Below are 115,343 nucleotides of genomic sequence, written 5' to 3'. Positions count from 1 at the left end.
TGTCGTATTTCCAGCGCATGTGGACGGTCCTGAACAACGAGGACCCCAACCGCATGCGGCTGTACTTCGCGCGTCACAACGGGGTGAACCTGTCCGCGGCGACGATGCTGGTCGTCGGGGGGCACGTCTGGTACTCGTACGGCGCTTCGGACAACATCGGCCGCGAGGTCCGGCCCTCGAACGCGATGCAGTGGCGGATGCTGCGTGATGCGTACGCGATGGGTGCGACGGTCTATGACCTGCGGGGCATTTCCGATTCGCTCGACGAGACGGACCACCTGTTCGGCCTGATCCAGTTCAAGGTGGGTACGGGTGGGGAGGCTGTGGAGTACGTCGGTGAGTGGGATTTCCCGCTCAACAAGATGCTCCACAAGGCGCTCGACATGTACATGTCGCGCCGCTGATCCCTGCCTGATCCTGAATCCGTTTCCCTTCATACCTCTGACACACCGCAGCCACGAGAAAGGTTCCGGACCGGCCATGGCGCTCACCCTCTACGTCGACACCGCGCGCTGGCGGGCGCACCAGAAGTCCGTGCTCGATCAGTTCCCGGGAATCGTGCCGGTCTGCAAGGGCAATGGTTACGGCTTCGGCCATGAGCGGCTCGCGGACGAGGCGACCCGCTTCGGGTCGGACATCCTGGCCGTCGGCACCACGTACGAAGCGGCCCGCATCAAGGACTGGTTCGGCGGTGACCTGCTTGTCCTGACACCGTTCCGGCGCGGTGAGGAGCCGGTTCCGCTGCCGGACCGGGTGGTGCGTTCGGTGTCGTCGGTCGACGGGGTGCACGCCCTGGTCGGCGCCCGTGTCGTCATCGAGTGCATGAGCTCGATGAAGCGTCACGGCGTGAAGGAGGAGGAGCTGGGGCAGCTCCACGCGGCCATCGAGGACGTACGGCTGGAGGGCTTCGCCCTGCACCTCCCGCTGGACCGTATGGACGGCTCCGACGCGGTCGAGGAAGTCATCGGCTGGATGGACCGGTTGCGGGCGGCCCGTCTTCCGCTGCACACGATGTTCGTCAGCCATCTGAAGGCGGACGAACTGGCGCGCCTCCAGCAGCAGTTCCCCCAGACCCGCTTCCGTGCGCGTATCGGCACGCGGCTGTGGCTGGGTGACCATGAGGCGACGGAGTACCGCGGCGCGGTGCTGGACGTGACCCCGGTGGCGAAGGGTGACCGGTTCGGTTACCGCCAGCAGAAGGCGGCGTCGGACGGCTGGCTCGTGGTGGTGGCGGGCGGTACGTCGCACGGTGTCGGCCTGGAGGCGCCCAAGGCGCTGCACGGTGTGATGCCGCGCGCCAAGGGTGTGGCGCGTGCCGGTCTCGCCACGGTGAACCGTAATCTCGCGCCGTTCGTGTGGGCGGGCAAGCAGCGCTGGTTCGCGGAGCCGCCGCACATGCAGGTGTCGATCCTCTTCGTCCCCTCGGACGCGCAGGAGCCGAAGGTGGGCGACGAGCTGGTGGCCCATCTGCGTCACACCACGACGCAGTTCGACCGTATCGTCGACCGCTGACAGCCGCCGGCGTCAGCCGCCCGGCGGGGTGCTGCCCCATTGCACCTGTGGCCCCTCGCTGTGGTGCTGGGCATGCCGGGGCGGGTGCGCCGCCTTCCCCAGGACGAAGGTGTCCTCGGCTCCGTCGAGGAGACCGCCCGAGGGGTCGTCGGAGCCGTCGCGCCGTACGGCGTCCCGTTCGGGCATGAGGATGTCGCGTACGACGACGGCGCACAGGTAGAGCGTGGCCAGCAGGTGCAGCGCGATGGCGAGCTGGTAGCCCTCGGGGGGCAGTCCGCGCTGTTTGTCGCCGCTGGTGGTGTACGCGAGGTACATCCAGATCCCGAGGTAGTACATGACCTCGCAGGCCTGCCAGATGAGGAAGTCGCGCCAGCGCGGCCGGGCCAGGGCGGCGAGGGGGATGAGCCACAGGACGTACTGCGGTGAGTAGACCTTGTTGGTGAGGATGAACGCGGCGACGACCAGGAAGGCGAGCTGGGCGAAGCGCGGCCGGCGGGGCGCCGTCAGGGTCAGAGCGGCGATGCCCGCGCACAGTACGACCATCAGGAGCGTGGCGTACGCGTTGACGGCTTCGACGTCGAGCTGCTTGCCGGTGCGCTGCGTGATGATCAGCCAGAAGGAGCCGAAGTCGACGGAACGTTCCTGGCTGAAGGTGTAGAACTTCTTCCACCCTTCGGGGGCCAAGATCATGACCGGCAGGTTCACGAGCAGCCAGGCGCCTGCCGCGCCGAGCAGCGCGGCTGCGTACTCGCGGTACTTGCCGGCCCTCCAGCACAGCACGAGGAGCGGTCCCAGGAGCAGTACGGGATAGAGCTTCGCGGCGGTGGCGAGGCCGATGAGGATGCCGAAGGCCAGCGGGCGTCCACGGGACCACATGAGCATCGCGGCGGCTGTGAGGGCGACGGCGAGGAGGTCCCAGTTGATGGTGGCGGTGAGGGCGAGTGCGGGCGCGAGAGCGACGAGCAGGGCGTCCCAGGGGCGTCGTCGGTGCGTACGGGCGACGCAGACGGCGGTGATGGCGGCGCAGACCATCAGCATGCCCGCGTTGACCATCCAGTAGGCCTGTTCGCGCTCTTGTACGGGGCCGTCGAAGGGCAGGGTCAGCCAGGCGGCGACCTGCATGAAGAGACCTGTCAGGACGGGGTATTCGAGGAACTGCATGTCGCCGGTCAGGCGATCGAAATACGGTACGAGGCCGTCGGCGAATCCGCGTCCCAGATACAGGTGCGGGATGTCGGAGTAGCAGGCGTGCGTGTACTGCGAACTGGTGCCGCGGAACCAGGCCCACTCGTAGCAGGGGATCTTCTGCACCATGCCGAGCGCGAACATGCCGATCGCGACCAGGGCGACGACGCGGACCGGCGTGAGCCGGTCGGTGCCCAGCCTGGCCCACCTGCCGACGGGGCCGCCGATCAGCTCGCTGCCTGCCGCGGCGACCTTGTCCTGATGCGTGGGCCGTACGGGGGGCCGGTCCTCGTGCACGCTCGTCATGGGGGCCATCCTGCCGTACGGGGCTGTGCGTACGGGCTTGGCGTACGGGCTGGGTGTACGGCCGGGTGTACGGCCGGGTGTACGGGCTGTGCATACGGCGAGGGCCGCCGCACCGGGTGCGACGGCCCTCGTCAGGGGTGGGGTGGGGTGTGGCGTCAGCCGCCGCCTCCGCCGAACAGGCCACCGTTGCTGTTGCTGTTGCCGTTGCCCGGCTTGCCTTCGGTGCTGCCGTCGGTGGTGGTGCCGTCGGTGGTCCCGCCGTCGGCCGTACCGCCGTCGGTGGTTCCGCCGTTGTCGGTGCCGCCGGCGTCCATTCCACCCGAATCGGTGCCGCCCGCGTCCGTACCCGCGTTGTCGTTGCCTCCGCTGTCCTCGCATGCCCAGTCGAGCGGGTTGCAGGTCTCGGACTCACTCGGGCTCACGGACGGCGACGGGGTTTGCGAGGGCGCCTCGCTCGACGGAGTCGCGGAGGGCGTCTGGGACGGGGTCTGGCTGGGTGTGGGGGACGGCGTCGGGGACGGCGCGCCGATCGAGTCGGCCTTGTCGCCGAGCGGGGGAGCGACAGGGAAGTCCTCCACGTCCTGTCCCTTGAGCGCGTCGATCATGTAGTTCGTCCATACCTCTGCGGGGATGTCACCACCGTGGATGGACGGGACGCCGCCGGTGCCGTTCATGGAGAGCAGCTTGCGGGACTCGGGATCCGTACGGAACAAGGTCACGGCCGTCGACAGCTGCGGGGTGTAGCCGACGAACCAGGCCGACTTGTTCTTGTCGGTGGTACCGGTTTTGCCTGCCGCCGGACGGCCGAGCTTCTGCGCCTTGTTGCCGGTGCCCTCGTCGCTTTCGATGACGTTCTTGAGGACGTCGGTGACGTTGTCCGCGACCTCGGGGTCCATCGCCCGCTGGGACTTCGGTGGCTCGAAGCCGGGCTGCTCTTCGCCGTCCAGCAGGACCTTCTTCACGGAGTACGGCTCATGGTGCTTGCCGGACGCGGCGAAGGTGGCGTACGAGTCCGCCATGCGGATGGCGCTCGGGGTGGACGTACCCAGGAAGAAGGAAGCGTTGAAGCTGTCCATGGTGTCCTTGAGGATCCCGGTGCGCGTCGCCATGTCGGCCACCCTCTGGTGGCCGACATCGAAGCCGAGCTGCACGAAGGGGGTATTGATGGACTTCTCCATCGCTTCCCTGAGAGTGACGTAGCCGTAGGCCTTGTCGCTCTCGTTCTTCTGCCGGAACGGCTGACCGTTCTTGCCGGGAACCGGGGCCCCGCTCGGGTACTTGATCTCGATCAGGTCATTGGCGTTGTACTTGCTCAGCGGAGACAGCCCCGTGGGCCGGGTCTTGTAGGTGCCGTCCTGCATCGCCGCGGCGAGGACGTAGGGCTTCCAGGTCGACCCGACGGGGACGCCGGAGGTGTCGGCGTTGTTGGTGAAGTGCTTCTTGTCCCAGCCGTCGCCGCCGTACAGTGCGACGATCGCGCCGGTGTTCACGTCGACAGAAGCCGAGCCGAACTGGACGAACTTGTCTGTATCGGGGCGCTTCTTGGCGTCGAGGAACTCCTTCTTGGTCTTGTTGACCGCCTTCTCCATCGCCTCGACCTTCTTCTTGTTGAAGGTCGTGTAGATGCGATAGCCGCCACGCTCGAGAGCCTCCGGCGTGATGTTGGTCTGCTTCATCACGTACTTCTTGGCGGTCTCGACGAGGTAGCCCTTCTGGCCGCCAAGGCCGGTGGCCTGGTCGTAGTCCTTGAGCTTGGGGAAGGTCTTGTACTTGTCCCGCTCGGCCTGCTCCATCCGGCCCACCTCGACCTCGCGGTCGAGGATCCACTTCCAGCGGTCCTCGGCGCGCGCCCGGTTCTTCTCGGGGCGGGCGTTTTCCCCGATGCCGCCGTCGGGGTTGTAGAGGTTCGGCCCCTTGAGCAGTGCGGCAAGGAAGGCGCTCTCGTCCTCCTTGAGATCCTTGCTGTTCTTGCCGAAGTACGCCTGCGACGCGGCCTGGATTCCGTACGCGCCACGGCCGAAGTAGGCGGTGTTGAGGTAACCGGCCAGGATGTCCGGCTTCTTCATCGTGGCGCCGACCTTGACTGAGATGATGAGTTCGGTGAACTTCCGCTTCATCGTCTGGTCTTGGTCCAGGTACGTGTTCTTCACGAACTGCTGGGTGATGGTCGAGCCGCCCTGGGTTTCCCCGCCCTTGGCCATGTTGACCACGGCGCGGGCGATGCCCATGGGGTCGACGCCCCAGTCGTCGTCGAAGGACTCGTTCTCGGCAGCGATCACCGCGTCCTGCATGGACTGCGGGATCTCATGGATGGTCACGGTCTGGCGGTTGCGCTGGCCGCCGGTAGCGGCGAGCTGCGTCTTACCGTCGTCCCAGTAGAAGACGTTGTTCTGTGCCTCGGCCATGTCCTGCGCCTTGGGCGTATCGACCCACGCGAACGCCACCCCCATGCCCGCGACCGTGATCGCGAAGAATCCCAGGCAGGTGCCGCCGACCAGCTTCCACGACGGCACGAACCGTCGCCACCCGTATCTGTCCGAACGCGGGTAGTTGAGGAACCGGTCGTTGTCCGGCGGGCCTCCGCGGCGCCCCCGCCCCGAGCCGCGGCCGGTGGGCTCGGCGCCCCGACGGCGCGAGCCGCCCGCTGCGCCGCGCTGGGCGGCACGGCGGGCTTCCGCTCTGCCGCCGGGCGGACGCTCCTCTCCGTACGGACCGGACGACATCTCAGTGGTGCTGTGGGTGTCCCGCGTGGGGGCAGCGCGGCGGCCTGATGGCTGCTGGGCGGCTCGCCGGGCCGCGGCACGTCCTCCGTCCTGCGGCTGCGACGGTTTGCGACGGTGCTCGCTCATCGAACGACTACTCCTCGGGCAGGCGAGATCGCCTGGAAGCGGCAGGTGAGTTCCGGTCCCCCCGAAGTACGGACCATCCCGTGCTCGGGGTCGTCCGTACGGCCTCATGTGCATCCAGGACGAGGACGCTCCCTGGCGTCACTTGGTTCCCGGTGGTCTGCATGCCGCACAGACTACGCACGGTCAAAACCCACCCAGTGCCGATGTTCACCCCAAATCAGGCAAGTTGCGTGCATCGAATTGGTGATGTGACGCCGTTCACGATGGTCCCTCTTGTCCCATCGGCACGGTCGTTCTATCGTCTGGATGTATCGAGTCGATACATCAGCTCGGCATAAGGACCGTCGGCGACTGAGGAGGCGAAGGATGAGCAGGCGCTCAGGCATCCTCGAATTCGCCGTGCTCGGCCTGCTGCGTGAGTCCCCGATGCACGGTTACGAGCTGCGCAAGCGGCTCAACACCTCGCTGGGGATCTTCCGCGCCTTCAGTTACGGGACGCTCTACCCCTGCCTCAAGACGCTCGTCGCAAACGGCTGGCTGATCGAAGAGCCCGGCAGCGCTCCCGAGGACGCGCTCGCCGCTTCGCTCGCGGGACGCCGGGCGAAGATCGTCTACCGGTTGACGGCCGAAGGTAAGGAGCACTTCGAGGAGCTGCTCTCCCACACCGGGCCCGATACGTGGGAGGACGAGCACTTCGCTGCCCGTTTCGCCTTCTTCGGGCAGACGGAGCGCGAGGTGCGGATGCGGGTGCTCGAGGGTCGCCGGAGCCGGCTGGAGGAGCGTCTCGAGAAGATGCGCGCCTCCCTGGCCCGTACCCGCGAGCGCCTGGACGACTACACGCTTGAGCTGCAGCGGCACGGCATGGAGTCCGTGGAGCGCGAAGTGCGCTGGCTGAACGAGCTCATCGAGAGCGAGCGGGCGGGGCGGGATCAGCGACGGTCCGACCCCGGTGACCCGGCTCGTCACGACACCACATCTGGAGAGACGGACGGCCTGCCCCGGCACCGGGACGACACCGGTCCGGATCCGTCCGACGACACCGTCAAATGAGGCCCTGCACATCCGCAGGCCTCGTCGAGAACACAGGGAGCAACCGCCAATGGGTTCGGTTCGCGTAGCCATCGTCGGCGTGGGCAACTGCGCCGCCTCGCTGGTGCAGGGCGTCGAGTACTACAAGGACGCCGACCCGGCGGGCAAGGTGCCGGGTCTCATGCACGTGCAGTTCGGCGACTACCACGTGAGTGACATCGAGTTCGTCGCCGCGTTCGACGTCGACGCCAAGAAGGTCGGCCTCGACCTCGCGGACGCCATCGGCGCCAGCGAGAACAACACCATCAAGATCTGCGACGTGCCGAACACCGGCGTGAGCGTCCAGCGCGGCCACACCTACGACGGTCTGGGCAAGTACTACCGCCAGACCATCGAGGAGTCCGCCGAGGCGCCGGTCGACATCGTCCAGACCCTCAAGGACCGCCAGGTCGACGTTCTCGTCTGCTACCTGCCCGTCGGTTCCGAGGACGCCGCGAAGTTCTACGCGCAGTGCGCCATCGACGCCAAGGTCGCCTTCGTCAACGCTCTCCCGGTCTTCATCGCCGGTACCAAGGAGTGGGCGGACAAGTTCACCGAGGCCGGTGTCCCGATCGTCGGCGACGACATCAAGTCGCAGGTCGGCGCCACCATCACGCACCGCGTGATGGCGAAGCTGTTCGAGGACCGGGGCGTCGTCCTGGACCGCACGATGCAGCTGAACGTCGGCGGCAACATGGACTTCAAGAACATGCTCGAGCGGGAGCGCCTGGAGTCCAAGAAGATCTCGAAGACGCAGGCCGTCACCTCGCAGATCCCCGACCGCGACCTCGGTGCGGACAACGTCCACATCGGTCCGTCGGACTACGTGGCCTGGCTCGACGACCGCAAGTGGGCCTACGTACGCCTTGAGGGCCGCGCCTTCGGTGACGTCCCGCTGAACCTGGAGTACAAGCTCGAGGTCTGGGACTCCCCGAACTCCGCGGGTGTCATCATCGACGCCGTGCGCGCCGCGAAGATCGCCAAGGACCGCGGCATCGGCGGCCCGATCCTCTCCGCGTCCTCGTACTTCATGAAGTCCCCGCCGGTGCAGTACTTCGACGACGCGGCACACCGCGCCGTCGAGGCGTTCATCAAGGGTGAGGTCGAGCGCTAAAGCTCCGCCGGCTCGGGCTGCTGCGCCTGAACCTCAAGCGCAGGCCGATCGTCGAGGGTCCCCGGGCAATCCGCCCGGGGACCCTCGACGTGTGTGACCCTTGCTCGCATGCCCGTCGTACGTGATCTGCGCGTACTCCTGCGCCTGACCGACTTCCGCCGCCTGCTGACGGTCCGGCTGCTCTCGCAGTGCGCGGACGGCGTGTACCAGGTCGCGCTCGCCGCGTACGTCGTCTTCTCCCCCGAGAAACAGACCTCGCCCGGCGCGATCGCCTCGGCGATGGCCGTACTGCTGCTGCCCTATTCGGTGGTCGGCCCGTTCGCGGGTGTGCTGCTCGACCGCTGGCAGCGCCGGCAGGTCTTCCTGTACGGCAACCTGCTGCGGGCGGTGCTCGCCAGCGGCACGGCGCTGCTGATCCTCGCGTCCGTGCCCGACTGGCTCTTCTACGCCTCGGCCCTGTCCGTCACCGCCGTCAACCGATTCGTGCTCTCCGGCCTCTCGGCCGCGCTGCCACGCGTCGTGGACGCCGACCGCCTGGTCATGGCCAACTCGCTGTCCCCGACCGCCGGTACGCTCGCCGCCACCGCGGGCGGCGGCCTCGCCTTCGCGGTGCGACTGGTGGCGTCGGACTCCGACGCGGTGGTGGTGCTGCTGGGCGCCGCCCTCTATCTCAGCGCCGCCCTGTCGTCGCTGCGTATGGGCCGCGAACTGCTCGGTCCCGACCCCGATCAGGTACAGCCGCGCCTGAAGGCCGCCCTGGCCTCCACGGTGCGGGGTCTCGCCGACGGCATGCGGCACCTGTCACAGCGCCCGGCCGCGGCACGCGCGCTGGCCGCGATGACGCTGATGCGCTTTTGCTTCGGCGCGCTGACGGTCATGGTGCTGATGCTGGCCCGGTACGCCTGGTCCGACGGGCAGGAGGGAGGGTCCGAGGGACTGGCGCTGCTCGGGGTAGCCGCCGGGTTCTCCGGGGCGGGGTTTTTCGCGGCTGCGGTGCTGACGCCGTGGGCGGTGGGGCGGCTGGGACCGTACGGGTGGATGGTCATGTGCGCGGCGTCGGCCGCCGTACTCGAACCGGGCCTCGCGCTGCCCTTCTTGCCCGTACCGATGATGATCGCCGCGTTCGTGCTCGGCCTCACGACACAGGCCGCGAAGATCACCACGGACACGGTGGTGCAGTCGGCGGTCGACGACGCGTATCGCGGTCGGGTCTTCTCGATCTACGACGTGCTGTTCAACGTCGCCTTCGTGGGTGCTGCGGCAACGGCGGCGGTGATACTGCCCGCCGACGGCCGCTCGGCCCCTTTGGTGGTCACGGTCGCTGTCATCTACGCGGTGGTCGCCGCAACTTTGCTCCGCTGGAGGCGAGTTGGAGGCGTCTCATAGCGTGCGCGCGTCACACACTCGTATGCGCAGCGCACTCTCCGTGTCCCAAAGGGCCGGTGTTTCACGTGAAACACCGGCCCTTGCCGCGCTCGTCCGCCGTCATGTTTCACGTGAAACATGACTTCAGTTCTGCGCGGCCCACCACTCCTTGAGCGCCGCGACAGCCGCGTCGTGCTCCATCGGCCCGTTCTCCAGACGCAGCTCCAGCAGGAACTTGTACGCCTTGCCGATCTCCGGGCCTGGCCGGACGCCCAGGATGTCCATGATCTGGTTTCCGTCCAGATCGGGCCGGATGGAGTCGAGCTCCTCCTGCTCCTTGAGCTGCGCGATGCGCTCCTCAAGTCCGTCGTACGCTCGCGAGAGCGCGCCGGCCTTGCGCTTGTTGCGCGTGGTGCAGTCCGAGCGGGTCAGCTTGTGCAGCCGCTCCAGCTGCGGGCCCGCGTCACGCACGTACCGCCGCACCGCGGAGTCGGTCCACTCGCCGGTCCCGTAGCCGTGGAAGCGCAGGTGCAGTTCCACCAGCAGTGAGACGTCCTTGATCATGTCGTTCGAGTACTTGAGGGCGGTCATGCGCTTCTTCGTCATCTTCGCGCCGACCACCTCGTGGTGGTGGAAGGAGACCCTGCCGTCCTGCTCGAAGCGCCGCGTCCTGGGCTTCCCGATGTCGTGCAGCAGCGCCGCGAGCCGCAGCACCAGGTCCGGCTCGCCCTCTTCCAGGTCCATGGCCTGCTCCAGGACGGTCAGCGAGTGCTCATAGACGTCCTTGTGCTTGTGATGCTCATCACTTTCCAGGCGCAGCGCCGGCAGCTCGGGGAGTACGTATCCGGCGATCCCACTGTCGACGAGCAGCCGCAGACCCTTGCGCGGGTTCGGGGAAAGGATCAGCTTGTTGAACTCGTCACGCACCCGCTCGGCCGAGACGATCTCGATGCGCTCCGCCATGGCCGTCATCGCCGCGACCACCTCGGACGCCACCTCGAAGTCGAGCTGAGCGGCGAACCGGGCGGCGCGCATCATGCGCAGCGGGTCGTCGGAGAACGACTCCTCTGGGGTTCCGGGCGTGCGCAGGACGCGGGCCGCAAGGTCCTCCAGGCCGCCGTACGGGTCGACGAACTCCTTCTCCGGCAGCGCGACGGCCATCGCGTTCACGGTGAAGTCACGGCGTACGAGATCGTCCTCGATGCAGTCGCCGTAGGACACCTCGGGCTTGCGGGAGGTCCTGTCGTACGCCTCGGAGCGGTACGTCGTGACCTCGATCTGGTAGCCCGCCTTCTGGCATCCCACCGTGCCGAAGGCGATCCCGACCTCCCACACCGAGTCCGCCCACGGCCGGACGATCTTCAGTACGTCGTCGGGCCGGGCGTCGGTCGTGAAGTCCAGGTCGTTGCCGAGGCGGCCGAGCAACGCGTCCCTGACCGATCCGCCGACGAGCGCGAGACTGAAGCCCGCGTCCTGGAAACGGCGCGCGAGATCGTCGGCGACAGGGGAGACCCGCAGCAGTTCGCTGACCGCGCGGCGCTGCACCTGATTCAGGGCACTGGCATTGTCTTCGTTGGCGTTCGGCACAACAGAAAAGGGTACGTGCCCCGGCCGGCCGAAGCTTCCCCGTTTATTGCCGCCCGACAAGACTCTTCCGATCATGTGGAGCAGTGGGCAGCACTTCGCCACAGCGCACCTCGTTACCATGCGTGGACGCAAGAACCGACAACCAACACCGGCAGCAGACAAAGACTAGGGACGGGCGTGGGCGTGGCCGAGGCGGCAGACTTTCAGGGGATGGTTCCCTCACCTGCCCGCCGGTGGCTGCGGCGCACGGCAGGGCTGCTCGCGGGCGCCCCTCTGGTGGCGGGCCTGGTGTACCTCCCGGCGCCCGCGCACGCCGCCGAGGACGCCACCGGCTCACGCACGGTTGATGTGTCCCTCGACGCGCTGACCCCCGGAGCGCCGGTGGAGGGGGACAAGGTCACCGTCTCCGGCACGGTCACCAACAGGGGCAAGGAAGCTGTCACCGACGCGCATGTCGGGCTCAGCGTGGGACCGCGGCTCTCCGGCAGGACGGCGATCGACGCCGCGGCCGAACGCAGCCAGGAGCCCGACGGAAGTGCCCCCGCCGAGCTCGGCGGGAAGTTCACGAAGAAATTCGCGAAGCTCCCGGCCGGCATCAGCGAGGACTTCAGCATCACCGTGCCGGTCGACAAGCTCGAACTCGACGACCAGGGGGTCTACCAGCTCGGCGTGTCCCTGTCGGGACAGACCCCCAGCCGCCCGTACGAGCAGACGCTGGGCATCCAGAAGACCTTCCTGCCCTGGCAGCCCGACGCCACGGAGAAGAGGACCCAGCTCACCTATCTCTGGCCGCTGATCTCCTCGACGCACCTCACCGCCGAGACGGGGTCGGACGAGCAGCAGACCCCGGTCTTCGAGAACGACAACCTCGGCGCGGAGCTGGCCCCGGGCGGGCGGCTGAACCAGCTGGTCTCACTCGGCAACGAGCTGCCTGTCACCTGGGTCGTCGACCCGGACCTGCTCGCCACCGTGAACGCCATGACGGAGAGCTACCAGGTCAAGTCCGAGGACGGTGAAACAACCGTCGCGGGCAAGTACCAGGCCGTGGCCAACAAGTGGCTGAGCGATCTCCAGAAGGCGGTGGAGGGCCGGAAGGTCGTCGCGCTGCCGTTCGCCGACCCCGACCTGGCCTCGCTGGCACACCGCGGCAAGGACGTTCCGGGCTCTCTCAGTCACCTGCGGCGCGCCACCGATGTCGCCGCGACCGCCGTGCAGTCGATCCTCCACACAGAGCCCTCCACCGACTTCGCGTGGCCGGTGAACGGCGCCGTCGATCCGTCGGTCGTCGATGTCGCCACTTCGGCCGGCGCGCACAACGTGATCGCCCGCAGCGACAGCCTCCATGAGACGCGCGGCCTGCCGTACACGCCCACCGCGGCCCGGCCGATCGGCGGCGGCACCACCGCGGTCGTCGCCGACAGCCGGCTCTCGACCGCCTTCGAGGGCGACATGTCGAAGGCCGGGGACTCCACCCTGGCCGTACAGGAATTCCTCGCCCAGACGCTGGCGGTGACCCTCCAGGACGAGGAGAAGCAGCGCAGCGTCGTGGTCGCCCCGCAGCGCCTGCCGTCCGCGAGCCAGGCGCAGTCCATGGCGAGCGCCCTGCACAGCCTCGACGCGCAGCGCTGGTCGCAGCCGCTGGATCTGGTGGCCGCGGCGAAGGCGAAGCCCGACGCCCGTGCCACCACCGACGTGCCGGGACCGGCCTCGTACCCCCGGTCACTGAGCAAGCGGGAGCTTCCGGCCAAGGCGTTCCAGGACATCAGGACCACGCAGAGCAAGCTGGACAACTTCAAGGTGATCCTCACCGCCCCCGACCGGGTGGTCACCCCCTTCGGCAACGCCATCAACCGCGCGATGTCGACGTCCTGGCGCGGCGGCGAGCGCAAGGCCCAGAAGTACCGCGACGGGGTCCAGAGCTACCTGGTGAGCCTCACCGACGAGGTGCAGCTCATCCAGAAGTCCGACGCGACCCTGTCGGGGCGCAGCGCGACTGTGCCCGTGACCGTCCAGAACCAGCTGGTGCAGGGTGTAGAGCACCTCGTGCTGCGGCTCAAGTCGACCAAGCCCACCCGCCTCAGGCTGGACGGGGACCAGAGCGTCGCCGAGCGTCCGGTGAAGGTCGCGGGCGGTCACAGCCAGTCGGTGAAGTTCACGGCGACCGCCAACGCCAACGGCCCGGTCCCGGTGATCGCGCAGCTCTACACCGAGGACGGCACACCGTACGGCCGTGAGATGGAGTTCACGGTCGATGTGAACGAATTCACCCCGACCGTGATGCTCGTCATCGCCGGCGGTGTGCTGCTGCTCGTTCTCGCCGGCATCAGGATGTACTCCCAGCGCAAGCGCGCGGCGGCCCGTGAGGCCGCCGAAGGGGACGGCGGCGAGGGTGAGGACTCCGAGCAGGCGAGTGACCCGACACCGGACACCGGTCCCGAAAGCGTCGACCCGTCGGGCACAGGTGAGAAAGTGGACCGTTGAGCTACGCCGTGGCCGGCAGGCCGGGGACGATGAGGTGGGGTTGCGATGCAGCGTCTTGCCGGGGCACAGTCCCCGGATCCCCGGCCGGTACATCCAGCGGGGCACAGCTCGCCGGAACAGAAGCTCGAGGGGAGCACCAGTGAACGCGCCGTACGACGGTGACCGTGGACAGGGCGCGAGTGACACCGCGCCTTTCCGAGGCGTGCCCCCGGAGCCCCCGGCAGCAGGCCATGTGCCGTCGCCGCAGCATCCCGAGTCCGCTCCCGATTCCGCGCAGGAGCCCTACGCCGCCCCGGACCCGTATGTCCAGGACGCCTACAGCCACGACCCGTACCAGGCCCAGGACCCCTCCGCGCAGGACCCGGTGACGGAGGCGCTCTACGACCGCGCCTCGCACCCTCCGCCGCCGCCGGGCACCTACCCGGAGCCGCAGCCGCTGTACCAGCAGCCGGCCGCACCGCAGTACGCACCGGACCCGCACGTCTGGGCGCAGACCCCGGCGCCCGAACCGGACGGCCCGTCCCGCCACCTGCCGTACGGGGACAACCCCGCGACCACGGAGTTCGTGGGCGTCGACGACCTCGTCACGAAGGCGGGCGAGGAGATCCCAGGGCAGCAGGACGCGTTCGCCCACCTCTACCGCGACCAGCAGGCGCCCGGGCAGCCCGCTCCCACGGCCGCACCCGAGCCGGTGCCGGCCCCCGCGCCGCCCAAGAAGCCCGCCGGGCGCGCGGCCAGTGTGCTGAAGTCGAGTGCCCTGATGGCCGCGGGCACGCTGGTCTCCCGCCTCACCGGCTTCGTACGCAGCCTGGTGATCACCGCGGCGCTGGGCGCGGCCCTGCTCGGTGACACCTTCACCATTGCGCTGACCCTGCCGACCATGATCTACATCCTCACGGTCGGCGGCGGCCTCAACTCGGTCTTCGTGCCTCAGCTGGTACGCGCGATGAAGAACGACGAGGACGGCGGCGAGGCCTTCGCCAACCGCCTCCTCACCTTGGTCATGGTGGCGCTCGGTGCCATCGTGGCCCTCGCGGTCTTCGCGGCGCCACTGCTCATCCGCCTGATGTCCGTGCCGATCGCCGAAGACGAGGCGGCCAACAGCGTCGCAGTCACTTTCGCCCGCTACTGCCTGCCCACGATCTTCTTCATGGGCGTGCACGTCGTCATGGGACAGATCCTCAACGCCCGCGGCAAGTTCGGCGCGATGATGTGGACCCCGGTCCTCAACAACATCATCATGATCGCCACGTTCGGCCTGTTCATCTGGGTGTACGGCACCTCCGCCGAATCGCGGATGGGCGTGCAGACCATCCCGGACGAGGGCGTCCAGCTGCTCGGCATCGGCACCCTGCTCGGTCTCACCGTCCAGGCGCTGGCGATGATCCCGTACCTGCGCGAGACCGGGTTCCGCTTCCGCCCCCGCTTCGACTGGAAGGGCCACGGGCTCGGCAAGACCGTCAAGCTCGCCAAGTGGACCGTCCTGTTCGTCCTCGCCAACCAGGCCGGCGTCCTCGTCGTCACCCAGCTCGCCACCGCGGCGGGCAAGGCGTCGGGCAAGGACGGCGCGGGCATCCTCGCCTACTCGAACGCCCAGCTGATCTGGGGCATGCCGCAGGCCATCATCACGGTCTCCGTCATGGCGGCCCTGCTGCCCCGCATCTCCCGAGCCGCACACGACAACGACCCGGGCGCCGTCCGCGACGACATCTCCCAGGGCCTGCGCAACTCGGCCGTGGCGATCGTCCCGGTCGCGTTCGCGTTCCTCGCGCTCGGCGTCCCCATGTGCACCCTGCTGTTCGCGTCCACCGGCCACGAGGGCGCCCAGGCCATGGGCTTCACTCTGATGGCCTTCGGTCTCGGCCTCATCCCGTACTCCGTGCAGTACGTCGTCCTGCGCGGCTTCTACGCGTACGAGGACACCCGCACACCCTTCTACAACACCGTCATCGTCGCCGCCGTCAACGCCGCAGCCTCAGCAGCCTGCTACTTCGTCCTGCCCGCCCAGTGGGCCGTGGTCGGCATGGCGGCCTCCTACGGCCTGGCCTACGCGATCGGCGTCGGTGTGGCCTGGCGGCGCCTGCGCAACCGGCTGGGGGGCGACCTGGACGGCACGCACGTCCTGCGTACGTACGCCAGGCTCTCCGGTGCCTCCGTACCTGCGGCAATCCTCGGCGGCGCCGCGGCCTTCGGCATCATGCGGGTCCTGGGCAGCGACGCCCTCGGATCGCTCGCCGCACTGGTCGCGGGAGGCATCGTGCTGCTGGGAGTCTTCTTCCTCGCCGCGAAGAAAATGCGGATCGTGGAACTCAACGCCATGGTCGGCATGGTGCGCGGACGCCTCGGACGCTGAGCGGCCGGGCGGCCCCGCACAACCATCACCGGCCGCCGCGTGTCGTGCATAGCGCCGGACTGTGGGCACAATTGGCATGGCTGTTCAACAGCGCGCAGCAACGGATGGGGAGGCAGGAACGACGGTGGCGGAACGTAGCACGGCTGCCGTCGACGTGGCAGACAACAGCGGTGACGAACCGCTGGCCGCCAAGGCGGACAAAGCCACGGCCGACGGGGTGGCAAAAGCCCAGGAGCCAGCGGACGACAGCAAGAGCGACGCGGACAGTGAGCGCCAAGGCGCCGAACCCCCCATCGCCACACCTGAGCTGCACAGCGGGCACAAGCTCGCCAGACGCTACCGGCTCGAAGAATGCGTCACCCGACTGGACGGTTTCAGCAGTTGGCGCGCGGTCGACGAGAAACTGCGCCGCGCCGTGGGCGTGCACCTGCTCCCCGCGGAACACCCGCGAGCCAGGTCCGTGCTCGCCGCGGCCCGCTCGTCGGCGCTGCTCGGCGACCCCCGGTTCGTACAGGTCCTGGACGCGGTGGAGGAGAATGATCTCGTCTACGTCGTCCACGAGTGGCTTCCCGACGCCACCGAACTCACGGCGATGCTCGCCGCGGGTCCACTGGAGGCCCACGAGGCGTACCAGCTCGTCAGCCAGATCTCCCAGGCCATGGCCGCCGCACACCGCGAGGGCCTGGCCCACCTCAGACTCACCCCGGGCGCCATCCTGCGGACCTCCTCCGGCCAGTACCGGATCCGTGGTCTCGCGGTGAACGCCGCCCTGCGCGGCATCACCTCCGACCGCCCGCAGCGCACCGACACCGAGGCGATCGGTGCGCTGCTGTACGCAGCCCTGACACAGCGCTGGCCCTACGAACGGGACGCCTACGGCCTGTCCGGGCTGCCCAAGGGCGTCGGGCTGATCCCCCCGGACCAGGTACGGGCCGGCATCCACCGCGGCCTGTCGGAGCTCGCCATGCGGGCCCTGGTCAACGACGGCGCCACCGCCTCCCGCCAGGAGCCGCCCTGCACCACCCCCGACGAGCTGGCCAAGGCCGTCGCCGCGATGCCCCGCATCCGCCCGCCGGAGCCCACCTTCACGGCGCTGCCCGAGTACCAGCGCACCACCTACCAGCAGGGCACCTACAGCAGGCCGGGCCCGCACGCGGGGCTGCCCCCGGCCCAGGCCGTCACAGCCGTACCCCCACGGCCGCTCCAGAGCCGCACCGGGAAAGCCCTCAAGTGGGGCGTGGCCGCGCTGCTCATCGCCGCGCTGGGCCTCGGCAGCTGGCAGCTCGCGGACACGCTCCTGGACCGTGGCAACGACACCGGCGACACGAAGACCTCGCAGCCGAGCGACGAAAAGGCGCCCAAGAAGTCGGACCCCAAGCCGCTGCACATCGCCAACGCCACGGTGTTCGCCCCGAACGGCTCCGGAATAGAGCCTGAGGGCGTACCGAACAGCATCGACGGCGAAACCGGCACCGCCTGGATCACCGGGCAGTACCGCGATTTCGCCAATTTCGGCAACCTTCCGCAGCGCAAGGACGGCAGCGGAATCATCGTCGATCTCGGCAGCGTCAAGGACGTGTCCGGCATCGGCATCGACATGTACCGCAGCGGGCAGACCCTCGAAGTACTGGCCGCCGGTGAAGACGCCTCGGATCCAGCCACCCTCTCCGATTTCTCGCAGCGGATGACCAAACTCGCGCCGGCAGAAGGCAAGCTGGAAGCCACACTCGACAAGCCGGTCCGCACTCGGTACATCCTGATCCACATCACGTCTCTGCCGACCGACGGATCAGCCGACCGCTTCCGTGGCGGAATCTCGGAGATCAGGATCACAGGCTGACCGGTACACCAGGGGGAGGGAGCTCACCGTTGGACGATGCCGCGCTCAGCGACACAAGCGACCAGGAGCTCCTGGCCCGTCACGTCAAGGGCGACCCCGACGCCTTCGGTGAGCTCGTACGGCGCCACCGCGACCGGCTGTGGGCGGTGGCCCTGCGCACGCTGGGCGACCGCGAGGAAGCCGCCGACGCCGTCCAGGACGCCCTGGTGTCCGCCTACCGCGCCGCCCATACCTTCCGTGGCCAGTCCGCCGTCACGACCTGGCTGCACCGCATCACCGTCAACGCCTGCCTCGACCGCGCACGCAAGGCAGCGTCCCGCAGGACCGCGCCGGTCGACGACGCGGAACGCCTGGACCAGCTCCTGGAGCCCCACGAGTCCGCCGAGGCCCCCGCGGAACGCCAGGACCTCCACAGAGAGCTCATCGCCGCCCTGGCCACCCTGCCACTCGAACAGCGGGCCGCGCTGGTACTCGTGGACATGCAGGGCTACCCGGTGGCGGAGGCCGCCCGCGTCCTCGATGTGCCGACCGGGACAGTGAAGAGCCGCTGTGCGCGTGGCCGTGCCCGGCTGCTGCCGCTTCTCACTCATCTGCGCACCGGTGCCGGGGATAGCGAGGACGTCAGCGGGGGAAGGAACCGGACGCCCGGGACATCCGTCCCACCGGCGTCGGGACCGGAGAACGCAGGGCCAAGGGACGCGGGACCGAGTGGTCCTGCTGCTGTGAAGGGCGGAGGTGGGCGCGCATGACATCTACGGCCGGCACGACTCAGCATCCGGACGTCTCGGAGATCTCCGACCTCGCCGAGGGCCTCCTGCAGCCCTCCCGCACGGCGGAAGTACGCCGCCACCTCGACGAGTGCGCGCTGTGCACCGACGTACAGACCTCCCTGAACGAGATCCGCGGACTCCTCGGCGCCCTGCCCGGCGCACACCGGATGCCCGCCGACGTCGCAGGCCGCATCGACGCTGCTCTGGCCGCCGAAGCGCTCCTCGACGCCACGTCGCCTGAGGAGACCGCGCCTGTTTCACGTGAAACAGCGCCCGCACCACAGGCCGCCGAATCCGCCGCCGCGGCGGACCGCCCCGCCGGCCGCCCCCGCGCGGCCACCGGGCCCGGCCGGGACGGCAAGGCGAAGCACCGCCGGCGCACTGCCCTCATCGGCGCCGTGTTCGGTACGGCCGCCCTCGGCCTGGGCACGCTCCTGGTGCAGACGCTCCAGTCACCGGACAGCAAGGACCCCTCCGCCGACAGGAGCATCTCCTCCCCGAAGAAGACCGGTCCCACGTTCTCCACGACCGCCCTCGAGGACCGGGTCCACAGCCTGATCGCCAAGCAGCCGATGTCCCAGGGCGAGACGACGACCGAGAACGACCCCTCCATGGGCATCGAGTCCCACACCCCCCTGCGGAAAGCCGACGTGCCGGTGCCGCAGTGCGTCCAGGACGGCACCGGCCGCAACACCGTGCCGATCGCCGCGGAGGAGGGGACGTACGACGGCAAGAAAGCCTTCCTCCTCGTGCTTCCGCACGCCACCGACGTCACCCGCGTGCAGGCCTACGTCGTCGACGCCGCGTGTGAGGGGGCGGCTCCGCCGGCCAAGGGTGAGATTCTGCTGACACAGACCTACCCCCGCCGTTGACATCAGGCCCGAATGGGGTCGGACACCTCGGGAATGCATGCCCCGTAGGATCCGTTGGGTGGGGTGAGAGTCCTAGACAGGCCCCCAGTAGGCAGCAGGCAGTCCGCAGAGACGAGGAAATAACCCGTGAGCGACGTCCGAAACGTGATCATCATCGGCTCCGGGCCCGCCGGCTACACCGCCGCGCTGTACACCGCGCGTGCGTCGTTGAAGCCGCTGGTGTTCGAGGGTGCGGTGACCGCAGGCGGTGCTCTGATGAACACCACCGACGTGGAGAACTTCCCCGGGTTCCGCGACGGCATCATGGGCCCCGACCTGATGGACAACATGCGCGCCCAGGCCGAGCGCTTCGGCGCCGAGCTCGTTCCGGACGACATCGTGTCCGTCGACCTCACCGGCGACATCAAGACCGTAACCGACACCGCCGGCACGGTCCACCGCGCCAAGGCGGTCATCGTCTCGACGGGCTCCCAGCACCGCAAGCTCGGTCTGCCCAAGGAGGACGCCCTCTCCGGACGCGGCGTCTCCTGGTGCGCCACCTGCGACGGGTTCTTCTTCAAGGACCAGGACATCGCCGTGGTCGGCGGCGGCGACACCGCGATGGAGGAGGCGACCTTCCTCTCCCGCTTCGCCAAGTCCGTCACTATCGTCCACCGCCGGGACACCCTGCGCGCCTCCAAGGCCATGCAGGACCGCGCCTTCGCCGACCCGAAGATCAAGTTCGCCTGGGACAGCTCGGTCGCCGAGCTCCAGGGCGACCAGAAGCTCTCGGGCCTGACGCTGCGGGACACCAAGACCGGTGAGATCACTCCGCTGGCCGTCACCGGACTGTTCATCGCCGTGGGCCACGACCCGCGCACCGAGCTGTTCAAGGGCCAGCTGGAGCTGGACGACGAGGGCTACGTAAAGGTCGACGCACCGTCGACGCGCACGAACCTCACCGGTGTCTTCGCCGCCGGTGACGTCGTCGACCACACCTACCGGCAGGCCATCACGGCCGCCGGCACCGGCTGCTCGGCCGCACTCGACGCGGAGCGTTTCCTGGCGGCTCTGGCCGACACCGACAAGGTGGCCGAGCCCGAGAAGACCGCAGCCGCCTGACCCTCCCTCCCACACCCCACACCCCACCCCGAAGTTAAGGAGGCTGCCGTGGCCGGCACCTTGAAGAACGTGACCGACGCATCCTTTGAGGAGGACGTCCTCAAGAGCGACAAGCCCGTACTGGTGGACTTCTGGGCCGAATGGTGCGGCCCGTGCCGCCAGATCGCCCCGTCGCTCGAAGCGATCGCGGCCGAGCACGGCGACCAGATCGAGATCGTCAAGCTCAACATCGATCAGAACCCGGCCACCGCAGCCAAGTACGGCGTCATGTCCATCCCGACGCTGAACGTCTACCAGGGCGGCGAGGTCGCCAAGACCATCGTCGGCGCCAAGCCGAAGGCCGCTCTCCTGCGCGACCTTGGCGACTTCATCGGCGAAGAGGCCACCAAGGCCTGACCGCCGGCACTTTGTTTCACGTGAAACGCTTGTGGGCTCATCCTGACGGGGATGAGCCCACAAGCGTTTTCAGCGTCCTCACAGCGGACGGAGCACCGGCTCCTTCTGGACCGCCCCCAGCAGCCTGTCGAGAGCAAGCTCGACGTCTTCCTTCCAGGAAAGCGTCGTCCGCAACTCCAGCCTCAGCCGGGGATGCAGCGGATGCGGGCGTACGGTCTTGAAGCCGACCGACAGCAGATGCTCCGCAGGCAGCAGACAAGCGGGCTCCGTCCAGCGGGCGTTGCCAAAGGCCTCGATGGCCTTGAATCCTCTTCGCAGCAAGTCCTTGGCGACGGTCTGCACCATGACACGCCCCAGCCCCTGCCCCTGATAGCTCGGCATGATCCAGGCCGTCATCAACTGCACGGCGTCCGGCGACACCGGGCTGGTCGGAAAGGCCGTCGATCGCGGCACGTATGCCGGCGGCGCGTACAGGACGAACCCCACAGGAGCCTCGTCGACGTAGACGACCCGCCCGCACGACCCCCACTCCAGCAGGACAGCCGAGATCCAGGCTTCCTTCTCCAGCTCCGGAGTGCCCGCCTTTACCGCTGCTTCTCCACTGACTGGATCAAGTTCCCAGAAGACGCAGGACCGGCAGCGCTCGGGGAGGTCCGGAAGATTGTCCAACGTGAGCGGTACGAGCCGACGTCCCATGAAGGATGTTCCTCGCTTCCTTCCCCTGCCGCGTCACGGGCGGCTGCCAGCGCGCCACGTTCCCGGAGCAGACTGCCGACGAACCCGCCGACCGCTCCCAGACTCAGGCCCGCTGTGACCAGTTGGCTGCGACTCACCGATCGCATGGCCCCCGCCCTCCCTCTCAAAGTGAACCAAGGTGGATGCGCCGTACCAGAACGCATCGTATCCACCCCGCGATCGGACGGGTACCGAGAGAAAGCAAAGGGCGGGTCGTGTTCCAGATTGCTCCGGACACGGCCCGCCCCGCAAACAGCTTCCAGCCCAAGTTCAGCTCTCGCCGCCCGCGGCGTCCTCTGCGGTGAGCCCCTTCTGCAGGACCCGCCCCTCGCCGGGGGCGAGCGTCCCGAGGATCCGTTCCAGATCGTCCATCGACGCGAATTCGACGACGATCTTTCCCTTCTTCTGCCCCAGGTCGACCTTCACCCGGGTCTCGAACCGGTCGGAGAGCCGGGACGCGAGACCGGACAGCGCAGGCGACAACCTGGCACCAGCACGTGGCCCCTTCGCCTTGGGAGAGCTCTGCGGACGTGAGCCCATCAGAGTGACGATCTCCTCGACCGCCCGCACGGACAGCCCCTCGGCCACGATGCGGTGCGCCAGACGGTCCTGCTCCTCGGAATCCTCCACGCCGAGCAGCGCCCGCGCATGCCCGGCGGACAGCACACCCGCCGCCACCCTGCGCTGCACCGAAGGCGACAGCCTCAGCAGGCGAAGCGTGTTGGAGACCTGCGGGCGCGAGCGCCCGATCCGGTCCGCCAGCTGGTCGTGCGTGCAGTTGAAGTCCTTGAGCAGCTGGTCGTACGCCGCTGCCTCTTCCAGCGGGTTGAGCTGCGCCCTGTGCAGGTTCTCCAGCAAGGCGTCGAGGAGCAGCTTCTCGTCCTCCGTGGCCCGGACGATCGCGGGGATCCTCTCCAGCCCTGCTTCCCGGCAGGCCCGCCAGCGACGCTCGCCCATGATGAGCTCATAGCGCTCGGGCCCCAGCTGCCGCACGACGACGGGCTGGAGGAGCCCCACCTCCTTGATGGAGGTGACCAGCTCCGCGAGGGCGTCCTCGTCGAACACCTCTCGCGGCTGCCGGGAGTTCGGCTTGATGGAGTCCAACGGCAGCTCGGCGAAGTGAACCCCGGCCACCTCGTCGAGTTCCACCGGCTCCGGCTCCCGTGCCCGCAGGGGAGCTTCCGTTTCACGTGAAACGGGACTCGCAGGAAGCGAAGTCACCTTCGCCGCCGCCACCCCCCGCTCCGCGGTCAGCACCGGCACTGCTCCGGGAGACGTCGAAGCCGACCCTACGGGCGGGCTCGACGTCTCCTGCGAAGCGGCCGGGATCAGCGCGGCGAGCCCACGCCCCAATCCTCTACGTCGGTCACTCACTGGATCCCCTCCGACATGCTCTGCTGACTGTTCTGGCCGCCCACGTGGGCATGCTGCGGGTCGTAGTGCACCCCGACACCCCGCAGCGCGATCTCACGAGCCGCTTCGAGGTACGACAGGGACCCACTGGATCCCGGGTCATAGGTGAGCACGGTCTGCCCGTAGCTCGGCGCTTCCGAGATGCGAACCGACCGCGGGATGCTCGTCTTGAGCACTTCCCTGCCGAAGTGAGTACGCACTTCGTCGGCCACCTGAGAGGCGAGCCGGGTCCTTCCGTCGTACATGGTCAGCAAAATCGTCGACACATGCAGGTCCGGGTTGAGATGCCCCCGCACCAGATCGACGTTCCGAAGAAGCTGCCCCAGCCCTTCGAGCGCGTAGTACTCGCACTGAATGGGGATCAGCACCTCCGCGCCGGCGACCATCGCATTGACGGTCAGCAGGCCCAGCGAGGGCGGGCAGTCGATGAGGATGTAATCCAACGGCTGCTCGTACGCCCGGATCGCCCGCTGCAAGCGGCTCTCCCGCGCCACCAGCGACACCAGCTCGATCTCCGCACCGGCGAGATCGATGGTCGCCGGCGCGCAGAAGAGACCTTCGACGTCCGGGACCGGCTGGACCACTTCGGACAGCGGCCTGCTGTCGACCAGGACGTCATAGATCGAGGGAACTTCGGCGTGATGGTCGATGCCCAGTGCCGTGGAAGCGTTGCCCTGCGGGTCGAGATCGACCACCAGAACACGCGCGCCGTGCAGCGCGAGCGAAGCAGCAAGATTGACCGTCGACGTGGTCTTCCCGACGCCGCCCTTCTGGTTGGCCACCACCATGATGCGGGTCTGCTCAGGCCGGGGCAGACCCTCACCGGCACGGCCGAGAGCTTCTACCGCCAGCTGGGCAGCACGACCAATGGGGGTGTCGTCCATCGGGGGCGGTGTTTCACGTGAAACATCCTCCCCCACCGATTCGGTTCGGGGACCGGGGACCGGGTCGGTCATCGGTCCCGCGATGTTGGCGTCGGACCGCAAGGATTCACTCTCCTCGACTTCAGGCTCGCAATGCACAGAGCCTGCCATGCTTTCGGGGTCATGAACCAGCGAGGCCCGTTCTTCTGTGGAGGAATCCACCTCTGTGGACAACTCCGTACCCCTCACGGACCTGCGGTCGCGCGGTGCGGCAGCCGCACGACCGCGGCTGATGATTCCATGCAGCAGAGAGCGACGTTTCACGTGAAACACGATGCACCGGCAGCGCACCTAAGCCCTCACGACACTCCGCAATGCGTACGTATGGCAGCTTGTATGGAGCATCGCTGATAAAAAGGGCAGATCATCGCCGCCGACGCGTACGCGACGGCCGCGCGGCCTTGGCCCGCTTGGCCGCGAACCTCACCCCGCCGGGGCTCTCCCCCACCTCCACACGCACCACCGTGGACAGCGGGTTCACCACGCCCTCGCCCACCTGAAGCACTTCCGTCTTCACCACACCGAGCTTGCTCAGCGCGGAACGGGTGCTCTTGAGCTCCTCCTCGGCGGTGTCACCCTTGAGCGCCAGCATCTCCCCGTACGGACGCAACAGGGGGACCCCCCAGCCCGCCAGCCGGTCCAGCGGTGCCACCGCCCGGGCCGTCACCACGTGAACCGGCGGGAGCTTCCCCAGCACCTCCTCCGCACGGCCACGCACCACCGTCACGTGCTCCAGACCCAGCAGCTCCACGACCTCCTGGAGGAAGTTCGTACGCCGCAGCAGCGGCTCAAGGAGAGTGATCTTCAGGTCCGGTCGCACCAGCGCCAGCGGAATGCCAGGAAGCCCCGCCCCCGAACCCACATCGCAGACCGTGACACCTTCCGGGACCACCTCGGAGAGCACCGCACAGTTCAGCAAGTGCCGCTCCCACAGTCGCGGCACCTCGCGAGGACCGATCAGCCCTCGCTTGACGCCGGCGTCCGCGAGGAGTTCCGCGTACCGGACCGCCGCTGGAAAGTACTCACCGAATACCGCCCGTGCCTCTTCAGGCGCCTGGGGAAGCTCTGCTTCCTCCGTCACGGGGACCGTCCTTCCGTACCGCGCTACCGAACTGATGGCTGACTAACAGGCTGACAAAGATCGGCCCCGCCTGCGAACAGACGGGGCCGACAGACGTGACGAGGCCGGTCAGGCCGGGAGAACAACGACGAAGCGCTCCGGCTCTTCGCCCTCGGACTCACTGCGCAGACCCGCGGCCGCAATCGCGTCGTGCACGACCTTGCGCTCGAACGGCGTCATCGGGTCAAGCTTCACCGGCGCCCCGGTGCCCTTCACCTCATCCGCAGCCTTGGCGCCGAGCTCCGCGAGCTCCTCACGCCGCTTGGCCCGGAACCCCGCGATGTCCAGCATCAGCCGACTGCGGTCCCCGGTCTCGCGGTGCACAGCGAGACGCGTCAGCTCCTGAAGCGCCTCCAGGACCTCACCATCGCGCCCCACGAGCTTCTGCAGATCACGGCTACCCGTGTCACTGATGATCGAGACCGCGGCCCGGTCGGCCTCGACATCCATGTCGATGTCGCCGTCGAGGTCGGTGATGTCGAGCAGTCCCTCAAGATAATCGGCCGCGATCTCCCCTTCCTGCTCGAGGCGGGTCAGGGTGTCGCCACCCTCAGCGGCCACGGAGGTGGTGCCTTCCGTCACGGGATGGACTCCTTATTACTTCTTCGACGGGTGCTTGGGCCGCTGCTGGCCCTTGCGCTGCCCGGATTTGGCTTGGCGTGCGGAACCGGAAGAAGACTTGCCGGCCGTCTTGGGCTTGTCCTCCGGCTCTTCCTTCTGCAACGAGGTCTTCGCCGCGGACTCGGCGGCGGCGGCCTGACGCTGTGCCTTGGTCAGACGCTTGGGCTGCTGCCGCTTCGGGCCGGAATCCGGCGTCGTACCGTCCTCCGCCTCGACCTCGGGCTCACCCTTCGCCACCGTGCCGTCAGGCTGCACCGTCAGCCGCGCCATACCAAGACCCTTGACGAACCTGCGCTCGGCCTCATTGCGCTCACGGCCCTTGGCAGCGATCTGCTTGATGACATTGCGCTCACGCCGGCTGCGGACCTTGCCGTGCTTGACGATCGACTTCTGCATCCGCTCCAGCAACTGAGCCTGCGCCTTGCTGCCCGGAGTGGGGTTCCCGTGGATCACGTACATCTGCTGACCCATGGTCCACACGTTGGTGGTCAGCCAGTAGACGAGGACACCGACGGGGAAGTTGATGCCCATCACGGCGAACATCACCGGGAAGATGTACATCAGCATCTTCTGCTGCTGCATGAACGGCGTCTTGACCGACAGGTCGACGTTCTTCGTCATCAGCTGGCGCTGCGTGTAGAACTGCGACGCCGACATCAGGATGATCATGAGCGCGGTGATGACGCGGACATCGACCAGAGAGGCGTCGAACTTCACCATGTCCGCCGCGCTGTCCATGAACTTCGCCGCGATCGGAGCGCCGAAGATGTGTGCCTCACGGGCGCTGTTGACCAGGTCCTTGTTGAGCACACCGATCTCGTCACCCGAGGAGATCTTGCTCAGCACGTGATACAGGGCAAAGAAGAACGGCGACTGCGCCAGGATCGGAAGGCACGAGGACAACGGGTTGGTACCCGTCTCCTTGTACAGCTTCATCATCTCTTCGGACTGACGCTGCTTGTCGTTCTTGTAGCGCTCCTGGATCTTCTTCATCTCAGGCTGGAGCGCCTGCATGCCACGCGTCGACTTGATCTGCTTGACGAACAGCGGGATCAGACAGATCCGGATCAGCACCACCAGGGACACGATGGACAGACCCCAGGCCCAGCCCGTGTCAGGCCCGAAGACCGCGCCGTACATCGTGTGGAACTGGACGATGACCCAGGAAACTGGGGTGGTGATAAAGCTGAACAGACTGGCAATCGTGTCCACTAATCAGGCTCCTTGAGCATTGGGCGAGGTCTCTGCGGCCGGGTTGATCTCAGCGGCGGAGTGCTGCCCGCCCTTGCTGCCGCGGCTGCCGCTCCACGCATTGCGCAGCGCTTCGTGCCAACGCGGACGCCGGCGCGGCGGAACATGGTCCACACCGCCCGGCGACCACGGATTGCACCGCAGAATGCGCCAGGCGGTCAGAGCCGTGCCCTTGACCGCACCGTGCCGGTCGATGGCCGTAAACCCGTAGTGAGAACACGACGGGTAGTACCGGCAGACAGGCCCGAGCAACGGACTGATCGTCCACTGGTACAACTTGATCAGAGCCAGCAGCGGGTACTTCATCGCGCGCCCCCTCCCAGCAGCCGCTCAAGCGCGGCATCCAGGTCTCGGGCCAGCTGTGCATGGTCGGCATCACCTGATCCGGGCAATGCCCGTACGACAACCAGGCTACCGGGGGGCAGCTGCGACAGACGGTCCCGGACCAGGTGGCGAAGCCTGCGCTTCACCAGGTTCCGCACGACAGCGTTGCCAACAGCTTTGCTGACGACGAAACCCGCACGCGGCTGGGAAACGCTCTCCCCAGACGCGTGCGGGTCCGTTGCACCGCTACTTCGCAGATGGACGACGAGGAGCGGGCGCCCGGCCCGGCGTCCTCGGCGTACCGCGGTCGCGAAGTCCTCGCGCCGCCTCAGCCGATTCTCGGTAGGCAGCACGTCATGACCTGTAGGTGATCAGGCGGAAAGGCGCGTGCGGCCCTTGCCACGGCGAGTCGCCAGGATGGCGCGACCGGCACGCGTCCGCATGCGGAGACGGAAACCGTGGGTCTTGGCGCGACGACGGTTGTTCGGCTGGAAGGTGCGCTTGCTCACTCGGGGGCTCCAGAAGTGGTGTGGTGGCGGGGCATCGCCTGGCTGTCACCGTGCGCCCACGAGGAAGCTCGCAACGCCCGTGTGCACCGCTTCACGATCACAGACCGTGATCTTTGCCCATCGGAGGCAGGCGGCAGCAGCCATCGACAACTCGACCTGGTCACGGTACGCGCGGCTACGCCATCCGGTCAAACCGACCCGTCACCAGGGTCCACTATGCACAGGCTGTGGACAACAACTTGATGCACCCAAGGACCCGCGACTACCGTGCATGAACTTGGATTCTTATCCGTTGTGTCCTTGCCTGTCCTTCCCATCCCGTCCCAAGAACCACACCTTCGTGGGACCTGTGAGAGAGCGTGCCCTGTGGCTGACGTACCTGCCGATCTTGCCGCAGTGTGGCCACGAGTGCTGGAGCATCTCCTCGGAGAGGGCCAGCAGGGGATCGAACCCAAGGACAAACAGTGGATCGAGCGCTGCCAGCCGCTCGCCCTGGTCGCCGACACCGCGCTGCTCGCCGTCCCCAATGAATGGGGCAAGCGCGTCCTCGAAGGCCGGCTCGCACCGCTCATCAGCGAGACGCTGAGCCGCGAGTGCGGCCGCCCGATCCGCATCGCGATCACCGTCGACGACTCCGCTGCGGAGCCGGCCCCGCAGCAGCAGCCGCAGCACGAGTCGTACGACACGTACGGACACCGGCCGCCGTCCGACGACCTGCCGACCGCCAGGCCCGCCTACCCCGACTACCGGCAGCCCCGCCACGAGCAGGGCTCCTGGCCCCGCCCGCAGGAGGACCACGGCTGGCAGCAGCCCCGGCTCGGCGGATACCAGGAACGCGACCCGTACGCCACCCGCCCGCAGCAGCACGACTACCGGCAGCAGGCACCCGAGCACCAGCAGTACGAGCAGCCGCACTACGACCAGCCCCGCCACGAACGCCACGAACGCCCCGAGCGCCGCGACCACCAGGACCAGCCCGCCCCCCACCGCAGCGGCGGCCCCGGCTCCTCGATGCAGTCCGGCGGCGCCCCCGGCCCCCTGGCCGCACAGGCCTCCACACCGGGCCCCGGCGAGCCGCACGCCCGCCTCAACCCGAAGTACCTCTTCGACACCTTCGTCATCGGCTCGTCCAACCGCTTCGCCCACGCGGCCGCGGTCGCCGTGGCCGAGGCGCCGGCCAAGGCGTACAACCCGCTCTTCATCTACGGCGAGTCCGGGCTCGGCAAGACCCACCTGCTGCACGCCATCGGGCACTACGCGCGGAGCCTCTACCCCGGCACGCGCGTGCGTTACGTGAGCTCCGAGGAGTTCACCAACGAATTCATCAACTCCATCCGCGACGGCAAGGGCGACGCCTTCCGCAAGCGCTACCGCGACGTGGACATCCTGCTCGTCGACGACATCCAGTTCCTGGCGAGCAAGGAGTCGACGCAGGAGGAGTTCTTCCACACCTTCAATACGCTCCACAACGCCAACAAGCAGATCGTGCTGTCCTCGGACCGGCCGCCCAAGCAGCTGGTGACCTTGGAGGACCGGCTGCGCAACCGCTTCGAGTGGGGCCTGACCACCGACGTACAGCCCCCCGAGCTGGAGACGCGCATCGCGATCCTCCGCAAGAAGGCGGTGCAGGAGCAGCTCAACGCCCCGCCGGAGGTACTGGAGTTCATCGCCTCCCGCATCTCGCGCAACATCCGCGAGCTGGAGGGTGCGCTGATCCGCGTGACGGCGTTCGCGTCGCTCAACCGGCAGCCCGTGGATCTCGGCCTCACCGAGATCGTGCTCAAGGACCTGATCCCCGGCGGTGAGGACGCCTCTCCCGAGATCACGGCAAGCGCCATCATGGCGGCCACCGCGGACTACTTCGGACTGACGGTGGAGGACCTCTGCGGGTCGTCCCGCAGCCGCGTTCTCGTGACGGCCCGGCAGATCGCGATGTACCTGTGCCGTGAGCTGACGGATCTCTCGCTGCCCAAGATCGGTGCACAGTTCGGCGGCCGCGACCATACGACCGTGATGCACGCCGACCGCAAGATCCGCGCGCTCATGGCGGAACGGCGCTCCATCTACAACCAGGTCACCGAGCTCACGAACCGCATCAAGAACGGCTGACGCGCCGCCGCAGCAGCCTCCAACCGCGCTCCGAAGGGCGCCCAGGGACGAACTCCCCGGGCGCCCTTCGTCGTTCCGCGCCTCCCCCGATGTTCGAATACGTGCCCGCGGGACTCCGTTCTCCACAGAACAGGGCAGGATGTTCCGTCCACACCCTGGGGACCCAGAAGTTGTCCAGATTGGGTCCACAGGTGCGGTTCCTGAGACTTCATCACCCCAGGTCAGGTGGTTGTGGATTTGTGGTCAAGCATCATCCACAGGGTGTGGACAGAAAATCTGTCCACAGGGGCGGATCTTGGTTGTCCACCGGCGGCCCACAGGCTGGACCATCTTGTGCACAGCTAATCCACACCTCTGTCCACTGTTCGGCAACGCGACACGGGCCCTCACCGGCGCGAGTGAAAGCGGTCACACCAAGGAGGCCGGTTGGGCTGTGGGGAACATGGGTAAAGCTGGGGACAGCGCTGGGGAGAAGTCACCCCTGCCTGTGCACCGAGTGTGTGTAACTTTCGGGCGTCCACAGAAACACCGAGTTGTCCACCGGCTCCGCCCACAGGCGCAGTGGACAAAAAAGTGGGCTTGACCTGCGCAAACGGGGTTATCCACCGTTTCCACAGGCCCTACTACTACTCCCACTTAGAGTTAGCTCGGAATTCGCTTGGAAGAAGGGCCTGTGCACAACTTCGGCCTGGAGCCGGCGACGCCTCTCGCCACGACTTGACCCCGAGCCGCACCGACTGTCGGTGCCGTGCGTCAGACTGGTCCCCGGCAACACAGCCAGACGACCCCAGACGACGACGGCCAGCAGGGCGAGCCAGCAACAAGCAGGAGGCGGTTCCGGTGAAGATCCGGGTTGAGCGCGATGTACTCGCGGAGGCGGTGGCCTGGACGGCTCGCAGCCTTCCGGCCCGTCCGCCGGTGCCCGTCCTCGCGGGCCTTCTTCTGAAGGCGGAGGACGGCGCGCTGAGTCTCTCCGGCTTCGACTACGAGGTGTCGGCGCGGGTCTCGGTCGAGGCGGACGTGGAGGAGGACGGCACCGTTCTCGTCTCCGGCCGGCTCCTCGCCGACATCTGCCGCGCCCTGCCGAACCGTCCGGTGGAGATTTCCACAGACGGTGTACGGGCGACCGTGGTCTGCGGCTCCTCGCGGTTCACCCTCCACACGCTTCCTGTGGAGGAGTACCCGGCGCTGCCGCAGATGCCGACCGCGACCGGCACCGTTCCCGGTGAGGTCTTCGCCTCCGCCGCTGCCCAGGTGGCCATCGCCGCCGGCCGCGACGACACGCTGCCGGTGCTCACCGGCGTACGCATCGAGATCGAGGGCGACAGGGTCACGCTGGCCTCGACCGACCGCTACCGCTTCGCGGTCCGCGAGTTCATGTGGAAGCCGGAGGACCCGGAGGCTTCCGCCGTCGCGCTGGTGCCCGCCAAGACGCTGCTGGACACCGCCAAGTCGCTGACCAGCGGTGACACGGTCACCCTCGCGCTGTCCAGCTCTGGTGCCGGTGAGGGTCTGATCGGTTTCGAGGGCGCGGGCCGGCGTACGACGACCCGTCTGCTCGAGGGTGATCTGCCGAAGTACCGGACGCTTTTCCCGACCGAGTTCAACTCGATCGCCGTCATCGAGACCGCCCCGTTCGTCGAGGCCGTCAAGCGTGTGGCGCTGGTGGCCGAGCGGAACACTCCGGTGCGGCTCAGCTTCGAGCAGGGCGTGCTGATTCTCGAAGCGGGTTCGAGCGACGACGCACAGGCTGTGGAGCGGGTCGACGCGAACCTGGAGGGCGACGACATCTCGATCGCCTTCAACCCGACCTTCCTGCTGGACGGCCTGAGCGCGATCGACTCGCCGGTCGCGCAGCTGTCGTTCACGACGTCGACGAAGCCGGCGCTGCTCAGTGGCAGGCCCGCGGTCGATGCCGAGGCGGATGAGGCGTACAAGTACCTGATCATGCCGGTGCGGCTGTCGGGCTGAGGCCCCTGCGGGCCGGGCGTAGGCTCGGTCTCGGGTACGAATCGCCACAACGCTTAAGGAATCTCTGATGGAGCTCGGTCTCGTCGGCCTCGGCAAAATGGGCGGCAACATGCGTGAGCGCATTCGCCGCGCAGGCCACACCGTCATCGGTTACGACCGCAACCCGGACGTCGCCGATGTCCACAGCCTTGAGGAGCTTGTGGCCAAGCTCAAGGGCCCGCGTGTGGTGTGGGTGATGGTTCCGGCGGGTGCCGCGACCCAGTCGACGATCGACGCGCTGGGCGAGCTGCTGGAGCCGGGTGACGTGGTCGTGGACGGTGGGAACTCCCGCTGGACGGACGACGAGAAGCACGCGGCCGAGCTGGGCGAGAAGGGCATCGGTTTCGTCGACTGCGGTGTCTCCGGTGGCGTCTGGGGTCTGGAGAACGGCTACGCGCTGATGTACGGCGGCGACGCCGAGAACGTGGCGAAGGTCCAGCCGGTCTTCGACGCGCTGAAGCCGGCGGGCGACTTCGGTTCGGTGCACGCGGGCAAGGTGGGCGCCGGTCACTTCGCGAAGATGGTTCACAACGGCATCGAGTACGCCATGATGCAGGCGTACGCCGAGGGCTGGGAGCTGCTGGAGAAGGTCGACTCGGTCACCGACGTGCGTGAGGTCTTCCGGTCCTGGCAGGAGGGGACGGTTATCCGCTCCTGGCTGCTGGATCTGGCGGTCAACGCGCTGGACGACGACGAGCACCTTGAGGGTCTGCGTGGGTTCGCCGCGGACTCGGGTGAGGGCCGCTGGACGGTGGAGGCGGCGATCGACAACGCGGTGCCGCTGCCCGCGATCACGGCGTCGCTGTTCGCGCGGTTCGCGTCGCGTCAGGAGGACTCGCCGCAGATGAAGATGATCGCTGCGCTGCGTAACCAGTTCGGTGGTCATGCGGTCGAGTCGACGAAGAAGTAAGTAGTTCAGAGCTGGGAGAAGGTCGGCGCACGCCATGCATGTCACGCATCTGTCGCTGGCCGACTTCCGCTCGTACGCCCGGGTCGAGGTCCCTCTCGATCCGGGCGTTTCCGTGTTCGTGGGGGCGAACGGGCAGGGGAAGACGAATCTGGTCGAGGCGGTCGGTTATCTGGCGACGCTCGGCAGTCACCGGGTCGCTTCGGATGCGCCGCTGGTGCGGATGGGCGCGGAGCGGGCGGTGATCCGGGCTGCGGTGACGCAGGGCGAGCGGCAGCAGCTGGTGGAGCTGGAGCTGAATCCGGGCCGGGCGAATCGGGCGCGTATCAATAGGTCGTCGCAGGTCAGGCCGCGTGATGTGCTGGGGATCGTACGGACGGTGCTGTTCGCGCCGGAGGATCTGGCTCTGGTGAAGGGTGATCCGGGTGAGCGGCGGCGGTTTCTGGATGAGCTGATCACGGCGCGGTCGCCGCGGATGGCGGGTGTGCGGTCGGATTACGAGCGGGTGCTGAAGCAGCGGAACACGTTGTTGAAGTCGGCGGCGATGGCGCGTCGGCACGGTGGCCGGTCGATGGACATGTCGACGCTGGATGTGTGGGACCAGCATCTGGCTCAGGTGGGTGCGGAGCTGTTGGCGCAGCGGCTGGATCTGATCGCGGTGTTGCAGCCGATGACGGACAAGGCGTATGAGCAGCTGGCGCCGGGTGGGGGTCCGGTGTTGTTGGAGTACCGGAGTTCGGTCGGTGGGGGCGTAGGTGCTGGTCAGTCGCGTGAGGAGTTGTACGGGCTGCTGTTGGCGGCGTTGGTGGAGGCGCGGAAGCAGGAGATCGAGCGGGGTGTGACGTTGGTCGGTCCGCATCGGGATGATCTTGTGCTGAAGCTGGGGGAGCTGCCGGCGAAGGGTTATGCCAGTCATGGTGAGTCGTGGTCGTACGCGCTGTCGCTGCGGCTTGCTTCGTACGATCTGCTGCGCGGCGAGGGCAATGAGCCGGTGCTGGTGCTCGATGACGTGTTCGCGGAGCTGGACGCGCGGCGGCGGGAGCGGCTGGCGGAGCTGGTGGCGCCGGGTGAGCAGGTGTTGGTGACGGCTGCGGTGGATGACGATGTGCCGGGTGTGCTGTCGGGGGCGCGGTATGTGGTGTCCGGTGGCGAGGTGGCGCGGGTATGAGCGGGCTGAGTGGTGCTAGCGGTGCCAGCGGTGCGGGTGGGGTGGGTGGGGAGTTGCCTCAGGAGCCGTTGAGGGTGCCTGAGCAGGCGAAGGCGTCGGAGGTGCCTCAGTCGACGGGGGTTGATCTGGCGCGGGTGGCGTTGCGTGCGGCGAAGGAGCAGGCGCGGGCGCGGGGGGCTGCGGCGCAGCAGAAGAAGCAGGCGCGGCGTGGTGGGGGTCTGCGGTCGGGTTCGGGGGCGGATGGTCGTGATCCGTTGGCGTTGGGTGCGGCGCTGGACCGGTTGAAGACGGAGCGCGGCTGGGAGATGCCGATGGCGGTCGGCGGTGTGATGGGCCGGTGGCCGGAGATCGTGGGTGGGGATCTGGCGAAGCACTGTGTGCCGCAGCGGTATGACGAGGACGAGCGGGTTCTCACGGTGCAGTGTGATTCGACGGCGTGGGCGACGCAGTTGCGGTTGATGCAGCGGGAGCTGTTGACGCGGCTGAACGCTGATCTGGGGCGGGACACGGTGCGGGTGATCAAGATTTGGGGGCCGGGTGGTCCGCCGCGTCGGTTTGGTGCGTTGCGGGCTCCGGGGAGTACGGGCCCTGGGGATACGTACGGGTGAGATGTGGCTGGGGGCGGGTGTCCGGGTGAGGTGTCGCTCACGGTGGCGGGTGCTTGACAGCTGGAAGCGCTGGATGCCCGTGTGAGCCTCTTGGAGCCCCTTCCTGGATATGGGGAGTCGGGCGGCGCCGGTTCAGGACGGCACATGGGTACTCAGGTACCGGCAAACCCCCATGAGTGTCTGCGCTACCGGTAGACTGGTAGACAATCCCGCCCGGCGTGCGGGATCCGTCGACTTATACAGAACGACGCGGCCGGTCCCGTTTGTCGGGGTTTCGGTCCGTGCTGTGCCAGAAAGGGCGCTTCGTGGCCGATTCCGGCGACCCCAACGAGAACATTCCGTCCACTGATGCCGGCGAGGGCGGCGAGGCCGCACCGCAGGGGTCCTCGTCGTACGACGCCAGCGCGATCACCGTGCTCGAGGGTCTGGACGCGGTCCGCAAGCGCCCTGGCATGTACATCGGCTCGACCGGTGAGCGTGGTCTGCACCACATGGTGCAGGAGGTCGTCGACAACTCGGTCGACGAGGCTCTGGCCGGTCATGCGGACACCATCCACGTGACGATCCTGGCCGACGGCGGTGTGCGCGTCGTCGACAACGGCCGCGGCATCCCCGTCGGCATCGTGCCGTCCGAGGGCAAGCCGGCCGTCGAGGTCGTGCTGACGGTCCTCCACGCGGGCGGCAAGTTCGGCGGCGGCGGCTACGCGGTCTCCGGCGGTCTGCACGGCGTCGGTGTCTCCGTCGTCAACGCGCTTTCCACCAGGGTTTCGGTGGAGGTCAGGACCGACGGCTACCGGTGGACGCAGGACTACAAGATGGGCGTCCCGACCGCGCCCCTGGCGCAGCACGAGGAAACCCAGGAGACCGGCACCTCGGTCACGTTCTGGGCGGACCCGGACATTTTCGAGACGACCGATTACTCCTTCGAGACGCTGTCGCGGCGCTTCCAGGAGATGGCGTTCCTCAACAAGGGCCTGACGATCACGCTCACCGACGAGCGCGAGTCCGCGAAGGCCACGGTCGGCGCCGACGACCCGGACGCCGAGGCGGCGGAGGAGCAGCCGGCGCGGACGGTGAAGTACCACTACGAGGGCGGCATCGTCGACTTCGTGAAGTACCTGAACTCGCGCAAGGGTGAGCTGATTCACCCGACCGTCATTGACGTCGAGGCCGAGGACAAGGAGCGGATGCTCTCGGTCGAGATCGCGATGCAGTGGAATTCGCAGTACACGGAGGGTGTGTATTCCTTCGCGAACACGATCCACACGCATGAGGGTGGTACGCACGAGGAGGGCTTCCGTGCGGCGATGACGGGTCTGGTGAACCGTTACGCGCGGGAGAAGAAGTTCCTGCGGGAGAAGGACGACAATCTCGCGGGTGAGGACATCCGTGAGGGTTTGACGGCGATCATCTCGGTGAAGCTGGGCGAGCCGCAGTTCGAGGGCCAGACGAAGACCAAGCTGGGCAACACGGAGGCGAAGACCTTCGTGCAGAAGGTCGTGCATGAGCACCTCAACGACTGGTTCGACCGGAATCCGAACGAGGCCGCGGACATCATCCGCAAGGCGATCCAGGCGGCCACGGCGCGTGTCGCGGCCCGTAAGGCGCGTGATCTGACGCGTCGCAAGGGTCTGCTGGAGTCGGCGTCGCTGCCGGGCAAGCTGTCCGACTGCCAGTCGAACGACCCGACGAAGTGCGAGATCTTCATTGTCGAGGGTGACTCGGCCGGTGGTTCGGCGAAGTCGGGCCGTAACCCGATGTACCAGGCGATCCTGCCGATTCGCGGCAAGATCCTGAACGTCGAGAAGGCGCGGATCGACAAGATCCTCCAGAACACCGAGGTCCAGGCGCTGATCAGCGCTTTCGGTACCGGTGTGCACGAGGACTTCGACATCGAGAAGCTCCGCTATCACAAGATCATTTTGATGGCGGACGCCGACGTCGACGGTCAGCACATCAACACGCTGCTGCTGACGTTCCTGTTCCGCTTCATGCGGCCGTTGGTCGAGGCAGGGCACGTGTATCTGTCGCGTCCGCCGCTGTTCAAGATCAAGTGGGGCCGGGACGACTTCGAGTACGCCTACTCGGACCGTGAGCGCGACGCGCTCGTCGAGCTCGGCAAGCAGAACGGCAAGCGGATCAGGGACGACTCGATCCAGCGCTTCAAGGGTCTCGGTGAGATGAACGCCGAGGAGCTGCGCATCACCACGATGGACGTGGACCACCGGGTTCTGGGCCAGGTGACCCTGGACGACGCGGCGCAGGCCGACGACCTGTTCTCGGTGCTGATGGGTGAGGACGTCGAGGCGCGGCGCTCGTTCATCCAGCGCAACGCCAAGGACGTCCGCTTCCTCGACATCTGAGTCGGCCGTGCAAGCCACCAGCCGCAGCTCGAAAGGACTTTGACCAGCAATGGCCGACGAGAACACTCCTGTCCCCGTGACGCCCGAAGAGGTGCCGCCCGTCGAGGGTGTGGGCATGCGTGTCGAGCCCGTGGGGCTCGAGACGGAGATGCAGCGTTCGTACCTCGACTACGCGATGTCCGTCATCGTGTCGCGTGCGCTGCCCGACGTGCGGGACGGTCTGAAGCCCGTGCACCGTCGTGTGCTGTACGCGATGTACGACGGCGGTTACCGGCCCGAGAAGGGCTTCTACAAGTGCGCCCGTGTCGTCGGTGACGTCATGGGTACGTACCACCCGCACGGCGACTCCTCGATCTACGACGCCCTGGTGCGCCTGGCGCAGCACTGGTCGATGCGTATGCCGCTGGTGGACTCCAACGGCAACTTCGGTTCTCCGGGTAACGACCCGGCCGCGGCGATGCGGTACACCGAGTGCAAGATGATGCCGCTGGCCATGGAGATGGTCCGGGACATCGACGAGGAGACCGTCGATTTCCAGGACAACTACGACGGCCGTAATCAGGAGCCGACGGTTTTGCCGGCGCGGTTCCCGAACCTGCTGATCAATGGTTCGGCGGGTATCGCGGTCGGTATGGCCACGAACATCCCGCCGCACAACCTGCGGGAGGTGGCGGCGGGCGCGCAGTGGTTCCTGGATAACCCGGACGCGGGTCACGAGGAGCTCCTGGACGCGCTGATGGAGCGCATCAAGGGCCCCGACTTCCCGACCGGTGCGCTGGTGGTGGGCCGTAAGGGCATCGAGGACGCGTACCGGACGGGCCGTGGCTCGATCACGATGCGCGCGGTGGTGGCGGTCGAGGAGATCCAGAACCGCCAGTGCCTGGTGGTCACGGAGCTTCCGTACCAGACCAACCCGGACAACCTGGCGCAGAAGATCGCCGACCTGGTGAAGGACGGCAAGGTCGGCGGCATCGCGGACGTGCGTGACGAAACGTCTTCGCGGACCGGCCAGCGTCTGGTCATCGTCCTGAAGCGGGACGCGGTCGCGAAGGTCGTCCTGAACAACCTGTACAAGCACACCGACCTGCAGACGAACTTCGGCGCGAACATGCTGGCGCTCGTCGACGGGGTGCCGCGCACGCTGTCGCTGGACGCGTTCATCCGGCACTGGGTGACGCACCAGATTGAGGTCATCGTCCGGCGTACGCGCTTCCGCCTGCGCAAGGCGGAGGAGCGGGCGCACATTCTGCGCGGTCTGCTCAAGGCGCTGGACGCGATCGACGAGGTCATCGCGCTGATCCGGCGCAGCCAGACGGTCGATGTGGCGCGTGAGGGCCTGATGGGCCTGCTGGAGATCGATGAGATCCAGGCGAACGCGATCCTGGAGATGCAGCTGCGCCGGCTGGCGGCGCTGGAGCGTCAGAAGATCGTCGCGGAGCACGACGAGCTCCAGGCGAAGATCAATGAGTACAACGCGATCCTCGCCTCGCCGGAGCGTCAGCGGCAGATCATCAGCGAGGAATTGGCGGCGATCGTCGACAAGTTCGGTGATGACCGGCGCTCGAAGCTGGTGCCCTTCGACGGTGACATGTCCATTGAGGACTTGATCGCCGAGGAGGACATCGTCGTCACGATCTCGCGTGGCGGCTATGTGAAGCGTACGAAGACGGACGACTACCGGTCGCAGAAGCGCGGCGGCAAGGGCGTGCGCGGTACGAAGCTGAAGGAAGACGACATCGTCGACCACTTCTTCGTGTCGACGACGCACCACTGGCTGCTGTTCTTCACGAACAAGGGCCGGGTGTACCGGGCGAAGGCGTACGAGCTGCCGGATGCCGGCCGGGACGCGCGTGGTCAGCACGTTGCGAACCTGCTGGCTTTCCAGCCGGACGAGCAGATCGCGCAGATCCTGGCGATCCGTGATTACGAGGCGGCGCCGTATCTGATCCTGGCCACCAAGGGCGGCCTGGTGAAGAAGACGTCGCTGAAGGACTACGACTCGCCCCGCTCCGGTGGTGTCATCGCGATCAATCTGCGGGAGACCGCGGACGGCAGCGACGACGAGCTGATCGGCGCGGAGCTGGTGTCGGCCGAGGATGATCTGCTGCTGGTCAGCAGGAAGGCGCAGTCGATCCGCTTCACGGCGACCGATGACGCGCTGCGGCCGATGGGACGTGCGACTTCGGGTGTGAAGGGCATGAGTTTCCGTGAAGGTGACGAGCTGCTCTCGATGAATGTCGTTCGGGCCGGTACGTTCGTCTTCACCGCCACCGATGGCGGGTACGCGAAGCGGACCCCCGTCGACGAGTACCGGGTTCAGGGGCGCGGTGGTCTGGGTATCAAGGCCGCCAAGATCGTGGAGGACCGGGGATCGCTGGTCGGCGCGCTGGTGGTGGAGGAGACGGACGAGATCCTCGCCATCACGCTCGGCGGTGGTGTGATTCGTACGCGAGTCAACGAAGTCAGGGAGACGGGCCGTGACACCATGGGCGTCCAACTGATCAACCTGGGCAAGCGCGATGCCGTTGTCGGTATCGCTCGTAACGCCGAGGCCGGTCGTGAGGCCGAAGAGGTGGAAGGTCCCGAGGGGGCGGACACCGACGCGGTCGAGGGCGATGCGGTCGAGGTTGCCGAATCCGTCGAGGGCGCAGAGCCTTCATCCGCCGGGGGCGCAGCGCCTTCGGCCGGGGAGCACGAGGAGTAAAGCGTGAGTGGAGCCACGGGCGCCGGAGCGGCCGCTTCCGAATCTGGAGCACCCGGTGCCCGTGGCTCTGCCACGGACTCCCAGGGGGGGACTGTGACCGATACGCGGGGGGCTCAGCCTCAGGGTTACGACGGGTCCGCGAGCGGGCCGTTGCCCAGTGAGCGGGAGCCGCAGGGGCAGGGTCAGCCGTCGCAGCCGTATCACCCGCCGCAGGCGTATCCCTCGCCCGCGGGCGGTGGTGGTACGCCGGGTGCTGGAGCCGTTGGCGGGGCGCAGGGCGCCGGGCAGCAGCCGGGTGTCGCCGCGGTGCGTCTGCCGCGTACGGGGGCGCGTACGACGCCGCGTACGCGCAAGGCGCGGCTGCGGGTGGCCAAGGCCGACCCGTGGTCGGTGATGAAGGTGAGCTTCCTGCTCTCCATCGCGCTGGGTATCTGCACGGTGGTGGCGGCGGCGGTGCTGTGGATGGTCATGGACGCCATGGGCGTCTTCTCCACGGTGGGCGGGACGATCAGCGAGGCGACGGGCTCGAACGAGAGCAACGGCTTCGACCTGCAGTCCTTCCTTTCGCTGCCGCGCGTGCTGATCTTCACGTCGGTCATCGCGATGATCGACGTGGTGCTCGCCACGGCGCTCGCGACGCTGGGCGCTTTCATCTACAACCTGTCGGCGGGCTTCGTCGGCGGCGTCGAGCTGACGCTCGCCGAGGACGAGTAGGACGCCGGCGGAACCGATTTTGGTACTGCCCCCGAGGTGCGCTAATCTTCAGGGGCAGCGCGGGGCTATAGCTCAGTTGGTTAGAGCGCATCCCTGATAAGGATGAGGCCACAGGTTCAAATCCTGTTAGCCCCACCGCGGACCTGAAAAGGTCGAAGGCCCGGCAGATCGAAAGATCTGCCGGGCTTTTTGCTGTGTGGCGTGCGTCAGTTGGGTACGTGTCCGGCGGGGTATCTAGGTCACCGATCGGTATCGGTCGGTGTGTATAGTCGGGCGCCAGAAGTCTCCTACGTCAAGGAAAGACGAGGTCGCGCGGTGAAGAAGCTTCTCCTGGTCGCACTGGCCGCCATCGGCGGGCTCCTCGTGTACCGCCAGATCCAGGCGGATCGCGCCGAGCAGGATCTGTGGACGGAGGCGACTGACTCCGTGCCCGCAGGTTCGGGTGTGTGAGACCCAGTAGTTCGAACACTGGCCCCGGTCGCTCAGCGGCCGGGGCTTTGTGCTGCCCGAATTCATCAAAGCAAATCATTGGCTTGCGGCAGCAAATGGTTGGTGGGGAGGCCGCGGCATGACGCGCCCGTCCTCGTGCGGTCGGGCAGCAAAGCGGACAACAAGGGTGATACGGCGGTCGGCGCAGACAGCGCTGGGGCCGGCGGGGCAGGATGGACCGGCACCGCGGCCGCCGCGTTGGCGGGTGGTGCTGTCGTCCTGGCCGCCGGGCTCGTGTGCGTGGCGATGCGGCGCGGGGCGGCCGAGGAGACGACGAGGGGTGGCGCGTGATGAGGCAGCGCAGCAGGGGCAGGGTGGCGCCGGCCGTGGTGGCGGCGCTGTGCGCGGTGGCGGCGCTGCCGGCGCAGGCGGTGGCGGCGGGTGAGCCCAGCCCGTACACCTATGAGCCTTCGGCGAAACCGGTCAGGGGGACGGCGAGCAGTACGGACTCCGAGCCGCTGAAGCCGGGCGGGACGTACCGGGACTCGATCAGGCCGGGCGGCAGACTCTTCTACCGTGTGCAGCTCGACGCGAAGTCCAACGCCTATGTGTCGGCGACGGCTGTGCCGAGGCCGGGCACGAAGGTCGAGTACGCCGACGAGCTGAAGGTGACGCTGCAGGACCGCGCCGGCAATTCGTGCAGCTACAACAGCGCGCAGTTCAGCTCGGCGGAGTTCGCGCGGCCGATCGGGACCTACGCGCACCGGACGATCGAGCAGGACAGCACCTCCTGCCAGGGCGCCGACACGTACTTCGTCCTGATCGAGCGGACCAGTAAGGCGACCTCGTCGAGCGAGCCGTGGGAACTGGAGATCCGGCATCTGACGGAGCCGCAGGTGAAGGCGGGCGGGGCGACCGCGGCGCCGGAAAGCTGGCCCAGCAGCTCGCCCGCGCCGCCTGGCGGCCAGGCCAGGGACCGCAGGGGCGGGTCGAGCTTCTACAGTGCGCCCGGTCTGTACGAGGGCGAATGGCGGGACAGGATCAAGCCCGGCGAGACGCTGTTCTACAAGGTGCCGGTCGACTGGGGGCAGCAGCTCTTCGCCAGTGCGGACCTCGGCAGCGCGGCGGGTGAGGGATATGTGTCCAACGCGCTGAGCATGGTGCTGTACAACCCGGCGCGGGGGCTTGTCGAGAGCGCGAGCACCATTTCCTACGACGGCAAGCAGAATTCGTCCGCGCTGGATCCGCTGCCGCCGGTGGCGTACGAGAACCGTTTCGATTCGTCCGACTCCGTCAACGGGATGCGGTTTCCGGGCTGGTACTACCTGAGGGTCAGCCTGAGCCCGGAGGTGGAGAAGGTGTTCGGGCCGCAGGGCCTCGGGCTCTCCCTGCGGGTGAACATCGAGGGCAGCAGGGGGAAGGGCGCCCCTGCCTATGCGGGGCCCGCCGGTCCCTTCCAGGTCACCGACGACGACCTGAGCGCCGCGGAGGAGGGGCAGAGCGCGCCCGCGGCGGTGAAGAGCGACACGATGCGGCTTGTCGCTGCCGCCGGGATCGGGGCGGGCACCGTGCTGGTGCTCGGCCTCGGGGTGTGGACGCTCGTCGCCCGGCGGCGCGCGGCGGCGGGGGCGGGCGCCGGAGCGGGGGCGGGGCCGGGCGCCGGTCCTGGCGTCGACCCTGGCATGGGTGCCGGGCATGACAGTGGGGCGGCTACGCAGTCCGGGCCGCCGGCCGCCTGGTAGGCAGCCGCACATCCGGGGCGGGCCGTCCGGGGCGGGCCGTCCGGGGCGGGCCGTCCAGGGCGGCCGTCGAGTCCGGCTCGGATCAGCTCTGGGTCAGTGCCCAGACGCCCACGGCGAAACAGACCAGCGCCAGCAGCAGCACCGGGACCGTCACCTTCGGGGGCGGTCCCAGCCGCTTGTGCGGGGTCTGTACGGGGTTGTGGGCGTCCCGCTGGGCCGGCGGGGTCGGTGGAGTGGGAACCTCCGGGCCCTGAGCGGTGTATGGACGAGTAAGGGCTTGTTCGTACTGCGCCGCGGCCGGGGGGACCTGGGAGGGGTTTTGCGCCGCGCCGGAAAGGGGGGAGGTCGCATGCGCGGGCAGGGGAGCGGGTGCGGGTGTGGATGTGGATGTGGGTGTGGATGTGGGGGTGGATGTCGGGATGGGGGGCGCCGACGGCTGCGCCGGGTGCGGCATGGGGGGCTGTTGCGGCGGTGCCAGGTGGAAGCCGCCCGTCTCCGGCATGGGCGACGGCTGCTGGGCGGGCTGCGCCTGGTGGTCGCCGCCCTGGCCGCCGCCCTGTAGGGCGCCGTGTACGTGGCTCCGGGGGCCGGGGGCCGGGGCGGCGGGCCCGCCCGGGCCGAAGCCGGGCGGGAGGGGGCCGATCTGGTCGAAGACCTCCACCGGCTCCTCGTCCGGGCCCGGCTCGGGCAGCATCTCGACGGCGGCGTTCAACGCCTTGCGCGCGCCCGTCGCCGTACGGAACCTCGCCTGCGGGTCGGGCTGCAGCATCCCGGCGATGACCTGCCACAGCGGCTCCGGGATGCCCTGCGGGGCGCCCGGTGTTCCGTACGTGGCGAAGAGCTCCACCAGGGCCTGGGAATCGGGTTTCTGACCCTGCACCAGGTAAAGGGCGACCAGGCCGACCGCGAACAGGTCGGCCGGGAAGTCCGGCTCCGCGCCCATCAACTGCTCGGGCGCGAAATAACCGGGCGTACCCACCACGTAGTTGGTCTCGGTGAGACGGGGCTCGCCCTTGCGCATCGAGATGCCGAAGTCGGACAGCCGCAGATGCGGACGCCCGGTGCCGGTGGCTTCCAGCAGGATGTTGGCCGGCTTTATGTCGCGGTGCACGACGCCTTCCGCGTGGACGGCGGTCAGGCCGGAGAGGAGCTGGTCGAGCAGGGTGCACACGAAGCGGGGCGGCAGCGGGCCGTAGTCGCCGATCAGGTGAGCCAGCGACCCGCCGCTCACCAGGTCCATGGTGAACAGCACCTTGTCGTCGTCCGCGGCCCAGCTTGCCGGGGCGAGGACGTGGGGGTGGTCGATCCGCAGCGCCTGCTCGCGCACGAAGCGCAGCAGCGTGTGCGCGTCGCTCTGCTGGAGCACCTTGGCCGCGACGTACCGGCGGCGCCTGTGGTCCCACGCCCGCCAGACCGCGCCCACTCCACCGCGCCCGATCGGGTCGATCAGCTCGTACCGGCCGGCGAAGATCTCACCCATCGCGCTGTGCCCGCCCCCGCTCCGCCTGCTTCAGCTCTGATGCGCCTCGTAGTGGGCGACCGCGTCCGCCGTGCGCCCGGCGCCGTACACCCGGAGGAACTCTGCCAGCTCGGGGTGGGTCGGGGCGAGCGTGTCCGCCGCATCTATGATGTCGCCGGCCGCCGCTACGCAGCGCAGCAGTGACTGGATCTCGCGCACCACGCGCCGCACGGTGGGCGCACCGGAACTGGCGGTGGTCTGGCCGGTGTTGCTGAGCACGGAGCCGCCCTGGGATTTCTTGATCTCTTCCATCCGGTCGGTGGCCTCGGCGGCGCTGACACTGCCGTCGGCGACCTGACCGGCCAGGTCCTGCAGAGCCTGGACACGCTGCACCACGGCCGGATTGCCGATCTTGGCGCGCTGGCCGCTCATGAGCTGGGACAGCATGGGCGCGGACAGGCCGAGCACCGCGGCGAGTCTGGCCTGATTCAGACCCAGATCGTCGATCAGCCGACGGAAGAGCGCCCCCAGCGGCTCCCCGTACCAACTGCGCTGAAGCTCTCTGGCTCTGGCCGTCGACTCCTGCTGCGCTGCGTCCATTGCGTCTCCCCTTCGCTGCTGCGAACCTCGCCGAGCATCTTACGGAGCGTGGTCGCGCACCGGGAGTCCCAATCCTTTTGCAGGATCAGGGGGGACACCCGGTACTCTGTTCTGCGGCGGTGGCCACGGTGCGGTTCCGGCCGGTCATGTCCACCCGTCCCCGGGGCCTTAGCTCAGTTGGTAGAGCGCTGCCTTTGCAAGGCAGATGTCAGGAGTTCGAATCTCCTAGGCTCCACAGAAGGTACGCCCTCCTGACCTGCGGAAACGCGGGTCAGGAGGGCGTTTTTTGTCTGGAAAGAGCGGTAAGGATCCGAGCCGGGACCGGGCCTTCACCGTGCAGTGCGCCCCGGCCGGCCGGCTCAGAAGTGCTGTTGCTTGGCTTCGGGCGGGAGGAAACAGGGGGTCGAGACGGAGAGCCGGATGGTGCCGGGAGGGTTCACCGAGTCCGCGATGATGAAGTAGCCCTCCTTGTCGTTCTTGCCGTACAGGATGGCCTCGGTCGTCTTGGGGCGCTCGGTGTGGCCCGTGATGCGCACTCCGTGAGCTTCGAGGGCCTTGCGGAGCTTGCGGACGGTGGCGATGTGCTGGTCCTCCCCGAGCTTGACGTAGGCGGCGTAGGTGAGGGTGTAGCGCCCGTCCTCCGGCACTTCGTCGTTCTGGCCGACGCAGTCCTGGAAGTGTTCCCTGGGGGCGGGATCGTCAGTGATCTTCACCTCCGCGTAGTGCGCCATGGCCGTCGTGTACTCCTTGGCCCAGGCCAGGGACTCCGCACGGCTCTTGCGCGGCAGGGGCTTGTTGATGTCATCCGCTTGCTGGGACATGCAGGCTCCGGTGAGGAGGGTGGTCAAGAGGGTCAGAGCTGCCACAGGGGCGCGTTTGCGGAACATTGTCCTCGGGAGGGTGACGGGGCGGACTGCGCCATGGTGCGGGTGGCACAGGGGTGCGGTCGCTGGGGGGGGCGGTGTCTACTCCGCGTTGCGCCTTGCGGGCGGTACGTACTCTCCGGGCTGCTGGCCGGCAATGATCTTGCCTTGGTTGGCCAGGCGCTGACTGTCATCGTCCCAGTAACCGCTGTGGCCGCTGGTGTCGGTTTCGAACCTGGTGCCACCCCAGTCGGGGTGGGTCGGCCCGCGGCCGAGGTTGGTGCCCTGAGCCCGGGCGATGGGGGCGTCCGAGGCCTGGCCGAAGTAGACGTTGTCCGTGTTGAGGTCCTCGCCCGGTCCACCGTCATGCCGGGGCTGCCGACCACGGCGATGCTGTCCGCGTCCAGGCCATCACCGCCGGACGCCGCAACGCCCACGGTGGTGCTTCCGTAGCTGTGACCCATGACGGTGAGATTCGCCCGTTCACCCTCATGGGAGGCCCGCAGGCCGTGGGTGAAGTCCCGCAGATCCTGGGCACCGTCCTCGGCCCGGCCGCTGCCTGCGACATCGACGTTCGCGGCTTCACCGACAGGCGCCTCGGGAGCGTCGTAGCCCAGCCAGTACACCGCGGAGGTGGAAGCCCCCGGGTCGGCGTCCTCGGCTGCGTCCTGGAGCTTGCTGATGCGGTTCAGTTGACCGCCGGCTGAGTCCATCGTGGTGGAAGTGCCCGGGACCTGGACCGCGACATTGTCCGCGGTGTCCGGGTTGCCCATGGCGATCACCGCTCTGCCATCGCCGCCCGCGTCGTGGTTGAGCAGGTACAGCTGCTTGTTCTGCGGGGCCCCGCGCTTGTCGAGCTCCGCCTTGAGGACCTCCAGATTGTGGCGGCGCTCGTCATTGCCGTGGACCCCGTACGCGTCGCCGCGGCGCAGTGCGTTGCGCTCCTGCTCCATGTGGAGCCGGTTGGCATCGTCGCGGACGTCGGAGGGGAGGCCGTCGGTGGCGCCGATCCGGTCCGGGTAGAGAGTGGCGTACTCCCGTTGCTGGGCAGGGTCCAGGCCCTGCCACCACTCAGCGGCGTCGTTGGGGTTGCCGGGTATCTTCGGCCCCTCCACCCCGAGCCGGTCCATCACCTTGTCGACGTCCCGCGCGGACTCCGCGGCCATCTGCTTGTTCTTCTGGTCCAGGACCTCGCCGTTGAGCTCCGCCAAGGCCTTCTGCGCCTCACCGCTGGCTTCCAGTGCGTCGTTCAGGGTCCGGTTGATCTCCACCTCGTAGTCCTGGCGTTGGGCTTCCTTGACCTGACGCTCGTACTGGGTCCTGTCGCTCCCGTCTTCCCGCGGGATCTCCCATTCCTTCGGCAGCCTGACGTTCCCGTCGTCGTCGATGCCGAAGCGATCACGCCACCGCCTGTCCCGTCGAAGGCTTCGAAATCCGCCGCCACCATCTGCTCGTTCCAGTCGTGGGTTTTGGCTGTGTCGTGCAGATTGAACGAGCCCGTGTCCAAGCGGTGGTACAGCCCGTTGAGCGCGAGCTTCCAACTGGCCTCGATCTCCTGGAGTTCCGCTCCGACGGCCTATCCCTTCGGGGACTCTGCAGCCGCCTTAGCATCTGCGACCGACTTGTCGATCGAGCCTTTCATGCCCTCGGCGACGGCATGCTGCGCGCTCGCGGCCGCATGCAGCTCCGACGGTTTCACTCGCAATTGGCCGGCCACCCGTGCCGCCTCCCCCGTGTCCCGTGAGGTCAGACGCGGGGCGCAACCCCTTGCGCGGACACGCTGTCTCTTTGCCTGTTCGCCAGACGCAGAGGGCTGAAGCCCATGATTCCGGGGTGCGGCTCGCCTTCGAAATTGCGATCGCAATTGAATGTCGGCGTGGGCCCATCAGTGGATTTTTTGTTCCGTGGGGTTCACAGCGCGGCGTCCCGCGCGAGCAGCGCCGCTTGTACGCGGTTCTCGCAGCCCAGTTTCGCCAGGATGCGGCTGACGTACGTCTTCACCGTGGCCTCGCTCATGTGCAGCCGCTTGCCCGCGTCCGCGTTGGACAGGCCCTCGCCGAGCAGCGCCAGGACGTCGCGCTCCCGGCCGCTCAGTGCCGTGACCAGCCGCCGCGCCTCCTCGGCGCGGCCCGGCGCCCGCCCGGAGGCGAGCTGCTCCACGACGTGCCGGGTCGCCCCCGGCGACAGATAGGCGTCCCCGGCCGCGGCCGCCCGTACCGCGCGGATCAGCTCCGCCGGCGCCGAGTCCTTCAGCAGGAAACCCGCGCCGCCGCTCTCCAGGGCCCGCAGGACGTTCTCCCGCTCGCCGAACGTCGTCAGTACGATCACGCGCGCCGCGGGGACCGCCCTGCCCAGCTCGGCGAGCGCGGTGAGCCCGTCCATCACCGGCATCTGAAGGTCGAGCAGCACGACGTCCGGCGCGTGGACGCGCGCCAGCTCGACCGCCTCACGGCCGTTGTGCGCCTCCGCCACGACCTCGATGGCCCGGTCCGAGGTGAGGATCATCCGGATCCCCGCCCGGATGAGGGGCTCGTCGTCCGCGATCACCACCCTGATGTGCGCAACCGTCACGCTTACCCCCACAGCTGCCGCTCATCTACTGCGCGACGTCGTACGACTTCTTCTCGATCAGCTTGCCGTCCCTGAAGCAGAAGCGGAACACCGGCTCCGCCGACACGCTGTCGGCGGCCTCCGAGGACGCGAGAACCAGGCAGTCGGACCCCTCGGGCTTCGCGGGCCCGCTGTCCTCAAGGCCCGACGTCATGAAGGAGTCCCCGTCCGGCAGGCCGTCGCGGACCTCCGTCTCCGACGTGCCGACCTTCACCGCTTCGAACTCACTCGGTTCGATCATGCCCCGCTCCGCCGATCCCGCGAGGAAGAACAGGCCGAATCCTCCCGCGACCGCCAGCAGCACCATGGCCGCCACCGCGATCCCGCAGCCCAGTGCCACCCCGCCTGCCCTGCTCCCGCGCCTGCCGCTCATCGTCAGCTCCCTCTGTACAACGGTCCAGTCCATTACAGGACCACCGTCGCTGACGGGGACCGACGGTGACTGCTGCCGAAAGTCGTCCCGCGCATCGACCAAAGGCGCGGCGAAGGACGCCGCGACCGTGGCCGGCGGCAGACCCTCGGCGCCGTACGGCAGGACTCCGGCGACCCGGAACCCCCCGCCGTCGGTGCGCCCCGCGTGGACCATGCCGCCGACGAGCCGGGCCCGCTCGCGCAGCCCCGTCAGGCCCTGCCCGCCGCTGACGACGTCACCGGGGTCCGCCGGGGCGGGGCCGTTCGCGATCTCGACGACCAGCGAGTCCGGTTCGTACCGCAGCTCGACGGTGATCGCGGCACCCGGCGCGTGCTTGTACGCGTTGGTCAGCGCCTCCTGCACGATCCTGTACGCCGCATGATCGGCGGCAGCGGCCAGCGGGCGCCGCACGCCCGTACACCGCAGCTCGACACTGTTCCCGGCCGCCCGCGCCGCCGCCACCAGGCCCTCGATGCCCGCCGCGCCGCGCGCCGCCGGGTGCGGGTCATCGACGGGCGGCGGGCCCTGAGCGGTGGCCGCGTCGTCCCGCTCCACTCCGTCGCGCAGGATGCCGACCACCTCGCGCAGCTCATGCATGGCGGCCACCGAAGCGTTGCGCAGTACGCCGACGCCCTCCCGCTGGCGGCCCGTCAGAGCGGGGTCGACCTCCAGGGCGCCGGTGTGCACGGAGATCAGCGCAAGCTGGTGGCCCAGGCTGTCGTGCATGTCCTGGGCGATCCGCTGCCGCTCACGCAGCCGCGCCTGTCCGGCCACCATGGCGCGCTCGCGCAGCAGTTGGGCGTTGTGCTCCTGGAGGGCGTGCAGCAGCGTGCGGCGCTGGGTCCAGTAGCGGCTGGCGAGACCGGGGACGACCGTCGTCGCGAGGAAGTACAGGGTGCTGAACAGGATCAGCGACAGCGGGGAGAACCGTGGCCACTGCGAGCTGACCCCGATGGCGATAGTCAGGACGTACGACGCGGTGAAGGCCGCCAGCGCCCGCCCGGCGCCCGGGATCCGGCGCCCCGCCGACCACCCCGACACCATCAGCAGCGGTCCGAATCCGGCCAGCACCCCGGCCGCTCCGCCCGAGATCACCAGCACACTGGCGGGCAGCCTGCGGCGCAGCAGCGACAGCACGGCGACGGCGAGGGCCGCGGCGAACTGCACAAGTCCCGTGCTGCCGATCAGCTCCTGGGTCCCGGCCGCCAGCAGCGCCAGGACCACGGCGAGGACGATCTCGCCCGCGATACGGCGCCCGGACCAGGCCTCGGGGCCCGCCAGCCACAACCGTGCGGCCCTGAACTTCGATGACACGTCCACGGTCGCACTCTAAGCAGCGGGCCGAGGCGGTCGCCGCACACTTTCGTCGCGCCCGGCCCCTACGAAAGAGAACACGGGAAGACAGCGCACGGAAGACAGCGCACGGGAAGACAAAAGACGGGTGCCGGGGACCCGAAGGTCTCCCGGCACCCGTCCGCACGTGATGTCAGTTGTTCTTCTTGTCGCGCTCAGCCGCCTGCGCTTCGGCCTCGGCCTGCTTGGCCTGGACCTCCGGGTCCAGCACCTGACCGCTGCCGTCGACCGAGGTCAGCGGCGACCGGTCGGAGACCTCGGTCGCGGCGGGGGGCTCGACCAGCCAGTCCGGGTTGGCCTGCTTGTCCCACCACTTCCAGGCCGCGAAGGCGCCACCCGCCAGGACACCGACGACCGCGAAGCCCTTGACCAGCCGGCCGGCCCTGGCCCGCCGCTCGTGCTTCTTGACGAGCTTGCGGATGTCCTTCGCCGTGATCTGCCCGCGCAGGGCGGCCACGGCGGCCGCACTGCGCGCGGCGGCCTGCTCACGTACGGGCTGCGCGGCCGCCATCGCGTGCTCGACGCGCGGAACGGTGTACTCGGCGGCCTGCCGGGCCGCGTGCCGGGTACGCACGGCGGCCCGGTGCGCGGCCACGTCCACCTTCGGTGGCACGTGAGTGCGGGCCTGCTCCATGCGCGGCGCGACATGCACTCCGTACTGGACACGGGCCTGACGAGCGGCCTTGGACACCTTCGGCGCCAGCCGTACGCGGGCTTCGTGCGCATATTGCGTGGCGTGTTCCTTGGCCGTACCGGCGTAGGGCGCCACCACTTCCGCGGCGTGCAGCACGCTCTCCTTCGCCGATTCGGATGCGGCGCGCACGCTGTCGATGCGGGTCACTGGATCCTCCTCCTTGGTGGCGGTTCGGTATATCGCCTATCCACCGATTCCAAAATCATGCCCGCCGGAGGCCATCACGGCACGTGTGGGCGGGCATCCGGGTCATGGGCGGCGACTCGGGGCAATCTCCGGGCTCTCAGGGCAAGGTGGTGCGGGGCGGACGCGAACGACAATGCCACGGTTCGCCGCCCCGTGTGCCGGTTCGGCGGCTATTCGTCGTAAACCCTCCGTGCGAGGATCGGGAGACATCAGCAAAGACTTATGGAAGGCACAACGTGGCCGAGCAGCTTTACGCCACCCTGAAGACCAGCCGGGGCGACATCCGGATCCGGCTTCTGCCGAATCACGCGCCGAAGACGGTCAAGAATTTCGTGGAGCTCGCACAGGGTGAGCGGGAGTGGACGAACCCCGAAACGGGGCAGAAGACCACGGACCGGCTGTACGACGGCACTGTCTTCCACCGCGTGATCCGCGACTTCATGATCCAGGGCGGGGACCCGCTGGGCAACGGCACAGGCGGCCCCGGCTACGAGTTCAAGGACGAGTTCCACCCCGACCTCGCCTTCGACAGGCCTTACCTGCTGGCGATGGCGAACGCCGGACCGGGCACGAACGGCTCGCAGTTCTTCATCACTGTTTCGCCGACGATGTGGCTGACGGGCAAGCACACGATCTTCGGCGAGGTCATGGACGCCGCCAGCCAGAAGACGGTGGACGCCATCGTGACCACGAAGACCAACCCGCGCACCGCCCGTCCGCTCACCGACGTCGTCATCGAATCGGTGCTCGTCGAGAACAGCGGAGACCGCTGAGAGCGCTGAGACCGCTCGGACCCGCGAGGCCCGCCGCTGCGGGAACCAAACCGCCCCGCCCGTCCGTACTGGATAGGCGGGGCGTTGCGGTGAGCCGTACCGCCAAGAGGCACACCTAGGACCTGGGGACGGACCGATGGACCACTGCTACCGGCATCCGGGCCGCGAGACGGGCATCCGCTGCACGCGCTGCGAACGCCCCGTCTGCCCGGAGTGCATGATCAGCGCGTCGGTCGGCTTCCAGTGCCCGGACTGTGTACGCGAAGGCACGGGCACGGGCCACGCCCCGGCCGCGAGCCGCCCGCGCACGATCGCGGGAGGTACGGTCACCGCCGATCCACGGCTGATCACCAAGATCCTGCTGGCGATCAATGTGGCGATGTTCATCGCTGTGCTGTCGCGCGAGACGCTTGTCAACGATCTCGATCTCATCGGTCTCGCTGTCAGCCGCACGACCTTCCAGGTCGTCGGGGTCGCCGACGGCGAGTGGTACCGGCTGGTCACCTCGATGTTCCTGCATCAGGAGTTCTGGCACATCGGGTTCAACATGCTGGGCCTGTGGTGGCTCGGCGGCCCGCTGGAAGCGGCCCTGGGCCGTGCCCGCTACTTGGCGCTCTACCTGCTGTCGGGCCTCGCGGGCAGCGCACTCACGTATCTCATCGCCGCGCCGAATCAGCCCTCGCTCGGCGCCTCCGGTGCGATTTTCGGACTCCTGGGCGCCACCGCCGTCCTGATGCGCCGCATGAAGTACGACATGAGGCCGGTTCTGGTGCTCCTCGCGCTGAACCTGCTGTTCACATTCACCTGGTCCGGCATCGCCTGGGAGGCGCACCTCGGCGGCCTGATCGCCGGCACCCTCGTCGCGATCGCCCTGGTGCACGCCCCGCGCGAGCGCCGAGCGCTGGTGCAGTACGGCGCCTGTGGGCTGGTGCTCCTGGCGACCGTCGGCCTGGTCGTGGCGCGGACGGTCATGCTCACGTGAGCGCCGACGTCGACGGTTGTGCGTGAAGTTGTCCACAGCGGCCGCCGGACCTTGTGCATTCAGGGGGAACGGGTGGGAACAGGTGTGCCCCTCGTCGCTGAACTGGCTCTTCTCCAGTCGGGACAAGGGGCAGACCGTACGACTCAGATGGCCCCGGCAGTCACACCGGCGTCAACACCCTGTGAGTTATCCACAGATCGTCTGACCTTTCCCCACCGTGTGGACAACGCTGTGGATAACCTTTGGTCAGAGCTTGCGCGGGCGGTCTACTTCCACTGCGTGGAGACGCCGAAGCCGGCGGCGATGAAGCCGAACCCGACCACGATGTTCCAGTTGTCGAAGCTCTGGATCGGCAGGTCGCCCTCGGTCACGTAGAAGACCACGATCCAGGCGAGCCCGATGAGGAAGAGCGCCAACATCACCGGAGCCACCCAGCTGCGGTTCGTCAGCCGGATGCTCGTCGCCTGCTTCGAGGCCGCCGGCGGCGGCGTGAAGTCTGACTTCTTGCGGATACGTGACTTCGGCACGAGGGACTCTCCTGTCGATGCGCTGCGTTACCGCGCAGGGAACTGTGGCTGGTGCCCGGTGCGGGGCGACGGGGAAACACTGCCTCCCCCGGGCGTCCGTTAGCGTAGTGCTTCCGCGGCGTCGAAGGAGATAAGGGTACGTTGAGCAATTCTGCCGACTCCCCCACCGAGCCCGCCCGCCGCCCCGCCCTGCGGCCGGTCAGGCTGTTGACGGCCGGGGTTTTCGCGCTCGCCGGGCTGATCTTCGTCACCAGCTTCAATACGGCCAAGGGCACCAATATCCGTACGGATGCCTCGCTGCTGAAGCTCTCCGACCTGATCGACCAGCGCAGTCACAAGAACAAGGAGCTGGGCGAGACGACGGCGGCCGTACGCGACGACGTCGACGCCCTCGCTCAGCGCGGCGACAGCAGTACGCGGGCCGAGGACGCCAAGCTCAAGGCGCTGGAGGCGTCCGCCGGCACCCAGAAGCTCTCCGGCGCCGGCCTCACCGTCACCCTCGACGACGCCCCGCCGAACGCCACGGCCAACCCCGGCTACCCCGAGCCCCAGCCGAACGACCTGGTCATCCACCAGCAGGACCTCCAGGCGGTCGTCAACGCCCTGTGGCAGGGCGGCGCCAAGGGCATCAGGGTCATGGACCAGCGGCTGATCTCCACCAGCGCGGTGCGCTGCGTCGGAAACACCCTGATCCTCCAGGGCCGCGTCTACTCGCCGCCGTACAAGGTCACGGCGATCGGTGACCGGGATCAGCTCCAGCGTGCGCTCACGGCCTCCACGGCGCTCCAGAACTACCAGCTGTACGTCAAGGCGTACGGCCTCGGCTGGAAAGTCGACGAACACGAGGCGATGACTCTGCCCGGCTACTCGGGCACAGTGGATCTCCACTACGCGAAGCCCGTGAGCTAACGCCTGGGGGAGCCGGTGTCGGTGCGAGCAGTCGTCAGGACCTTCAGCGAGCTGTGCGTCACCGTGGGCACCCTGATCGTGCTGTTCGTCGTGTACGTGATGTTCTGGACCGGGATCAAGGCCGCCGACGCGAGCGACGGGCAGATCCACAGACTCCAGGGCACGTGGGCGCGCGGCCCGCTGCCCACCGCCGCCCCCACCGCGGCCCCCGAGGCCGCAGCTCCCGAGGCGTACGAGCCGGGCAGGCCCTTCGCCGTGATGTACGTGCCGCGCTTCGGCAAGGACTGGGGCTGGCCCGTCCTGGAGGGCACGCGGACGAGGACCCTCCAGAAGGGGCTCGGCCACTACGAGGGGACGGCGCGGCTCGGCGAGACGGGGAACTTCTCCGTCGCCGGTCATCGCCGTACGTACGGCGACCCCTTCAAGGACTTCCCCGGGCTGCGGCCCGGTGACGCGGTGGTGCTGACGGACGGGGCGACCTGGTTCACGTACCGCGTCGACAACACGCCGTACCGGACCGTTCCGAGCGACATCGGTGTGATCGACGACGTTCCCCGGAAGGCCGGTTTCGACGGTCCCGGTCGCTATCTGACGCTGACCACGTGCGAGCCGGAGTGGGGCAGCAGTCACCGGTTGGTCGTGTGGGCGCACCTCGACGCCACCCAGCCCGTGGAGGAGGGGAAGCCGCGCGCTTTGAGCGGCTGACCCACGAGCCCGCGCTGTCGCCCTTTACTCTGGGTTTCGACCGAACGGAAGGGACAGCATGTACGGCTGGATCTGGCGGCATCTGCCGGGCAACGCATGGGTACGGGCGCTGATCGCGTTCGTACTGATCCTCGCGGTCGTCTACGCACTGTTCCAGTACGTCTTCCCGTGGGCGGAGCCGCTGCTTCCGTTCAACGACGTGACGGTGGACGGGGGGTCGGGCCAGTGAGCGCGCGGATCCTGGTGGTCGACAACTACGACAGCTTCGTCTTCAACCTCGTCCAGTACCTCTACCAGCTCGGCGCCGAGTGCGAGGTGCTGCGTAACGACGAGGTGGAGCTGAGCCACGCCCAGGACGGCTTCGACGGGGTGCTGCTGTCGCCGGGCCCCGGCGCCCCCGAACAGGCGGGCGTGTGCGTCGACATGGTGCGGCACTGCGCCGGGACGGGTGTGCCGGTCTTCGGCGTCTGTCTGGGCATGCAGTCGATGGCGGTGGCGTACGGCGGTGTGGTGGGCCGGGCGCCCGAGCTGCTGCACGGCAAGACGTCTCCGGTGACGCACACGGGCGTCGGCGTCTTCGCCGGGCTGCCCTCGCCCTTCACGGCGACGCGCTACCACTCGCTGGCGGCCGAACCGCAGGCGCTGCCCGCCGAGCTGGAGGTCACCGCGCGTACGGCCGACGGGATCATCATGGGTCTGCGCCACCGGGAGCTGCCGGTCGAGGGTGTGCAGTTCCACCCCGAGTCGGTACTGACCGAACACGGGCACCTGATGCTGGCCAACTGGCTGGCGCGGTGCGGCTTTCCGGGGGCGGTGGAGCGGGCGGCCGGGCTCGCGCCGGTGGTGGGCAAGGCCGCCGCGTGACGGAGCTCCGCCCCGAGCACGACGCCGGCCGGGAAGCCTCGTACGAGCAGGGTGCGTACGAGGCGGCTGGCGCGTTCGAGGCGGCGGTGGAGCAGCTCGCGGATCCGCTGAACGATCCGCTGCCGGGGCAGGACCGGCCGGCTGCGGCGCCGGGTCCGGGTCCGGGGCCCGACGCCGGAGTGACCTCGCCGTGGTTCCGGCCGGCGACGGCGCCGCCCGCCGCGCAGCCGGTGAATTCCGGGTACGAGCAGCAGTACGAGCCGTACCGGCAGCCCGTGCGGCCCATGGAGTCCGCGCGGCCCGCGCAAGAAGCCGCGCAAGAGGCCGCGCACGAGGCCGTACGAGAGCCTCAGCAGCCCCTCCAGCAGCCTCAGGGGTCGTACGGCTCCCAGGGGCGGCCCCAGGGCTGGTACGGCGGCCAGCAGCCCGCAGCGGCCCCCGAGCCGATGCCCGTACCCCCGGCCACCTCGGCACCACCCGCCTCGACACCTGCGCCGGCCCCTCCGCCGCCCCCCGCTCCCGTCTTCGACGACGAGACCGTGGCCCTGCGGACGGACGACACCCGGCGCATGGCGGAGGCCGGGGCGGTACCGGTCACTGGTGGCCGCGCGGAGCGTCGCAGGGCGGCCAAGGGGAAGAGGGGCCGCGGCAGGGCCCCCGAGGCGAAGGGCGGGGGGAAGGCTGAGGCGAGCCCCGAGCCGCCGCGCTCCCGCCTTGAGGCCAGGCGCGCCGCCCGCGCCGCGAAGGACAGCCCGGCGGTCGTCGCCAGCCGCTTCTTCGGGGAGATGTTCATCTCGCTGGGCGTGCTGATGCTGCTGTTCGTCACGTACCAGCTGTGGTGGACGAATGTCCGTGCCGGTCTGTTCGCGGGCAAGGAGACGGACAAGATCCAGGAGGACTGGGCGAACGGCCGCAAGCCCGGCGCGTTCGAGCCCGGGCAGGGCTTCGCCATCATGCACATTCCCAAGCTGGACGTCGTCGTCCCGATCGCCGAGGGCATAGACAAGGCGAGAGTCCTCGACAACGGCATGGTGGGCCATTACGCGGAGGGCAAGCTCAAGACGGCGATGCCTTCGGACAAGCAGGGCAACTTCGCGGTCGCGGGGCACCGCAACACGCACGGCGAGCCGTTCCGGTACATCAATCAGTTGCAGCCGGGCGATCCGATCGTCGTCGAGACGCAGGACACGTACTACACGTACGAGATGGCGAGCATCTTGCCGCAGACTTCGCCCTCGAACGTGAGCGTGATCGGGCCGGTGCCGCCGGGTTCCGGTTTCACCAGGCCCGGCAGGTACATCACGCTGACGACGTGCACACCGGAATTCACGAGTACGTACCGAATGATCGTGTGGGGCAAGATGGTCGACGAACGGCCGCGCAGCAAGGGGCAGCCCGACGCGCTCGTCGGCTAGAGCGGGCCGGCCGGACGTATGAGACTCAGGACGGGGACGGGTGCGGTGGCAGCCAGGACGACCGATCAGGACGAGCAGACCGGCACGCCCGTGCCCGCGTCGGCACCCGCGGCGCGCAGGAAGCGCGGGCGTGTCGCGGGCGCGGTGAGCCTTTTCGGGGAGCTGCTGATCACGGCGGGCCTGATCCTCGGCCTGTTCGTCGTCTACTCGCTGTGGTGGACGAACGTGCTCGCGGACCGCGACGCGGACAAGCAGGGCAACGAGGTGCGCGACCGGTGGGCGGGCGGCCCCGGGGCCCTCGACACCAAGAACGGGATCGGTTTCCTGCACGTACCCGCGATGAAGAACGGCGAGATCCTGGTCAGGAAGGGCACCGACGCCAAGGATCTCAATCGTGGCGTCGCCGGTTACTACACAGACCCGGTCAAGTCGGCGCTGCCGCAGGACAAGCAGGGCAACTTCTCGCTGGCGGCGCACCGGGACGGGCACGGCGCGAAGTTCCACAACATCGACAAGCTCAAGGACGGCGACGCGATCGTCTTCGAGACGAAGGACACCTGGTACGTGTACAAGGTGTACGCGCAGCTCCCCGAGACCTCGAAGTACAACGTGGACGTACTGAAGCCGGTCCCGAAGGAATCGGGCAAGAAGAAGCCGGGCCGCTACATCACGCTGACGACGTGCACGCCGGTCTACACGTCGAAGCACCGGTACATCGTGTGGGGCGAGCTGGAACGCACGGAAAAGGTCGACAGACACCGCACGCCGCCGGCGGAGCTGAGCTAGCGTGCCGACCGGTTCTAAGCTGCAGCTCGCAGCTTAGAAAGAGAGTCAGGCGTCTCGCTTTCGAGAGTGACACGCTGTCACTCTCGCCATGAGCTGGGCCCGAAGTCGCAACTTCGACTTGCGACTTCGGGCCCTTTTTCGCGGACTGCTGTTAGCGCAGGACCTCCAGCATTGCCCCCGCGCTCCAGGTTTCCAGCAGGCCGCGGTGTACGGCGGTGATGCCAGCCTGTGCGGCGATGGCGAGTGACTCGGAGGTGAACGGGCAGGTCGCGGCGTACACGGCCACGTCCGCCGCGTGCAGGGTCTTGGAGCCGACGAACTTCTGCATCTCTCCACTCAGCACGGAGCGGTACGGAGCCCAGTGCTTGCACTGCACGACGAACCGGCGCCCGTCGGCCGTGCGACCGGTGATGTCCGCCCCTCGGTCGCCGCTTCCGCCGTGGATTTCTACGTCGGTGCAGCCGTCGCGGCGGAGCAGCTGGGCGACGTGTTCCTCGAACTCCCGCCAGTTCATGCCGTCGATGGAAGCCATCACCCCGGCGAGCCCGCGCTGCCCCTGCACGCGCTCCAGCCGTACCAGCCGTACGTCGTGCTGGACGAGCTTCCGCTCGATCCGCTGCACGTCGTCGCGGAGGGAGATGAGCTCCTTGCGCTGCTCGCCCGAGGATTCGATGAGGGCGTTGAACATGGGGACGACGGCCTTGCCGAGGATGTGGGTGATGCGTCTGTCGATGCGGTCGTCGAGGGGGTCAGGGGTTGTGTGGACAAAGTTATCCACAGGTTGAGTGCGGGCGATGTATTCGGCGTCGAGAAGGTACGTACGCACCTGACGTGCGACTTCGCTGTCCCGGAGGAGCATGGCGACGTTGAGGACTGTGCGCCGGGAGAACAGTGCGAGGGTCGCTGTGTGCGACGGGTTCCCACTGAGGTCCTTGAAGGACCTCAGTTCTGTACCTGCCAAAACACGGTATCCATTCGACTCGAACTCCGCCCTGTGGTCCTTCACAAGCGACTTGATCGCTTCCATGCCGACCTGGAAGTAGGTGGCGACCATTGCGGTGGTGACGTGCATGCCGTCCGGCAGTAGCGACAGGGCCTTGACCCTGTCGAGTACGTCGGTTCGGGCGGCCACGCTTTCGCGCAGTGACTTCGACTCCAGTAGAACGGTTTCGTTGAACACGGTTCCTTGCCCTTTGCTCGCTGGCTGGACCGAGTTGCTTGCAGCAACTCAGTGGTGATCTGCTCAACGAGTCCGTACATATGAAGACACGATCGGGTTTCGGCGAGTCGTTCGACGTCTCCCACTGAGCTCCTTGAAGGAGCTCAGTGGGAAGCAAGAAGGGCCGTGGACTTCTCTCGAAGTCCACGGCCCTTCCGCGTGCTGCCGCCGGCGGGCTAGTCGCTGTCGCCGCCCCGGCCGAAGCCGCCTCCGAAGAGGCCGCCGGCGTCGTTGCCGCCGTTGTTGCCGCCGCCGTTGTTGCCGCCGTCACCACCACCACCGCCATCACCCGCGGTGGTCAGGTTGACGGCCGTGCCCTTGGGGACCTGCTGGCCGGCCGCGGGCTGGGTGAGGACGACGATGGCTTCGTCGTCCTGCGGCTCGGTGATCGTGCCGACGGTCAGGCCGGCGTCCTCGATCGCCTTGCGGGCGTCCTTGAGCTTCTGGCCGGCCACGGGCGGTACCGCGACCTGCTCCGGCTGGGCCGGGGCCTTCGCGACGGTCAGGGTGACGGTGCCGCCCTTGTCGGTCTGGCTGTTGCCCACGGGGTCCTGCTTGATGACCGTGTTCGGGGGCTGGGTCGACTCTTCCTCGACGCGGGAGACCTGGAAGCCGAGGTCGGTGAGCTGCTTGCTGGCCGCGTCGAAGGGCTGGCCGACCACGGGCGGGACATCGGCCTTGGTGGACTTGGCGATGGAGAGGGTGACCGTCTCGCCCTTCTCCGCCTTCGTGCCGCCTTCGGGGTCCTGATCGATGACCGTGCCGGGCGTCTTCTCGGACTCGACCTGCTTGGTGTCGACCTGGAAGCCCTTGGACTCAAGGTTCTGGGTGGCCCGGTCCTTCGACTGGTCCATGACGTCGGGGACCTCGATCTTCGGTGCGCCCGTGGAGACGACGACCGTGACGACCGAGCCTTCCGCGACCTCCTGGCCGCTGTCCGGGGACTGGCTGCAGACCTTGCCCTGGGGCTGCTCCTCGCACTCCTTGCGCTCTCCGACCTTGACCGTCAGATCGGAGTTGGTGCCCAGTTCCTTCGCCTTGGCGAGGGTCTCTCCGACCAGGACCGGCACCTTGACGTTGCCCTTGTCGCTGTCGGGGCCGAAGACGGACTTGCCGATGAGGATCGCGCCGACGAGGACGAGGATGCCCGCGAGGACGAGCAGGATCGTCGAGGTGTTGTTCTTCTTCTGCTGCCTGCGGCGGTCCGGGCGGTCGTCGTAGCCGTAGCCGCCGTCGTCCGGGTTGACCGGCGGCAGCATCGACGTGGGGGCGCCGCCTCCGTCGGCCGAGCGCAGCGCCGTGGTGGGCTGGTCGTCTCCGTGGCCGCCGTAGCCGCCGTAACCGACCGAGCCGAGGGCGGCTGTGGCCGCTACGGGCTGGCCGTCGAGGCAGGCCTCGATGTCGGCGCGCATCTCGTCGGCGGACTGGTAGCGGTAGTCGGGGTCCTTGACCAGCGCCTTCAGGACGATGGCGTCCATTTCAGGCGTGATCTCGGGGTCGAAGTTCGACGGAGGCTGCGGTTCTTCCCGTACGTGCTGATAGGCGACCGCGACGGGGGAGTCGCCGATGAACGGCGGCCGTACGGTCAGCAGCTCGTACAGGAGGCAGCCCGTCGAGTACAGGTCGGAGCGGGCGTCCACCTGCTCGCCCTTCGCCTGCTCCGGGGAGAGGTACTGGGCGGTGCCGATGACCGCGGCGGTCTGCGTCATCGTCATGCCGGAGTCGCCCATGGCGCGGGCGATACCGAAGTCCATGACCTTGACCTGGCCGGTGCGCGTCAGCATGACGTTCGCCGGTTTGATGTCGCGGTGGACGATCTGGGCGCGGTGTGAGTACTCGAGCGCCTGGAGGATGCCCACGGTCATTTCGAGTGTGCGCTCGGGCAGCAGTTTGCGGCCGGAGTGCAGCAGCTCACGCAGGGTGGAGCCGTCGACGTACTCCATCACGATGTACGGGATGGAGACGTTGTCGACGTAGTCCTCGCCGGTGTCGTAGACCGCGACGATCGCCGGGTGGTTCAGAGAGGCCGCCGACTGGGCCTCGCGGCGGAACCGGGCCTGGAAGGACGGGTCGCGGGCGAGATCCACCCGCAGCGTCTTCACGGCGACGGTGCGGCCGAGCCGGGTGTCGTGCGCGATGTAGACCTCGGCCATGCCACCACGGCCGAGCACCGAGCCCAGCTCGTACCGGCCGCCGAGGCGACGCGGCTCTTCCATAGCTAATCCAGCCCTCTCCGTCTGTCCCGACCGCACCTGTGTGTGGTCCGGCGGTGTGCTGTCCGCGCATACGGTACCGGGCGGGCCGAACCTGGTCCGCCCGTGACTGTCAGCTGATACCCGACCGGTACCGCGACGTGGGCGTACGCGGCTGTCAGGTGACCGGCGTCACTTCTCCCTGTCGAGGACCGCCTGCATCACGTCCTTCGCGATGGGGGCGGCGAGACCGCCGCCGGAGATGTCCTCGCGGTTCGCGTTGTCGTCCTCGACGACGACGGCGACCGCGACCGGGGAGCCCTGTTCGGTCTTGGCGTACGAGATGAACCAGGCGTACGGCTTCTCACTGTTGTCGACGCCGTGCTGCGCGGTGCCGGTCTTGCCGCCGACGGTCACGTTGGGGATCTTGGCCTTGGTGCCGGTGCCCTCGTTGACGACCGTCTCCATCATTTCCTGGAGCTTCTGGGCGTTCTCGGGAGAGAGCGGAGTGCTCATCTCCTCGGGGCTCGTCCTCTCCAGGACGTCCAGGTTCGGGTCGGTGAGCCGGTCGATCATGTACGGCTTCATCAGCCGGCCGTCGTTGGCGATGGCGGCGGTCACCATGGCCATCTGGAGCGGGGTGGCGGCGGTGTTGAACTGGCCGATGGAGGACAGGGCGGTCTGGGCCTTGTCCATGTCCTTGGAGAAGACGCTCGCATTGGAGCGGACGGGGACGAACTGCTGCTCGTTGAAGCCGAACTTCTCCGCCGTCTCCAGCATCTTGTCGTTGTCGAGGTCGGCGCCGATCTTGCCGAAGACCGTGTTGCAGGACCACTGCAGGGCGACGCGCAGGCTTGCGTTCTCGCACGGGTGGTTGCCGTCGTTCACCAGGTTCTTGGTGGACAGCGGCAGCCTCCACGGCAGCGGCGACTCGGTCTTCGCGTCCACGTCGTCGTACAGGCCGTGCTCCAGGGCGGCGGCCGCGGTGACGACCTTGAAGGTGGAGCCGGGCGGGTAGGTCTCGCGCAGCGCCCGGTTCGTCGTCGGCTTGTCCGGGTCCTTCTCGTACTTCTGCCAGTTCTTCACGTCCTCGTCGGTGTTGCCGGCGACCTTCGAGGGGTCGTACGAGGGGGTGCTGGCCAGGGCCAGGATCGCGCCCGTCTTCGGGTCGATCGCGGCGACGGCGCCCTTGCGGCTGCCCAGGCCCTTGTAGGCGGCGCGCTGGGCGGCGCCGTTGAGGGTGGTGACGACGTGGCCGCCCTGCTTCTTGTCACCGGTGAACATGGAGAGTGTGCGGTCGAAGAACAGGCGGTCGTCGGTGCCGGTGAGGATGTCGTCCTCGATGGACTCGATCTGGTTGGAACCCATCCGCTGCGAGGTGAAGCCGGTGACCGGCGCCCACATCGCACCGTCCTTGTAGGTCCGCTGGAACTTGAAGTCGCCGCTCCTCGACTCCTTGGACCCGGTGATCGCCTTGCCGTCGACGATGATGTCGCCCCGCTTGTGGGCGTAGCGGTCGATCAGGACGCGGCGGTTGTTGGGGTCCTTGGCGAGCTCGTCGGCCTTGACGTACTGCACCCAGTTGACGCGTACGAGCAGGGCGAGGATGAGCAGGCCGCAGAAGATCGCGACCCGGCGCAGGGGCTTGTTCACGGGCGGACCACCTGGGTCATCTCGGCGTCGGACGTAGGTGCGGGGGCGGGCGCGGGCCTGCGCGCGGTGTCGCTGATGCGCAGCAGGATGGCGATGAGTGCCCAGTTCGCGATCACGGAGGAGCCGCCCTGTGCGAGGAACGGCATGGTCATGCCGGTCAGTGGGATGACGCCGGTGACGCCGCCCGCGACGACGAAGACCTGGAGGGCGAAGGCGCCGGAGAGGCCGATCGCGAGGAGCTTGCCGAAGGGGTCGCGGGCCGCGAGTGCGGTGCGTACGCCGCGCTCGATGAGCAGGCCGTACAGCAGGATGATCGCCATGAGGCCGGTGAGGCCCATTTCCTCGCCGACGGTGGCGAGGATGTAGTCGCTCTTGGGGGCGATGCCGCCGATGAGGCGGGAGTAGCCCTGGCCGAGTCCGGAGCCGAAGAGGCCGCCGGAGCCGAAGGCGTAGACGGCCTGGGCGGTTTCGGTGACGCCGCCGTCCTGGAGGGCGAGAGGGTTGAGCCAGTTCTCGACGCGGGACTGTACGTGGCTGGCGAAGGAGGCGACGCCGACGGCGCCGGCGGCGCTGAGGGTGAGGCCGAAGACGACCCAGCTGGTGCGTTCGGTGGCGACGTACAGCATGATCACGAAGAGGCCGAAGAAGAGCAGCGAGGTGCCCAGGTCGGTCTCGAAGATCAGGATCATCAGGCTGAGGGCCCAGATGGCGAGGATCGGTCCGAGGTCGCGGCCGCGGGGCAGGTACATGCCCATGAAGCGGCGGCTGGCGAGGGCGAGTGCGTCGCGTTTCACCATGAGGTAGCCGGCGAAGAAGATCGCGATGATGATTTTCGCGAACTCGGCGGGCTGGAGTGAGCCGACACCGGGGATGGTGATCCAGATCCGTGCGCCGAACTTGGCCGGGAAGAACATCGGCAGGATCAGCAGCACCAGGGCCACGACCATCGAGATGTACGTGTAGCGCTGGAGTACGCGGTGGTCCTTGAGGAACAGCAGGACGCCCAGGAAGAGGGCGACGCCGAGCGCCGACCAGATCATCTGCTTGGGCGCCATCGCGCCGCCGAGCGCGTCCGTGGTGATGGTCGGTTCCAGGTCGAGCCGCCAGATCAGCACCAGGCCGAGCCCGTTGAGCAGGGTGGCCAGGGGCAGCATCAGCGGGTCGGCGTACGGTGCGAACTTGCGCACCATCAGGTGCGCGACGCCCGCGAGCAGGCTGAGTCCTAGCCCGTAGCCGAGCATGCCGGCGGGCAGGCTGCCGTCCTTGGCGAGGCCGACGTTGGCGTACGCGAAGACCGGGATGATGACGGCGAACGCGAGCATCGCCAGCTCGGTGTTGCGTCGGCTCGGCGCTTCGATCGCGCCGATGGTGGTCGTGTTGGTGACAACGCTCATTTGGTAAGGCCCCCTACGGCTTTACGGCTTACCGCACTGCGAGACCAGCTTCTGCTCTTCCTCGGAGAGGCTGGGGCCAGGAGTGGGCGGAGCTGTAGCCGTCGGAATTTTCTGGGTCTTGGTGGTCTGGGTGGTGGCGCCGGAGCCGGTTGTTCCGCCGGCTTCGCCCTCGCCCGTACGAGCGTCGTTCTCGCGCTCTGCCTTTTCGCGCTCTGCCTTCTCGCGGTTCTCGCGCTCGATCCTGCGGCGTTCCTCGTCCTTCTTGCACGCGGAGGCCTGGGTGCCGAGTTCGGTGACCTTCTCGCGCGCGTCGGCGAGGCTGCCCTCGGTGATGGTCTCCTCGACCTGCTTGCGCTGGTAGGGCGGGAGGTACTTGAGTTCGATCTCGGGGTGGTCCTTTTCGACCTTCGAGAGGGAGACCCAGGCGAGGTCCTGGCTGATGCCCCGGTAGAGCGCGACGTGTTCGTCGTTGGCGCCGACGTAGTACTGGGTCTGGGTCCAGCGGTAGCCGCCGTACAGCCCGCCGCCTACGACGGCGAGCGCGAGGAACACGAAGAAGGATCTTTTGAGCCACTTGCGGCCGGTGCGCGGCTTGAGGAAGTCCTCGTCGCTGTACGCGCCGAAGGTGCCGTCGGGGGCACCTCCGTAGCCGCCGTTGTCACCACTGCCGGGAGGGCCGAAGGCGCCTCCCGGTGCGGGCTGCTGGGGAAGGGGCCGACCGAGGCCCGCCGCGCGGCCCGCGGGGGTCTGCATGGCGCCGCCGTCGTGGGCCTGGAGCTGGTTCTCGGCGACCGCGCCGACGACGACCGGCGTGTCGTTGAGCTGCCCGGCCAGGGTGTCGTTGCCGTCGACGTCGAGGACGTCCGCGACGATGCAGGTGATGTTGTCGGGTCCGCCGCCGCGCAGGGCGAGCTGGATGAGCTCCTGCACGGTCTCCTGCGGGCCGTGGTAGCTGGCGAGCGTCTCTTCCATCGTCTGGTGGGAGACGACACCGGACAGGCCGTCGGAGCAGATCAGGTAGCGGTCGCCGGCCCGGACCTCGCGGATGGACAGGTCGGGCTCGACGTGGTCGCCGCTGCCCAGCGCGCGCATCAGCAGGGAGCGCTGCGGGTGGGTGGTGGCCTCTTCCTCGGTGATGCGGCCCTCGTCGACGAGGCGCTGCACCCAGGTGTGGTCCTGGGTGATCTGCGTCAGTACGCCGTCGCGCAGGAGGTACGCCCGTGAGTCGCCGACGTGTACGAGGCCGAGGCGCTGACCGGTCCACAGGAGGGCGGTGAGCGTGGTGCCCATGCCCTCCAGTTGGGGGTCTTCCTCGACCATCATGCGCAGCTGGTCGTTGGCGCTCTGCACGGCGGTGCCGAGCGAGGTCAGGATGTCCGAGCCGGGTACGTCGTCGTCGAGGGTGACCAGGGTCGAGATGACCTCGGAGCTGGCCACCTCGCCGGCGGCCTGCCCTCCCATGCCGTCGGCGATGGCGAGAAGGCGTGGGCCGGCGTAACCGGAGTCCTCGTTGCCTTCCCGGATCATGCCTTTGTGCGATCCGGCGGCGAAGCGCAGTGACAGACTCATGCGCACCTCGCCCGTCGGCTCCGGGTACATCCGCACGGTGCCCACCCTCCGGTCGGGAGCCCGCGGTGATCCGTTGTGGGGACCGCCGCGGCTCGCTCGCTCCGCTCGCTCATTTTCGTACTACTTCCGCAGCTCGATGACGGTCTTGCCGATGCGGATCGGCGCGCCCAGCGGAATGGGGGTCGGGGTGGTGAGTCGGGTCCGGTCGAGATACGTGCCGTTGGTGGACCCGAGATCCTCGACGATCCACTGGCCGTCACGGTCCGGGTAGATCCTGGCATGACGGCTGGACGCGTAGTCGTCGTCCAGCACGATCGTCGAATCGTGCGCCCGCCCCAGCGTGACGGTCTGCCCCTGGAGGGCCACCGTCGTGCCGGTGAGTGTGCCTTCGGACACCACCAGTTTTGTGGGGGCGCCGCGGCGCTGGCGCTGCTGCGGCGGTGCCGCAGCCTGTTGCTGGCGTCCGGCCTGCTGCGGTCTGGCGTCGGCGGACGCGGTGCGGCGTGAGCCGCGCTGCGTGACCCGCGTACCGAACAGATCGCTGCGGATGACCTGGACGGCCACAATCACGAACAGCCACAGTACGGCCAGGAAACCTAGCCGCATGACCGTCAGGGTCAGCTCTGACATTGCCCCCGCTTCACCCTTCGGCTTGCCGATAAACGATGGTCGTGCTGCCCACGACGATCCGCGAGCCGTCGCGGAGCGTAGCGCGGGTGGTGTGCTGTCCGTCCACCACGATCCCGTTGGTGGACCCGAGATCCTGGATCGTCGGGGGCGTTCCGGTCCGGATCTCACAGTGCCGGCGCGATACGCCGGGGTCGTCGATCCGCACGTCTGCTTCGGTGCTGCGGCCCAGCACCAGCGTCGGGCGGGACATCTGATGGCGGGTGCCATTGATCTCGATCCAGCGCCGCGTCTGCGTGCCCGGCATCGGGCCGGGGCCCGCGCCGGCCGGTCTGCCGGATACGGCTGCCGGTCCGCCGGGCCTGGCGCCGGGCGGCGGGGCCGCGGGCATGGGGGGCGCTCCGGGGGCGGTCGACGGCGGGTAGCCGTAGCCGCCGCCACGGGGGGCGGCGGGTGCGGGGGCGGGACGGCCGGGGGCCGGGCTCTGCGGCGGGGCGGACTGCGACGTACTCGATGCGAGGGTGCGGCTGCGTACGCGGTAGAGACCGGTGTCGAGGTCGTCGGCGTTCTCCAGGTGGACCTTGATGGGGCCCATGAAGGTGTAGCGCTGCTGCTTCGCGTAGTCGCGGACCAGGCCGGAGAGCTCGTCGCCGAGCTGGCCGGAGTACGGGCTGAGCCGTTCGTAGTCCGGGGTGGAGAGCTCGACGATGAAGTCGTTGGGGACGACGGTCCGCTCGCGGTTCCAGATGGTGGCGTTGTTGTCGCACTCGCGCTGGAGGGCGCCGGCGATCTCGACGGGCTGGACCTCGGACTTGAAGACCTTGGCGAAGGTGCCGTTGACCAGACCTTCGAGACGCTGCTCGAAACGCTTCAGGACTCCCATGGGGCACCTCCTCCGTCGTTGTCGTCCTGGTACTGCTTACTGATCGTATCCACGCGTCGGGAAATCGGCTGGTTCCCCTTGTCTGCACAGTGGATGAGTGTCACCTCTCACAGGGATCGTAGAGGTGGCCCACTGACAGTGTCCCGCACCCGGGGAGCACTCTGGAGGAGTGGGTGACGGGCGGCGGCGTTCCTTTGCCGTCGCCCTGCGTCGTTGCCTTCCTCGTTCCCCACCTCGTTCCCCTCCTCGGGTCCCCCTGAACAACGGGTGTGAATCCACCCTGGCCACCGTGCTAATCTTCTGCATGTCGTCAGGCGCTCGCACAAACCAGTGAGAGAATCGAACGGCACCACTCATGCGCGAGTGGCGGAACGGCAGACGCGCTGGCTTCAGGTGCCAGTGTCCTTAGGGACGTGGGGGTTCAAATCCCCCCTCGCGCACTTTTGAGAAACCGACGAAACGGGTCTCGGCAGGTGACGGAAGTCGCCCGCGGAGGCCCGTTTCGCGTTGTCCGTTTCGCGTTGTCCGGATCGAGTGGTGTGGGTCGGGTGGTGCGGAGGTCAGCCGCAGCAGGTGCTGCCCTGCTGCTTGGCCAGGGTGCCGGCGTCGGCCTTGACGACGTACACCTCCCAGGGTTCCCGGCCGGGTCCGTGGACCCAGACCTTGTCCTGGAGGGCGTAGCAACAGGTGGTGTCCCTCTACTCCGCCGTGGTCAGGCCCGCGTGGGACAGGCGGGCGATGGACGCGGCGAGGTCGGGGACGCGCAGGGCGAGTTGTACGCGCGACATGGTGTGCCTCCTGCCGGGTGAGTGGGGTGGGGAGCTCAGCAGCCGCCGGAAGTGGCCGGGGCCCCTGAGCCGATCTGGAAGGTGGAGGGGGCGGCGCAGCAGCCGCCTCCACCCTGGGGCTCGGCCGCACCTGGCTCGTCGAACAGGCCCGCGCCGCCGCAGACGCCGGTCTCCGGGAGTGTCAGTTCGACGCGTTCGGCGGCTTCCTGGTCGCCCGCGAGGGCGGCCGCGATGGAGCGGACCTGCTCGTAACCGGTCATGGCGAGGAACGTCGGCGCGCGGCCGTAGCTCTTCATGCCGACCAGGTAGATGCCCTGTTCGGGGTGGGACAGTTCCTTCACGCCGTGCGGGTAGACCGTGCCGCAGGAGTGCTGGTTGGGGTCGATCAGCGGGGCCAGCCCGGCCGGTGCCTGGAGGCGCTCGTCGAGGCCGAGGCGGAGCTCGGAGACGAACGAGAGGTCGGGGCGGAGCCCGGTGAGGACGATGACCTCGTCGACCGGGTCGAGCCGGCGGCCGTCCTGCGCCACGAGGACCACCTGGTCGCCGGACTTCTCGACGGCGCTGATGCGGAAGCCGGTGGCGGCGGAGGCGTACCCGTCGTCCACGGCCGCCTTGGCGGCCAGGCCCAGCGCGCCACGCGCCGGAAGCTGGTCGGCTCCGCCGCCTCCGAACGTGTCACCGCCGATCCCGCGCCGCAGGATCCACACCGTGTGCGTCCCGTCCGTCTCCTTGGCGAGATCGGCCAGGTACGCGAGCGCGGTGAACGCGGAGGCGCCGGAGCCGATCACGGCCGTGCGCTTGCCGGCGTAACGGGCCCGTACGACAGGGTCGTTGAGGTCGGGTACGCGGTAGGAGACGCGGTCGGCGGCCGCGCGCTCGCCGAGGGCGGGCAGGCCGTCGCCGCCGATCGGGCCGGGGGTGGACCAGGTGCCGGAGGCGTCGATGACGGCGCGGGCGGTGAGCCGCTCCTCCGTACCGTCGGTGTTCAGGACGTGGACGGTGAAGGGCTGCTGTTCACGGCCGGCGTCCACGACCCGGTCGCGGCCGAGGCGGGACACACCGGTGACGCGGGCACCGAAACGGACCTTGTCGCCCAGGACGCCGGCGAGCGGCTGGAGGTAGTCCGCGGCCCAGTCACCGCCCGAGGGGTACGTCGTACCGTCGGGCGCGGACCAGCCGGTCGGGGCGAGCAGCTTCTCGGCCGCCGGGTCGACGACCTCGGCCCAGGTGGAGAACAGCCGCACGTGGCTCCACTCGCGGACGGCGGCGCCCGCGGCCGCTCCGGCCTCCAGGACCAGGGGCTCGATGCCGCGCCCGACGAGGTGGGCGGCGGCGGCCAGGCCGATCGGGCCGGCGCCGATCACGACGACCGGAAGCTTCTGCTCGCTCATGACTGCGGTCTCCTTGGTGGCGGGGCTGTTGGGGAGGTGGGGGCGCGACCGTAAGGGCGACACGTCCCTGTATCGAAGTGTGTCTATGTCATGAGGCTCGCACCTGCATAGACCCTTGTCAACATAGACGCGTGTCGAATTAATCTTGCTGGTTCCGGGTCTGGAGGGGTGAGGTTGGTTCGATGCGTGTCAACATAGACGTATGTCGAACGCAAAGGTCCTGCCGCTGCTGGAGCCGGACATCGTGCCCTGCTGCCCGCCGCTGAACGAGCGCCCCCTCACCGCGGACGAAGCAGTACGCACCGCCGCGATGTTCAAGGCACTCAGCGATCCCGTTCGCTTGCGGCTCTTCTCGGCGGTCGCGTCGCACGAGGGCGGGGAGGCATGCGTGTGCGACATCTCCGACGTCGGCGTTTCCCAGCCCACCGTCAGCCATCACTTGAAGAAGCTGAAGGAAGCGGGGCTGCTCACGTCCGAGCGCCGGGGCACCTGGGTGTACTACCGCGTGGAGCCGTCCGTGCTGGCCGGGATGAGTAAGGTGCTGGGACAGTACGCCGCCTGACCAGTTCAGCGGCCACTCTTCTTTTTGGGCGACGGCGGGCGGGCCGGGGGATTCCCGTGCGATCCCCGCACCGGGCGAGGCACTCTACGCAGGTGCCTTCACTTCCCCCTCAGCGCTCCACGGACAGTGCGCCGGCCGGACACATGATCGTGTGCGGTGACGACGCCTTGGCCCACCGGCTGGCCGCGGAGCTCCGCGACGTCTACCGGGAGCGGGTCGTGCTGGTCCGGCCCGGCGGCGGACCGGCGCTCGGCCCCCGGCTCGCCGTGCCGGGGCAGGGCCGGGCCTCCGCCCTCCTGGGGCGGGTGTCCGCCGCCATGACAGGAACGCCACCCGCCCCCGAGGCGGCTGATCCCGCCACCGTGGAGGCCGACGAGCCCACCGAGGCGGTGCTGGCCTCTGCGGGCGTGGCACGGGCCGCCGCACTGGCGCTCGTCTACGACGACGACGAGACGAACATCCGGGCCGCGCTCGCGGCCCGCCGCCTCAACCCCGGTCTGCGCCTGGTCATCCGGCTCTACAACCGCAAGCTCGGCCAGCACCTGGAAGAACTCCTCGACCAGGCCGCCTTCGTCGCCCTGCCGGACCTGGACGCCGCCGCCCTCGACGCGTCCACCACCGTCCTCTCCGACGCCGACACCGCGGCGCCCGCCCTGGCCGCCACCGCCGTCGCGGGCACGAGCAAGGTCGTCCACGCCGACGGGCTGCTGCTGCGTGCGGTGGAACGCACCCCGCCCGGACGCGGCGAAGTCGCCGATCCCGGCCTGTGCACCCTCGCCCTGCTCTCCGCGACCACCAACGACCCGGCCGGGGAGGAGGGTTCGGACAGCAGCGGCACGGCAGGGCCCCAACTGCTGCCCGACCCCCGCACCGTCACCGCCGCCACCGGGCGCGGAACCATCGTCCTCGAAACGGTGACCCACACCGGCCCGGTCCTGCCGGCCGGCCGTCTGGCGGGCCGGGGTGTCCCGCTCTCCGAGCTCTTCTCCCGCCGCCTGCGCTGGGCCGTCGCCGGCACCGGCCTGGCGGTCCTCGCCCTGGCGGTCGCCGCCTGGCAGGTCACGGACGACGGGCTCCTGCACGCCGCCTACATCACCCTTCTCGACCTCTTCTCCATCAACGACCCCGCCGTCGGCGAGTCCACGGCCCGGCAAGTGCTCCAGCTCCTGTCCGGACTGGTCGGTCTCGCCCTCCTGCCGCTCCTGGTGGCCGGAGGGCTGGAGGCGCTGGGCACGTTCCGCGGTGCCGCCGCCCTGCGCCGCCCGCCGCGCGGCCTGGCCGGCCACGTCGTCCTGCTCGGCCTCGGCAAGATCGGCACCCGGGTCCTGGCCCGGCTGCGCGACCTCGACATCCCCGTCGTGTGCGTGGAGGAGGACCCCGAGGCACGCGGTGTCGCGCTGGCCCGCCGCCTGCGCGTCCCGACCGTGATCGGCGACGTGACGCAGGAGGGCGTCCTGGAAGCGGCGAAAATCCACCGCGCGCACGCCCTGCTCGCCCTGACGTCCTCCGACACCACCAACCTGGAGGCCGCCCTCTACGCCCGTACGGTCAAGGCGGACCTGCGCGTCGCGCTGCGGCTGTACGACGACGACTTTGCCACCGCCGTCTACCGCACCCTGCGCGCCGCCCACCCCGACGCGCTCACCCGCAGCCGCAGCGTCTCCCACCTGGCCGCCCCCGCCTTCGCCGGAGCGATGATGGGCCGCCAGATCCTCGGCGCCATACCGGTCGAACGCAAAGTGCTCGTCTTCGCCGCACTCGTGGTCGCCGGCTACCCGCAACTGGAGGGCCGTACCGTCGCGGAAACCTTCCGGCCCGGTGCCTGGCGCGTCCTCGCCCTGGACACCACCGCCCCCGCCGACCGGCGCCCCGACCTGTCCACCCCGCACCCGGCCGACGGCGAACAGCGCCCCACCGGCCTGGTCTGGGACCTCCACCCCGGTTACGTACTCCAGTCCCAGGACCGTGTCGTCCTGGCCGCCACCCGCCGGGGGCTGGCCGAACTGCTCGGCAGGCACCCGCAGCCTCGTACCGGTCCGGGGACGCCCGCACAGCGCTGAACCGGCTCCTGCGCGGGCCCCGGTACGGCGCGAAGGGTCACAGCGGCTGGTCCGGCCAGTCCAGCAGGCGGGCGCCGACCACCGCCGTCTGCAGGGTGTAGCGGTCGCCGGGGTCACCGGGGTCGGCGCCCGTCAGCCGGCGGATCCGCTCCAGCCGGTAGGTCATCGCCCTGGCGCTCAGGGAGAGCCGGCGGGCGGCTTCGGCGGCCACGCACCTGGTGTGGAAGTACGCGTCGAGGGTGTCGATCAGCGGCTGCGCTCCGCCGCGGGCCTGCTGGAGCGGGCCGAGGACGCTGCGTACCAGGTCGGCCATCGCCTGCCGGTCGCGGGTGAGGACCGGGTAGACCAGGAGGTCCGCGGCGTGCAGCACCGGGGCCTCCAGGGGCAGGCGGGCGGCCAGGTCGAGGGCGTTGAGTGCCTCCTCGTAGGAGTGGACCACTCCGCCGACGCCCGGGTGGGGGCGGCCGATGGCCACCTGGCCGCCGTCGGTCGCCGCGTACGCCTGCTCGGCGAAGAAGCCGAGGACGTCGGCCTCGTCGCCGGGGGCGATGCAGATGAGCCGGCCGTTCTTCGTGGTGAGCAGGATCCGGCGGTTCGCGAAACGGGCCGCCAGGGACGCCTCGATGCCGCGGGTGACCGCGTAGCCGTCTTCGTACGGTTCGGTGCCCCGGGCCACGGCGACCGCGTGCGCGTGGGACAGCAACAGCCCGAAACGCTCGGCTCGTTCGGCGAGCCGACCGGCGTCGCTGCGCCCGTGGAGCAGGTCGTCGATGAACTCCCGCCGGGCGGCCTCCTGTTGGCGGATCGCGAGCCGCTGGGCCCGCTCATGGCCCTCGGCGAAGGCGTCCACGGCCTGTTCCACCGCCGCGAGGAGGTGGTCGGCGCTCGCGCCCCGCAGGCTCGCCCGTACGTCCTGGGCGGCGGACAGGTGGGCGCGCACCAGGAAGCGCAGTCCGAGGCCGGCCTCGGCGGCCCGCTCACCCTGCGCCCGCAGCGTCGCCAGCTCGTTCCGGGTCAGCCGCCTGCCGGTGGCGCAGGCACCGGCCAGGATCTGGGCGTACCCCTCCAGGTACGCCTCGGCCGCGTCCCGGTCCGCCATGTCCCTCCCCGTTCTGACACGCCGTTGGCACCTTCCTGACGCGTGGACGTCAAGGGTGCCACGCCGTGCGCGGAGGGGCGCGCTGCCTACCGGGTGGTGGTGATGGCTGTGGGTGCGAACTTCTTGCGCCAGGCCAGGGATACGTACACGAGCGCGACCAGGGCCGGCACCTCGATCAGCGGGCCGACGACACCCGACAGGGCCTGGCCGGAGGTGACGCCGAAGGTGGCGATGGCGACCGCGATGGCGAGCTCGAAGTTGTTGCCCGCCGCGGTGAAGGCGAGGGTCGCGGTGCGGTCGTAATTCAGGCCGATGACCTTGCCGAGCAGGAACGTGCCGAACCACATCAGGGCGAAGTACACGAGCAGCGGAAGCGCGATCCGGGCCACGTCCAGCGGCTGCGAGGTGATCGTCTTCCCCTGGAGGGCGAAGAGGATGACGATCGTGAACAGCAGGCCGTACAGCGCCCAGGGGCCGATCTTCGGCAGGAAGGTGTTCTCGTACTTCTCCCGGCCCATCTTCTGCTCGCCGAAGCGGCGGGTCAGGAAGCCGGCGACGAGCGGGATGCCGAGGAAGATCACGACGTTGAGCGCGATCTTCCCCATGGAGATGTCGAGGTGCTCGCCCTCGCCGAGGCCGAGCCAGCCGGGCAGCAGGTCGAGGTAGAGCCAGCCGAGCAGGCCGAACGCGATGACCTGGAAGACCGAGTTCAGGGCGACGAGGACGGCGGCGGCCTCACGGTCGCCGCAGGCCAGGTCGTTCCAGATGATGACCATGGCGATGCAGCGCGCGAGGCCGACGATGATCAGGCCGGTGCGGTACTCCGGCAGGTCCGGCAGGAAGATCCAGGCCAGCGCGAACATGATCGCCGGGCCGGCGATCCAGTTGATGACGAGCGACGAGATCATGAGCTTCTTGTCGCCGGTGACCGCGTCGAGCTTGTCGTAGCGGACCTTCGCCAGGACCGGGTACATCATGATCAGCAGGCCGGCGGCGATGGGCAGTGAGATGCCACCGATCTCGACCTTGGCGAGGGCGTCGTTGAGGCCCGGGATCAGGCGGCCGAGGCCCAGTCCCAGTGCCATGGCAAGAAGAATCCACACGGCCAGAAAGCGGTCCAGTGTGGAGAGCTTCGCGACGACCGAGGCTTCGTCGGTGGTCGCGGGTGCTTCGGTGCGGGTCACGGACAGGCCCTCTTGTTCTCGGCGGCGGTACGGGAGGCTTCGGCCAGCTCGGCGAACTGGTCGGCCAGGTGGGCGATGACGTCGGGCCGGAGCTTGTAGTAGGTGAACCGGCCGCACGGCTCGGTCTCCACCACCCCGGCCTCGCGCAGGACGCGCAGGTGGTTGGAGAGGTTCGTCTGCCGGGCGCCGGTCTCCTCGACCAGGTGCGTGGTGCAGAGGGTCTCGCGGGCGAGCAGGGTCACGATCCGGAGCCTGAGCGGATCGGCCAGCACCCGGATCAGTTCAGTGTCGACTGACGTCATCATGGGCTGATACTGTCACATCAGTGGCCGCTGATGCCATCGGGTGTTGTGCCATCGGGTGCTGATGTCCCGGCGCCTGATGTCCCGGTGCCTGATGTCCCCGGCGCTTGATTCCGTCGTGAGACAAGAGAGATCCCTGATGTCCGAGAAGCCCTCTGTGCTGTTCGTCTGTGTCCACAACGCGGGCCGCTCCCAGATGGCCGCCGCCTGGCTCAGCCACCTGGCGGGAGACCGCGTCGAGGTCCGCTCGGCGGGGTCCAGCCCCGGTAACGCCGTGAACCCGGCCGCCGTCGAGGCGATGCGCGAGGTCGGCATCGACATCTCCGCCGAGACGCCGAAAATCCTCACGGCCGAGGCCGTGAAGGAGTCGGACGTCTGCATCACGATGGGCTGCGGCGACACGTGCCCCGTCTTCCCCGGCAAGCGCTACCTCGACTGGCGGCTGGAAGACCCGGCCGGGCAGGGCGTTGAGGCCGTACGCCCGATCCGCGACGAGATCAAGACGCTCGTCGAGGGCCTGATCGAGGAGATCGCCCCCGAGCCCTCGAGGTGAGCGTCGGCACGGGCGTACGGAGCGTGCACCGGCGGGGTAGCGGCAGGTGGGGCGGCCGCGTCATCGCCTGCCGGCGCGAACGTTAGGCTGGCGCGGATGGGGCCTCATCGTCGATCACGATGAGGCCCGTTTCTGTTGCTGCTTGCGGTCGGTTTCGGGGCGGGGGAGTTCGTGGTGGCCCGTAGGAAGGCCGCCGGTGTGGTGGCCGTGGTGTTCACGGCGCTGGCCGGTGCTCAGCAGGCGTTGCTGGTGGCGGGATTCGGCGGATGGCTGCCGGGGTGTCAGCCGTGGCCGTACCTGCTCGTCGCGGGCCCGGCCTGGCTCATATCCAGGCCACTGTGGGGGGAGCGAATACCCCCGCGGTGGCTGCGGGGTCTGGACGTGTTGCGGCGGGTGCCTGTCCGGGCGTACGTCGTGGGGGTGCTGGCGGTGGCCGCCGGGGTGTGGGCGGTGCTGCAGGATTTCGAGCCGTACCTCGGTCATGAGGAAGCGGTGTACGCGAACAAGGCGCGCTCCTGGGTGAAGGGGACGCCGGACGCCGGGTGGGGCGTCTACCGGCCCGTCGGGCTTCCGGCACTGGGGGCGCTCGCGCTGTGGCTGTACGGCGGTGCGGGTGGCGGGACGGGCGTTGCCGACGGGGTGGGGGCCCTGCGTGCGGTGACGCTCGTACTGGTGCTGGGGACGCTGACGGTGACGTATCTCGTCGCGGCCGCCTGGACCTCGCGGCGGCGCGCGGTGGTGATCGTGGTGGTGCTGCTGAGCGGGCTGGGGTTTTTGCGCAGGGTGCCGGAGTACCTCAATGACATCGGGGCGACCGGGCTGCTGCTGATCGTCGTCTTTCTGCTGGTGCGGGCGCAGGAGAAGGAGGGGTCGCGGGCGCTGTGGGGGGTGTCGGCGGTGGCGCTGGCTGCCTTTTATCTGCGGTACGGCGTGGTGGGGAACCTGCTCGCTGTGGGGCTGGCGGCGGTCCTTGCGTACGGCCCGCGCGCGTGGATGGCCCAGGGGCGGCGGCTGGTGGGGGCGGCCGTGGTGCTGGTGATGGGGCTCGTACCGCACTTCTGGCATGCCGTACGGGAGACGGGCTCGCCGCTCGGGATGATCCTCTCGGCGACTTCGCAGGCCAATCGCGCGTACGTGGGCGACGGGTTCGTCTACTACCTGGCGGTCTTTCCGTACCGGCTGGCGGGGGACCTCGGTGCGGTGGTGATGGCCGCGGGGCTGTGGGCGGCCGGGGCGGCGCTGCGGCGGGTCCTGGCGGGACGCGGCGGCCGGTGCGGGCAGCGGCCGGACGACCGGCGGCGGGACGACCGGCGGCGGGTGTTCCTGGGGACGGCCGCTGTGCTGGTGTTCGTGGTCCTCGGCATGGCGACGGACGGGGAGCCGCGGTTCGTTTACCTGGCCGTGGTTCTGCTCACCGTGCTCGGTGTGGAGGCGGTGGCCGGGCTGGCGGGGGCGGCGTGGAGTGCGCCCGTGCTGGCCGCCGTGGCCGCGTTCGCCGGGCTCACGGTGCTCGGTACGGCGCAGGTGGTGGCCCACGGCGCGATGCCGGGGCCGACCCGGCTGGCCGGGTCGACGGTGCCGGTCGCGCGGGAGATCGGGGCGGCGGCGCAGGGGCGGCCATGCCTGGTGGTGACGGGGTACGAGCCGGAGTTCGGCTGGTACTCCGGGTGCGATGCGGTGACGTACGCGCAGTACCGGACGATGCGGGTTCCCGAGGGGACGCGGGTGAGCCTGGTCGTCTTCGAGCGGGGGCGGCTGCAGCCGGACGCGGCGGGGCTGGAGCGGCTGGCGGCGGGGCGGGAGAGCGACGTACGGACGATCGGGACGGACGGGGCCGTGGGGACGGCGACGGTCGTCACGCTGCGGTAGGGGCGGCTCCTGTCTGCGGTGGGGTGGCTCCCCGTCTGCGGTGGGGTGGCTCCCCGTCTGCGGTGGGGGGTGGCTCGCGTCTGCCGGTCGGCCATCGGCCGGACTCGCGGTGGCTCGCGTGGTCGTCGGGGCCTGACCTCAGTTGTCCAGTTGTCCAGTTGTCAGTTGTCCACAGGGGGAGACGGGTGTCGGCGGGCGGCGGTACGGTCGTGAGCAGTTGATGTTGGAGCGGGGGGAGGCGGCGCACCATGGCCGGGAACGAGACGGTGGTGTCCGAGGGGCGTATTCCGGTGGTGCCTGGCTTCGCCCGGTGCACGGCGGACGGCTCGCCCACGGAGTCGCCCAAGGACAGGGGCAAGGCGCTGCGGGCACGGGTGCCCCGGACCTCGCACGATTCGCTGGTGCTCGCCGCGCAGCGGCCCGACGCGGTGCGGGCGGTCGAGGAGTCGAACCGCGGCCGGGTGCCGGAGCTGACTCCGATACGGGTCGGACGTATGGCCGCCTCCCCCTTCGCCTTCCTGCGGGGCTCGGCCGGGCTGATGGCGCACGACCTGGTGGGTACGCCCGTCACCGGAGCCGGCGCACAGATCTGCGGTGACGCGCATGCGGCGAACTTCGGCCTGTACGGCGATGCGACGGGCCGTCTGGTCATCGACCTGAACGACTTCGACGAGACCGCCGTCGGCCCCTGGGAGTGGGACGTCAAGCGGCTCGCGGCGTCACTGGTGCTGGCAGGGCGTCAGACGGGGGCCGACGAGCAGATATGCCGGCAGGCGGCTTTCGACGCGGTCGGGGCGTACCGGCGCACGATGCGGCTGCTGGCCAGGATGCCGGTGCTGGACGCGTGGAACGCGATCGCCGACGAGGAGCTCGTCTCGCACACGGACGCGCGCGATCTGCTCGGCACGCTGGAGCGGGTCGCGGAGAAGGCCCGTAACAACACCAGCGCGCGCTTCGCCGCCCGCGCGACGGCCGAGGGGCCCGGCGGGACACGGCGCTTCGTGGACGCACCGCCGGTGCTGCGACGGGTGCCGGACGGGGAGGCGGCCGCGGTCGCCTCGGCGCTGGGCGGGTATCTCAGGACGCTCCCCGAGGACCGGCTGCCGCTGCTCGCGCGGTACGCGATCCACGATGTGGCGTTCCGGGTGGTCGGCACAGGCAGCGTCGGTACCCGGTCGTACGTGGTGCTGCTGCTCGACCACCGGGGCGAGCCGCTGGTGCTCCAGGTGAAGGAGGCGCGTGCCTCCGCGCTGACGCCGTATCTGCCTCTCGCCGGCTTCGACGTACCGGAGGCCGGGCACGAGGGGCGGCGGGTGGTGCTCGGGCAGAAGCGGATGCAGGTGGTCAGCGACAGTCTGCTGGGCTGGGCCGAAGTGGACGGGCGGCCGTTCCAGGTGCGCCAGTTCAGGAACCGTAAGGGCAGTGTGGATCCGGCGGCGCTGGAGCCCGGTCAGCTGGACGACTACGGGAGGATGACCGGGGCGCTGCTGGCGCGGGCCCATGCGCACAGCGTCGACCCGCGGCTGGTCGCCGGGTATTGCGGGAAGAACGAGGAGTTCGACGAGGCGGTGGCGCGTTTCGCGGTGGTGTACGCGGACCGTACGGAAGCGGATCACGCGGATCTGGTGGCGGCGGTCAAGGGCGGGCGGATAGCCGCCGAGTCCGGGGTGTGACGAGGGGCCGGCCGGGGCCTGACCGCGTCTGGGTAGGAGGGGCTGAGCGGAGGGGCTGAGCGGGGGTGTGAGCACGGGTGGCCCGGCCGCCCGTACGCTGGGCGGGTGACTCAGGAAGCTCCCGGGGAGCCGACGACCCGGAACGACGACGCGCAGGGCCCGCACGCGGCCGGGTACGAGGCCGCCGGTGGACAGACCGCCGGCAGCGACAAGGGTGCCGAAGGCGCTGACGGCACCGAACAGGTTCCGGCTCGGGGCCGGACTCAGGACCAGCGCGAGGACGGGGTCCGGCGCGAGAACGGGGTCCAGGACCAGGGCGGCCAGCACCAGCGCCGGGACCAGGACCAGGGTCAGGCTCCTGAGCGGCCGGAGGCGCGGCTGGAGAGGGCCGTGCGCGCCGCCGAGCAGGCGCTGATCGAGTTCGAGATCGCGGTGGAGACCTTCCGGGTCGAGGTGGAGAACTTCTCCCGGCTCCATCACCAGAAGCTCGGTCCGATGTACGCGCGCCTCGACGAACTGGACGCCCAGATCGCGGAGGCCACGGCCGCCCGTACCGGGGACCCCGAGGACCGCCGCAGGGCGGACGAGGCACGGGCCAACGTCATGCCCATGCCCGGTGTCGAGGAGCTGTTTCACGACTGGATGGACTCGGACGGCCTGTCGCCCGAGGCGTCGGCGATGCTCACCGAGCAGCGGGTGCAGCCGCCGAAGCGGGTCAGGCCGACCGAGGAGGCGCGCAAGCTCTACCGCGAGCTCGCCCGCAAGGCGCACCCTGACCTGGCGCAGGACGAAACGGAGCGGGGCCGCAGGGACGAGTTCATCACGCGGGTCAACGCCGCGTACGGGCGCGGCGATGTGGACCAGCTGCGCGCGCTCGCGGAGGAGTGGGCCGCGGGGCCGGTGCCCGAGGAGCAGCAGCCGGAGCGCGACGAGCTCTACGCCCGGCTGGAGTGGCTCTCCCAGCGCAAGGAGCTGCTGTCCCTGATCGCCCAGGAGCTGGAGGACAGTGCCATCGGCTCGATGCTGCGGATGGCGCCCGAGGATCCCGACGCGTTGCTGGACGAGATCGCCGAGCAACTGCTCGCGCGGGTCTCCGAGCGTGAGGCGGATCTGGCGAAACTGGTGCAGTAGGTTGCCGGACGAGCCCCGCCGATGAGAACACTGTGTATGTACGTGTATGTACGAGAGAAGGCATGACCCATGAATTTCGCCCCCCTTCCTTCCGTCGACGCCGCGGCGGTGCCGGCCGACGGCTTCGTGCTGGATGTACGGGAAAACGACGAGTGGGCGGCCGGTCACGTCGAGGGCGCACTGCACATCCCGATGAGCGACTTCGTCGGCCGCTTCGGTGAGCTCACCGAAGCGGTGGAGGACGGCCGGCGGGTGCATGTGATGTGCCGGGTCGGCGGCCGTTCCGCGCAGGTCACCCAGTACCTGGTGCAGCAGGGCGTGGACGCGGTGAACGTCGACGGCGGGATGCTCGCCTGGGACGGCGCCGGACGCCCGATGGTCACCGACAGCGGAAACCCCGCCTTCGTCCTGTGACCCGGCCGGGCCGGTTCAGCTGAGGGGATGGGCGGCCAGCAGGTCGCCCAGTGCCTCTTCATGGGCGGCGGCCGGGCCGAGTGAGAGCTCGATCTGCTTGGCCCACGCGTGGTAGCGGTGCAGGGGGTAGTCGGTGTCCGCGCCGAAGCCGCCGTGCAGATGCTGCGCGGTCTGGACGACGCGGCGTACGCCGTCGGACGCCCAGATCTTCGCCACCGCCACATCGCTCGTCGCGGGCAGGGCGCCGTGCGATCCCGTGGCCAGCCGCCAGGCGGCCTGCCAGAGGGTGACTTCCATGGCGCGCAGGTCGATGTAGCGGTCGGCCGCCTGGACGGCCACGGCCTGGAAGGTGGCGACGGGAAAGCCGAACTGTTCACGCTTGCCCGTGTACTCGCTCGTCATGGCCAGCACGCGCTCGCCGAGCCCGAGAGCCAGTGCGCAGGTGCCGGTGGTGAGGAGATCGCGCAGCCACTCCCACCCGCCCTCGGCGTCGATCATCTGGTGGGCGGTGATCCGTACGGCGTCGAGGCGGACCTCGGCGAAGCGCTCGCCGCTGGTGGACACCTGGTCGGCGAGAGTGACGCCCGCGTGGCCGCGGGGGACCAGGGCGAGAACGGCGCGGCCCGTGCCGGTGTGCGCGGGCACGGCGATACGGTCCGCGCTCTGCGCCCAGGGCACGCCCGTCTGGACCCCGTCGAGCAGCCAGGAATCGCCGTCCTGCTGCGCGGTGACGGCCAGCTCGGCCGGGTCATGGCCGGTACGGCCGTTGGCGCCGGCTGTCAGGACCAGCTCGCCACGGCCGACACGGGGAAGGACTTCGGCGGCCAACTCCGCGCTGCCGTAGGCCTGTACGGCCATCGCGACCGCGCTGGTCTCCAGCAGCGGTACGCGGGCGAGCACCTTCGCCGCCTCGCGCAGGACGAGGCAGAGGGCGACGGGGTCGAGGCCCGCTCCGCCGTGTTCCGGCGCCAGGACCAGGCTCAGCAGATCGGATCCGGCGAGCCTGGCCCACAGGGGCCGGTCGAAGTCCTCGGCCACCGCGCCAGGGGTGAGCGCGGGGCTCGGCACCTGGTCGGGCGCGACGCCCGAGAAGACCGCCCTCGCCGCCTCGACGGCCGCCTGCTGCTCCTCGGTGAAGGTGAAGTCCACGTCCTTGTCCTCCCCGTGCCCCGGATTCCGCGTACACACCCGACATCTGACGGAGCGTCAAGATAGAACACGTTCCTGGAAATGAACACAGCCTGGAAATGAACACAGCCTGGAAATGAACACAGCCTGGAAATGAACACAGCCTGAGGCAGTACGCGGTCGGAGCGGGGATACCTCAGCGGTCGAAGTCCAGCTCCACTTCCGGCGTCGCCGGATGGGACTGGCAGGCCAGGACATAGCCCGCTTCGGTCTCCTCCGGCTCCAGCGCGTAGTTGCGGTCCATCCGCACCTCGCCGGAGACCAGGAAGGCCCGGCACGTCCCGCAGACCCCGCCCTTGCAGGCGTACGGCGCGTCCGCGCGGCTGCGCAGCACCGTCTCCAGCAGTGATTCGCCGTCCAGTACCGGCCAGTTGCCCGACCGGCCGTCGAGCGTGGCGGTGAGTGTGCTGCTGGTGGCTGCCGTAACCGGGCTGCTCGTGACCGTTCCCGTTCCGTCGTCGACGTGGAAGATCTCCTCGTGGATACGGTTTCTGGCCACGCCGAGGCCGCGCAGCGCCCGCTCCGCGCCCTGGACGAGACCGAAAGGCCCGCACAGGAACCAGCCGTCCACGTCCGCCACCGGCAGCAGCGCGGGCAGCAGCCCCGTCAGCCGCTCCTCGTCGAGGCGGCCCGACGGCAGGCCCGCCTGCTGCTCCTCGCGGGAGAGGGCGGTGACCAGCTGGAACCGGTCCGGGTACCGGTCCTTGAGGTCGGCCACCTCCTCCAAAAACATCGTCGAAGCCGCCGTGCGGTCACTGCGCACCAGGCAGAAACTGGCGTCCGGCTCCCGCGCCAGCAGCGTCGCCGCCATCGACAGCACCGGCGTGATGCCGCTGCCGCCCACGATCGCGGCGAAGCGGCCCGGACGCGGCTCCAGGATGAAGCGGCCGGCCGGCGCCATCGCCTCGACCGTGTCGCCGGCGGCCAGTTCCTTCAGGGCGTACGTCGAGAAATCGCCGCCGTCGACCAGCCGGATGCCCACCCGCAGCACCGGCTCCCGCGGCGCTTCGGTGGCCGGGGCGCAGATCGAGTACGTACGGCGGATCTCCTCACCGGCCACGACACGGCGCAGCGCGATGTGCTGGCCGGGTTTGTGCCGGAAGGTCTCGCGGAGCTCTGGCGGCACGGCGAGGGTGACGGCCACGGAGTCGTCGGTGAGCCGCTCGACCTCGCGGACCCGGAGCGGATGGAACCCGGCCCGTCCGGCGTCTGAGGACAGCATCTACAACTCCTTGAAGTGGTCGAACGGTTCGCGGCAGGAAACGCAGCGGCGCAGCGCCTTGCACGCGGTGGAGGAGAACCGGCTGAGCAGCTCGGTGTCCGTGGAGCCGCAGTGCGGGCAGCGCACCGACAGGGTGAGGGGCACGGGCCCGCCGTCGGTGGGCTGCGGGCGCGGCGGGGCTATGCCGAACTCCGCGAGCTTGCGGCGGCCCTCCGCGCTGATGTCGTCCGTCGACCAGGCGGGGGACAGGACCGTGCGGACCGAGACCTCCGGTATGCCGTGCTCGTGCAGCGCACGCTCGATGTCCGTGGACATCACCTCGATCGCCGGGCAGCCGGTGTACGTCGGTGTCAGCTCGACCTCGACCCTGCCGGGCCCGAAGACGTGGACGGCGCGCAGGACGCCGAGCTCCTCCAGGGTGAGCACCGGCAGTTCGGGGTCGGGGACCGAGCCCGCGACCCTGCGCAGCTCGGCCTCCAGAAGCGTTTCGGTCACCATGTCGCCCCCGGGTGGCTGCGGTGCAGGTGCTGCATCTCGGCGATCATGCGCCCGAACGGTTCGGTGTGCAGCCCCTGGCGGCCCGCTCCCGCCGACCAGGCGCCGCTCTGCGGCCCCTCGGGCACGGTCAGCGTCGCCCGCTCCAGCACGGCGCCGACCGATTCCCGCCAGCCGGCCTCCAGCTTCTGCCAGTCGACGTCGACTCCCTCGACGGGCTGGAACATCTCGCCCGTGAACCGCCACAGCGTGTCGCAGCCCCGCTGCATCCGCTCGTGACTTTCGGCCGTGCCGTCGCCGAGGCGCAGTGTCCAGTGCTCGGCGTGGTCCTGGTGGTACGCGACCTCCTTGACCGCCTTCGCCGCCAGCGGGGCCAACTCTCCGTCCCCGGCCGCCAGTTGCCCGTACAGCAGCCCCTGGTAGGTGGAGAAGTACAGTTGGCGGGCGATGGTCTGCGCGAAGTCGCCGTTCGGCTGCTCGACCAACTGGAGGTTGCGGAAGGCCCGCTCCTCACGGAGGTACGCCAGCTCGTCCTCGTCACCGACGAGGGAGAGCAGGATCCGTGCCTGCCCCAGCAGGTCCAGCGCGATGTTCGCGAGGGCCACCTCCTCTTCGAGCACGGGGGCGTGTCCGGCCCACTCCCCCAGCCGGTGCGAGAGCACCAACGCGTCGTCGCCCAGGGCGAGGGCCGCGGGTGCGAGTGCGGCGGTCACAGGTACTCGGTTCACAGGTGCCGCACCCCTTCCGGGATCTCGTAGAACGTCGGGTGACGGTAGGGCTTGTCGGCGGCCGGTTCGAAGAACGGGTCCTTCTCGTCGGGCGAGGACGCGGTGATTGCCGACGACGGCACCACCCACAGCGAGACGCCCTCGGACCTGCGGGTGTAGAGGTCGCGGGCATTGCGCAGGGCCATTTCCGCGTCCGGCGCGTGGAGACTGCCGGCGTGGGTGTGGGACAGTCCGCGGCGCGAGCGCACGAAGACCTCCCACAGGGGCCAGTCGGAGTTCGTCATGCTGCTGCCTTCCCGTGCTTCGCGGCGTACGCGCTCGCCGCCTCCCGGACCCAGGCGCCCTCTTCGTGCGCCGTGCGCCGCTGCGAGATCCGCTGCTCGTTGCAGGGACCGTTGCCCTTCAGTACGTTCCAGAACTCGTCCCAGTCGATCGCGCCGAAGTCGTACTGCCCGCGCTCCTCGTTCCAGCGCAGGTCCGGGTCGGGGAGGGTGAGCCCGAGCGCTTCCGCCTGCGGGACGGCGATGTCGACGAAGCGCTGGCGCAGCTCGTCGTTGGAGTGGCGCTTGATCTTCCAGGCCATGGACTGCGCCGAGTGGGCCGACTCGTCGTCCGGCGGGCCGAACATCATCAGGGACGGCCACCACCACCGGTCCACCGCGTCCTGCGCCATGGCGTGCTGCTCGGGCGTGCCCTTGCTGAGGTGGAGCAGCAGCTCGTACCCCTGCCGCTGGTGGAAGGACTCCTCCTTGCAGATGCGGACCATCGCGCGGGCGTACGGGCCGTAGGAGCAGCGGCACAGCGGCACTTGGTTGGTGATCGCGGCGCCGTCCACCAGCCAGCCGATGGCGCCGACGTCGGCCCAGGTCAGGGTGGGGTAGTTGAAGATCGACGAGTACTTCTGGCGGCCGGAGTGGAGCTTGTCGAGGAGCTCTTCGCGGCCGGTGCCCAGGGTCTCGGCGGCGCTGTAGAGGTAGAGGCCGTGCCCGGCCTCGTCCTGCACCTTGGCCATCAGGATCGCCTTGCGGCGCAGTGAGGGGGCGCGGGTGATCCAGTTGGCCTCGGGCTGCATGCCGATGATTTCCGAGTGGGCGTGCTGGGCCATCTGGCGGACCAGCGAGGCCCGGTAGGCGTCGGGCATCCAGTCCCGCGGCTCGATGCGCTCGTCCGCCGCGACCGCGGCGTCGAACGCCGCTTCGTACGCGGCCGTCCGCTCCGCCTCTCCGGCCTGCGCTTCAGCCGTCGTACGGTGCGCAGCTGCTGTAGCCATCCGAGCCCCCTGCCGTCCCTGCCGGCTTCTTCCCCGCCGGCGTCCCGACCGACCGATCGTTCGGTTCGATGACTTCAATGGTGAGTCGACGGCCCGTAGGGTGTCAACCCTGTGGATAACTGATGGGGGACCGACGGTGATCGGGGCGGGATGGATTCGTACGACGACAGGGGCGTGACCGCCGGGCGGGAAGGGGCTTCAGCTCCGGCTGGCACAGAGGCCCCGGAGGCCCCGGACGCCCCTCGCGCCCCAGGCATATCCGGTGGCGGTGGCGGTATCGCGGCTCTGTCTCTGCCGTACCAGGCAGTGGCAGCCCTGGCGCTCGCCGTCGCCGGCGTCATCGCCTGCGTGCACATCGGGATGGCCTTCCTGCACGTCGCACCGTCCAACACCCTCACCAAGCAGAACGGCGAGGCGATCGACGACTGGGTCTACCCGGAATTCGAGCAGAACTGGAAGCTCTTCGCTCCCAATCCGCTCCAGCAGAACATCGCCGTACAGGTGCGGGCGCAGGTCCGAACGGCCGACGGGCAGTGGAAGACCACCGACTGGATCGACCTCTCCGCCCAGGACGGCGAGGCGATCCGCGGCAATCTGCTGCCGAGCCACACCGTCCAGAACGCGCTGCGGCGCGCCTGGGACTTCTACACCGCCTCGCACGACAACGCGAACAAGCCGAACGGTATGCGCGGCGTCCTCTCCGAGCGTTACGTCCGCCGCACCGTCATGCTGCGGCTCGCCCGGCAGGACCTGGGTGGCGAGGTCGAGCGGATACAGGTCAGGTCGCAGACGTTGTGGGTGAAGGCGCCGTCGTGGAGCGAGGAGAAGACGAACACCCGGCCCGCCCATCGGGTGCTTCCGTGGTGGCCGGTGACCGATGCGGACCTGCCGGAGGGTGCGCGGCGCGCGTCGGAGGCGGCCCGGTGAACTCCTCCGTCCGTACTCCTGTCGCGCCCGGGGCCGCTGGCGCCCGTAAGCTCGCGCGCGCCGTTCAGCGCGTCACCTCCACCGCCCTCGGGCCGTACCAGAGCGCCGTCGTGCGGATCGGGTTCTCGCTGACCTGGCTGCTCTTCCTGCTCTGCGAATATCCGCACCGCCGTGAGCTGTACGGGCCGGACGGGCCGTGGAGCTGGGACATGGCCCAGAAGCTGATAGCGAACAATCACGCTTTCACCGCGCTGATGTGGTCGCAGAGCACGGTCTGGTTCGAGGTCGTCTACGGGCTCGCGATCGTGTCGGCGGCGTTGCTGATGCTGGGCTGGCGTACGCGGACCATGTCCGTCCTCTTCATGATCGGCGTGCTGTCGCTGCAGAACCGCAGCATCTTCATGGGCGACGGCGGCGACAACGTCATCCACCTCATGGCGATCTACCTGGTGCTGACGCGGTGCGGGCAGGTGTGGTCGCTGGACGCGCGGCGCGGTGCCCGTCGCCCGGACCGGGTGGGGCCCGTCCTGTGGGGCGCGCTGGGCGCGTGCCTCGCCGCGCTGACGTTCACGGGTGAGCTCAGCGGGGGCTGGCTGCTGATCTTCTGGGGTCTGCTGGTCGTACACGCCCTGTGGTGGGCGGCCGGCCGCTACGCGCCCGGGCATCCGCGCGTTCTCCTCGACGTCATCGCCAACCTCCTCCACAACGCCGGTCTCTTCGTGATCATGGCGGAGGTCTGTCTCGTCTACGCCACCGCCGGCTGGTACAAGATCCAGGGTTCGCGCTGGCAGGACGGCACCGCGCTCTACTACCCGCTGCACCTGGACTACTTCTCGCCCTGGCCGGGGCTTTCCGGGCTGCTTGCCTCCAGCGGCGTGATCGTGATGCTGCTGACGTACGGGACGGTGGCCGTGCAGGTCGCCTTCCCCTTCACGCTCTTCAACCGGCGGGTCAAGAACGTTCTGCTCGCGGTCATGATCGCCGAGCATGCGGCGATCGCTGTACTGCTCGGGCTGCCCTTCTTCTCGCTCGCGATGATCGCCGCCGACGCGGTCTTCCTGCCGACCGGCTTTCTGCGGCGCGTCGGCCGGTGGGCGGCGCGGGGACGGGCCCGGGTGCTGGGGCGCAAGCATGATGCGGATGCGGATGCGGATGCGGCGCCGCGCAAGCAACCCCGGCAGCAGGAGCAGGTCCGTACGCTCGTCGAGTGAAGACGAGGCGTCCGGCCTGGTCACGGGCTCCCCGTAGGCTGAGTCCATGACTGAGGACGTGGCCGGGGCTGTGGTGCGGCAGTGGCGTGAGGCAGAGCCGAACGCCGTTCTGCTCGACGGTTTCCATGCCCTGAAGCACGCGCTCCGCTTCGGCGCGGAGGTGCGCCTGACGGTCGCGAGCGACCGGCAGGCCGTGCTGGCGCTCGCGCGGGAGCTGGCCGACGACCTGTCGGGTGTGCTCGCTGAGTCCGTTGTCGAAATCCCGGCGCGCGCCTTGCGTGAGCTGGTTCCGCGGGTTCACACGACGGCGGTCGCCGCACTGGCGGTCCGGCGCGACGCCGGAGCGAACGCGCAAGCGCTCTCCCGGCTGCCCCGGCTTGCCCCGATCGTCGTGCTGGACAACCCCCGCAATCTCGGCAACGTCGGAGCGGTCGTCCGGCTGGCTGCCGGTTTCGGCGCCACGGGCGTCGTCACGACCGGCGACATGGACCCGTGGCACCCCAACGTCGTGCGTGCCGGAGCCGGGCTCCACTACGCCACGGCTGTCGAGCGCCGGAGCCTCGACGAGCTGCCGCCGGGCCCGCTGTACGTACTGGACCCGGAGGGCGAGGACATCCGGTCCGTCGAGGTCCCCGACGACGCGCTCATAGCGTTCGGCTCCGAGCGGCACGGGATCTCACCGGAGTTGCGCAGCCGGGCGACCAGACTGGTGGCTCTTCCCATGAGACCGCAGGTGTCCAGCTACAACCTGGCGACCAGTGTGGCCATGACGCTGTTCCACTGGGGCGGGCCGCCCGCCGTCGCCCCTGTGTAAGCGGACGACGGCGGGCGTGGGACGGCGGAAAGCCGGCCGGTTACGCCTGCCTGCGGACCTCCACCACCCGGAAGCGGTTGGCCACGAAGGCCGCGTCGCACAGGGCGGCGTTGGCCGCCGGGTTGCCGCCCGAGCCGTGGAAGTCCGAGAAGGCCGCGGTCTGGTTGACGTAGACCCCGCCCGTCAGGTTCAGCGAAAGCTGCGCCGACTCCTCCAGGCAGACCTCCTCGATGGCGGCCTCCGTCACCTGCGAGGTCGTGTACGCGCCCACCGTCATCGCGCCCTTTTCCCGCACCGTACGGCGCAGCAGTTCCAGGCCGTCCTCGGTGGAGTCGACGGCGACCGCGAAGGAGACCGGGCCGAAGCACTCGGACATGTACGCCGCTTCCGCGTCCGGCTTGGCGCCGTCGAGCTTGACCATGACCGGCGTACGGACCACTGCCTGGGGGAAGTCCGGGTTGGTGATCTCCCGTGAGGGCAGTGCGACTTCGCCCAGTCCCGCCGCCGCTTCGAGGCGGGCCTTCACGTCGGGATTGACCAGTGTGCCCAGCAGCGCGTTCGCGCGGGCGTCGTCGCCCAGCAGGCCGGCGACGGAGGCCGCGAGGTCGGACACCACCTCGTCGTAGGTCTTCACGCCCGCGTCCGTCCTGATGCCGTCCCTGGGGATCAGGAGGTTCTGCGGTGTGGTGCACATCTGGCCGCTGTAGAGGGAGAGGGAGAACGCCAGGTTGGACAGCATTCCCTTGTAGTCGTCCGTGGAGTCGATGACGACCGTGTTGACGCCGGCCTTCTCCGTGTAGACCTGCGCCTGGCGGGCGTTGGTCTCCAGCCACTCGCCGAACGAGGTGGACCCCGTGTAGTCGATGATCCGGATTTCGGGGCGGGTGGCGAGGGTCTTCGCGATGCCTTCGCCGGGGGCCTCGGCGGCGAGGGCCACCAGGTTCGGGTCGAAGCCGGCTTCGGTGAGGACCTCGCGGGCGATCCGGACGGTGAGGGCCAGCGGGAGGACCGCTCGGGGGTGCGGCTTGACCAGGACCGGGTTTCCGGTGGCCAGGGAGGCGAAGAGGCCCGGATAGCCGTTCCAGGTGGGGAAGGTGTTGCAGCCGATCAGCAGCGCGATGCCGCGCGGGACCGCGGTGAAGGACTTGCTCAGGTTGAGCGGGTCGCGTTTGCCCTGCGGCTTGGACCACTCGGCCACGCCGGGGGTGCGGACCTGCTCGGCGTACGCGTACGCCACGGCCTCCAGGCCGCGGTCCTGCGCGTGCGGGCCGCCCGCCTGGAACGCCATCATGAAGGCCTGGCCGCTGGTGTGCATGACCGCGTGCGCGAATTCGTGCGTACGGGCGCTGATGCGCGACAGGATTTCGAGGCAGATCAGGGCGCGGTTCTCGGGGCCGGCCTCGCGCCAGGCGCCCATGCCCGCGCGCATCGCCGGCAGCAGCACGTCGATGTCGGCGTGCGGGTACTCGATGCCCAGTTCCGGCCCGTACGGCGACACCTCGGCGCCCGTCCAGCCGTCTGTGCCGGGCTGGTCGAGCTCGAAGCGGGTGCCGTGCAGGGCCTGGAAGGCCGCGAGGCCGTCGGCGGCGCTCAGGCTGCCGTTCTCGCCGTACGCCTTCGGGTGCTCGGGGTGCGGGGACCAGTACGCCCGCGTGCGGATCGCGTCGAGCGCCTGGTCGAGCGTCGTCCGGTGCTTCTCGGACAGCTTGGAAGTGGTGAGTTCGGCGGCCACGGCGGACCAACTCCTCGTCGAGCTGGGCAGGGACAGGCGGACACGAGATACAGTAACCGAACGATCGGTCGGGACAAGAGGGCCCGGTAAAACCTGTGGATAACTCATACGGGAGGATCGGGGTCATGACAGCTATCGATCGAGCCCGCACCGTCGCCGTCGTCGGCACCGGCACCATGGGTCAGGGCATCGCCCAGGTCGCCCTCGTGGCCGGTCACCCGGTGCGTCTCTACGACGCGGGCCCCGGACGCGCACGGGAGGCCGCCGAGGCCGTCGGCGCCCGCCTGGAGCGGCTCGTCGAGAAGGGCAGGCTCGACCGGCGGGACGCGGACAGCGCCCGCGCCCGGCTGCACACCGCCGACGACCTCACCGAGCTCGCCGACGCCGCCATCGTCGTCGAGGCGATCGTCGAGCACCTGCCGGTCAAGCAGCAGCTCTTCACGGCGCTCGAAGCGATCGTCACTGACGACTGCCTCCTCGCCACCAACACCTCCTCCCTCTCCGTCACGGCCATCGCGGGCCCCCTGAAGAACCCCGGCCGCTTCGTGGGGATGCACTTCTTCAACCCCGCGCCGCTCCTTCCCCTCGTCGAGATCGTCAGCGGCTTCGCGACCGACGAGACGAGCGCCACGCGCGCGTGGGCGACGGCGACCGCCTGGGGCAAGACCCCGGTCCGCTGCGCGGACACCCCCGGTTTCATCGTCAACCGCATCGCCCGCCCGTTCTACGCCGAGGCCTTCGCGGTGTACGAGGAGCAGGGCGCGGACCCGGCCACCATCGACGCCGTACTGCGGGAGTCGGGCGGCTTCGCCATGGGCCCCTTCGAGCTGACGGACCTGATCGGACAGGACGTCAATGAAGCCGTCACCCGGTCCGTCTGGGAGTCGTTCTTCCACAGTCCCAAATTCGTCCCTTCCCTCGCCCAGCGCCGCCTCGTCGAGTCGGGCCGCCTCGGCCGCAAGTCGGGCCACGGATGGTTCCCGTACGGCGCCGAAGAGGCGGCGAAGCCCGCCCCCCGGACCGCCGGGCCCGAGGAGGCCCCCGCGGCCGTCACTGTCGTCGGGGACCTCGGCCACGCCGGCGTCCTCGTCGCGATGATGGAGGAGGCGGGCATCGCCGTGGAGCGGGTCGAGGCGGGCGGACCGTACATCGAGCTGCCGGGCGAAGGGCAGCTCGTGCCGGCCGACGGACGGACTTCCGTCGAGTACGCGGACGTTGTCTACTTCGACCTCGCCCTCGACTACCGCGGCGCCACCCGTATCGCCCTGTCCGCCTCAGAGGACACGTCCGCGCGGGCGGTCGCCGAGGCCACCGGCCTCTTCCAGAGGCTCGGCAAGGACGTCAGCGTCATCGCCGACGTTCCCGGCATGATCGTCGCTCGTACGGTCGCCATGCTGATCGACCTGGCGGCGGACGCCGTCGCGCGGGGCGTCGCGTCGCCCGAGGACATCGACACGGCGATGCGTCTCGGGGTCAACTACCCGCTGGGACCCGTCGAATGGAGCAGCGCGCTCGGCCAGGACTGGGCGTACGACCTGCTGAAGAACCTGCACGAGTGCTGCCCCACCGGGCGCTACGCCCCGTCCCTGGCGCTCCACCGGCAGGCGTTCGCCGCCAAGGAGGAGGGCGCCTGATGACCACGGCCAAGCGCGACACGTACACCCCCGAGACGCTGCTGACCGTCGCCGTCCGGGTCTTCAACGAGCGCGGTTACGACGGCACGTCCATGGAGCACCTCTCCAAGGCCGCCGGCATCTCGAAGTCCTCGATCTACCACCACGTCGCGGGCAAGGAGGAGCTGCTGCGGCGCGCGGTCAGCCGCGCCCTCGACGGGCTCTTCGGGATCCTCGACGAGCCGGGGGCGTCGCGCGGGCGGGCGATCGAGCGGGTCGAGTACGTCACGCGGCGCACCGTGGAGGTGCTGATGGCCGAGCTGCCGTACGTCACGCTGCTCCTGCGCGTGCGCGGCAACACGAAGGCCGAGCGCTGGGCCCTGGAGCGGCGCCGTGAGTTCGATCAGCGGGTCGCGGATCTGATGAAGGCGGCGGCGGCCGACGGCGATCTGCGCACCGATGTGGACATACGCATGGCGACGCGGCTGCTCTTCGGCATGATCAATTCGCTGGTGGAGTGGTACCGCCCGCAGGCGGCCGAAGGCGGTGGCGGGGTGGACGGGGAGCAGCTCGCGGAGACCGTGGTGCGGCTGGCCTTCGACGGGCTGCGGACCAGCCGCTGAGTCTGCTCACAGCTCCTGCGGCGGATGGGGCGGTTGTGGTGAGGTGGCCGCGTCGAGGTCTGTTTCCTCGAAGACCAGCAGGGTGCGGGTGCTGAGCACCTCCGGTATCGACTGGATCTTCGTCAGTACGAGCTCGCGCAGCGCTCTGTTGTCCGCCGTGTGGACCAGCAGCAGTACGTCGAAATCGCCGCTGACCAGCGCGATGTGCGCGGCGCCGGGCAGTTCCTGAAGCCGTTCGCGGACCGTGCGCCAGGAGTTCTGCACGATCTTGAGCGTGATGTACGCCGATGCTCCCTGCCCCGCCCGTTCGTGGTCCACGCGCGCGCTGAAGCCGCGGATCACGCCGTCGTCGATGAGGCGGTTGATGCGCGCGTAGGCGTTGGCGCGCGACACGTGCACGCGCTCGGCGACGGACCGTATCGACGCGCGGCCGTCCGTTTGGAGCATCCGCAGGATGTCGCGGTCGATGGCGTCCAGCCGGCGTGCGGGCGGGCCCGCTCCCGCGTCGGCCATTTGTTCAGCTGCCATGTCCCCCCGCCTCCCTCTCATGGACGACCTGCCCCTATCCCAGGCTGTGCGGAACCGTTTGTCCACAGGCTGAAGGTGCCTGTAGCCAAATTGCATCCACGACCGAACAATCGGTAGGTGAGGCACACCACATTGCTGTGCCTTCTCACCGCTCCCACGAGGAGGTGCACGCGATGAAGAAGAGCACCATGACGGTCCGCCCGGCCGAGCCGGTCCAGGATCTGCCCGGCGCCGCCGCCTACAGGCCGACCCCTCCCCCGGCCTGGAAGCCCCGCACGGGCCCGGCCCCGCTGCTCCCGGACAGCGAGCCGCACCGTGTGCTCGGCACCGACGCCGCGGACCGGCTCGACGCCGGGCTGATGCGGCGGCTGTACGCGGAGCTGGTCCGCGGCCGCAGGTACAACGCGCAGGCGACCGCCCTCACCAAGCAGGGCCGCCTCGCTGTCTACCCCTCCAGCACCGGCCAGGAGGCCTGCCAGGTCGCGGCCGCGCTCGTCCTGGAGGAGCGGGACTGGCTCTTCCCCAGCTACCGGGACACCCTCGCCGCCGTGGTGCGCGGACTGGACCCCGTACAGGCGCTGACCCTGCTGCGGGGCGACTGGCACACCGGTTACGACCCGCGCGAGCACCGCATCGCGCCGCTGTGCACCCCGCTCGCGACGCAGTTGCCGCACGCGGTGGGCCTGGCGCACGCCGCGCGGCTCAAGGGCGACGACGTGGTCGCGCTCGCCATGGTCGGCGACGGCGGGACCAGCGAGGGCGACTTCCACGAGGCGCTGAACTTCGCCGCTGTCTGGCGGGCACCGGTCGTCTTCCTCGTGCAGAACAACGGCTTCGCGATCTCCGTGCCGCTCGCCAAGCAGACCGCCGCCCCGTCGCTGGCCCACAAGGCCGTCGGGTACGGAATGCCGGGCCGGCTCGTCGACGGCAACGACGCCGCCGCCGTGCACGAGGTGCTGGCCGAGGCGGTGGAGCGCGCCCGCCGGGGTGGCGGTCCGACGCTGGTCGAGGCGGTCACGTACCGCATCGAGGCTCACACGAACGCCGACGACGCGACCCGCTACCGGGGCGACGCCGAGGTCGAGGCATGGCGTGCCCACGACCCGGTCCAGTTGCTCGAGCGGGAACTCACGGAGCGCGGAATGCTGGACCAGGACGCCGTACGGGAGGCCCGCGAGGCCGCCGAGACCATGGCCGCGGAACTGCGCGAGCGCATGAACGCGGACGCGGTGCTCGACCCCATGGATCTCTTCGCGCACGTGTACGCCGAGAAGACCGCGCAACTGCGGGAGCAGGAGGCCCTGCTGCGGGCCGAGCTCGATGGGGAGGACGAGCGATGACGACGGCAGCGACGACCGAGGCCGAGGCGAAGCCCGCCAAGCCCGCGACGATGGCGCAGGCGCTGGGGCGGGCGTTGCGTGACGCGATGGCCGAGGACCCGTCCGTCCATGTGATGGGCGAGGACGTGGGCGCGCTCGGCGGGGTCTTCCGGGTCACCGACGGGCTCGTGAAGGAGTTCGGCGAGGACCGGGTCACGGACACCCCGCTCGCCGAGGCGGGGATCCTGGGAACGGCCGTGGGCATGGCGATGTACGGGCTGCGGCCGGTCGTCGAGATGCAGTTCGACGCGTTCGCCTATCCGGCGTTCGAGCAGCTCATCAGTCATGTCGCACGGATGCGCAACCGGACGCGCGGCGCGATGCCGATGCCGATGGTGATCCGCGTGCCGTACGGCGGCGGAATCGGCGGCGTCGAGCACCACAGCGACTCGTCCGAGGCGTACTACATGGCGACTCCGGGGCTCCATGTCGTGACGCCGGCGACGGTCGAGGACGCGTACGGGCTCATGCGGGCGGCGATCGCGTCGGACGACCCCGTGGTCTTCCTGGAGCCGAAGCGGCTCTACTGGTCGAAGGCGGCGTGGTCGCCGGACGCGCCCACCGCCGTCGAGCCGATCGGGCGTGCGGTCGTACGCCGCTCCGGGCGCAGCGCGACGCTGATCACGTACGGGCCGTCCCTGCCCGTGTGCATGGAGGCGGCCCAGGCGGCCGAGGCGGAGGGCTGGGACCTCGAAGTCGTCGATCTGCGCTCGCTCGTGCCCTTCGACGACGAGACGGTGGCGGCTTCGGTACGGCGTACCGGCCGGGCGGTCGTCGTCCACGAGTCCACCGGCTTCGGCGGGCCCGGCGCGGAGATCGCCGCCCGGGTGACGGAGCGGTGCTTCCACCATCTGGAGGCGCCGGTGCTGCGGGTCGCCGGGTTCGACATTCCGTATCCGCCGCCGATGCTGGAGCGGCACCATCTGCCGGGCGTGGACCGGGTGCTCGACGCGGTCGCGCGGCTCCAGTGGGAGGCGGGCAGCTGATGCCACACGCTTTTGACATGGCGAGTCTGGAATTCAAGCTGCCCGACCTCGGCGAGGGGCTGACCGAGGCGGAGATCGTGCGCTGGCTGGTGGAGGTGGGCGATGTGGTCGCCGTCGACCAGCCGGTGGTCGAGGTCGAGACGGCCAAGGCGATGGTGGAGGTGCCGTGCCCGTACGGGGGCGTGGTGACCGCCCGTTTCGGTGAGGAGGGGACCGAACTGCCGGTCGGCTCGCCGTTGCTGACGGTCGCGGTGGGGGCGGCGGCGCCGTCCCGGGCCCCGGCTTCCCCTGAGGCGGAATCCTCGGGGAATGTGCTGGTGGGATACGGCACGGGGGCGGCCGTCGCCCGGCGGCGGCGTATCCGGCCGGTCGCGGCGGCCGGGTCCGCGGCGGCCGGGTCTGCGGCGGCGGCCGACACAGCCGTTGAGACCGACGGTCCTGTGCCGGTGATCTCTCCGCTGGTCCGGCGGCTGGCGCGCGAGAACGGGCTGGACCTGCGGACGCTCAAGGGCTCCGGGCCCGACGGTCTGATCCTGCGGTCAGACGTGGAGAGCGCGATTCGTGGGGCGAAGGAGGTGCCTGTGCAGGCGCCGGCCCCGGCAGCGGCACCGGCGCCTGCGGTCGCTGCCGTGGGTGAACGCGTCCCGCTGCGCGGGATGCGCGGCGCCGTCGCCGACAAGCTGTCGCGCAGCCGGCACGAGATTCCGGACGCCACCTGCTGGGTGGACGCGGACGCCACCGAGCTCATGGCGGCCCGTACGGCGATGAACCAGGCGGGCGGGCCACCGGTGTCGGTGCTGGCGCTCCTCGCCCGGATCTGCACGGCGGCCCTCGCCCGCTTCCCGGAGCTCAACTCCACGGTGGACATGGCCTCCCGCGAGATCGTGCGCCTCCCCGGCGTGAACCTCGGGTTCGCGGCGCAGACGGAGCGGGGGCTGGTGGTTCCCGTCGTACGGGATGCGCATGCCCGCAATGTGGACGAACTGAGCGCGGAGTTCGCCCGGCTGACGGAGTCGGCCAGGGCGGGGTCGCTGACACCGGCGGAGCTGACCGGTGGCACGTTCACCCTGAACAACTACGGGGTCTTCGGGGTCGACGGGTCCACACCGATCATCAATCACCCGGAGGCGGCGATGCTGGGGGTCGGGCGGATCGTTCCCAAGCCGTGGGTGCATGAGGGGGAGTTGGCGGTGCGCAAGGTGGTGCAGTTGTCGCTGACGTTCGACCACCGGGTCTGTGACGGGGGGACGGCGGGCGGGTTCCTGCGTTACGTGGCGGACTGCGTGGAGCACCCGACCCTGCTGCTGCGCACGCTGTAGCCCGCTGCGGGGGGCCCTTTCCCCACCCCGGCCCAGGCCCCGGCCCGCCTGGTGGCAACCATCCAGCGCGTCCGTCGTTTGAGGACACGCCGCAGGGCGTCCTGGGCGGGGGCGGGGGCGGGGCCGGGGGGTGCCCCCCCTTCGGGAAGGGGCGGGGTGGGGGAAGAACAATCCCGCCCCGCATACTCGGGGGCATGACCGCGACCGCGTACGACGCCATCGTGTTGGCCGGAGGGGCCGCCAAGCGGCTCGGCGGGGTGGACAAGCCCGGTGTGCGCGTGGGCGGGCGGACGCTCCTCGACCGGGTGCTGGGCGTGTGCCGCGGGGCCGGGACGACCGTCGTCGTCGGTGGGCGGCGGGCGACCGTGCGGTCCGTCGAGTGGGCGCGGGAGGAACCGGCCGGGGGCGGGCCGCTGGCCGCGCTCGACGCCGGGGTGCGGCGTACCACCGCTCAGAGCCTGCTCGTACTCTCCGCCGATCTGCCCTTCATCCGGCGCGCCACGGTTCAGCGGCTGCTCGACGCCCTGGAGAGCGGTGGGAGTGACGTGGCATTGCTCGTGGACGCGGGCGGTCGGGACCAGCCGCTCGTCGCCGCCTACCGCGCCGAACCGCTGCGCCGTGAACTGGCCCTCCTCGCCACCGAGCACGGCGGGCTCTCCGGGCTGCCGCTCCGGCTGCTCACGCACGAACTCGACGTGACGCGCGTCGCCGCCGGGCCGCTCGACTCCTTCGACTGCGACACCTGGGAAGACATTGCCGCAGCCCGGTCCAGGATCAGGGAGCATGGGCACGTGCTGGATGAATGGATGACCGCAGTCAAGGACGAACTCGGCATTGAGCTCGATGTCGACATCAACGTCCTGCTCGACCTCGCCCGCGACGCCGCGCACGGTGTCGCCAGGCCCGCCGCCCCGCTCACCACCTTCCTGGTCGGTTACGCGGCGGCGAAGGCGGGCGGGAACGGGCCGGAAGCTGTCGCCGAGGCGGTCCGCAAGGCCGCCGCCCTCGCCGCCCGTTGGGCCGCTGAGGCGGAGGAAGAGGCCAAGGGAGAGGCCACGGGAGAGGCCAAGAGGAACGGCGCGGAAGACGGCGCGGAAGACGACGCGGAAGACGGCGCGGGGTGAGCCAGGAGGATCGCGAGGTCGACGAGGCGCTCGCTCTCGTCAGCCGGGCGCCGCAGGCGGCCCCGGATCCTGCTGCGGAGGGGGGCCGGGACTCGGGTCAGCCGGGCCAGGAGTCCGGTCGGCCCGCCACCCCGCCCGCGCCCCCGTCCCGTACCGGCGCCATGCCCTGGGGTGAGGCCCGTGCCTTCGCCGAACGGCTCGGCGGCGCGACCGCGCCCCGCGCGCGGCGGATGACGCTCGCGCAGGCCCTCGGGCAGGTCCTCGCCGAGCCCCTCGACGCCCTGACCGACCTGCCGTCCTTCGACAGCTCCGCCATGGACGGCTGGGCGGTCGCGGGGCCCGGACCGTGGTGGAGCGTCGAGGAGGGCGGTCAGGTGCTGGCCGGGCACGCCGCACCCGGAGCGCTCCCCGACGGTGCGGCCGTACGCATCGCCACCGGCGCCCGTGTCCCGCCCGACGCCACCGCTGTGATCCGCAGCGAGCACGCCCGGCTGGACGAGGCCAGGGGGCGGCTGTACGCACGCCGGGAGGTCATCCAGGGGCAGGACATCCGGCCGCGCGGCCAGGAGTGCCGTACCGGCGACCAGTTGCTGCCCGCCGGCGCGCTCGTGACCCCCGCCGTCCTCGGGCTCGCCGCGGCCGCCGGTTATGACGGGCTGTCCGTCGTTCCCCGGCCGCGCGTCGAAGTGTTCGTACTGGGCGACGAGTTGCTGAGCGAGGGCCTGCCGCACGACGGGATGGTCCGGGACGCCCTCGGCCCCCTCCTCGACCCCTGGCTGCGCGCCCTCGGTGCCGACGTGATCGGCACCCGCCACCTCGGCGACGACGCCGACGCGCTCCACCGGGCCGTCACCGCCTCCCAGGCCGACCTCGTCGTCACCACGGGCGGTACGGCCGCCGGCCCCGTCGACCACGTCCACCCGATACTGCGCAAGGCGGGCGCCGAGCTGCTGGTCGACAGTGTCGCGGTCCGGCCGGGCCACCCGATGCTGCTGGCGCGCCTCGGCGGGGGCGCCGAGGGCCGGTTCCTGGTGGGCCTGCCCGGCAATCCGCTCGCCGCCGTGTCCGGGCTGCTGACCCTCGCCGAGCCGTTGCTGCGCGCCCGTGCCCAACGGTCGCCCGTCGCGTCGTACTTCTCGCCCGTACGGGACGATGTGAACGGCCATCCGCACGACACCCGCCTCGTTCCCGTCGTCCACCGCGCACGGGGCAGGGACGCGGACGGGGCGGAGCAGGCCGTGCCGCTGCACTACAACGGCCCGGCGATGCTTCGCGGCATTGCCGCCGCCGACGGCCTGGCCGTCGTCCCGCCCGGCGGTGCACGGGCCGGCCAGGAACTGGAAATCCTCGACCTGCCCTGGACAGAAGGACGTTTCACGTGAAACTTCCCGGCCACGATGCGATGGCCAGGCACGCCGGCGAGCATCTCGTCACCGCTCGGATCAGGCTGCCACGCCGTATCGTCGACCGCCCGCTGCGGCAGGTCGGCAAGCGGCTGCTGATGGCGCTGGGAGTCCTGGTGCTGACGGTGTTCATCGTCTACTTCGACCGCGCCGGCTACCACGACAACGCCGACGACAGCATCGACTTCCTCGACGCCGTCTACTACTCCACCGTGACCCTCTCCACGACGGGGTACGGAGACATCGTGCCGCACAGCGACAGCGCCAGGCTCACCAATGTGCTGCTGGTGACGCCGCTGCGCGTGCTCTTTCTGATCATCCTGGTCGGCACCACTCTCGAAGTCCTCACGGAGAGGACGCGGGAGGAGTGGCGGCTGAACCGCTGGAGGGCCCAGTTGCGCGACCACACCGTCATTGTCGGGTTCGGCACCAAGGGCCGTTCCGCGATCCAGACCCTGGCCGCCACGGGGCTCAGGAAAGAGCAGATCGTGGTCGTCGACCCGAGTGCCAAGGTCATCGAAGCGGCCAACGCCGACGGGTTCACGGGTGTCCTCGGCGACGCGACCCGCAGCGACGTACTGCTGCGCGCCGAAGTCCAGCGGGCCCGCCAGATCGTCATCTCGACCCAGCGCGACGACACGGCGGTCCTGGTCACGCTCACCGCGCGCCAGCTCAACCGGGGCGCGAAGATCGTCGCCGCGGTCCGCGAGGAGGAGAACGCGCCGCTGCTGCGCCAGTCGGGCGCCGACGCCGTCATCACCAGCGCCAGCGCGGCCGGCCGTCTCCTCGGCCTTTCCGTGCTCAGCCCGAGCGCCGGCACGGTGATGGAGGACCTGATCCAGCAGGGCAGCGGTCTCGATCTCATCGAACGGCCGGTGATAAAGGCCGAGGTGGGGCGGAACGTACGGGAGACCGACGACCTGGTGGTCAGCGTCCTGCGCGGCCACCGGCTGCTCGGTTACGACGACCCCGAGGCCAGCCCGCTCCAGCTGACCGACCGGGTGATCACCATCGTGCGCGCTTCGCCCGGCGCCGCGACCGCGGGGGAAATGCGGGTGACCGCGCCGGAGTGACGGAGCCCCGGAGACCTGGAGACGGGGAGTGACGGAGGCCCGCAGCCCCGGAGACCGGGGTGACGGAGCGCCGGACCGACCGGGGAGCCGGAGTGGTTCCTACCGGTTCGGAGTAGCCTCGCGGCCATGTATGCGATCACGATCCCTGAACCCGGTGGCCCCGAGGCGCTCGTATGGGCGCAGGTCCCCGATCCCGTACCCGGTGAGGGCGAGGTCCTCGTCGAGGTCGTCGCGAGCGCCGTCAACCGCGCCGACCTGCTGCAACGCCAGGGCTTCTACGACCCGCCGCCCGGCTCGTCGCCGTACCCCGGCCTCGAATGCTCCGGGCGGATCGCCGCCCTGGGGCCCGGTGTCTCGGGCTGGTCGGTCGGCGACGAGGTGTGTGCGCTGCTGACCGGCGGCGGGTACGCCGAGAAGGTCGTCGTACCGGCGGGGCAGCTGCTGCCGGTGCCCGGCGGCATGGACCTCGTTACGGCGGCTTCCCTGCCCGAGACGACCTCGACGGTCTGGTCGAACGTCTTCATGATCGCCCACCTGCGGCCGGGCGAGACGCTGCTGCTGCACGGCGGCGCGAGCGGCATCGGCACGATGGCGATCCAGCTCGCCAAGGCGGTCGGCGCGCGGGTCGCGGTCACCGCGGGCAGTCCGCAGAAGCTGGCACGGTGCGCGGAGCTGGGCGCCGACATCCTCATCGACTACCGCGAGCAGGACTTCGTACAGGAGCTCCGCAAGGCCACCGACGGGGCCGGGGCGGACGTCATTCTCGACATCATCGGCGCCAAGTACCTGGACCGGAATGTGAAGGCGCTCGCCGTCAACGGCCGCCTCGCGATCATCGGGATGCAGGGCGGTGTGAAGGGCGAGATCAACCTGAGCGCGCTGATGAAGAAGCGCGCCGCGATCACGGCGACGACGCTGCGGGCACGCCCGCTGGGCGAGAAGGCGGCGATCGTCTCGGCCGTACGGGAGCACGTCTGGCCGCTGATCAGTACCGGCCGTGTGCGCCCCGTCGTGGACCGCGTCGTGCCGATGGCCGAGGCGGCGGAGGCCCACCGGGCGCTGGAGGCGGGCGACCATGTCGGCAAGATCCTGCTGACGACGGGCTGAGCGGCCGGGATGCCGGGAAAGCACGCATGAGAAAGGCCCGCACCGCCGTCATGGCAGTGCGGGCCTCCGGTCACCCCTGACAAAAGCTCAGAGATACGAGCTCAGAGATACGAGCTCAGAGTTGCGAGTGCAGAGGTACGGGGGCTCAGAGGTACGGGCCCGAGCGCACCGGCCCGTGACCGTCCTCCTGGCCGTCGTCCTCGTGGCTCGCGCCCGGCGGAAGCGCGCGCCGCATCTGCTCCAACTGCGCCCGCGCCGCCATCTGCTGGGCGAAGAGCGCCGTCTGGATGCCGTGGAAAAGGCCTTCGAGCCACCCGACCAACTGGGCCTGCGCGATGCGCAGTTCCGCCTCGGACGGAATCGCCTCGTCCGTGAACGGCAGGGAGAGCCGCTCCAACTCCTCGACGAGCTCGGGCGCGAGGCCGTCTTCGAGTTCCTTGACCGAGCTGGCGTGGATGTCCTTCAGCCGTACCCGGCTCGCCTCGTCGAGAGGAGCCGCCCGTACTTCCTCCAGGAGTTGCTTGATCATGCTGCCGATGCGCATGACCTTTGCGGGCTGTTCGACCATCTCTGTCACTGGCACCTCGCGCGACTCGTCGTCCGCGCCGCCGAGAGCCATTCCGTCCTGCCCTACGACCAGGACATGGGGGCTCTCCTGCGACCGTTCACTCCTCGGCATCTCCATGAAGCCATTCTCTCGTACACCTGCGTCACCACACGGTGTGCCCCCGCACAGGGGTGATCCACCCTGTGCGGGGGCACGGAAATCAACCGCGTGTGTCAGCCCGCCGCGCGCCGCGCCACCGCGGTGCGGGACCTGGTGACGAGTGCGGCGAGGAGCGCCGCGCCCACGGGTACGGCGACGAGCAGCGCCGCGAGGGTTTCCCAGGGGACGACGATCGGGACGTACGGCGCGTCGTTGACGCCACCCATACCGGCGTCCAGGGCCTCCTCGTACCACTTGAGCTGCTGGCGTTCCTCGGTCAGCCGCAGCCCGATCGCGGGCAGTACGCCCGCCGCCGAGCCGAGCGCCACGCCCATCGCGGCGACCACCCCGCACTGGAAACCGCTCAGCGTCCTGCGCACCCGCGGGGGCGCGCCGACCGCGGCGAGGGTCTTGAGGTCGGGCTCGGCGTCGGTCTGGGCGAGGCCCGTGGCGATGCCTGCCGCGCCGATGGTGACGAGTCCGGCAAAGATGGCCAGGGCCAGCAGTTCGATGCTGTTGTCGCTGGTGTAGCCCTCTTCGACGTACAGGCCGCCGTCGGTGCCCAGCGCGTCGAGCGCCGCTTCGAGCTTCTGCTGCTGCGTGCTGTTCGGCAGTTCGTCGGTCGAGAAGTACGCGCCGACCGGTGCGGTGTTGAGCCCGGCGGCCTTTGCCGCCGGGGCGGGCAGGATGACCTTGAGTCCGTACGCCGTGGCCGACTGCGGGGCCTGGTGGACGGGGAAGAGCTTGATCTCGCCAGGGGCGTCCTTGCCCTTCTGCACCATCAGGTCGGCCTTGTCGGTGTCGGTGATCAGCTTGATGCCGACCTGGCCCTTCTCGACGTTGCGCCGGTCGAAGGAGACCGCCTTGCCGCTCTTGAGGGCGCTGAAGGCGGCCGGGTCGTCGACCGCGAGGACCGACAGCAGCTTCTCGTCGGCCACGAGGACGTCGTACTCGGCGTACTGCCCGTTCTCCTCGCAGCGCCAGTCCTTCGACAGCTTGCGGCGCTCGGCGGGCGTGAGCTCCTTCGAGCCCGGAGTGCCCTCCGCCCACAGGGCGCAGCGGTTGTCCTTGGGCGTGAAGATCTCGTACCGTCCGCAGCCCTTGGCGTCGCTGTACGGCGTGCAGCCGGCGTTGCCCACGACGATCCGGTCGACGTCGGCGCGTACGTCGACGGGGAAGTGCTTCTGGACGGCCGCGCGGATGGCCGGCACGTCACGGCCGCCGCCCTCGGCGTTCAGCACGGTCACCACGCCGTGCGGGAGGCGCGCCTCGTACGCGGCGCGCTGCTGGACGTCGTCGCTGGCGGTGTACGTCGCCACCGCGACGGTGCCCGCGACGGCGGCCAGCACGGCGGCGACGGCGGGGGCCGTTCGGCCCCGGTTGCGTACGGCGTCGCGCAGGGCGAGGCGCGGGGACAGCGGCAGCCACCTGCCGAGCTTGCCGAAGAGGCCGACCAGGGCGGGGGTGAGCGCGACGATGCCCAGCTCGGCGAGGGCGCTGCCGCCGGCGACGACGGCGACGTTGTCGGTGGCGGTGGCGCCGTACAGGGTGATGGTGATGCCCAGGCCGGCCGCGATCAGGCCGATGACGGGCAGGACGCGGCTGGAGCGGCGTACCCCGCGGCGGCCGGTCAGCGAGGCCAGTACGGACTGCCGGGACGAGGTGATGGCCGGGACGATCGCGGCGAGCAGGCCGGTGAGGACGGCGAGCAGGCCGATGCCGATCAGCTCCAGCGGGCGGACATCGAAGCTGCCGAACCGCTTGCCCATGTAGTCCTCGAGCAGCGGCCGCAGCGCGAAGGTGAGGAGCAGGCCGAGGACGGTGCCGACGACCGCTGCGGCGACGCCGATGACCAGGCCGCCGGAGAGCACGATGGCGCGGATGTGGCGGCGGTCGCCGCCGTTCGCGCCGACGAGGCCGAGCTGGCGTGCGGAGCGCCGGGCGCCGACAGCGAACGCGGGGCCGGCCAGCAGGCAGATCTCCAGCATGGCGAGGCCGACGACGGTGGCGACGACGGCGAGCGCCGCGGCTTCGGACGCCGCGCTCTGCTGGTAGTTGGACCAGCCGTCCTGCTGGTACAGCGGCACGTCGGAGTTGGCGGGAGGGTTGAGGGCGACGGCCCGCGAAATGACCGAAATGCCTTGGCTGTTGGCCTTTTTGACCATGTTCCACGTGAAACCGTCGCCGCCGACGGAGACCAGGTACGTGCTGCTGGTCTCCGCGCCGGGCAGGTCGTCGGCCTTCAGCGCCTTGTCGAGCGGCGCCAGGAAGGTGCCGGGCGGGGCGAGTACCTCGTCCGCCTTCAGCGCGTCGGGGAGTTCGTACGAGCCGACGATCCGGTACTCGGTGTCGAGCCCGCGGGCGGCGACCGTCGAGCCCACCTTCAGGCCGCCGGCCTGAAGGAAGTGGGTGGTCGCGGCGACCTCGCCGGCCTTGGCGGGGAACCGGCCCTCTTCGAGGGTCATCATGCCCCTGGTCATCGGGTCGGTCGCGTCCAGCTCGTGGATCACGGCGTTGAGCAGGCCGTGCCCGGTACGGAGCTTGCCGCTGCCGTTCGAGTCCTTGAGCGTCTTGGCGCCCGCCGGGAAGGCGGCCCGGATGTCACCGGGACCCTCGGGCCAGATTCCCTCTCCGTAGTCCTTCACCGGCGCCTTGTTGAAGCCGTCGGGGGCCTGGAGGATCGGCACGCCGCCCATGCCGGGGTCGCTCATGCGGGCGTCGGCGGCGCCAAGCCCGCGTTCCATCTTCTGCTCGGCCGAGAGGTCCGCGCTGCGCAGGGTCACATCCGCGGCGCTGACGCCCAGGATCGGCAGGGCGATCATGGCGAGTACGAGGGAGCTGCGGCCCTTGAAGCGCCAGGCGTCACGGCGGGCGATGCGCACCGCCGCCACCCATGAGTGGTACCAGCGGTTCACTGTGCGGCCGCCTGCCCGGAGAGCAGGGAGTCGGCCTGGCTGCGCAGGGTCTCGTCGACGACGGAACCGTCGCGCAGGAAGACCACCCGGTCGGCCCAGGCCGCGAAGCGCGGCTCGTGGGTGACGAGGATGCCGGCGGCGCCGGCGTCGCAGCGGGCGCGCAGCAGCGCGAGTACGGACTCGCCCGTCTCGGAGTCCAGCGCGCCGGTCGGCTCGTCGGCGAGGACGAGGCGCCGGTCGCCCACCAGGGCGCGGGCGATGGCCACGCGCTGCTGCTGGCCGCCGGACATCTCGTCGGGGAAGCGGTCGGCGAGCTGGCCGAGGCCCATCTCCTCCAGCGCGGCGACCGCGGAGACGCGGGCCTTGCGGGCGGACACGCCGTCCAGTTCGCGGGGCAGGGCGACGTTCTCGGCGGCGGTCAGGGCCGGTATGAGGTTGTAGTCCTGGAAGACGTAGCCGATGCTGCGGCGGCGCAGGGCGGCGAGTTCCTTGCGGCCGACGGTCGTGATGTCCGTACCTTCGACGACGACCCGGCCCGACGTGGGGCTGTCGAGGCCGCCCGCGATGGTGAGCAGGGTGGACTTGCCGGAGCCGGACGGGCCCATGACGGCGACGAGTTCACCGGGAAAGACGGAGAGGTCGACGCCGCGCAGCGCGTGCACCTCGGTGGCGCCGCTGCCGTGGACGCGGGTGAGCTGCTCAAGCCGGAGGACCGGCTGCTGTGACTCATGCGGCTCTTGGGGCTGCTGTGACTTCTGGGACATGGGTCCGGGCATGGCTTCGGGCATGAAGGGGTCCCCCCTGGGACGGGATGGTCGTGTTGCGACGCGGCTTATCGCCGTGCGCTGCGAGACGTCGAGGTGTTGCGAGCGGTTCCGGTATCGGTGGTGCTGACGGCTGGGGCGAGCGGGTCTTCCCCGGCAGCCGTGCCGGGTGACGCGGCCGCAGGAGTGTTCCCGGCCCTGCGCGCGGCCGTCGCGGAGAGCCGGGCGAGCCGGGACTCGGAGTGGTCGAGCCAGCGTGCCTCGGCCTCGGTCTGGAAGATGAGCTGTTCCAGTACGAGCAGCCAGGCGACGTCGTCGCGCGCCTTCTCGCCGTCCGAACCCTCGACGGCGACGAGGGCCCGGGCCTTCAGGCGCGTGTAGTCCTGCATCGCCCTGAGGGTGGCGTGGCGCTGGGCCTGGATGACGGCCCGGATGTCGACTCCGGGGGCGCCGACGGCCATGGCGAGCTTGATGGCCAGCTCGTCGCGGGGCGGGCTGGCACGGTCGACGGGCCGCTCGAACCAGCTCCTGAGCTCACCGCGCCCCGCCTCCGTGATCGCGTAGAGCGCGTGGCCGGATCCGTCCTCGCCGTCCTGGACGACCATGCCGTCGCGTTCGAGACGGCCCAGGGTCGTATAGACCTGGCCGACGTTGAGGGGCCAGGTCGCGCCGGTGCGCGACTCGAACTCGGTACGCAACTGGGAGCCGTAACGGGGCCCGTGCTCAAGGAGGGCAAGCAGCCCGTGACGGATCGACATACCGAGTATGTATACCGAGTATGTTGGCAAAGCCACAACCGCCCTGAGAGGGACGCCGCGCGTAGGTCTTGAGAGGGACGGCCGCAGGACGACCGAGGGATAGCCAAGGGACAGCCGGGAGACAGCCGCAGGGGGACCGACCGTACGACCGCTCAGCCGCGCCGCAGCCGAAGCCCCAGGAACCCCAGCCCCAGTCCGACCAGAGTGAGCCCCGCTCCCAGCGGCAGCACATGCACGCCCAGCGGGTCGGACTGCGCCACGACCTGCTCGGACCCCTCGTGCGCGCCGCCCGGCGAGTCGGGGGGCGACGCGGCCGGCTCGTGCGCGGGGTCCTCCAGCGCCTCTTCGTGTACGTCCCGGCGATTCGGCGCGTACGACTTGCGGGGGGTGGCCGAGGCGCTCGCCGACGCGGAGGCGGAGCCGGACGCGGACGGGCTGGGCGTGCCCCGAGGGCTGCCCGACGGGCTGGCGCTGCCGCTCGGGGACGCCTCCTCACCCGCCTCCTCACCCGCCTCCTCGCCCTCGCTCGGCTCCGCGCTCTTCTCCGGTGCCCTACCCGGCCGCTCGCGCCCCTCACCGGCCGACCGCCCCGCCAGGCTCTCGGCGGGCGGGGCGGCGGAGGCGTAGGGCCCTTCCGGCATGTCCGGCGCTCCGGCGCCCGGCAGCAGCTCGCGCTCTTCGGCGTCGTCCGGGATCGCCGCCGGCCCGGACGTGGACGCGGGCACAGGCCCCGGCGGGTGCTCCTCTGCGTACGCCCCCGAAACCGGCAGCATCAGCACCACCGCCACCCCCACCGCTGCGAACCGGACAGCCATGGGATTCCGCCTCCTGACCCGAACGCGCCCGACCACGAGGTGAGCCGGACCACTGAGACAACTGAGACAACGGACTCAGCGTCACACGCCGCACCGTGTCCGGCACGCCGGGTCACACGAAAGGGGCCCGGCGCGCACGAAGCGCACCGGGCCCCGCACGCGTCCCAGCCGGTCCGCGCGAGCGTTCGGCCTAGTCCGAGGGCGGGTTGCCGGTGGAGACCTCGACCTCGATCGTGGCGTCCTCGGGGTCGATGTCGGAGCCGCTCTTGGGGTACTGGTTGAGCACGATGTCCTCGCCCCAGGTGGGGTTGTCGACCCTCGTCTCCTTGATCTTCCAGTTCGCCGCCTGGAGGCACAGCTTGACCGAGCGGAGGTCCTTGTAGAGGAAGCTCGGCACCTCGACCTTCTCCGGGTCGGTCGCCGATTCCCTGCCCGGCGAGCAGTCCGTGGTCTCCATCGTCCGGCTGCGGTCAGGGCCCTTGTAGCCGGGCTTCGCCGCCACCTCGCTCTGCGGCGGGTCGTCGGTCGTCACGTCGCCGCCCTTGGAGTCGTCCTTGAGGGAGATCGCGGTGATCACGCCGCCGATCGCCAGCAGTACGACCGTGATCGCCCCCACGATCACCGGCATGTTCCGGCCACCGCCGCCACCCCCGCCGCCACTGCCGCCCGGATTCGGCGACGTACTGGGCGACATCGCGTACGGCGGAGGCGTCTGCCCACCCTGGTGCTGCCCGCTCTGGTGCTGTCCGCCGTGCTGCTGCATGCCGTGCGTCGCGTACGGAGCCTGCGCCGGCGCCGGCGTCGGATACCCGTACGCAGGCTGCGCGTGGCCGGGAGCGGGCGTGTGCGGTCCGTACGGTCCCGGCGGCGGCGTCGGCTGGTAGGGCGTCTGGACGTTGCCGCTCTGCGGGTAACCCCCCTGGTCGACCGGCGGGAAGACGGCGGAACCGACCCCGGACCCGCTCTGCGAGGGACCGCCGGCGATGATCACCGGCGCGGCGCCCGCCTGGCCGGAACCCGACACCCGCGCGCACTCGTCGCGCATCGCGGCGGCGCTCGGGAAGCGCTCGTTCGGGTTCTTCTTCAGCGCCCGCGCGACCAGCGCGTCGACGCCGGGCGGGACCGACCGGTTGATCGACGAAGGAGCCACCGGCTCCTCCTGGACGTGCGCGTACGCGATGGCGAGCGGCGAATCCGCGTCGAACGGCAGCCGCCCCGTCACCAACTGGAACAGCATGATGCCGACCGAGTACAGGTCGGAGCGCGCGTCGACCCCGCGCCCCAGCGCCTGCTCGGGCGACAGATACTGCGGCGTACCGACGACCATGCCGGTCTGCGTCATCGACGTGACACCGGACTGCATGGCGCGCGCGATGCCGAAGTCCATGACCTTGACGACATTGCGCTTGCTCATCATCACGTTGCCGGGCTTGATGTCGCGGTGGACCAGGCCCATTTCGTGACTGGTCTCCAGCGCGGCCAGCACATCCGATGTGATCTTGAGCGCTTTGTCGGTGGGCATGGCGCCGTACTGCTCGATGTCCGCCTGGAGTACGGAGCCGAGCGGCTGCCCCTCGACGTACTCCATGACGATGTACGGCATCAGCGCGCCGTCCAGCTCGTCCTCGCCGGTGTCGAAGACGGAGACGATGTTGGTGTGGGAAAGCTTGGCGACCGCCTGCGCCTCGCGGCGGAACCGTTCGCGGAACGACTGTTCGCGCCCCAGTTCCGTGTGCAGCGTCTTGATGGCGACCTGGCGGTCGAGTGCGGAGTCGTACGCGAGGTACACCGACGCCATGCCGCCTTCTCCGAGCAGGTCGCGCAGCTGGTACCGCCCGCCCGCGACCGAGCCGCCCGCGTAGCGGCCCTGTCCGCCGTCCTGGCTCATGACTGTGCTTCCCCCTCAGCGCAAGATTTACGGGCCAAGTCTGCCCGAGGGCACTGACACGTCAAGCGCGGTGCCCGTTCCGTGACCGTACGCGCCAGAAGCGTCGCGCAAGCGTTACAGCGGGGGTGCAGCGGGGGTCCGGCACGGGCCCGCGCGGGTCCGGAATTTGCACGGGTACATCGGCAACGGGTTTGATGGCCGGTCCATCTCGAACCGGGGCGTCGCGCGGAGGCTGTAGCGTGACGTGGCGGAGCACCTTGAGGCCCAGACCTTGAGACTTGAGGCCCATGAGGACGACCGCGGACGCGACGCGGACAGAAACGACGGCGAGGACTGATGGCACCCGAACCCGAACCCGAGGGAAGCGGCGGCGGAGTGTCGGACGCCCCGGAATCATGGGGTATGGGCGGATTGGTCGGCGATGGTCGCTACCGCCTGACGCACCGCCTCGGCCGCGGCGGCATGGCGGAAGTGTTCGCCGCCGAGGACGTACGGCTCGGCCGTACCGTGGCAGTGAAGCTGCTGCGCTCCGACCTTGCGGAAGACCCGACATCCAAGGCCCGGTTCACCCGTGAGGCACAGTCGGTCGCCGGCCTGAACCACCACGCGGTGGTCGCCGTGTACGACTCCGGCGAGGACCAGGTCGGCGGCAGCGTCGTCCCCTACATCGTGATGGAGCTCGTCGAGGGCCGGACGATCCGCGAGCTGCTCCAGAACGCCGAGGCACCGGGCCCCGAACAGGCCCTGATCATCGTCTCCGGCGTACTCGAAGCGCTCGCGTACAGCCACCAGCACGGCATCGTGCACCGCGACATCAAGCCCGCGAACGTGATCATCACGCACAGCGGTGCGGTCAAGGTCATGGACTTCGGCATCGCCCGCGCCCTGCACGGCGCGCAGTCGACCATGACGCAGACCGGCATGGTCATGGGCACCCCGCAGTACCTCTCCCCCGAGCAGGCGCTGGGCAAGGCCGTCGACCACCGCAGCGACCTGTACGCGACGGGCTGCCTGCTGTACGAGCTGCTCGCGCAGCGGCCCCCGTTCACCGGTGAGACCCCTCTGTCGGTGGTCTACCAGCACGTGCAGGACATCCCCGTACCGCCGTCCGAGATCTCGGACGTGGCGCCGCCCGAGCTCGACGGGCTCGTCATGCGCTCCCTCGCCAAGGACCCGGACGACCGGTTCCAGAGCGCCGAGGAGATGCGCGGTCTCGTCCAGTACGGCCTGTCCATGCTCCAGGAGCAGGGCAGCCACACCGGCGTGTGGAACACCGGCCCGGTCGCGATGCACGAGGGCGGCCACACCCCGGCGGGCGGCGGCACGTACCCGACGACGGCGATGGGTCACCCCCACCACGGCGACACCTCGCAGATGCGGGCCGGCGGGGCGATGCTGCCGCCGGTGAACCCGGACGACGGGGCGTACGACGGCGGGCACGGCGGCAACAGGGGCCGCGGCAAGATGTGGATGTTCGCGGTGCTCGCGATCATCGCGATCACGGTGGGTGTCGCCTTCGCGGTGAACCGCGCGGCCGACAACGGCACCGAGGAGCAGAAGGACAAGGCTCCGACGGTCTCCGACACCCCGACCGAGTCGGAGAAGAAGCCCTCCAAGTCGCCCAGCGACGATGGAGGCCAGAGCTCGCCCGACACCGATCCGGGCACCTCCTCGACCGGCGGCCACCAGCCGAGCTGGACGCCGTCGGACATCCCGTCGACGCCTCCGAGCAGTACGCCGTCGAACGTGCCCAGCGATCCGCCGTCGAGCCCGTCGCAGACCGCTCCGGGCACGTCGACGGACGGCGGCACGGACAACGGCGGCACGGACGTGGGCGGCACGGACGGCGGTGGTACGTCGGACGGCGGCACCAGCGGAGACCCAGGCACGGACCCGGGCGGCACGGACGCCGGCGGCACCGACGCGGGCGGCACGGACGCCGGCGGCACGGACGCGGGCGGCACCGATCCGGGCGGTACGGACGCGGGCGCCACCACCCCCTGAGTCCGCACGCCTCACCCGGCGAACGCCTCGCACACCGCCTCGTACTCCTTCGTCCACCACACCGCCAGGGCCGACGCCGCAGGAAACTGCGGGTCGGCCCTTCGGTCGTGCCGCTGGTAGCGCCAGCGCAGTATCCAGAAGTCGTTGAGCCGCTCCCACCACACCCGGTGCACCGCGGCCGCCAGCTCCTGCGCCCCCGCCCCGGCCGCCCGCCGGTACGCCGCCGCGTACGCCCGTACCTTCGCCAGCTCCAGCTCCCCGTCCGGCCGTACGAAGAAGATCGCCGCGGCCCGTACCACCTCCTCCGCGCGCGGCTGCACAGCGAGCCGGTCCCAGTCGACGATCGCGGCGGGCTCGGCGCCCCGGTAGAGCAGGTTCAGCGGATGGAAGTCGCCGTGCACCCATCCCGTGGCGGGCTCGGTGACCGGCGGGGGCCGCCGGTGCGCGTGCCGTTCGAGGAGCGCCCGCCGTTCGACGAGGCGGTGCTCGGCCAGTACGTCGAAGGCGTCGCGGTGCCGCTGCCCGCGCGCCAGCGTCAGCAGCTCGTCGATCAGGGCGAAGGTGTCGGCGGGGTCGGCGCAGTCGTGCCTGCGCAGGTCCGCGTCCTCCAGCACCCGGTCGGGCATCACCCGGTCGAGGCAGGTGTGCACGAGCCCCAGGAGCGCACCGAGGCGCCGTGATTCCACCGTCGTGAGCTGGGCGCCGTCCCGGTGGCGGCCGTCGATCCACGGGTGCAGGGCGTAGCAGCGGCCGCCGATCACGGTGACGGTGCGGCCATGGGCGTCCTCGACGGGCGGGGCGACGGGGACGCCGAAGGCCTGGAGGTGGCGGGTGGCGCGGTGCTGGCGCCTGATCGTGTCGCGGTCGCCGTCGAGGTGGTGCTTGAGGAAGTAGTCGCCGCGCGTGGTGACGAGGCGGTAGCCGCGGTTGAGCAGGCCCTGGGCCACGGGTTCGCAGGAGAGCGGGTCGCCCGCGTCGCGGTAGCGGCGCAGCAGGTCACCGACGGGCGGCGGAGGGGCGAGTACAGATGAGCGTGGCACCCGCCAGATGTTAGATCACGAAATCACAGAGCGTGCTCGCGCCGTCGCTCCGGAGCGCTGTTGAGGGTGTGCGCGGTGACGAACTGCGGCTCGATGCGCAGGTAGACGGGGTCGAAGAGCTCGCCGCCGACGTAATGGGGGCCGCGGCCGAAGAGCTCCAGCTCGGCGGTGGCCGGCTCGAAGATCTCAGCGGTGCCGGTGCACTGGACGGCCCACAGGGTCTCGTCGCCGGGCACCGGCACATGGAAGTTGTCCGCACCGTACGCGACCACACTGCCGTGGCAGGCCTGGTGGTGGTTGAAGCCCGCATGCATGCGCAGCAGCACGCGCCCCTGTACGACGATGTGGCGGGCGACGGCAAGGAAGGGCAGGGCCCGCATGCTCGTGGCGACTCGGCCGTAGGGGACACGGCGGAGGAGTTCGATGGCGCGTAGGTCCTCGGTGGGCATGCCCCTCACTGTCGGGCACCGGGGAGGGCCGTAAAAGGGACGGAAGTCCCGAATGGCGTACGTGTGGCCGGCGTCTCTCCTCCACTCCTCCGGCTAGCGTCTCTCCTCCGCCTGCTTGCGCGCCACATAGGCGGCGGCCTGCGAGCGGCGCTGCATGCCCAGCTTGGAGAGCAGGCTGGAGACGTAGTTCTTGATGGTCTTCTCCGCCAGATGCAGCCGCTCGCCGATGACCCGGTTGGTCAGGCCCTCGCCGATCAGGTCGAGGATCTTGCGCTCCTGCTCGGTGAGGTTCGCGAGCCGGCTGTCGCCCTTGGTGCCATCGCCGCCGCCGTCGCCGTTGCCCGAACGCAGGCGCTCCAGGACGCGGGCGGTCGCCACCGGGTCGAGCAGCGACTTGCCCGCCGCCACGTCGCGTACGGCCGCCAGCAGTTCGTTGCCGCGGATCGCCTTGAGGACGTATCCGGACGCACCGGCCATGATGGCGTCGAAAAGTGCCTCGTCGTCGGCGAACGAGGTCAGCATCAGGCATTTGATGTCCGCATTCTGCGAACGGACTTCCCGGCACACCTCCACGCCGCTTCCGTCCGGCAGCCGTACATCGAGAACGGCCACGTCCGGACGGGTCGCAGGGATCCTGACCAGGGCATCTGCGGCCGTACCGGCCTCGCCGACCACCTCGATGCCGTCCTCCACGGACAGCAGCTCGTGGACGCCGCGCCGGACCACCTCGTGGTCGTCGACGAGAAATACGGTGATTTTTCCATCTTCGGGCACGCCGTCATCCTTACATGCGAACTCTTCCCGTGCCGTGGGTCGCCGGGATAACGTGCCCCTGTTCCGGCGGCCCGCAAGGCTGTGACCAGTGGTTGTTCCCGAATTCTTCGATTTACTTGGATTTCCAAGCAAAATCGCAGGTCAAATGGGGTTTCGCAGTTATGCGAAGCACTGGGTAACGTTCCTTTGGCAGGGCGTTTCGCCGGGGCACCTGTCACACCTGTTCCCGGCCGAGTCGCACCCACCCCGTGCACGAGGACGCAAGCAGGTGAGCCGCACTGGTCACCGGCAGACCCCGGGGGCCGGACAGACGGAGGAGCACGCACGTGACCGTGGAGAGCACTGCCGCGCGTAAGCCGCGACGCAGCAGCACCAAGCGCGTCAGCGCCAAGAAAGCCCAGCAGTCCGACCCGGCCCAGCCGGAGCTCGTACAACTGCTCACCCCCGAGGGCGAGCGCGTCGAGCACCCGGACTACTCGATCGATCTCACCCCGGACGAACTGCTCGGCCTGTACCGGGACATGGTCCTGACCCGCCGCTTCGACGCCGAGGCCACCGCGCTCCAGCGCCAGGGCGAGCTGGGCCTGTGGGCCTCGCTGCTCGGCCAGGAGGCGGCCCAGATCGGCTCCGGACGCGCTCTCCGCGACGACGACTACGTCTTCCCGACGTACCGCGAGCACGGTGTCGCCTGGTGCCGTGGCGTCGACCCGACCAATCTGCTGGGAATGTTCCGTGGCGTCAACCACGGTGGCTGGGACCCCAGCACCAACAATTTCCATCTGTACACGATCGTCATCGGCTCCCAGACGCTGCACGCGACCGGTTACGCGATGGGGGTCGCCAAGGACGGCGCGGACTCCGCTGTCGTCGCCTACTTCGGCGACGGCGCGTCCAGCCAGGGCGACGTCGCTGAATCGTTCACCTTCTCCGCGGTCTACAACGCCCCGGTCGTCTTCTTCTGCCAGAACAACCAGTGGGCGATCTCCGAGCCCACCGAGCGCCAGACCCGCGTCCCGCTCTACCAGCGCGCGCAGGGCTTCGGCTTCCCGGGTGTCCGGGTCGACGGCAACGACGTACTGGCCTGCCTGGCCGTGACCCGCGACGCGCTGGAGCGCGCGCGCCGGGGCGAGGGCCCGACCCTGGTCGAGGCCTTCACGTACCGCATGGGCGCGCACACCACCTCCGACGACCCGACGAAGTACCGGGCCGACGAGGAGCGCGAGGCGTGGGAGGCGAAGGACCCGATCCTGCGCATGCGTACGTACCTGGAGAAGGCCGGTCTCGCCGACGCGGCCTTCTTCGAGGAGCTGGAGACGGAGTCGGAGTCGCTGGGCAGGCGGGTCCGCGAGGCGGTGCGGGCGATGCCCGACCCCGACCAGATGGCGATCTTCGAGAACGTCTACGCGGACGGCCACGCCCTCGTCGACGAGGAGCGGGCGCAGTTCGCCGCGTACCAGGCGTCCTTCGCCGAGTCAGTGGAGGGCAAGTAGCCATGACCGTACAGTCTGTACAGAAGCTCCCGCTCGCGAAGGCGATCAACGAGTCGCTGCGCAAGGCCCTCGACACCGACCCCAAGGTCCTCATCATGGGCGAGGACGTCGGCAAGCTCGGCGGCGTCTTCCGCGTCACCGACGGGCTCCAGAAGGACTTCGGCGAGGAGCGGGTCATCGACACCCCGCTCGCCGAGTCCGGCATCGTCGGTACGGCGATCGGCCTGGCCCTGCGCGGCTACCGCCCGGTCGTGGAGATCCAGTTCGACGGCTTCGTCTTCCCGGCGTACGACCAGATCGTCACGCAGCTCGCGAAGATGCACGCCCGCTCGCTCGGCAAGATCAAGATGCCGGTCGTCATCCGCATCCCGTACGGCGGCGGAATCGGCGCGGTCGAGCACCACAGCGAGTCGCCGGAGGCGCTGTTCGCGCACGTCGCCGGCCTCAAGGTCGTCTCCCCGTCCAACTCCTCGGACGCGTACTGGATGATGCAGCAGGCCATCCAGAGCGACGACCCGGTGATCTTCTTCGAGCCGAAGCGGCGCTACTGGGACAAGAGCGAGGTCGACACCGAGGCCATCCCCGGCCCGCTCCACACGGCACGCGTCGTGCGCGAGGGCTCCGACCTGACGCTCGCGGCGTACGGCCCGATGGTGAAGGTCTGCGCGGAGGCGGCAGCGGCGGCGGCCGAGGAGGGCAAGTCCCTCGAAGTCGTCGACCTGCGGTCGATGTCCCCGATCGACTTCGACACGGTCCAGACGTCGGTGGAGAAGACCCGCCGCCTGGTCGTGGTCCACGAGGCCCCGGTCTTCTACGGCTCGGGCGCCGAGATCGCCGCCCGCATCACG

The 115,343-nt window shown here is 69.6% G+C and carries 100 protein-coding genes, 3 tRNA genes and 1 pseudogene (2 of these 104 cut by a window edge); 55 read left to right on the top strand and 49 right to left on the bottom strand.

Going from position 1 to position 115,343, the window contains the following annotated elements; all coding sequences use genetic code 11:
* On the top strand, positions 1-404 hold the final stretch of the coding sequence (locus G412_RS0102645) for a lipid II:glycine glycyltransferase FemX (RefSeq protein WP_028810711.1). Its footprint begins 715 nt before the window's first position; the window shows 404 of its 1,119 coding nt (coding positions 716-1,119); its start codon lies off the left edge, out of view; its stop codon occupies positions 402-404.
* Positions 405-480: 76 nt separating this feature from the next.
* Positions 481-1,512: an alanine racemase gene (locus tag G412_RS0102640; protein ID WP_028810710.1), complete on the top strand. Its 1,032-nt coding sequence runs from the start codon at positions 481-483 to the stop codon at positions 1,510-1,512.
* A gap of 12 nt (positions 1,513-1,524) precedes the next feature.
* On the opposite strand, the gene G412_RS0102635 is transcribed toward G412_RS0102640, so the two are convergent.
* Together G412_RS0102635 and G412_RS0102630 are read right to left on the bottom strand one after the other, a co-directional pair.
* The gene (locus G412_RS0102635) at positions 1,525-3,003 is read right to left on the bottom strand and encodes a glycosyltransferase family 87 protein (protein ID WP_425274432.1); all 1,479 of its coding nucleotides are present in this window, start codon (positions 3,001-3,003) and stop codon (positions 1,525-1,527) included.
* 155 nt (positions 3,004-3,158) lie between these two features.
* Positions 3,159-5,852, bottom strand: coding sequence for a transglycosylase domain-containing protein (locus tag G412_RS0102630; RefSeq protein WP_028810708.1), 2,694 nt, complete (start codon positions 5,850-5,852; stop codon positions 3,159-3,161).
* Positions 5,853-6,218: 366 nt separating this feature from the next.
* Here G412_RS0102630 and G412_RS0102625 point away from each other — a divergent pair, with 366 nt between their 5' ends.
* The 3 genes from G412_RS0102625 to G412_RS0102615 all read left to right on the top strand — a co-directional run bounded on the left by G412_RS0102625 (position 6,219) and on the right by G412_RS0102615 (position 9,420).
* Positions 6,219-6,902, top strand: a complete 684-nt coding sequence (locus G412_RS0102625) for a PadR family transcriptional regulator (protein WP_028810707.1) — start codon at positions 6,219-6,221, stop codon at positions 6,900-6,902.
* Between the two features lie 49 nt (positions 6,903-6,951).
* Positions 6,952-8,034 carry an inositol-3-phosphate synthase gene (locus tag G412_RS0102620; RefSeq protein ID WP_028810706.1) on the top strand — a complete coding sequence of 361 codons (1,083 nt, stop codon included), beginning with the start codon at positions 6,952-6,954 and terminating at the stop codon, positions 8,032-8,034.
* Between the two features lie 108 nt (positions 8,035-8,142).
* The gene (locus tag G412_RS0102615) at positions 8,143-9,420 is read left to right on the top strand and encodes an MFS transporter (protein WP_028810705.1); all 1,278 of its coding nucleotides are present in this window, start codon (positions 8,143-8,145) and stop codon (positions 9,418-9,420) included.
* A gap of 123 nt (positions 9,421-9,543) precedes the next feature.
* On the opposite strand, the gene G412_RS0102610 is transcribed toward G412_RS0102615, so the two are convergent.
* The gene (locus G412_RS0102610) at positions 9,544-10,986 is read right to left on the bottom strand and encodes a CCA tRNA nucleotidyltransferase (protein WP_028810704.1); all 1,443 of its coding nucleotides are present in this window, start codon (positions 10,984-10,986) and stop codon (positions 9,544-9,546) included.
* A gap of 183 nt (positions 10,987-11,169) precedes the next feature.
* Between G412_RS0102610 and G412_RS0102605 the strand changes: the two genes are divergently transcribed.
* The 7 genes from G412_RS0102605 (at position 11,170) to trxA (ending at position 20,799) form a co-directional block, all read left to right on the top strand.
* Complete coding sequence (locus G412_RS0102605; protein WP_028810703.1) at positions 11,170-13,467, top strand: DUF6049 family protein; 2,298 nt, start codon at positions 11,170-11,172, stop codon at positions 13,465-13,467.
* Positions 13,468-13,606: 139 nt separating this feature from the next.
* Positions 13,607-15,820 (top strand): murein biosynthesis integral membrane protein MurJ, encoded by a 2,214-nt coding sequence (murJ, locus tag G412_RS0102600; RefSeq protein ID WP_028810702.1) that lies wholly within the window; start codon positions 13,607-13,609, stop codon positions 15,818-15,820.
* Between the two features lie 124 nt (positions 15,821-15,944).
* Positions 15,945-17,660, top strand: coding sequence for a protein kinase family protein (locus G412_RS0102595; protein WP_028810701.1), 1,716 nt, complete (start codon positions 15,945-15,947; stop codon positions 17,658-17,660).
* A 29-nt stretch (positions 17,661-17,689) separates the two neighbouring features.
* Positions 17,690-18,409: an RNA polymerase sigma factor SigM gene (sigM, locus tag G412_RS0102590; protein ID WP_028810700.1), complete on the top strand. Its 720-nt coding sequence runs from the start codon at positions 17,690-17,692 to the stop codon at positions 18,407-18,409.
* Positions 18,406-19,302 carry an anti-sigma factor gene (locus G412_RS0102585; RefSeq protein WP_028810699.1) on the top strand — a complete coding sequence of 299 codons (897 nt, stop codon included), beginning with the start codon at positions 18,406-18,408 and terminating at the stop codon, positions 19,300-19,302. Before sigM ends, G412_RS0102585 begins: the two co-directional genes overlap by 4 nt.
* Before the next feature lie 126 nt (positions 19,303-19,428).
* Positions 19,429-20,403 carry a thioredoxin-disulfide reductase gene (gene trxB, locus G412_RS0102580; RefSeq protein WP_028810698.1) on the top strand — a complete coding sequence of 325 codons (975 nt, stop codon included), beginning with the start codon at positions 19,429-19,431 and terminating at the stop codon, positions 20,401-20,403.
* Positions 20,404-20,451: 48 nt separating this feature from the next.
* The gene (trxA, locus tag G412_RS0102575) at positions 20,452-20,799 is read left to right on the top strand and encodes a thioredoxin (RefSeq protein WP_028810697.1); all 348 of its coding nucleotides are present in this window, start codon (positions 20,452-20,454) and stop codon (positions 20,797-20,799) included.
* Between the two features lie 78 nt (positions 20,800-20,877).
* Here the strand turns inward: trxA and G412_RS0102570 are convergent, their stop codons facing one another.
* From G412_RS0102570 to rpmH, 9 genes are all read right to left on the bottom strand, one after another.
* Positions 20,878-21,495: a GNAT family N-acetyltransferase gene (locus G412_RS0102570; RefSeq protein ID WP_028810696.1), complete on the bottom strand. Its 618-nt coding sequence runs from the start codon at positions 21,493-21,495 to the stop codon at positions 20,878-20,880.
* Between the two features lie 309 nt (positions 21,496-21,804).
* Positions 21,805-22,908: a ParB/RepB/Spo0J family partition protein gene (locus tag G412_RS0102565; protein WP_078606734.1), complete on the bottom strand. Its 1,104-nt coding sequence runs from the start codon at positions 22,906-22,908 to the stop codon at positions 21,805-21,807.
* On the bottom strand, positions 22,905-23,981 hold the full coding sequence (locus G412_RS0102560) for a ParA family protein (RefSeq protein WP_078606733.1): 1,077 nt from the start codon (positions 23,979-23,981) through the stop codon (positions 22,905-22,907). Before G412_RS0102560 ends, G412_RS0102565 begins: the two co-directional genes overlap by 4 nt.
* Before the next feature lie 253 nt (positions 23,982-24,234).
* The gene (gene rsmG, locus G412_RS0102555; protein WP_028810693.1) at positions 24,235-24,951 is read right to left on the bottom strand and encodes a 16S rRNA (guanine(527)-N(7))-methyltransferase RsmG; all 717 of its coding nucleotides are present in this window, start codon (positions 24,949-24,951) and stop codon (positions 24,235-24,237) included.
* A 108-nt stretch (positions 24,952-25,059) separates the two neighbouring features.
* On the bottom strand, positions 25,060-25,572 hold the full coding sequence (locus G412_RS0102550) for a Jag family protein (protein WP_028810692.1): 513 nt from the start codon (positions 25,570-25,572) through the stop codon (positions 25,060-25,062).
* A 15-nt stretch (positions 25,573-25,587) separates the two neighbouring features.
* Entirely contained in the window at positions 25,588-26,823 is a 1,236-nt protein-coding gene (yidC, locus tag G412_RS0102545) for a membrane protein insertase YidC (protein ID WP_028810691.1), read from the bottom strand.
* A 3-nt stretch (positions 26,824-26,826) separates the two neighbouring features.
* Positions 26,827-27,168 (bottom strand): membrane protein insertion efficiency factor YidD, encoded by a 342-nt coding sequence (gene yidD, locus G412_RS0102540; protein ID WP_028810690.1) that lies wholly within the window; start codon positions 27,166-27,168, stop codon positions 26,827-26,829.
* Positions 27,165-27,539: a ribonuclease P protein component gene (gene rnpA / locus G412_RS37645; protein ID WP_078606732.1), complete on the bottom strand. Its 375-nt coding sequence runs from the start codon at positions 27,537-27,539 to the stop codon at positions 27,165-27,167. The genes yidD and rnpA overlap by 4 nt, the downstream gene beginning before the upstream one ends.
* Positions 27,540-27,557: 18 nt before the next feature.
* Positions 27,558-27,695 (bottom strand): 50S ribosomal protein L34, encoded by a 138-nt coding sequence (gene rpmH / locus G412_RS37640; protein WP_078606731.1) that lies wholly within the window; start codon positions 27,693-27,695, stop codon positions 27,558-27,560.
* Positions 27,696-28,061: 366 nt separating this feature from the next.
* Here rpmH and dnaA point away from each other — a divergent pair, with 366 nt between their 5' ends.
* From dnaA to G412_RS32985, 11 genes are all read left to right on the top strand, one after another.
* The gene (gene dnaA, locus G412_RS0102535; protein ID WP_078606730.1) at positions 28,062-29,804 is read left to right on the top strand and encodes a chromosomal replication initiator protein DnaA; all 1,743 of its coding nucleotides are present in this window, start codon (positions 28,062-28,064) and stop codon (positions 29,802-29,804) included.
* An 840-nt stretch (positions 29,805-30,644) separates the two neighbouring features.
* Positions 30,645-31,775, top strand: coding sequence for a DNA polymerase III subunit beta (dnaN, locus tag G412_RS0102530; RefSeq protein WP_028810688.1), 1,131 nt, complete (start codon positions 30,645-30,647; stop codon positions 31,773-31,775).
* Between the two features lie 67 nt (positions 31,776-31,842).
* Positions 31,843-32,724 (top strand): phosphogluconate dehydrogenase (NAD(+)-dependent, decarboxylating), encoded by an 882-nt coding sequence (gene gnd, locus G412_RS0102525; protein ID WP_028810687.1) that lies wholly within the window; start codon positions 31,843-31,845, stop codon positions 32,722-32,724.
* A 34-nt stretch (positions 32,725-32,758) separates the two neighbouring features.
* A complete protein-coding gene (recF, locus tag G412_RS0102520) occupies positions 32,759-33,889 on the top strand; it encodes a DNA replication/repair protein RecF (protein WP_028810686.1) in 1,131 nt (376 codons plus the stop codon).
* Positions 33,886-34,497 carry a DciA family protein gene (locus G412_RS0102515; protein WP_078606729.1) on the top strand — a complete coding sequence of 204 codons (612 nt, stop codon included), beginning with the start codon at positions 33,886-33,888 and terminating at the stop codon, positions 34,495-34,497. Before recF ends, G412_RS0102515 begins: the two co-directional genes overlap by 4 nt.
* 281 nt (positions 34,498-34,778) lie before the next feature.
* Positions 34,779-36,860 carry a DNA topoisomerase (ATP-hydrolyzing) subunit B gene (gene gyrB, locus G412_RS0102510; RefSeq protein ID WP_028810684.1) on the top strand — a complete coding sequence of 694 codons (2,082 nt, stop codon included), beginning with the start codon at positions 34,779-34,781 and terminating at the stop codon, positions 36,858-36,860.
* A 49-nt stretch (positions 36,861-36,909) separates the two neighbouring features.
* On the top strand, positions 36,910-39,564 hold the full coding sequence (gene gyrA, locus G412_RS0102505; protein ID WP_028810683.1) for a DNA gyrase subunit A: 2,655 nt from the start codon (positions 36,910-36,912) through the stop codon (positions 39,562-39,564).
* A gap of 93 nt (positions 39,565-39,657) precedes the next feature.
* Entirely contained in the window at positions 39,658-40,278 is a 621-nt protein-coding gene (locus tag G412_RS0102500; RefSeq protein ID WP_028810682.1) for a DUF3566 domain-containing protein, read from the top strand.
* A 61-nt stretch (positions 40,279-40,339) separates the two neighbouring features.
* Positions 40,340-40,413 (top strand) — tRNA-Ile (locus tag G412_RS0102495).
* A 180-nt stretch (positions 40,414-40,593) separates the two neighbouring features.
* Complete coding sequence (locus G412_RS40415) at positions 40,594-40,728, top strand: DLW-39 family protein (RefSeq protein ID WP_003958712.1); 135 nt, start codon at positions 40,594-40,596, stop codon at positions 40,726-40,728.
* A 329-nt stretch (positions 40,729-41,057) separates the two neighbouring features.
* Entirely contained in the window at positions 41,058-42,449 is a 1,392-nt protein-coding gene (locus G412_RS32985; RefSeq protein ID WP_051338066.1) for a hypothetical protein, read from the top strand.
* 82 nt (positions 42,450-42,531) lie between these two features.
* Here the strand turns inward: G412_RS32985 and G412_RS0102480 are convergent, their stop codons facing one another.
* Both G412_RS0102480 and G412_RS0102475 read right to left on the bottom strand, forming a co-directional pair.
* A complete protein-coding gene (locus G412_RS0102480; RefSeq protein ID WP_028810681.1) occupies positions 42,532-43,929 on the bottom strand; it encodes a serine/threonine-protein kinase in 1,398 nt (465 codons plus the stop codon).
* Positions 43,930-43,959: 30 nt separating this feature from the next.
* Positions 43,960-44,508 (bottom strand): helix-turn-helix domain-containing protein, encoded by a 549-nt coding sequence (locus tag G412_RS0102475; protein ID WP_028810680.1) that lies wholly within the window; start codon positions 44,506-44,508, stop codon positions 43,960-43,962.
* 162 nt (positions 44,509-44,670) lie between these two features.
* Here G412_RS0102475 and G412_RS0102470 point away from each other — a divergent pair.
* Positions 44,671-44,743 (top strand) — tRNA-Ala (locus tag G412_RS0102470).
* A 124-nt stretch (positions 44,744-44,867) separates the two neighbouring features.
* Here G412_RS0102470 and G412_RS0102465 read toward each other — a convergent pair.
* The 5 genes from G412_RS0102465 to G412_RS0102445 all read right to left on the bottom strand — a co-directional run bounded on the left by G412_RS0102465 (position 44,868) and on the right by G412_RS0102445 (position 50,587).
* Complete coding sequence (locus G412_RS0102465; RefSeq protein WP_037647317.1) at positions 44,868-45,329, bottom strand: hypothetical protein; 462 nt, start codon at positions 45,327-45,329, stop codon at positions 44,868-44,870.
* A gap of 32 nt (positions 45,330-45,361) precedes the next feature.
* Positions 45,362-46,642, bottom strand: coding sequence for an alpha/beta hydrolase (locus G412_RS0102460; RefSeq protein ID WP_028810678.1), 1,281 nt, complete (start codon positions 46,640-46,642; stop codon positions 45,362-45,364).
* Between the two features lie 640 nt (positions 46,643-47,282).
* Entirely contained in the window at positions 47,283-47,942 is a 660-nt protein-coding gene (locus tag G412_RS0102455; protein ID WP_028810677.1) for a response regulator transcription factor, read from the bottom strand.
* A gap of 25 nt (positions 47,943-47,967) precedes the next feature.
* Positions 47,968-49,713 (bottom strand): sensor histidine kinase, encoded by a 1,746-nt coding sequence (locus tag G412_RS0102450; protein WP_028810676.1) that lies wholly within the window; start codon positions 49,711-49,713, stop codon positions 47,968-47,970.
* Positions 49,714-49,879: 166 nt separating this feature from the next.
* Entirely contained in the window at positions 49,880-50,587 is a 708-nt protein-coding gene (locus G412_RS0102445; protein ID WP_028810675.1) for a DUF5324 family protein, read from the bottom strand.
* A 275-nt stretch (positions 50,588-50,862) separates the two neighbouring features.
* Between G412_RS0102445 and G412_RS0102440 the strand changes: the two genes are divergently transcribed.
* Together G412_RS0102440 and G412_RS0102435 are read left to right on the top strand one after the other, a co-directional pair.
* Entirely contained in the window at positions 50,863-51,399 is a 537-nt protein-coding gene (locus G412_RS0102440) for a peptidylprolyl isomerase (RefSeq protein WP_028810674.1), read from the top strand.
* A gap of 136 nt (positions 51,400-51,535) precedes the next feature.
* A complete protein-coding gene (locus G412_RS0102435; protein WP_028810673.1) occupies positions 51,536-52,381 on the top strand; it encodes a rhomboid family intramembrane serine protease in 846 nt (281 codons plus the stop codon).
* Between the two features lie 266 nt (positions 52,382-52,647).
* Here the strand turns inward: G412_RS0102435 and crgA are convergent, their stop codons facing one another.
* On the bottom strand, positions 52,648-52,908 hold the full coding sequence (gene crgA / locus G412_RS0102430) for a cell division protein CrgA (RefSeq protein WP_028810672.1): 261 nt from the start codon (positions 52,906-52,908) through the stop codon (positions 52,648-52,650).
* Between the two features lie 141 nt (positions 52,909-53,049).
* On the opposite strand from crgA, the gene G412_RS0102425 reads away from it, so the two are divergent.
* The 6 genes from G412_RS0102425 to G412_RS0102400 are packed head-to-tail and all read left to right on the top strand — an operon-like array spanning position 53,050 to position 57,587.
* Positions 53,050-53,817, top strand: a complete 768-nt coding sequence (locus tag G412_RS0102425; RefSeq protein ID WP_028810671.1) for a DUF881 domain-containing protein — start codon at positions 53,050-53,052, stop codon at positions 53,815-53,817.
* Between the two features lie 15 nt (positions 53,818-53,832).
* Positions 53,833-54,522, top strand: coding sequence for a class E sortase (locus tag G412_RS0102420; protein WP_028810670.1), 690 nt, complete (start codon positions 53,833-53,835; stop codon positions 54,520-54,522).
* Between the two features lie 58 nt (positions 54,523-54,580).
* Positions 54,581-54,751, top strand: a complete 171-nt coding sequence (locus G412_RS40045; RefSeq protein WP_028810669.1) for a hypothetical protein — start codon at positions 54,581-54,583, stop codon at positions 54,749-54,751.
* The gene (locus tag G412_RS0102410) at positions 54,748-55,386 is read left to right on the top strand and encodes an aminodeoxychorismate/anthranilate synthase component II (RefSeq protein ID WP_028810668.1); all 639 of its coding nucleotides are present in this window, start codon (positions 54,748-54,750) and stop codon (positions 55,384-55,386) included. Before G412_RS40045 ends, G412_RS0102410 begins: the two co-directional genes overlap by 4 nt.
* Positions 55,383-56,801: a class E sortase gene (locus tag G412_RS0102405; RefSeq protein WP_028810667.1), complete on the top strand. Its 1,419-nt coding sequence runs from the start codon at positions 55,383-55,385 to the stop codon at positions 56,799-56,801. The genes G412_RS0102410 and G412_RS0102405 overlap by 4 nt, the downstream gene beginning before the upstream one ends.
* Positions 56,802-56,846: 45 nt before the next feature.
* The gene (locus G412_RS0102400; protein WP_028810666.1) at positions 56,847-57,587 is read left to right on the top strand and encodes a class E sortase; all 741 of its coding nucleotides are present in this window, start codon (positions 56,847-56,849) and stop codon (positions 57,585-57,587) included.
* 151 nt (positions 57,588-57,738) lie between these two features.
* Here the strand turns inward: G412_RS0102400 and G412_RS40410 are convergent, their stop codons facing one another.
* The 7 genes from G412_RS40410 to G412_RS0102365 form a co-directional block, all read right to left on the bottom strand.
* Positions 57,739-58,767 (bottom strand): restriction endonuclease, encoded by a 1,029-nt coding sequence (locus G412_RS40410; RefSeq protein ID WP_028810665.1) that lies wholly within the window; start codon positions 58,765-58,767, stop codon positions 57,739-57,741.
* 215 nt (positions 58,768-58,982) lie between these two features.
* On the bottom strand, positions 58,983-61,022 hold the full coding sequence (gene pknB, locus G412_RS0102390; protein WP_028810664.1) for a Stk1 family PASTA domain-containing Ser/Thr kinase: 2,040 nt from the start codon (positions 61,020-61,022) through the stop codon (positions 58,983-58,985).
* A 168-nt stretch (positions 61,023-61,190) separates the two neighbouring features.
* The gene (locus G412_RS0102385; protein ID WP_028810663.1) at positions 61,191-62,651 is read right to left on the bottom strand and encodes a peptidoglycan D,D-transpeptidase FtsI family protein; all 1,461 of its coding nucleotides are present in this window, start codon (positions 62,649-62,651) and stop codon (positions 61,191-61,193) included.
* Complete coding sequence (locus G412_RS0102380) at positions 62,648-64,045, bottom strand: FtsW/RodA/SpoVE family cell cycle protein (protein ID WP_028810662.1); 1,398 nt, start codon at positions 64,043-64,045, stop codon at positions 62,648-62,650. The genes G412_RS0102385 and G412_RS0102380 overlap by 4 nt, the downstream gene beginning before the upstream one ends.
* 21 nt (positions 64,046-64,066) lie before the next feature.
* The gene (locus tag G412_RS0102375; RefSeq protein ID WP_051338082.1) at positions 64,067-65,614 is read right to left on the bottom strand and encodes a Stp1/IreP family PP2C-type Ser/Thr phosphatase; all 1,548 of its coding nucleotides are present in this window, start codon (positions 65,612-65,614) and stop codon (positions 64,067-64,069) included.
* Between the two features lie 120 nt (positions 65,615-65,734).
* The gene (locus G412_RS0102370) at positions 65,735-66,244 is read right to left on the bottom strand and encodes an FHA domain-containing protein FhaB/FipA (protein ID WP_028810660.1); all 510 of its coding nucleotides are present in this window, start codon (positions 66,242-66,244) and stop codon (positions 65,735-65,737) included.
* A 10-nt stretch (positions 66,245-66,254) separates the two neighbouring features.
* Positions 66,255-67,124 carry an FhaA domain-containing protein gene (locus G412_RS0102365; RefSeq protein ID WP_028810659.1) on the bottom strand — a complete coding sequence of 290 codons (870 nt, stop codon included), beginning with the start codon at positions 67,122-67,124 and terminating at the stop codon, positions 66,255-66,257.
* A gap of 357 nt (positions 67,125-67,481) precedes the next feature.
* Between G412_RS0102365 and G412_RS0102360 the strand changes: the two genes are divergently transcribed.
* Positions 67,482-67,564 (top strand) — tRNA-Leu (locus G412_RS0102360).
* A 120-nt stretch (positions 67,565-67,684) separates the two neighbouring features.
* On the opposite strand, the pseudogene G412_RS41685 reads toward G412_RS0102360, so the two are convergent.
* Positions 67,685-67,870: pseudogene (locus tag G412_RS41685) on the bottom strand (glyoxalase/bleomycin resistance/dioxygenase family protein); the annotation flags it as partial.
* A gap of 77 nt (positions 67,871-67,947) precedes the next feature.
* Positions 67,948-69,303, bottom strand: coding sequence for an NAD(P)-binding domain-containing protein (locus G412_RS0102350; RefSeq protein ID WP_028810658.1), 1,356 nt, complete (start codon positions 69,301-69,303; stop codon positions 67,948-67,950).
* 202 nt (positions 69,304-69,505) lie between these two features.
* On the opposite strand from G412_RS0102350, the gene G412_RS0102345 reads away from it, so the two are divergent.
* Together G412_RS0102345 and G412_RS0102340 are read left to right on the top strand one after the other, a co-directional pair.
* A complete protein-coding gene (locus G412_RS0102345) occupies positions 69,506-69,865 on the top strand; it encodes an ArsR/SmtB family transcription factor (RefSeq protein WP_028810657.1) in 360 nt (119 codons plus the stop codon).
* A 143-nt stretch (positions 69,866-70,008) separates the two neighbouring features.
* Entirely contained in the window at positions 70,009-71,925 is a 1,917-nt protein-coding gene (locus tag G412_RS0102340; RefSeq protein WP_037647309.1) for an NAD-binding protein, read from the top strand.
* A 37-nt stretch (positions 71,926-71,962) separates the two neighbouring features.
* Here G412_RS0102340 and G412_RS0102335 read toward each other — a convergent pair whose 3' ends face one another.
* The 3 genes from G412_RS0102335 to G412_RS0102325 form a co-directional block, all read right to left on the bottom strand.
* Positions 71,963-73,024: a PucR family transcriptional regulator gene (locus G412_RS0102335; protein ID WP_028810655.1), complete on the bottom strand. Its 1,062-nt coding sequence runs from the start codon at positions 73,022-73,024 to the stop codon at positions 71,963-71,965.
* A gap of 86 nt (positions 73,025-73,110) precedes the next feature.
* Positions 73,111-74,208, bottom strand: a complete 1,098-nt coding sequence (arsB, locus tag G412_RS0102330; RefSeq protein WP_028810654.1) for an ACR3 family arsenite efflux transporter — start codon at positions 74,206-74,208, stop codon at positions 73,111-73,113.
* The gene (locus tag G412_RS0102325) at positions 74,205-74,513 is read right to left on the bottom strand and encodes an ArsR/SmtB family transcription factor (RefSeq protein ID WP_028810653.1); all 309 of its coding nucleotides are present in this window, start codon (positions 74,511-74,513) and stop codon (positions 74,205-74,207) included. The genes arsB and G412_RS0102325 overlap by 4 nt, the downstream gene beginning before the upstream one ends.
* 136 nt (positions 74,514-74,649) lie before the next feature.
* Here G412_RS0102325 and G412_RS0102320 point away from each other — a divergent pair, with 136 nt between their 5' ends.
* The 5 genes from G412_RS0102320 (at position 74,650) to G412_RS0102300 (ending at position 80,150) form a co-directional block, all read left to right on the top strand.
* The gene (locus G412_RS0102320) at positions 74,650-75,063 is read left to right on the top strand and encodes an arsenate reductase ArsC (protein WP_028810652.1); all 414 of its coding nucleotides are present in this window, start codon (positions 74,650-74,652) and stop codon (positions 75,061-75,063) included.
* 174 nt (positions 75,064-75,237) lie between these two features.
* Positions 75,238-76,932 (top strand): glycosyltransferase, encoded by a 1,695-nt coding sequence (locus G412_RS0102315; RefSeq protein WP_157839047.1) that lies wholly within the window; start codon positions 75,238-75,240, stop codon positions 76,930-76,932.
* 248 nt (positions 76,933-77,180) lie between these two features.
* A complete protein-coding gene (locus tag G412_RS0102310; protein WP_028810650.1) occupies positions 77,181-78,605 on the top strand; it encodes a DUF2252 domain-containing protein in 1,425 nt (474 codons plus the stop codon).
* Positions 78,606-78,710: 105 nt separating this feature from the next.
* Complete coding sequence (locus G412_RS32980; protein ID WP_078606726.1) at positions 78,711-79,736, top strand: J domain-containing protein; 1,026 nt, start codon at positions 78,711-78,713, stop codon at positions 79,734-79,736.
* A 69-nt stretch (positions 79,737-79,805) separates the two neighbouring features.
* Positions 79,806-80,150, top strand: a complete 345-nt coding sequence (locus G412_RS0102300) for a rhodanese-like domain-containing protein (protein WP_028810649.1) — start codon at positions 79,806-79,808, stop codon at positions 80,148-80,150.
* A 15-nt stretch (positions 80,151-80,165) separates the two neighbouring features.
* Here G412_RS0102300 and G412_RS0102295 read toward each other — a convergent pair whose 3' ends face one another.
* The 6 genes from G412_RS0102295 to paaA all read right to left on the bottom strand — a co-directional run bounded on the left by G412_RS0102295 (position 80,166) and on the right by paaA (position 85,053).
* Entirely contained in the window at positions 80,166-81,299 is a 1,134-nt protein-coding gene (locus G412_RS0102295; protein WP_028810648.1) for an acyl-CoA dehydrogenase family protein, read from the bottom strand.
* 175 nt (positions 81,300-81,474) lie between these two features.
* The gene (locus G412_RS0102290) at positions 81,475-82,560 is read right to left on the bottom strand and encodes a 2Fe-2S iron-sulfur cluster-binding protein (protein ID WP_028810647.1); all 1,086 of its coding nucleotides are present in this window, start codon (positions 82,558-82,560) and stop codon (positions 81,475-81,477) included.
* Positions 82,561-83,058, bottom strand: a complete 498-nt coding sequence (gene paaD / locus G412_RS0102285; RefSeq protein WP_028810646.1) for a 1,2-phenylacetyl-CoA epoxidase subunit PaaD — start codon at positions 83,056-83,058, stop codon at positions 82,561-82,563.
* A complete protein-coding gene (paaC, locus tag G412_RS0102280) occupies positions 83,052-83,783 on the bottom strand; it encodes a 1,2-phenylacetyl-CoA epoxidase subunit PaaC (protein ID WP_051338064.1) in 732 nt (243 codons plus the stop codon). The genes paaD and paaC overlap by 7 nt, the downstream gene beginning before the upstream one ends.
* Entirely contained in the window at positions 83,780-84,067 is a 288-nt protein-coding gene (gene paaB, locus G412_RS0102275) for a 1,2-phenylacetyl-CoA epoxidase subunit PaaB (RefSeq protein WP_028810644.1), read from the bottom strand. The genes paaC and paaB overlap by 4 nt, the downstream gene beginning before the upstream one ends.
* Positions 84,064-85,053 carry a 1,2-phenylacetyl-CoA epoxidase subunit PaaA gene (gene paaA / locus G412_RS0102270; RefSeq protein WP_028810643.1) on the bottom strand — a complete coding sequence of 330 codons (990 nt, stop codon included), beginning with the start codon at positions 85,051-85,053 and terminating at the stop codon, positions 84,064-84,066. Before paaA ends, paaB begins: the two co-directional genes overlap by 4 nt.
* 150 nt (positions 85,054-85,203) lie before the next feature.
* Between paaA and G412_RS0102265 the strand changes: the two genes are divergently transcribed.
* The 3 genes from G412_RS0102265 to G412_RS0102255 are packed head-to-tail and all read left to right on the top strand — an operon-like array spanning position 85,204 to position 88,005.
* On the top strand, positions 85,204-85,980 hold the full coding sequence (locus tag G412_RS0102265) for a DUF5819 family protein (RefSeq protein WP_028810642.1): 777 nt from the start codon (positions 85,204-85,206) through the stop codon (positions 85,978-85,980).
* Positions 85,977-87,191: an HTTM domain-containing protein gene (locus tag G412_RS32975; RefSeq protein WP_051338063.1), complete on the top strand. Its 1,215-nt coding sequence runs from the start codon at positions 85,977-85,979 to the stop codon at positions 87,189-87,191. The genes G412_RS0102265 and G412_RS32975 overlap by 4 nt, the downstream gene beginning before the upstream one ends.
* A gap of 46 nt (positions 87,192-87,237) precedes the next feature.
* Positions 87,238-88,005 (top strand): TrmH family RNA methyltransferase, encoded by a 768-nt coding sequence (locus G412_RS0102255; RefSeq protein WP_028810641.1) that lies wholly within the window; start codon positions 87,238-87,240, stop codon positions 88,003-88,005.
* A gap of 40 nt (positions 88,006-88,045) precedes the next feature.
* On the opposite strand, the gene paaN is transcribed toward G412_RS0102255, so the two are convergent.
* Positions 88,046-89,737 (bottom strand): phenylacetic acid degradation protein PaaN, encoded by a 1,692-nt coding sequence (gene paaN / locus G412_RS0102250; protein WP_028810640.1) that lies wholly within the window; start codon positions 89,735-89,737, stop codon positions 88,046-88,048.
* A gap of 125 nt (positions 89,738-89,862) precedes the next feature.
* Here paaN and G412_RS0102245 point away from each other — a divergent pair, with 125 nt between their 5' ends.
* Both G412_RS0102245 and G412_RS0102240 read left to right on the top strand, forming a co-directional pair.
* Positions 89,863-91,371, top strand: a complete 1,509-nt coding sequence (locus tag G412_RS0102245; protein WP_028810639.1) for a 3-hydroxyacyl-CoA dehydrogenase — start codon at positions 89,863-89,865, stop codon at positions 91,369-91,371.
* Entirely contained in the window at positions 91,371-91,973 is a 603-nt protein-coding gene (locus tag G412_RS0102240; protein ID WP_028810638.1) for a TetR/AcrR family transcriptional regulator, read from the top strand. The genes G412_RS0102245 and G412_RS0102240 overlap by 1 nt, the downstream gene beginning before the upstream one ends.
* Before the next feature lie 6 nt (positions 91,974-91,979).
* Here the strand turns inward: G412_RS0102240 and G412_RS32970 are convergent, their stop codons facing one another.
* The gene (locus G412_RS32970; protein ID WP_037647301.1) at positions 91,980-92,501 is read right to left on the bottom strand and encodes an Lrp/AsnC family transcriptional regulator; all 522 of its coding nucleotides are present in this window, start codon (positions 92,499-92,501) and stop codon (positions 91,980-91,982) included.
* A gap of 173 nt (positions 92,502-92,674) precedes the next feature.
* Here G412_RS32970 and pdhA (G412_RS0102230) point away from each other — a divergent pair, with 173 nt between their 5' ends.
* The 7 genes from pdhA (G412_RS0102230) to G412_RS0102200 all read left to right on the top strand — a co-directional run bounded on the left by pdhA (G412_RS0102230) (position 92,675) and on the right by G412_RS0102200 (position 100,892).
* Positions 92,675-93,841 (top strand): pyruvate dehydrogenase (acetyl-transferring) E1 component subunit alpha, encoded by a 1,167-nt coding sequence (gene pdhA / locus G412_RS0102230; protein WP_037647296.1) that lies wholly within the window; start codon positions 92,675-92,677, stop codon positions 93,839-93,841.
* On the top strand, positions 93,838-94,866 hold the full coding sequence (locus G412_RS0102225) for an alpha-ketoacid dehydrogenase subunit beta (RefSeq protein ID WP_028810636.1): 1,029 nt from the start codon (positions 93,838-93,840) through the stop codon (positions 94,864-94,866). The genes pdhA (G412_RS0102230) and G412_RS0102225 overlap by 4 nt, the downstream gene beginning before the upstream one ends.
* Positions 94,867-94,883: 17 nt before the next feature.
* Entirely contained in the window at positions 94,884-96,185 is a 1,302-nt protein-coding gene (locus tag G412_RS0102220) for a dihydrolipoamide acetyltransferase family protein (RefSeq protein ID WP_028810635.1), read from the top strand.
* A 194-nt stretch (positions 96,186-96,379) separates the two neighbouring features.
* Positions 96,380-97,309, top strand: a complete 930-nt coding sequence (locus G412_RS32965; protein ID WP_051338061.1) for an NTP transferase domain-containing protein — start codon at positions 96,380-96,382, stop codon at positions 97,307-97,309.
* The gene (locus G412_RS32960; RefSeq protein ID WP_037647293.1) at positions 97,306-98,691 is read left to right on the top strand and encodes a molybdopterin molybdotransferase MoeA; all 1,386 of its coding nucleotides are present in this window, start codon (positions 97,306-97,308) and stop codon (positions 98,689-98,691) included. The genes G412_RS32965 and G412_RS32960 overlap by 4 nt, the downstream gene beginning before the upstream one ends.
* 20 nt (positions 98,692-98,711) lie before the next feature.
* On the top strand, positions 98,712-99,785 hold the full coding sequence (locus tag G412_RS0102205; RefSeq protein ID WP_078606751.1) for a potassium channel family protein: 1,074 nt from the start codon (positions 98,712-98,714) through the stop codon (positions 99,783-99,785).
* Positions 99,786-99,911: 126 nt separating this feature from the next.
* Positions 99,912-100,892 (top strand): NAD(P)H-quinone oxidoreductase, encoded by a 981-nt coding sequence (locus tag G412_RS0102200; RefSeq protein WP_028810633.1) that lies wholly within the window; start codon positions 99,912-99,914, stop codon positions 100,890-100,892.
* A gap of 145 nt (positions 100,893-101,037) precedes the next feature.
* On the opposite strand, the gene G412_RS0102195 is transcribed toward G412_RS0102200, so the two are convergent.
* From G412_RS0102195 to G412_RS0102170, 6 genes are all read right to left on the bottom strand, one after another.
* Positions 101,038-101,577 (bottom strand): bacterial proteasome activator family protein, encoded by a 540-nt coding sequence (locus G412_RS0102195; protein ID WP_037647289.1) that lies wholly within the window; start codon positions 101,575-101,577, stop codon positions 101,038-101,040.
* A gap of 95 nt (positions 101,578-101,672) precedes the next feature.
* Positions 101,673-104,513: an ABC transporter permease gene (locus G412_RS0102190; protein WP_028810631.1), complete on the bottom strand. Its 2,841-nt coding sequence runs from the start codon at positions 104,511-104,513 to the stop codon at positions 101,673-101,675.
* Positions 104,510-105,277, bottom strand: coding sequence for an ABC transporter ATP-binding protein (locus G412_RS0102185; RefSeq protein WP_028810630.1), 768 nt, complete (start codon positions 105,275-105,277; stop codon positions 104,510-104,512). The genes G412_RS0102190 and G412_RS0102185 overlap by 4 nt, the downstream gene beginning before the upstream one ends.
* Before the next feature lie 68 nt (positions 105,278-105,345).
* Positions 105,346-106,035 (bottom strand): PadR family transcriptional regulator, encoded by a 690-nt coding sequence (locus G412_RS32955; protein WP_051338060.1) that lies wholly within the window; start codon positions 106,033-106,035, stop codon positions 105,346-105,348.
* Positions 106,036-106,187: 152 nt separating this feature from the next.
* A complete protein-coding gene (locus G412_RS0102175) occupies positions 106,188-106,850 on the bottom strand; it encodes a hypothetical protein (RefSeq protein ID WP_028810629.1) in 663 nt (220 codons plus the stop codon).
* A gap of 190 nt (positions 106,851-107,040) precedes the next feature.
* Positions 107,041-108,738 carry a protein kinase domain-containing protein gene (locus tag G412_RS0102170; RefSeq protein ID WP_028810628.1) on the bottom strand — a complete coding sequence of 566 codons (1,698 nt, stop codon included), beginning with the start codon at positions 108,736-108,738 and terminating at the stop codon, positions 107,041-107,043.
* A gap of 402 nt (positions 108,739-109,140) precedes the next feature.
* Between G412_RS0102170 and G412_RS0102160 the strand changes: the two genes are divergently transcribed.
* Positions 109,141-110,742 (top strand): protein kinase domain-containing protein, encoded by a 1,602-nt coding sequence (locus G412_RS0102160; protein ID WP_244282822.1) that lies wholly within the window; start codon positions 109,141-109,143, stop codon positions 110,740-110,742.
* Between the two features lie 11 nt (positions 110,743-110,753).
* Here G412_RS0102160 and G412_RS0102155 read toward each other — a convergent pair whose 3' ends face one another.
* The 3 genes from G412_RS0102155 to G412_RS0102145 all read right to left on the bottom strand — a co-directional run bounded on the left by G412_RS0102155 (position 110,754) and on the right by G412_RS0102145 (position 113,005).
* Entirely contained in the window at positions 110,754-111,782 is a 1,029-nt protein-coding gene (locus tag G412_RS0102155) for a phosphotransferase (RefSeq protein ID WP_028810626.1), read from the bottom strand.
* A gap of 23 nt (positions 111,783-111,805) precedes the next feature.
* Positions 111,806-112,231: a pyridoxamine 5'-phosphate oxidase family protein gene (locus G412_RS0102150; RefSeq protein ID WP_028810625.1), complete on the bottom strand. Its 426-nt coding sequence runs from the start codon at positions 112,229-112,231 to the stop codon at positions 111,806-111,808.
* A 93-nt stretch (positions 112,232-112,324) separates the two neighbouring features.
* Positions 112,325-113,005 carry a response regulator gene (locus tag G412_RS0102145; RefSeq protein WP_028810624.1) on the bottom strand — a complete coding sequence of 227 codons (681 nt, stop codon included), beginning with the start codon at positions 113,003-113,005 and terminating at the stop codon, positions 112,325-112,327.
* Between the two features lie 326 nt (positions 113,006-113,331).
* Here G412_RS0102145 and pdhA (G412_RS0102140) point away from each other — a divergent pair, with 326 nt between their 5' ends.
* Both pdhA (G412_RS0102140) and G412_RS0102135 read left to right on the top strand, forming a co-directional pair.
* Complete coding sequence (gene pdhA, locus G412_RS0102140; RefSeq protein WP_028810623.1) at positions 113,332-114,495, top strand: pyruvate dehydrogenase (acetyl-transferring) E1 component subunit alpha; 1,164 nt, start codon at positions 113,332-113,334, stop codon at positions 114,493-114,495.
* Positions 114,496-114,497: 2 nt separating this feature from the next.
* Positions 114,498-115,343 carry the 5' portion of an alpha-ketoacid dehydrogenase subunit beta gene (locus G412_RS0102135; protein WP_028810622.1) on the top strand. It continues 144 nt past the right edge of the window, so the window shows 846 of its 990 coding nt (coding positions 1-846); it begins with the start codon at positions 114,498-114,500; the stop codon falls past the right edge of the window.

Origin of the sequence: Streptomyces flavidovirens DSM 40150, from assembly GCF_000429085.1 — a bacterium.
In the GTDB taxonomy this organism is placed as follows: Bacteria; Actinomycetota; Actinomycetes; order Streptomycetales; family Streptomycetaceae; genus Streptomyces; species Streptomyces flavidovirens.
Note: the sequence above shows the minus strand (reverse complement) of the source record. Positions and strands in the feature narration are given on the sequence as shown.

Bases quoted from the DNA above. Each gene is read 5' to 3' on its own strand.
- G412_RS0102350 (WP_028810658.1), bottom strand. From the start codon at position 69,303: ATGAGCGAGCAGAAGCTTCCGGTCGTCGTGATCGGCGCCGGCCCGATC.
- G412_RS0102340 (WP_037647309.1), top strand. From the start codon at position 70,009: ATGATCGTGTGCGGTGACGACGCCTTGGCCCACCGGCTGGCCGCGGAG.
- G412_RS0102300 (WP_028810649.1), top strand. From the start codon at position 79,806: ATGAATTTCGCCCCCCTTCCTTCCGTCGACGCCGCGGCGGTGCCGGCC.
- gyrA (WP_028810683.1), top strand. From the start codon at position 36,910: ATGGCCGACGAGAACACTCCTGTCCCCGTGACGCCCGAAGAGGTGCCG.
- G412_RS0102435 (WP_028810673.1), top strand. From the start codon at position 51,536: ATGGACCACTGCTACCGGCATCCGGGCCGCGAGACGGGCATCCGCTGC.
- paaD (WP_028810646.1), bottom strand. From the start codon at position 83,058: ATGGTGACCGAAACGCTTCTGGAGGCCGAGCTGCGCAGGGTCGCGGGC.
- paaB (WP_028810644.1), bottom strand. From the start codon at position 84,067: ATGACGAACTCCGACTGGCCCCTGTGGGAGGTCTTCGTGCGCTCGCGC.
- G412_RS0102570 (WP_028810696.1), bottom strand. From the start codon at position 21,495: ATGGGACGTCGGCTCGTACCGCTCACGTTGGACAATCTTCCGGACCTC.
- G412_RS0102515 (WP_078606729.1), top strand. From the start codon at position 33,886: ATGAGCGGGCTGAGTGGTGCTAGCGGTGCCAGCGGTGCGGGTGGGGTG.
- G412_RS0102620 (WP_028810706.1), top strand. From the start codon at position 6,952: ATGGGTTCGGTTCGCGTAGCCATCGTCGGCGTGGGCAACTGCGCCGCC.
- G412_RS0102185 (WP_028810630.1), bottom strand. From the start codon at position 105,277: ATGTCCCAGAAGTCACAGCAGCCCCAAGAGCCGCATGAGTCACAGCAG.
- G412_RS0102335 (WP_028810655.1), bottom strand. From the start codon at position 73,024: ATGGCGGACCGGGACGCGGCCGAGGCGTACCTGGAGGGGTACGCCCAG.
- G412_RS0102175 (WP_028810629.1), bottom strand. From the start codon at position 106,850: ATGGCTGTCCGGTTCGCAGCGGTGGGGGTGGCGGTGGTGCTGATGCTG.
- G412_RS40045 (WP_028810669.1), top strand. From the start codon at position 54,581: ATGTACGGCTGGATCTGGCGGCATCTGCCGGGCAACGCATGGGTACGG.
- G412_RS32985 (WP_051338066.1), top strand. From the start codon at position 41,058: ATGAGGCAGCGCAGCAGGGGCAGGGTGGCGCCGGCCGTGGTGGCGGCG.
- G412_RS0102480 (WP_028810681.1), bottom strand. From the start codon at position 43,929: ATGGGTGAGATCTTCGCCGGCCGGTACGAGCTGATCGACCCGATCGGG.
- G412_RS0102615 (WP_028810705.1), top strand. From the start codon at position 8,143: ATGCCCGTCGTACGTGATCTGCGCGTACTCCTGCGCCTGACCGACTTC.
- G412_RS0102325 (WP_028810653.1), bottom strand. From the start codon at position 74,513: ATGATGACGTCAGTCGACACTGAACTGATCCGGGTGCTGGCCGATCCG.
- G412_RS0102635 (WP_425274432.1), bottom strand. From the start codon at position 3,003: ATGACGAGCGTGCACGAGGACCGGCCCCCCGTACGGCCCACGCATCAG.
- G412_RS32965 (WP_051338061.1), top strand. From the start codon at position 96,380: ATGACCGCGACCGCGTACGACGCCATCGTGTTGGCCGGAGGGGCCGCC.
- G412_RS0102345 (WP_028810657.1), top strand. From the start codon at position 69,506: ATGTCGAACGCAAAGGTCCTGCCGCTGCTGGAGCCGGACATCGTGCCC.
- paaA (WP_028810643.1), bottom strand. From the start codon at position 85,053: ATGGCTACAGCAGCTGCGCACCGTACGACGGCTGAAGCGCAGGCCGGA.
- gnd (WP_028810687.1), top strand. From the start codon at position 31,843: ATGGAGCTCGGTCTCGTCGGCCTCGGCAAAATGGGCGGCAACATGCGT.
- G412_RS0102200 (WP_028810633.1), top strand. From the start codon at position 99,912: ATGTATGCGATCACGATCCCTGAACCCGGTGGCCCCGAGGCGCTCGTA.
- G412_RS0102225 (WP_028810636.1), top strand. From the start codon at position 93,838: ATGACGACGGCAGCGACGACCGAGGCCGAGGCGAAGCCCGCCAAGCCC.
- G412_RS0102465 (WP_037647317.1), bottom strand. From the start codon at position 45,329: ATGTCCCAGCAAGCGGATGACATCAACAAGCCCCTGCCGCGCAAGAGC.
- pdhA (WP_037647296.1), top strand. From the start codon at position 92,675: ATGAAGAAGAGCACCATGACGGTCCGCCCGGCCGAGCCGGTCCAGGAT.
- G412_RS0102205 (WP_078606751.1), top strand. From the start codon at position 98,712: ATGGCCAGGCACGCCGGCGAGCATCTCGTCACCGCTCGGATCAGGCTG.
- G412_RS0102255 (WP_028810641.1), top strand. From the start codon at position 87,238: ATGACTGAGGACGTGGCCGGGGCTGTGGTGCGGCAGTGGCGTGAGGCA.
- G412_RS0102150 (WP_028810625.1), bottom strand. From the start codon at position 112,231: ATGCCCACCGAGGACCTACGCGCCATCGAACTCCTCCGCCGTGTCCCC.
- yidD (WP_028810690.1), bottom strand. From the start codon at position 27,168: ATGAAGTACCCGCTGCTGGCTCTGATCAAGTTGTACCAGTGGACGATC.
- G412_RS0102310 (WP_028810650.1), top strand. From the start codon at position 77,181: ATGGCCGGGAACGAGACGGTGGTGTCCGAGGGGCGTATTCCGGTGGTG.
- G412_RS32970 (WP_037647301.1), bottom strand. From the start codon at position 92,501: ATGGCAGCTGAACAAATGGCCGACGCGGGAGCGGGCCCGCCCGCACGC.
- G412_RS0102370 (WP_028810660.1), bottom strand. From the start codon at position 66,244: ATGTCAGAGCTGACCCTGACGGTCATGCGGCTAGGTTTCCTGGCCGTA.
- G412_RS0102265 (WP_028810642.1), top strand. From the start codon at position 85,204: ATGGATTCGTACGACGACAGGGGCGTGACCGCCGGGCGGGAAGGGGCT.
- G412_RS0102240 (WP_028810638.1), top strand. From the start codon at position 91,371: ATGACCACGGCCAAGCGCGACACGTACACCCCCGAGACGCTGCTGACC.
- G412_RS0102560 (WP_078606733.1), bottom strand. From the start codon at position 23,981: ATGGCAGGCTCTGTGCATTGCGAGCCTGAAGTCGAGGAGAGTGAATCC.
- G412_RS0102220 (WP_028810635.1), top strand. From the start codon at position 94,884: ATGGCGAGTCTGGAATTCAAGCTGCCCGACCTCGGCGAGGGGCTGACC.
- G412_RS0102290 (WP_028810647.1), bottom strand. From the start codon at position 82,560: ATGCTGTCCTCAGACGCCGGACGGGCCGGGTTCCATCCGCTCCGGGTC.
- G412_RS0102380 (WP_028810662.1), bottom strand. From the start codon at position 64,045: ATGAGCGTTGTCACCAACACGACCACCATCGGCGCGATCGAAGCGCCG.
- G412_RS0102475 (WP_028810680.1), bottom strand. From the start codon at position 44,508: ATGGACGCAGCGCAGCAGGAGTCGACGGCCAGAGCCAGAGAGCTTCAG.
- G412_RS0102630 (WP_028810708.1), bottom strand. From the start codon at position 5,852: ATGAGCGAGCACCGTCGCAAACCGTCGCAGCCGCAGGACGGAGGACGT.
- pknB (WP_028810664.1), bottom strand. From the start codon at position 61,022: ATGGAAGAGCCGCGTCGCCTCGGCGGCCGGTACGAGCTGGGCTCGGTG.
- G412_RS0102375 (WP_051338082.1), bottom strand. From the start codon at position 65,614: ATGAGTCTGTCACTGCGCTTCGCCGCCGGATCGCACAAAGGCATGATC.
- G412_RS0102160 (WP_244282822.1), top strand. From the start codon at position 109,141: ATGGGCGGATTGGTCGGCGATGGTCGCTACCGCCTGACGCACCGCCTC.
- G412_RS0102365 (WP_028810659.1), bottom strand. From the start codon at position 67,124: ATGGGAGTCCTGAAGCGTTTCGAGCAGCGTCTCGAAGGTCTGGTCAAC.
- G412_RS32955 (WP_051338060.1), bottom strand. From the start codon at position 106,035: ATGTCGATCCGTCACGGGCTGCTTGCCCTCCTTGAGCACGGGCCCCGT.
- recF (WP_028810686.1), top strand. From the start codon at position 32,759: ATGCATGTCACGCATCTGTCGCTGGCCGACTTCCGCTCGTACGCCCGG.
- G412_RS0102245 (WP_028810639.1), top strand. From the start codon at position 89,863: ATGACAGCTATCGATCGAGCCCGCACCGTCGCCGTCGTCGGCACCGGC.
- G412_RS0102585 (WP_028810699.1), top strand. From the start codon at position 18,406: ATGACATCTACGGCCGGCACGACTCAGCATCCGGACGTCTCGGAGATC.
- G412_RS0102640 (WP_028810710.1), top strand. From the start codon at position 481: ATGGCGCTCACCCTCTACGTCGACACCGCGCGCTGGCGGGCGCACCAG.
- G412_RS0102320 (WP_028810652.1), top strand. From the start codon at position 74,650: ATGTCCGAGAAGCCCTCTGTGCTGTTCGTCTGTGTCCACAACGCGGGC.
- G412_RS0102625 (WP_028810707.1), top strand. From the start codon at position 6,219: ATGAGCAGGCGCTCAGGCATCCTCGAATTCGCCGTGCTCGGCCTGCTG.
- G412_RS0102170 (WP_028810628.1), bottom strand. From the start codon at position 108,738: ATGAGCCAGGACGGCGGACAGGGCCGCTACGCGGGCGGCTCGGTCGCG.
- G412_RS0102195 (WP_037647289.1), bottom strand. From the start codon at position 101,577: ATGGAGATGCCGAGGAGTGAACGGTCGCAGGAGAGCCCCCATGTCCTG.